Source organism: Sphaerimonospora mesophila (assembly GCF_001417795.1).
In the GTDB taxonomy this organism is placed as follows: Bacteria; Actinomycetota; Actinomycetes; order Streptosporangiales; family Streptosporangiaceae; genus Sphaerimonospora; species Sphaerimonospora mesophila.
This window is the reverse complement of sequence record NZ_BCBX01000031.1, coordinates 57,672-169,924: the sequence shown is the minus strand read 5'-3', so window position 1 is coordinate 169,924 and position 112,253 is coordinate 57,672. Positions and strand designations below refer to the sequence as shown.

Sequence of the window (112,253 nt, the reverse complement as noted above, 5' to 3'; positions counted from 1 at the left end):
TCAGCGACCAGATGCCGGGGGCGAGCGCGCACAGCAGCGAGGTCACGGCGTACGCCCCCACCCCGATCAGCAGCGGCACGCGGCGGCCCACCCGGTCGCTGAGCGGACCGGCCAGGAGCTGGCCGAGCGCCAGCCCGACCAGGCACATCGACATGGTGAGCTGGGCGAGCGCCTCGGTGGTGCCGAGGTCTCGCCCGAGCTGCGGCAGCGCCGGAAGATAGAGGTCCAGCGACAGCGGTCCGAACGCGGACAGGGCGCCGAGTGTGACCAGCAGGCGCAGCCGACGTGCCCCGCGCGGAGCCGGGTGGGTCACGGCCCCTCTGGGTCGACCACGTCCCGGTCGACCCAGAACGGCTCCAGCAGCGACCTGAGGCGCTCGGCGCCGACCCGCTCCAGCAGCGCCAGGGCGCCGGTGTTGTCGACCAGCTGCTCCATGCGGCTGGCGCCGAACAGCACGGTGCAGGTGGCGGGGTGGGTCAGCGTGAAGGCGACGCACAGCTGGGCCGGGGTGGCGTCGAGCTCGGCCGCGACCCCGGCGATCCCGGCGGCGGCCTCGACGATCTTCTCGCGCACTCCGCCGGGGTCGCGCCCGACCTCTCGCGCGGGCTTGATCTTCCCGGCGAGGATCCCGCCCTCCATGATGTCGGAGGCCTGCAGCGAGATCCCCTGGGCGAACACCTCGGCGAAGGGGGCGCCGTCGGGGATCGACCGCCGGCAGGGGCTGTACTTCAGCTGGGCCAGCTGCGGGCCCGGCGAGCCGGCGGCCAGCGCGTGCCGCCGGATCGTCGTGATCGCGGTGGCCGACCAGTTGTTGACGCCCCAGCAGCCGATGACGCCGTCGCGCTCCAGCTCGGCGAGGTCGCCGGCGAGGCGTTCCAGATCGAGGTCGTCGCGCCGGATGTCGCCGAGGACGGCGATGTCGGCCCGGTCGGTTCCGACGCGGAACAGCGCGCGCTCCAGCTGCTCGCGCAGCGATGTCTCCGGGTAGCCCTCCAGCCAGAGCTTCTCCGACAGCAGGTATTCGTCCCGGTCGATGCCGGCGGCCCGGACGATCGCCGAGAACAGCACGTCGGTGAAGACCGGGGGGTGTCCCGGCAGGCCGTAGACGCCGACGTCGAACAGGTTGACGCCCAGGTCGACGGCGTGGCGCACCATGGCCACGGCGTCGGCGAAGTCCATCCGGTCGTAGGTGTGCCAGGACCCCAGGGACAGCACGGAGGCCTGCGGGCCGTGCGTGCCGATGCGACGCCGGGGGATGATCTTGTTTTCCGCGGTCATCTGACTCCTCAATCCTTCCACGGGTGGATGACGGCCTTGATCTGTTCGAGCCGGGACATCGACTCGATCGCCTCGCTCGCCGCGCTCAGTCCGACGGGCTCGCCGAACAGCTCGTCCCAGTCGAAGCGCCCCCGGAAGGTACGGAGGAACTCCACCGCCCGGTGGTAGTCGCCGACATCGCCGTTCAGCGAGCCCAGGACGGTCAGCTCCTTGCCCATGATCGTGCCCAGGGCGATCGGGTCGGGGCGGGGGCCGGTGCTGCCGACGACGACGAACCGGCCGCCCCAGGCGGCCATGTCCACGGCCTCGGCCCCGACGCCGGGGGCGCCGGCGAAGTCGAGCACGATGTCGGCGCCCCGGCCGCCGGTGGCGTCCAGCACGGCGGCCACGCGGTCGGTCGCCTGCCCGTCCAGCCCGATCGTGACGTCGGCGCCGAACCGGCGGGCGGTCTCGAGCCGGGCGTCGGGGGCGCCGATCGTGATGACCGTGCCGGCGCCGCCCAGGCTCGCCACGGCCGTGGCCACGATCCCCAGGGCTCCGGCGCCCTGGATCGCGACGGTCGAGCCGGGGCGGATGCCGCCGGCCCGGTCGAAGGCGTGCAGGACGGTCTTGACGGCGCAGCCCGCGCCGGCCGCCCAGGTCTCCTTGACGTCGTCGGGCAGCACGACCTTCAGCGCGCCGGGGGTGACGTAGGCGTGCTCCGCGAGGCCCGCCGTGGCGTGCGGCCAGCGGTCGGAGCGCTGGAGGAATCCGTACCCGCGGTTGGCGCAGGCGACCGGGGAACGCAGCACGGTGCAGCCGTAGCAGTGCCCGCAGACCGACTCCGACCAGCCGATGCGGTCGCCCACCTCGACGGGGCGGCCGAGGGCGTCGACGGTGCCGGGGCCGACCGCCTCGACGGTGCCCATCATCTCGTGCCCGAGCACCATCGGCAGCATGCCCGGCAGGGACATGGCGCCGCTCCACAGGTGGACGTCGGTGGCGCACAGCGTGGCACAGCCGATCTTGACGAGCGCCGCGCCCGGCTCGCACTCGGCGGGCAGCGGAAGTTCCTCGATGGTCAGCGGTCGCCCGTGGACGCGTAGGACCGCCGCCCGGGTAGAGGTGGGCAGTGACATGTGTTCTTTCCTCCGATTCGCTACCCCATAGCAAAATCGTATCTGATTCCGTGTACGGTATACGTACCCTAATCTATGGCGAAGAGGTAGAGGTTGCGCAACAGAACCACGGACGACCCCTCCCCCGCGGACCTCGTCCTGACCGGAGGGCGGATCCACACCATGGACTCCGCCGGCGGCGTCGCCGAAGCCATCGCGGTCCGGGCCGGCCGGATCGCCCGGGTCGGCACGGCCGACGAGGTGGCGCCGCTGATCGGCCGGCGGACCCGGGTCGTCCGGCTGCGCGGCGGGTCGGTGCTCCCCGGCATCAACGACTCCCATCTGCACGGCGTCTGGCTCGGCACGATGTGGCCGCACCTGCTCATGGATCAGCTGGCCGGTGGCGACCACCACCGGCAGGACGGGCCGCCGCAGGCGCGCCTGGAGACGAGCGCCGACCGGCGCCGCGCGATCCTGCGCACCGCCGAGCTGCTGGCCTCGCTCGGGATCACCAGCTACACTGAGCCGGGCCTCGGCCCCGGCGAGGACGACGGGCCGAGCGGCTGCTTCGGCTCGGCCGCGCTCGGCGACTACGCCGACCTCGCCACGGAAGGCCTGCTCACCGCGCGCGTCACCGCGCTCATGCTGTTCGGCGAGCTCGACGGAGCGAGCTCGCTCAGCGGCCTGACCGAGGGGCTGCGCGCCTTCACCCCGCCCGCCGACGTACCCGGCCGGTTCCGGGTCGCGGGTGTGAAGATCTTCGCCGACGGCATCCCGCCGATGCGCACGGCCTGGACCGACGAGCCGTACGGCGACGGCACGCACGGCGGCCTCCTCGTCGAGGGGGGCGACGCCGGGGAGCGGGAGGCCGCGCTGATCGCGATGATCGACGCGGCGCACGCGGCGGGCCACCAGATCGGCGTGCACGCGACCGGCAGCCGGACCACACGGGTGGTGGCCGAGGCGTTCGCCGCCGTGCTGAACCGGCGCCCGGGGAACCCCGGCAGGCATTACGTGATCCATGGCGACCTTCTGCGTGCGGAGACTCTGGCGACGATGGCCGCCGCCGGGATCGGCCTGAACACCCAGGCCGAGATCGCGGTGACGACCGAGGACATGCTGACGGCCGCCCTCGGCCCCGGCGTGCTGCCCGAGGCCTGGCCGCTGCGCGACGCGCTGGCCGCCGGGGTCCCGCTCTGCCTGAGCTCCGACGCGCCCGTCCTCACCCCGGACTGGCGGGCCGGGGTCGCGGCGGCGGTGACCCGGCGTGGCCTGGACGGCCGCGTGCGCGGGGAGGCCCAGCGGCTGACGGTCGCCCAGGCCCTGCGGGCGTACACGATCACGCCGGCCTGGCAGGACGGCGCCGAGACCTGGAAGGGGTCTCTCGAGCCGGGCAAGGTCGCCGACCTGTGCGTGCTGGAGGCCGATCCGCTGGAGACGGAGCCGGCGGCGCTCCCCCAGGTCCCGGTGCGCCTCACCATGCTGAACGGCCGGATCGTCTACGAGGGCTAGACCGTCAGTCGGCGACGCGGCGCATGAACCGGTCGACGTAGGAGCGGTACTCGGGGATGAGGGCGCCGTCGGGGAACATCACACAGGTGATGTGCGCTCCGATGGTCATGCTGATGACCTCGCCCGCGAGCTCGTCGATCGCGGGGGCGTCGGCGGGCTCGCCCCTGCCGCGGGTCGCGGAGATCAGGTCGGCCAGCTGGCCGCGCCAGATCTTCAGGTGCTCGCGGTACAGCGTCGCGAGTTCCTCGTTGGCCACCGAGTGCTCCCACAGGGCCAGCAGCACGCGTGCCGATTCGATGCGGTACCCGTCGAGCGGCAGCGCCGCCTCGAGGTAGTGGCGCAGCTCCTCGGCCGGGCCGCCCGACGGATCGCACGCGCCGATCCGCTCGTTCATCGTCTGCAGGACGCTCTGGAACGTGGCCGCGATGATGCTGTCCTTGCTGGGGAAATAGCGCTTCAGCGCGCCGTTGGCGAACCCCGCGGCCGCGGCGATGCTCCGCATGGTCGCGGCCTCGAAACCGCCTCCGATGATGAGCCTCTTCGCGACCTCGACGATCTCTCTGCGCCGCTGGTCGTGATCAATGATCTTCGGCATGTCACACGCTATCCGACGCGAAGTCCGAGCCAGGTCCGCCTGCGCTCCGCCTGTCTGACGGGGTCGGCCACCGGGGAGGCGAGCAGCAGGCGCCGGGTGTAGGGGTGCTCGGGGTCACGAGTGATCCTTTCGTTGTCTCCGGACTCGACGATCTCCCCCTGGTACATGACGGAGATTCGGTGGCAGATGCGCCGCACCACCCCGAGGTCGTGCGACACGAACAGGTAGGAGACGCCGGTCTCACGCTGGATGTCGATGAACAGGTCGATCACCGCCGACTGCGTCGTCAGGTCCAGCGCGCTCACCGGCTCGTCGCAGACGATGAGGCGGGGGCGGCGCACGAGCGCGCGGGCGATGGCGATCCGCTGGCGCTGTCCCCCGGAGAACTCGCTGGGGTAGCGGGTGACGGCGTCCGACGGCAGGCGCACGTGCTCGAGCATCTCGGCCACGGCGGCGCGTGCCTCCTCCCGTGGCGCGCCCGAGGCCGTGAGCGGCTCGGCGAGGATCTGCCCGATCGTCATCGTGGGGTCGAGCGAGCCGTACGGGTCCTGGAAGACCACCTGGATGTCGGCCGCGAGGCGCCGCCGGGCGGCTCCCCTGGCGCGGGTGATGTCCTGACCGGCGAAGCCGATCGTGCCGGAGGTCACGGCGGCCAGCCCGAGGATGGCCTTCCCGAGCGTCGACTTGCCCGACCCGCTCTCGCCGACCAGCCCCACGCACTCTCCCGGCCCGATCGTCATCGAGACGCCCTTCAGCGCCCGGAAGGTCGTCTGCCCGCGGCGGTAGTCCACGACGAGGTCGTTCACCTCGAGCAGCGGGCCGCCGTCGCCGTCCTTCATCATGCCTCCACCGCCTGCCCGGCCTGGTCGTGCGCCGCGTCCAGGTCGATGCGGCTCTCCGTGTCGTCCAGTGATGCGCGGATGAGCTCCGCGGTGTACGGGTCGCCGGGATCGGCGAAGATCCGCCCGACGGGCCCGGTCTCGACGACCCTGCCGTCCTTCATCACCACGACCCGGTCGCAGATGTCGGCGACCACGCCGAAGTTGTGCGTGACGATCACGAGCGCCATGCCGTACTCCTCCTGCAGTTCGCGCAGCAGCTCGAGGACCTCGGCCTGCACGGTGACGTCCAGGGCCGTCGTCGGCTCGTCGGCGATCAGCAGGCTCGGCCGGCCGGCCACCGCTCCGGCGATGAGCACCCGCTGGGCCATGCCGCCGGAGAGCTGATGCGGGTAGGACGCCATGACCCGGTCGGGGTCGGTGATGCCGACCCGGAGCAGGATCTCCCGCGCCCGGCCGCGCGCCTCGGCCTTCGGCAGCCGGTGCACGACCCGCAGCGGTTCGACGAGCTGGTGCCCGATCGTGTAGCAGGGGTCGAGGTTGGTCATCGGCTCCTGGGGCACATAGCCGATCTCCGTGCCGAGCAGGGCGTGCCGCCGGCCACGGGGCAGGGCGCCGATCTCGCGCCCGCCGACCCAGATGCCGTCCGCGGTCGCGCGGCCGCCCACCGGGAGAAGGTCGAGCACGGACAGCACGGTCTGCGACTTGCCCGACCCCGACTCGCCGACGATGCCGAGCACCTCCCCGGGTGCGGCGTCCAGGCACACCCCGTGCACCACCCGCTTGTCGCCGTCCGGCCCGCCGAAGGCGACGCGGAGGTTCTCGATCCGCAGCGCACTGCCCTCGACGGGATGCGCCGGCTCGCCGGTGGGCGCCTCGTCCCCGGCCGCGGGCGCGGAGCCGCGTCCGGCTCTGGTCCCGGGCTCCGCCCGCACGCTCAGCAGGTCGGCCAGGACCGAGCCCATGAACGCCAGCGCCGCGATCGTGATGCCCAGCGCGGCCGACGGCCACAGCAGGATCAGCGGGTGGGTCTGCATGTTGCGGTACCCGTCGTTCATCATCGCGCCCCAGCTTGGGGTCGACGCCGAGCCGATGCCGAGGAACTGCAGACCGGCCTGCATGCCCATCGCGATGCCCCCGGTGAGGGCGGACTGGATGACGATCGGCGCCCGGACCGCACGCAGCATGTGCGCGCGCAGGATCTGGACGTTGGTGAGCCCCGCGACCCGGGCGGCGTCGATGTAGGGCTCCCTGCGTACGGCCAGGGCCCGGGAACGCGAGATGCGGTAGTAGCCCGGCGCCATGAACACCCCAATGGTGATCATGAGCACGGTGAAGTTCGAACCGGTGCCCGCCGCGACGATGAGCAGCACGATCATTCCGGGCACGGACTGCACTCCGTCGCTGATCGAGGAGCAGATCCGGTCGGTCCGGCCGCCGAAGTAGCCCGCGGCCACGCCGGTGGGCACCCCCAGCAGGATCCCGGTCAGGCAGGCGACCGCCGCGCCGTACAACGTGGTGCGCGCGCCGTACAGCAGCCTGCTGTAGATGTCGCGTCCCGCCGAGTCGCCGCCCATCAGGTGATCGGGGCCGGGCGGGGCCTTGGTCAGCGTGTAGTTGACGAAGTTGGGGTCGTGCGGCGCGAGCAGCGGGGCCAGCAGCGCCGCGGCGACCACGAGGAGGAACACCGCCAGCGCGACGACGCCCACCGGCCGGCGCAGGTAGCGCGACCAGAGGCCGCGCCTGGCCCGGACCGGCCGGCCCGATGCGGGGAACGTGTCCGTGGTCACTGTTCACGCACCTTCGGGTTGACCCACCCGAGCACGAGATCGAGCAGGAGGTTGACGATGACGACGAAGACGACCGTCACGGCGGTGAGCCCGAGCAGGATCGGAATGTCGCCGATCTGGGAGGCCGACTGGATGAGGCTGCCGATACCCGGCAGGTTGAAGATGATCTCGACGACGATCGCGCCGCCGAGCAGCCCGACGAACATCAGCGCGAGCACGGTGAGCGCGGCGGGCGAGGCGTTGCGCAGCACGTGCACGGTCACCCGCCACGGGGGCAGCCCGCGCGCCCGCAGCGTACGGACGAAGTCCTGGTTCTGCACCTCCAGGAAGCCGTTGCGCAGTTGCTCCGCGACCATCACGACCGCCCCGATCGCGAGCGACACCGACGGCAGCGTGATCGACCGCAGCCATCCCGTGACGGACTGATCGGGGGACACGTAGCCCACGGCCGGGAACCATCTCAGCTGGATGGCGAACCACATGACCAGGACGAGGCTCACCCAGAACCCCGGCAGCGCGAAGAAGACCACGGAGCCGAGCTTGAGCCCGCGGTCGAGCGTCCCGCCCGGGCGCAGCCCGGTGATGATCCCCACGGCGAGGCCGAGCACGGCCGCCAGCAGGGTGGCGGCCACGACGACCGACAGGGTGACCGGAACGCGCAGCGCGATCTGTTCGGAGACCGGCTGGAGGTTCCGCCACGAGGTGCCGAAATCACCGCGGATCGCGTGCGAGAACCAGTCCCAGAACTGGACGAGCAGCGGCCGTTCCAGCCCCAGCTGCTCCCGCAGCGCCGCCCGCTGGAACGGGGTGGCGCTGTTGCCGAGCAGGCCCGGTGTCGGGTCCCCGATGGCCCGGTGGGCCAGGAAGAACGAACCGCAGGTGACGACCAGGAGGAGGACGAGCCCGGAGAGGATTCGCCGGGCGATGAACTTGAGCATTTCGGACCCCTTCCGCGGTCGCGGCCGCCGCTGCCTCTCGGCCGGCGGCCGCGACCGTGACGCGAGCTAACCGCGCTGGATGAACCGCAGGGTCGGGAACATCATCCCGGTGATCGGGGTCACCGTGACTCCCTTGACGCTGAAGTACGTGTTGTACGCCTGGTACCAGACGTCGTGCCAGGCCAGGTCGACGGCCTTGGCGTTGAACTTGCGCATCAGCTCGATCTGCTCGTCGCCGGTCGCCTCCTCGATCTGGGTGAGGAGCGCCTTCATCTCGGGGAACTCGTCGGTCGAGGGGGTCGGGTTGAACCACTGCTCGGTGGCGAACTGGCCGCTGACCGTCGCCGCCGGGTTGGAGTCCATCGAGATGACGGCCAGGAACATCGGGTAGGTCGGGGCGTTCTTCTGGTAGTCCGGCATCGACACCTCGTCCCAGGTGACCTTGATGCCGAGCTGGCCGAGGGTCTGCTCGGCCGCGGGCTGCCAGGCCTGGAAGATCGGCGACATCGGCATCTTCACGGAGAACCCGTCGGGGTAGCCCGCCTCCGCCATGAGCCGCTTGGCCTTGGCCATGTCATGGGCGTACCGGTCGTTCAGCGCGGCATCGTAGACCTTGTCCCCCTCGGCGGGGAACACCTGGGTGGTCGCCACTCCGGCGCCCTCGGCCACCGACTTCAGGATCGCCGCGCCGTCGAAGGCGTGGCTGATGGCCTGCCGTACCCGCACGTCGCCCAGCGGCTTCAGCCGGTCCCCGGTGCGGTCCACGAACTGGACGCCGACCCAGGAGGCGACCTTCGAGGCGATGTTCCAGCCCTGCTCCTTGGCCTGGGCGTTGTTCGTGGGGTTGGCGAAGCTGACGTTCAGCTGCCCGGACAGCATCGCGTTGAAGCTCGCGGTCTGATCGGTGATCGGGAACAGGCGCACCGACTTGAACGGGTAGGTGGTCTCGTCCCAGTGCTGCGCCTTCTTGGTGAAGACGTACTCCGACCCGGGCGTCGACCGGTCCTTCTCATAGGTGTAGGGGCCCGAGCCGACCGGTCCCGCAGCGAGCGTGCCAGCGTCGATCGCCGCGGGCGAGGCCATCCAGCTGCGGCCGAGGCCCATGAAGTACAGCAGGGCGTCGTCCTTCTTCTTCAGGTGGATCTCGACGGTGTCGGAGTCCACCGCCTTGACGCCGTCGACGTTGAGGTACGCCTGGCCGGATCGGGCGCCGGCCCTGAGGTGTTCGAGGTTCTTCACCACGGCCTCGGCGTCCAAGGGCTTGCCGTCGTCGAAGGTGACCCCCGAACGCAGATCCATGGTGAGCGTCCTGAAGTCGTCGGAGTACGTCCACGACGTGGCGAGCGCGGGGATGGGCTGGGAGTCCTTGTCGAGGGCGATCAGGGGGTCGTAGACCGCGGAAAGGTAGGGGCCGTCGAATCCGATGTCGGCGTTCGCGGGGTCCCAGGATGTGACGTCGAGGAACGAACCGATCTTGAGTTCCTCGACCGCGCCGCCGTCAGCCGATGTGGCGCCGGGGTCGGCGCCGGTGCTCGTGCAGGAGGCCAACGCGAGCGCGATGGCCGCGGTCAGGGCCGCTTTCCAGGTCCTCTTCATGGATCCTTCCTCTCAGGGGCGGGGGCGCTCACGCCGGGTCGACGCGAAGCGGGAAAGGATTGACCTCGTCGTAGCGCTGGGGGGTCCATGGACGAGAGGGGTAGGCGGGGAGGAATCCGCCGCACGCCACCTCGCTGTGCCGGTTGAGTCTACGCATGTGGGCTAAAAACACAATGGCCTATACGAAATCTGATCTGAAAAGAAACGAAGGGGTGGACACGTAAGTCTCCATCTGTAGACTTACGCGCTGTCCTCCCCAGGACGACCGATTCCCATGCGAGGTGTTCGGCACCCTACCCCCAGGAGCAGCAGGTGACCCCCACTCCCGTTCCCTACGATCCGGCACTCGAGCCGGGCCGCGCCGCCATGCTCAGGCTCATCGAGCCGATCCCGCTGCGGGCCGACACGATCACGGCCAACCGCGAGCACTTCGCCTCGATCGTGCCTCCCATCGAGGAGGCGATCGGCGACCGTCCGGTGGCGTACGAGCACGTCACGGTGCCCGGCCCGGCCGGCGCGCCGGACGTGGAGCTGACCGTCCTGCGCCCACGCGACCACACCGGGGACGCGCCGGGGATCTACGGCATCCACGGCGGCGGGATGGTCGTCGGCACCCGCTTCTTCGGCGCGGCCGGGCTGGTGGAGGACGTGCTGCGGTTCGGCGCCGTCGCCGCGACCGTGGAGTATCGCCTGGCCCCGGAGCATCCGGCGCCCGCCGCCGCGGAGGACTGCTACGCGGGCCTGGTCTGGTTCGCCGAGCACGCCGCCGACCTGGGCGTCGACCCGGCCCGGATCATCGTCGGCGGCGCGAGCGCGGGCGGTGGTCTCAGTGCGGCCGTGGCGCTGATGGCCCGTGACCGCGGCGGTCCCGCGCTCGCCGGTCAGATCCTCGACTGCCCCATGATCGACGACCGCAACGAGACGGTCTCCAGCCGCCAGTACGGCGACCTCGGCCCATGGGACGGCGGCAACAACGACACCGCCTGGACCGCCCTGCTCGGCTCTCGGCGCGGCACCGGCGACGTCTCCCCCTACGCGGCGCCCGCGCGCGCGACGGACCTGTCCGGCCTGCCCCCCGCCTTCATCACGGTGGGCGCGGCCGAGGTGTTCCGTGACGAGGCGATCGACTACGCCACCCGGATCTGGGCCACCGGCGGTCGGGCCGAGCTGCACGTCTGGTCGGGCGCCTACCACGGCTTCACGGGATTCTCCCCCGAGGCCGAGGTCTCCCGGGCGGCGGTGGCGGCCCGGGACTCGTGGCTGCGGCGCGTCCTCTCCGTCGATCCCGAGTGATCAGCCATGCGATCTTCGCCTGAGACGGTCGTCACGGTGACCGGCGACATCGCGGCGGACTCCCTCGGGGTGGTGCTCCCCCACGAGCATCTCCTCGGCGATTTCGCCACCCCCTCCGACAGGGCGTTCGACGCGCCGCTCGGCATCGAACTGCTCGGCGAGGTCGGCATGGGCGCGCCCAACAGGGACGACCGGCTGCTCGCCGACGCGGAACTCGCCGCCGGCGAGGCCGCCGCATTCAAGGAAGCGGGCGGCGGCACCCTGGTCGACCTCACATCCATCGGTCACGGCCGCGATCCGGCCGGCCTGCGCCGGATCTCCGCGGCGACCGGGCTCAACATCGTCATGGGCTCCGGCCGGCATCACCCCGCCCGGACCGGAGGACCCGCCGGCCGCGACGCCGAGAGCCTCACCGAAGAGATCGTCCGAGACCTCACCGAGGGGGTGGACGGGGTGCGTGCGGGCATCATCGGCGAGATCGGGGCGCTCGACCCGGAAGAACCCGACGAGCGCGCCGTCCTGGTCGCGGCCGCACGGGCGTCGGCGATCACGGGCGCCGCCATCTCGATCCGCCGTTCCGGCGATCCGGCCGCCCAGCGGCGCGTGCTCGATCTGCTCGCCGGCGAGGGCGCGGACCTCACGCGGGTCGCCGTCGGGCACTGCGACGCGCTCTCCCCGCGCCCCGACGAGCTCGAGCCGCTCCTCGACCGCGGCGTGTTCGTACAGTTCGACGGGATCGGCCGGCTGCCCTCGGTGCTGAGCGTGTCGGACGACCAGGACGTCGCGGCGGCCGTCCTCGAACTCGCCCGCCGGGGTCATGCCGGGCGGATCCTCCTGTCGCAGGGCGTCTGCGCCAAGGTGCGGCTGCTCGCCTACGGCGGCGGCGGTTACGGATTCATCCTCCGGCAGTTCGTCCCTTACCTGAGGATGCTCGGGGCCGACGACGTGCTCATCGAGACCGTCACCGTGCGCAACCCGAGACGGCTCCTCGCCCGGGAGGCGCACTCGTGAGCCGCCATCCCTTCGAGATCCCGAACATCGCCGGCCGGGTGCTCACCGTCGCGGGCCCGGTGGACCCCTCCCGCCTCGGGCAGACGCTCATGCACGAGCACGTCTTCGTCGACCTGAGGCGGCCGCCGGGGTTCCACCGGCCGGGCGAGGACTCCCCCGAGGCCGCCGAGCCGCTCACCCTCGCCAACCTCGCGAGCGTACGCCACGGGCGGCCGAACGCGGACAACGACGTGCTGGGCGACTTCGACGAGATGCTCGCCGAGGTGCTGGCCTTCGCCCGCGCCGGAGGCGGCACGATGGTCGAGGTCTCCCCCATCGGCCTGGGCCGGGATCCCGAGGCGCTGCTGCGGATGTCCCGGGCCAGCGGGCTCAACGTCGTCATGGGCGGAGGCTGGTACACCCCGACCTTCCATCCGCCGGACATGGGCGAGCGGACCGTCGACGAGCTCGCCGACGTCATCGTGCGCGACATCGTGATCGGGGTCGGCGGCACGGGTGTCCGCTCGGGCATCATCGGCGAGGTCGGCGCGGAGTCCGCGCCGCTGACCGACGACGAGCTCAAGAGCGTGCGGGCGAGCGGACGCGCGAGCGGGATCACCGGCGCACCCGTCACCTTCCATGTCGGCGGCGTCGGCGAGGAGAAGCTCCGGGTGCTCGACATCCTGGAGGAGGAGGGCGTCGCCCCGTCGAACGTCGTCATGGGGCACGCCGCGGAGATCCTGACCGATCGGTCGCTCGCCGATCGTCTTCTCGCGCGCGGCGTCTTCGTGGAGTTCGACTTCCTGGCCTCGCCCGGCAGCCCGTGGGGCCATCTCGTCCTCACCAGCGATCACAAGATCGCCCGGGGCATCGCCGACCTGGTCGAGCGGGGTCACGCGGGCCAGATCGTGCTGGGCCACGACGTGTGCCAGAAGATCCAGCTCAAGCGGTACGGCGGCCAGGGGTACGACTACATCCCGCGCCACTTCCTGCCGGCCCTGCGCCGCCTCGGCGTGAGCGAGACGGCCATCCACATGATCATGGTCGAGAACCCGGCGCGTGCGCTCGCTTTCACCGACCCGATGAGGGAGAAGCCATGACGATCACTCCGACCCCCTTCGACCCGGCCATACGCGAGGTGCTCGACCGGATGCCGCCGACGGCGGGGCCCGCGCCCTCGCTCGAGACGATCCCGGCCATGCGCGAGGCCGGCCGGAGCATGTTCACGCGGCCGGTCGCCGACGTGATCGGCGGGCGGGAGATCGACGCCGACGAGCGCACGATCCCCGGGCCCGAGGGCGCCCCGGATCTCGAGATCACCGTGCTGCGCCCGCGGCGCGTGAGCGCTCCCGTCCCGGGGCTCTACAACATCCACGGCGGTGGCATGATCACCGGTCATCGCCATATGGACACCCCACGCCTCGCCGACCTCGTCGAGGAGCTCGGCGTCGTCGCCGTCAACGTCGAGTACCGCCTCGCCCCCGAGCACCCGGATCCGGCGCCGGTGGAGGACTGCTACGCCGGGCTGACCTGGATGTCGGAGCACGCCGCCGAGCTCGGCGTCGATCCCCGGCGCATCGTCGTCATGGGCGGCAGCGCGGGGGGCGGCCTGGCGGCGGGGGTGGTCCTGCTGGCGCGCGACCGCGGGGGACCGCGTCCGGCCGGGCAGCTGCTGCTGTGCCCGATGCTCGACGATCGCAACACGACCGTCTCCAGCCATCAGTACGACGGCATCGGCACCTGGCCGCGCGCGATGAACCTGCTGGGGTGGCGGGCGCTGCTCGGCGAGAAGGCGGGCGACCCCGCGGCCGACGTGTCGATCTACGCGGCGCCGGCGCGGGCAACCGACCTGTCGGGCCTGCCGCCCGCCTTCGTCGAGGCCGGCAGCGCCGAGCTGTTCCGCGACGAGAACGTGGCGTACGCCTCGCGCATCTGGGCCGCGGGAGGACAGGCGGAGCTGCACATCTGGAGCGGGGCCTGCCACGGCTTCGACATCTTCGCCCCGGACCACGAGGTGACCCGGGCCGCCCTCTCCGCTCGCCTGTCATGGCTCCGCCGCGTCCTCAACGGCTGACCGGCCCGGCCGGTCCGGTCGATCTAGTCGGTCCCCCAGGAGGCGTCGGGGCGCACCACGTCGCGGTCGATCCACAGGTCGGCGACGGCGTCGCGCAGCCCGTCGCCGTGCCGGGCCAGCAGGTCGAGCGCGCCCAGGTTGTCGTCGAGCTGGCTCAGCCTGCTGACCCCGAACAGCACGTTGCCGACGGCGCGGTGGGCCAGGCAGTAGGCGATGGCGAGCTGGGCGGGCGTGGCGCCCAGCCGCTCCGCGGTCTCCGCCACGGCCGGGTAGGCCGCCCGGATGCGGTCGCGGATCCCGCCCGGGTCGGCGCCGATCTTCCGCTCGGGGTGCAGCCTGCCCACGAGGATGCCGCCCTCGAAGACGTCGGAGGCCTGCAGACCGAGCCCCGCCCCGTCGAACAGGCGTCCGTACGGCTCGCCCTCGGGCACCGACCGGCGGGCCAGGCTGTACTTGAGCTGGGCGAACGACGGCGGCGTCAGTCTCTCGGCCAGGGCGAAGTCATGGGCCAGCCACACGTCCGCCGCCGACCAGTTGTTCACCCCCCAGGCGTCGAACCGGCCGGCGCGCACCAGCTCGGAGACGTCGGCCACGACGGACCTGATGTCGAGCTCGCCGAAGAAGTCGCCGACCACGACGAAGTCGGCCCGGTCGGTGCCGATCCGCTCCAGCGAGACCTCGATCTGCTCGGCGAAGGAGACCTTGGGGTAGTCCCACAGCCAGAGCTTGCCGCACAGCAGGTAGTCCTCCCGGCGCAGGCCGGCCTCCCGTACGGCCCTGCCGAAGATGACGTCGGTCACCGCGTTCTCGGCGTGCGGGCCGAAGTTGTAGTGGGCGACGTCGAAGAGGTTGACGCCGCGGCCGACCGCGACGCGGATCAGCTCGACCGCGTCGTCCATCTCCATGCGATCCCACGTGTTCCACGAGCCCAGACCGAAGACCGGTACCTGCGGCCCCGCCGCGCCGAGCCTGCGCCGGGGCACCTGACCCGCGTTCCCTGTGTTCACCGTGATCCTCCTTCTAGCCGCTCGAACGCAAATCGTATATCATCTCCAATACTGTTTTGTATCCAAGGAGTGCACATGTCTCACCCGGAGAGCTCCGGCCCCGAGCGCATCCTCGCCGTGGCCACCGGCTACATGGCCGCCAAACAACTGTTCGCGGCCAGTGAGAACGGCGTGTTCGCCGCGTTGGCGCAGGGTCCGGCGGCCATCACCGACCTCGCCGCCCGCACCGGGCTCCCCGAGCGCACCGCTCGCATCCTCGCCGACGCGATGGCCGGCCTCGGCCTGGTGACCAGGACCGACGGGGTGTACGCCAACTCCCCGGCGGCCGCGCGCTACCTCGCCGGAACCGGCGACGACGTCGACCTGCGCCCGTTTCTGGCCTTCCTCGACGGGATCAGCTACGGCCACTGGCTGAACTTCGGCGAGACCGCCCGTACCGCCAAGCCCGCCGACCTCGACCTCGGCGGCGACCGGATGGGCGTGTTCATGACCGGCGTCATGACCTACAACGGCCTGCACGCCAAGATGCTCGCCGAGAACTACGACTTCTCCCGGCATGAGCGGGCCCTCGACCTCGGCGGCCTGTCCGCCGCCTTCCTCACGGAGGCGCTGCGCGCCGCCCCCGGACTGCGCGGCACGTTCTTCTCCGGCGAGTTCATGGCCGACAGCGCCAGAAACGCGATCGCCGAGGCCGGCCTGGCCGACCGCGTCGAGGTGGCCGCGGGCGACCCGCTGACCGGCGAGGTCCCCACCGGATTCGACCTGGTCCTGCTCGAGCACGTCGTGCACCGCTACGACGCCGGGCAGAACCGGCGCATCATCGAGCGGGCCCGCGCCGCGGCCGCGCCCGGCGCCACGCTGCTCCTGCTCGACTTCTTCCTCGACTCCGACGCCGAGCAGCGGACCATCGACGCGCTGCACGCGGCCGAGTACCTGGTGATCGACGGCACGGTCGTCTACCCCGAGGACGAGGTGCGCGACTGGCTGCGCGACGCCGGCTGGGAGCCCGTCGAGACCCGCGCGCTGCCGGGCAGCCCGCGCGTCATCATCGCGGAGGCACGATGACCGCGGCGGCCGCCGAGACCGCGGCCGGCCGGGTCGTCCTGGTCACCGGCGGCGCGAGCGGGATCGGCCGGGCCGTCGCCCAGGCGTTCGCCGAGGCCGGCGACCGGGTCGCGATCGCGGACGTCGACGCGGCGGCGGCGGGCGAGGCAGCGGCCGAGTTGGGCGCGCTCGCCGTGACGGTCGACATCACCGACGCCGGGTCGGTCGCGGCAGGTCTGGCGCGGGTGGCCGCCGAGCTCGGGCCGGTCGAGGTCCTCGTCAACAACGCGGGAATCGTCGCGGGCGGCGGCCCGTTGGTGTCCCTGCCCGTCGAGGTCCTCGACCGCGTCATCGCGGTGAACGTACGCGGCACCTTCCTCGTCACGCAGGCGGCGGCCGCCCAGATGATCGAGACCGGGCGCGGCGGCTGCGTCGTCAACATCAGCTCGATCGGCGCCCGCCAGCCCACCCCCGGCCTCGGGCACTACGAGGCCACGAAGGCGGCCGTCGACGCGCTCACCCGCACCGGCGCGATCGAGCTCGCCGGGCACGGCATCCGGGTGAACGGCGTGGCGCCCGGCCCGGTGCACACCCCGATGACGGCCGGGCTCATGGACGACCCGCAGGCGCGCGGCGCGTGGGAGGCCCGCATCCCGCTGGGCCGGATCGCCGTCCCCGGCGACCTCACCCCGCTGGTCGTTTTCCTCGCCTCACCGCAGGCGCGGCACATCACCGGCGCCGTCGTCCAGGTCGACGGCGGCCAGCTCCTCACCTGATTTCGCAGCAGCGCACGGAACCGCCCCCTCCGGGTGAGGGGGCGGTTCAGGCGGACAGCGAGGAGGACGTACGCGACGCCGCCGAGGTGTGGGCGTCGTGCAGCGCGTCGGCGGTCGCGACCTTGTGCGCGCAGGCCACCCGCTCGATCTCGGCGGCGTCTGCGCCGGCCTCGATGAGGTCCAGCATGTGGTCGTGCTCCTGCACCGAGCGGCGGGCACGGCCGGGCACATAGCTGAACGACGAGCGCCGCATGTGGTCCAGCCGGGCCCACTCCGAGCTCAGCAGCGAGCTCAGGTGCTCGTCGGGGCAGTGCCGGTAGATGGAGAAGTGGAACTCCCGGTTGAGCGCGGTGAACGACGCGGGGTCGAACTGCTCGAGGGCCTCGGTCATCCGCCTGTTGATGTCACGGGATGCCGCGACGTGCTCCGGCGTCATGAGCGGGGCGGAGATCGCCGTGGCGTACCCCTCCAGGCGCGCCAGCACCTGCAGCGTGTGCTCCACCTGACGGGCGTCGAACACCGCGACCCGTGCCCCGATGTTGCGCACGACCTCGACGAGGCCGTCGGACTGCAGGCGGCGCAGCGCCTCGCGCAGCGGGATCGTGCTCACGCCGATCTCCCTGGCCAGCTGGTCCATCACCAGCCGATAACCCGGGCCGTAGGTGCCGTCGAGGATCCGTGAACGCAGCAGTTCGTAGCTGATCTCTGCTTTGGACGCCTTCTCCTTGGCGGAACTCACCGAAGTCCCCTCACTCTCGGCCTGCTAGAGCCTTGACGACGGCCGCCCGGAACTCGGCGCTCGCCAGAGCCTGGAAGTGGTCGCCGGGAACCATGACCGGATCCGCCGCGCCGGCGAGTCCGACGATACGCTCAATTCCGCGGGCCATCATGTCGTCTCGACCGACGACGAACACGGGCGGGGTCCGCCCGGTCCAGCGGCCCGGGTCGAACGGCGTGCTCCGCAGCCCCTCCACGCAGGTCGCCAGGCCGGGGGCCCGGTCGCCCTGTCCGCCGAGCATCGCGGCGATCATCGAGGTGACCGGATCGGCCGGCTCCGGGCCGCCGGCGATCGCCGCGCGCAGGGCGTCGATGTCCACCGCCGCGAACGGCTCGGTGGGGCTGAGCCCGCCGAGGACGGCGCGGCGTACCCGCCCGGGAGCGGCCTCGGGCAGTTCCCAGGCGACCCGCGCGCCGAGCGAGTAGCCCACCACGTCGAAGGCGCCGTCGTCGGCACCGGCGACGGCGCTGCCGGGGGCTCCGGCGAGCGCGGCGTCGAGCGCGGCGACCAGTGCGGCGGCGATCGCGTCCGCCCCTGCCTCCGCCGCGGTCGCGGGGGCCGGGCTCGCCCCGTGTGCCGGGAGATCGGCCACGACGACGGTCCGCCCGGCGTCGGTCAGCGCGGCCGCCATCCCGGTGTCGACCCAGTCCCGGCGCCCGTCGGAGCACAGGCCGTGGAGCAGGAGCACGGGCGGCATGCCCTCGTCGGGCCGGTCGGGAATGTGGATGTGGGCGGCCAGGGGGATCGCCATGATGGACACCTCGTCATAGCAGGTTTCGCATACGATTTATGATCCTACTGCACGGTACGCCCCTCGTGGGCGAGGACCGGCACGGGGAAGTCGACGACGACCTGACCGGTGCCGGTGCTGCCGAAGTAGGGGCACAACTGCTCGCCCCTGCCGGTGTAGCCGTCCCAGCCCAGCAGGCCGAAGAGCATCGCCGTGTCGGCCATCGCGCCCTCACCGGAGCAGCGCACGTTGTAGTCGGCGAGCATGCCGACGAACTCGCCGATCCTGCCCTCCTTCCACATCTCCAGCACGGCCAGGTCGACCGACCGGTTGATCTCACTGCTCACGTCGTCGAGCAGCGACTCGGCGATCTCGTTGGGCGGGAAGGCATGGGACAGGGAGCCACTGGCCAGGAAGGCGACCTTGCGGCCGCTGCGCCGTACGGCCCGCAGGAGGGCCTCGCCGATCCGGCGGTTCTCCTCGATCGTGGAGTACATGTTGCAGCCGATCGGCAGCACGCGGATCGAGGAGTCGCCGTTCATGAAGTACATCGGGACCAGCATGGCGTACTCCAGCCCCAGGTCCTTGTAGGTGTGCACACGGGCCTTCTGCCCACCTGCGACGATCTCCTCGCGGATCAGCTCGGCGAGCTCGGGGTCCCCCGGGTAGTCGTACTCCAGATCGTGGATGAAGTGCGGCAGCTCGTGGCTGGCGTAGGAGGCCCGGTGCCGTTCCTTGCCGTTCAGATGGAAGCCGATGGTGTTCAGCCAGTGGGTGTCGGCCACGAGGAAGGTCTCGGCGCCACGCTCGCGGGCACGCCTGCCGATCTCCGTCAACGCCTCCTCCGCCGGTCGGCGGATGCCGTAATGCCTGCCCGGCTGGATGGACAGCCAGATCGACGGCACGTGCGTGATCTTGGCGGCCATGACGAGCTCTCCCATGACGCCCCTCTCAAGGTCCACTGATCAAGACATTTGGTACATCTAGCACACAGGCGAGGAGACGCTACAAACTTCTCCGCGGGCGTCGCTCCCCGACATCGGCTCCAGTGTGGTCAAATCATGTACGAATCCAAATATCTTTGTCCACAGATCCTACCCCCTCCGGTCGACTACCGTGCATGAAGTCATATACGATCTGGAGCAGAGTTGCCTCCGCTTCGGCCCGCCCGAGCGGTCGGCGGCACAGGCCCAAGGAGTGTCGAAAAAGTGCTGTCCGTCGCGGGCGCGGGCCCAGATGGATGGCAGGACAAGCTTTTGAAACACGACCTGGCACGTGGTCCCCGGGACATCCCTCCCCCGGGGACCACCACCCCTCATCACTCACTCACTCACTCACTCACTCACTCACCGGAGAGCTTCTCGCCGAGCTCGGCAGGGCCGTACCTTCGCCGGCGGCTTCCACATCTACGCCGATGACGGCGACTGCTGTGCGAGTCGCCACGAATGCGGCCACCTTTATATAGGGACGGGAGGGGTTCCGCCGCGTACGGCGATCCACCGTTCGAGCCGGCCGACGGCGTCGGGGATGAGGTACACCCTGCGTTCCTTGTCGCCTTTGCCGCAGACCTTCAGCGACCGGTCGCCCGGCCGGTAGTCGGCGAGGTGAAGGCGGCGAGTTCGGAGCGGCGGCATCCGGTCGAGTACAGGGTCGCGGCGATCGGCCGTCGCGGGCGCCGGTGAGAAGCCCGGCATCGGTCCGTCGACGGCCTCGGCGTCGCACACGCCGAGGAGGGTTCCGAGGACCTCCGGGGGACGTCGTTCCCGGCCGGTTCACGGGTGCCGGCGACGGATTCGACGTCGGCGGCCCTGTGGTAGGTCTCGGAGTCCATCAGGCCCGGCCGCCACGCCTCTTTGAGGACGCGCCGGAGCGCGTTGAGATGCCTGTGTGCGGGGGACGAGCCCTGTTGTAGGAGCATCGCCGGATGTGCGTGGTGTGGGCGTAGGTGAGCCGGTACGAACTCAAGAAGGAGACCGGAAAGGACTGCGATGAGTTTCCGTTCGCGTCGACTTTGCAAGGGTCGACACGCGCCGATCCTCCGCACAACTTCTCGGTTTGGATGATGGATGCCACTGAGAATCAACGGCACGGAGACGTGCTGAGGGCCTGGTATCAAAACAATCGAATCTTGAACTACGATGAATACTGGATTGACATCCAGTAGCATCCTCGGAGGGATTCATCTGGATGCGCCAGGTCGGCGATCCAGATGGATCTCACTTCCTACATCAAAGCAGAGAGGAAAAGTTGTGGCAAAAATCATCAAAGAACTACTTGATTCGCGCGCTATATCGAAATATCTGGATGGTATCGCAGACGTTGACGCGGAGTGGGATCTGTATGAAATAGATACGGTCGAGTGGGTCGCCACAGGTGACAACGGGATCGCGATCAACGAGCGGGGCAGCGAAAGATGTCTCATCAAATACGAGCTCTGGGATGGGCCGCCGCCTCCCATCGACTCCTGGGACAGGTCGTGGTCCGGGAGCGTCCGGTTGACCTCCGGAAAGGTGTTCGCCATGAGTGGCTATTCCGGTGGGACCTCCTACGGTGAAGAATTCGACCTCGGCCGACCGGATAGCGTCTGGCAAGTCAGAGTCCATCGTAAGTCCCTCGCTCACGAAGAATTCACGCCGGAAATTGTCAGCTTCACCCTGCTTAAATTACAATTTTGGCCGGGGTCACTCCAGGCTGGACTCCACAATTCGACGTTGACCCTTCAGTTGTAGATTCTCACCCCCGCGGCAGTTTCAGGGGAATAGAATGGAGCTCGCCATGGCTTTCCGGTGATCTTCCGAACATGCTGACGCTGCCTTCGGATAGCGATGGTGCCACGTAATCGATACAGGCCAGGACTATTGAACCACTCCTCGTCTCTCCCCGGGCACGGCATGCGCAGGGAGGTCATTCCTGTTCCAAAGTCAGCCCGTAAGCACGCGCTGGCAGCCCGCCCCCGGGGAGACCCGGCGAGTTGCCCCCGGAACAGGACTCACTCCACCTGGCGGGTGGGGATGTAGGTCGAGCCGTCACGGCGCGGGGTGGGAAACCCGTTGACCGCCAGCACCGCCGACCACATGGCCGGCGCCTCGTGATCGGACGGGAAGAATCGCGGGTCGTAGGCGATCCTGCCGGTCAGGCTGATGTGGGTCGAGCACGGCTCCCCTCCCCTTCGCCGTGGCCTGCCGCCGGGATGGGCTGCCGCGTACGGTGACCACGGTCGGGATGCGAAGACCCCGGTCCCCGGCCACGGCCGAGAACGGGGGGAGCCGTATCGACCTATCAGTACCGGTGAGACCGCCGCCCATCGGTCCGCCGTGCCTGCGCGTTCGCCGGTTCCGGGCTGGAATGTCCCCCTCGTCCGCGTCTCCGGCGGTCTTCCCGGCCTGCGACGCTCGGCTTCGCCGACACCGCCTGGGCCTTTCTCACCACCTTCTCCGACGCCGTCGTCCCCTGCGAGGTCCCCGTCGAGCTTCCCGACCCCGCTCCCTGCTGGAGCGCACTACGCGGGACCGACGCGGACGCACAGATCGGCGCCGGCCCTCGTGCCGCCCTCATGAGCGCAGTGGACGATCTGTTCGCCGAGTACGACGTCCTCGCCACGCCGACCACCCCCAACCCGCCGCACGGACACCAAGGCCCCGGCGACGTCATGAGCGTGGCTCTGACCTGGGCCTTCAACATCACCGGCCATCCCGCCATCAGCATCCCCGCAGGCCGGACCGGGACCGGCGTACCCGTCGGCCTCCAACTGGTCGCCCGCCCGGGCCGCGAGGCCGACCTCCTGTCCATCGCCGCTGCCGCCGAACCGATCATCTCCTAACCCGAAGACGAGCCCCGAGGCCCCGAGGCCCCGAGGCCCCGAGATCAATCGGACCATCCGCGCCCGGCAGGAATCCGAGCGTCATGATCACGGCCCGGCCCAGGGTGCCGCGCGGGGGTCCGTCCAGCCAACGAAGACACCGGACAAGTCCCTACAGTCCCTCCTGCCGCTCAGGTAGCGAAGGCTTCGGGGCGGGGAGGGGTCAGGGTGTCGACTGCGGCTGACGATGTGTGCACGTCAGGCCCGCTTACCTCCTGGCGATCTCTCCTTGTCCCCTGTCCGCTGCGATAGCACCCGTCAGTCGCCCGGCGGGGCAGAAGGCTCCTCCATGGCCTTCTACAGGTCAGGGCTTCGCCCCCGCATGTTCCTTCCACGCCAGCCCGGCCCGCTCGAAGTCCCGCCCGCGCCAGCCACACCCCTATAGCGAGGGACGATCACCAGCTCGCGGGCGTGGCCGGTGTCGACGCCAATGCTTTGCTGTCCCTGCGTTCCCAGACCCTGATCTCGCGGAAACGCCTCACTCCGGGACGCAGTGCACGAGGGAGAAGACGCTGAGCAGCCTGTCCGTGGGGTTCTTGGCCCTGACCTCGTAGCTGCGGGGTTTGCCGTCGGCGTCGAACACCAGGGCCGCCTTGGACACGATGACGTCCGGCACGGCCGCCTCGTTGTGCAAATCAGTGATCTCGTAGCCGCCGCTCACCGCGATTTGCCCGCGCAGGCACTTGCCGATGTAGGACCCTTCGGTGTGCGGATGCAGCAACATGCTCAGATAGCCCTCGAATTGGCCGTCGAACGGGTTCGGCCCCTCGGGACCCGTGGGTCCGGCAGGGCCTGCGGGACCGGTGGGGCCCGTGGGACCCTGCTGGTTCCATGTGATGACCCGCTCCCCGGTCGCGCACCCCTCCGGACCCGGCTCGCCAGTGGGCGCCAGTTCCGCCTGCGTCATTGGGGAGGGCGACGGGTTGGCCGTGGGCCGCGCGGTGCTGGGAACGCGCAGCGTGCCGCTTGACGTGACGCACGCTGTGATCACATTGTCGGAGGCCATCACCCCGGCGACCGCCACCCCCGAGCCTCCCACGATCAGCCCCGCCACCGCTCCGGCCGCCAGCATGGTCTTCCTGCCGCTCATCGTGCCCCTTCCTGCCGTATGACGACCCCACGCCGTCGGGATGACGCCCACCGTTGGGCATGGCACTGGTAACTGGCTTGGAAGCCGCTTGATCTTCCGGGCGTCCGAGTGATCGCCCGAAAGATCTTGAGCCGGTTGGGAGTGCTTCGGGGGCGAGGAACAACGGGACAGCAATTAGCGCTACGGGCTGTTCGAGCAGGTCAGGGCGGTTCACGAAGAACCGTGTTGAGTCGGCTCTTCGGCCCGAACAAGGTGGATGGTCCGGCGCAAACACGATATTTAGCTTTGCCGCAGGTCGCGGCACCGCAGCCGGGCAGCGCGGCGAAGCGCCGCAGTTCCCCGCCGTCATGGCCGCAGCCGTACGTCCTGGAGTGCTGGAGCGGTCGTCTCTGTTTCCGTTCTTCTCTCACGGTCGGCGGTTCCACAGAGCGTGAACGCTGCTGACCCGATCCGTCTCGTGTGCGGTCATGGCGGGGTGGGAGGGCGGGGAGAGCCGGCGGGCCGGGGCCGTTTCGGTGTCGGGCAGCGGATGCGTGCCGGCCCCGCGGTGGACCCGCAACATATGCACGGGTTCGAAGTGTCTGCTGGTCCCGATCGCGTATTCGGCCCGGACGTGTTCGGCGACCTGGTCGCGTGTGAACGGCGCACTGTCGGGGTCGATGAAGATCGAGTAGAGGAACCGGCCATGGTGGACGCCGGGCGGGACGGTCGGCGTGGTCAGGCCGGGCAGGTCGGTCAGGGCCCGGGTGCAGGTGGCGGCGATTTCGGCACGGCGAGCGGTGAAGGCGGGCAGTTTGCGGAACTGCTGGATGCCGATGGCCGCGGTGATGTCTCACCGGAGTGACGGTGACTGGCCGAGCGGCTGGGGCTGTGGGCGTCGTCAGGCTGCTGGACCGTCATCGCGTCGAGCAGGGTGAACAGTTCGTCGATGCGGTGGGTCAACACGGCGCGAAGGTGGGTGGCCAGTCGTTCCCAGTCTTGGCGGGTCGGCGGCCGCCCCGGTGGCAACGCGTCCAGCACCTCACGGATCTCGCCGAGGCTGAGCCCGACCTTCTGCGCCGCGCGGATCATCGCGACCCGGCACGACACGTCGGCGAAGAAGCGCCGTTGGTTGCCGGCCCCCCGCTCGTGGGGCAGCAGTCCCTGGTCGGCGTACCAACGCACGGCCGATGGGGCGATCTGCATGCGCTCGGCGACTTGACCGACGGTCAGTCCGGTGACGTGCCAGTCGAAACTCACCCGTTGATCGTGTCGCGTTCGGCGCTTGCCTTCAAGTGCACTTGAACCCCTAGCGTCCGGGGAGTCCCGCGCTGCGGGCCACTGGAGAACAGGAACGGGAGTGGATCGACATGACGGGCGAGCAGACGGTGCTGGTGACCGGGGCGACCGGACGAGTGGGCGGGCAGGTCGTCGCCCAGTTGGCCGGTGCGGGAGATGTGCGGGTGCGTGCGCTGTCTCGCGATCCGGCCGCCGCGTCGGCAGCCCTCGGCCCGAGGGTCGAGGTCGTCGGCGGGGACCTCGCCATGCCCGACACGCTGACCGCCGCCTTGGACGGCGTGGACGCGGTGTTCCTCGTCTTCCCGTCCGTGGCGGCCGACAGGTCGGCGCGGAAGCTGGTGACGATGCTGACGGAGCGTGCCCGGCGAATCGTCTATCTCTCCACCCACGGCGTGCCGGACGAACCGGACCAGCGTGCCGAGCCGGACGGGGGCATCCTCGGTTCCCACGCCCATCTGGAGGGCCTGATCGCTGCCTCGGCCTCCGAGTACACGTTTCTGCGGTCGAGTGGGTTCGCCGCCAATACGCTGGCCTGGGCCGGGCAGATCCGCCGGTCGGACGTGCTGCGCTGGTTCCTCCCCGAGGCCAGGCGCGCGCTGGTGCACGAGGCCGACCTCGCCGCGGTGGGAGTGCGCGCCTTGACCGAGGACGGGCACCACCGCATGGCCTATCACCTGACCGGCCCCGAACAGCTCACGCAGATCGAGCAGCTCGCCGCTATCGGCGACGCGCTCGGTCGAACGTTGCGCTTCGAAGAGATCGACGCGGCCGAAGCCGGTGCAGAGTTGTTCCCCGGCCTGCCCAGCGAGGTGGTCGCCTCCATCATCGCCGGTCAGGCCGCGATGGTGGCACAGCCCGAGCCGGTCACCGACACCGTGGCACGGCTGACCGGCCGGCCCGCGTCGTCGTTCGCGCAGTGGGCCCGGGACCACGTCGGCGACTTCACGGAAACACGTGAGGTTCGTGGGGGTAGAGCGGCGAGGTGAACACCCGTACGCCGAAGGCGCACAGGCGTTCGATCCGGTCCCCCCTCCGCGAGAGGGTAGGCGATCGGCCAGGGCCGGCCGACCAGAGGTCAGCGGAGTCGAAGCAGGCCCACACCTTGGCCGGCGCGCGTTCCGGCATGAAATGGGTGTGCACGTCGATCAGCCCCGGCAGGCACGTCGATCAGCCCCGGCAGGCCCGGGCCCTGCCAGAACGCGTGACCTGCCGAATGCCGGTGCCATTGCGCCTCGACACCGTGCTCACGCCGTCAGGGGATGGCGGGGCAGGTCGATCTTCCGGACCTTGCCGGAGGCGTTGCGCGGGAGGTCCTCGACGAACAGGACCTCCCGCGGCACCTTGAAGTTCGCGAGCCGCCCGCGGCAGTGCTCGACCAGGTCCTCCGCCGTGATCCGGGCGCCTGGCCGCGCTATGACATAGGCCCGGCCGACCTCGCCCATCCGCTCGTCGGGCACGCCGATCACCGCGGCCTCGGCCACGCCGTCGTGGGCGGCGAGCACCTGCTCGATCTCGGCCGGATAGACGTTGAACCCGCCGACCACGAACATGTCCTTGGATCTGCCGGTGATGGCGAGGTTGCCCCGCTCGTCGAGCCGCCCGCGGTCCCCGGTCACCAGCCAGCCGTCCCTGATGGCCGCCGCCGTGGCCTCCTCGTCATCGAGGTAGCCCAGCATCACGTTGTGACCGCGGACGAGGACCTCGCCGTCCTCCCCCGCCGGCACCGGGTCGCCTTCGGCGTCGGCCACCATCACCTCCACGCCCTCGATCGCGCGACCCGAGGTCGTGGCCACGGTCAGATCGTCGTCCCCCACCGAGCAGGCGGTGACCGTACCGCACGACTCGGTCAGCCCGTAGGCCGTGACGACCTCGGGGAACAGCTCCGCCCGCATCCGCTGGATCAGCGCGACCGGGACCACGGAGGCACCGGTCACCGCGAGCCGCAGCGAGGACAGGTCGAACTCCGGTCGTCGCGGCGCGTCGAGCATCGAGATGTAGAGCGTCGGCGCCCCGGGCAGCACGGTGACCTTCTCGGCCTCGATCAGCCGCATCGTCTCCTCCGGGTCGAACACGGCCTGGAGCACCATCGTGGCCGCCCGGAGCAGGCAGGCGAACACTCCCGCCTTGTATCCGAAGGAGTGGAAGAGCGGGTTGACGATCAGGTAGCGGTCGCCCTGACGCACGCCGGTGCGAGCACACCACCCCCGGTACGTCCGGAGGTTCTGCCGATGGGTGCACATGGCGCCCTTGGATCTGCCGGTGGTGCCGGAGGTGAACAGGATGTCGGCCACGTCGTCGGGGCCTACCGCGGCCGCGCGGGCTGCGGCCTGCCCGTCGGTGACCGCGGCGCCTGCGGCGAGGAAGTCCGCCCAGCTCCGGCTCCCCTCCCGCGACGGCAGATCGTACGTCACCACGATGTCCGGGGCGGGCTCGCCGAGCATGGCCAGGTAGCCGTTGCCGAGGAAGCCGTCCGCCACGAACAGCGCACGCGCACCACTCCGCTCGAGCAGCCAGCGTGCCTCGTCGCCCTTGTACCTGGTGTTGATCGGAACCACGACCGCACCGGCGCTCAGCGCGCCCAGCGCGGTCACGACCCACCGCGCGCTGTTGGGCGCCCAGATGGCGACGCGCTCCCCCGGCTCGACGCCCAGTGCGATGAACGCCTTGGCCGCCTCGCCGACCTGGGCGCCCAACTCGGCGTACGTCAGCCGGACCCGGCCGTCCACCACGGCCTCGACGTCCGGGAAGTCCCGCACGGCACGCTCCACGACAGCGGGAATGGTCAGTGCGTCCATCTGCTTCGTCAGCCCCTCTCGTCTCGACGGCTGTGTTCCAGCATGAGGCTTTCTTAGCAATGATGGAATGTTTACCCCGTTGGGTGGTACCCCTTCCCCGATATCGACATCAGGATCCTCCGCATCCGGTCGATCTCGATGCGCTGGTCGGAGTCGACGTGCGAGGCGAACTGGCGGATCTCCGGTTCCTCACCGCCCTTCTCCGCGAGCAGCCGCTCCACCATGCGCAGCGCGCCGGTGTGGTGATAGATCATGTACGTGCAGAAGAGCCGGTCGAACTCCGCACCCCTGGCCTGCTCCAGCTCGGCGAGCTGCGCCTCGGTGAGCATCCCCGGCATGGAGCCGCCGCCGTGGTGACCGTGGCCGGCCCGGCCCACGCTCGGCACCTCCTTCAGACGCGCCCGCAGCCAGCCCTGCATCAGTCCGATCTCGTTCTTCTGCGAGATCTCGATCCGCTCGGCGAGAGTCGCGAGCTCCCTGCTCGTGCCGCGGCCCGCGACCAGGGCGGTCATCCGCAGCGCCTGGGCGTGGTGCTCGATCATCCCCTGCATGAAGCGCACATCGGCCTCGGTGTACCTTCCGCCGCCGGTATCGGGCAGCTCGTCGGCCGGCAGCACCCGGCCCGCCTGTCCCGGTGCCCCCGGCTGGACGACCGGTTCCGCCGAGGATGCCTCGCAGGCGGACAGGGCGGCGCAGGCGGCGAACACTGCGGCGGTCAGGCGTAACCGCCGGGCCGTACGGGTGCGGCGGGCCGATCTCGCCGGCGGCCCGGCCGCCGCGGTCTCCGGCATGGTCTCCCCCTGTCGGCTGCGCATCGGTCAGATCAGGTTGTCCTCGACCTTGAGCCCGAACTCGCCCTTGCCGTACATGGCGAGGGCGCGTTCGACGTCGTTGGCCACGTGGAGGCTGCCCGCGTGTGCGTCGCGCCAGGCCCGCTCGATGGGGTTGCCGCGGCCGAGCGAGTTGCCGCCCGCCGTCTTGAACAGGATGTCGATCGCCTCGAGCGCCCGTTCCGTGCCGCGGACCTGATCTCTGCGGGCGCGCAGCCGCAGCTCCATCGGGATCCGTTCGCCCCTGACCGCGCATTCGTACATCTCGCGCACGTTGCGGTCCGTCTGCAGGATCGCCGCGTCGATCTCCGAGGCGGCCCGGGCCACCGCCACCTGGGCGAACTGGTCCTCGGCGAACCGTCCGCCGCCGAGGCTGAGCCGCACCCTGTCGCGCATGGCGGCGATGTAGGCGACGTAGCAGCCGGCCACCGCGCCGATCACCGGGGCGGTGATCGCGCTGGTGAACAACGTGCCGAACGGCATGCGGTAGAGGGGCCCGGTGTTCACCTCCTGCCCCGGGCCGCGCAGCCGCGCCTGTTCGTGGTTGCGCATCGTGCGGTGCTCGGGGACGAACACCCGATCGACGATGATGTCGTTGCTGGCCGTGCCGCGCAGTCCGATGACGTCCCAGACGTCCTCGATCCGATAGTCGGTGCGGGGGACCAGGACGGTCATGAAGTCCATCGGCCCGTCCTGCATCAGCGCGCCGAGCAGGGCCCAGGAGGCGTGCTCGCAGCCGGAGGAGAACCGCCACCGGCCCGACAGCTCATATCCGCCCGCCACCCGGGTCAGCCGCCCCACCGGAGAGTACGACGAGGAGATGAGCGCGTCCGGATTCTCCCGCCAGACCTCGTCCTGCGCGGCCTCGGCGAAAAGGCCCAGATGCCAGGGGTGCACGCCGAGCACGGCGGCCACCCAGCCGGTGGATCCGCACGCGCCGGAGATCTCGCGGATCGCCTCGAAGAACGCCACCGGCTCGCTCTCGGCCCCGCCGTACCTCTTGGGCTGCAGCATCCGGAAGAGCCCGGCCGCGGTGAGCTCCTGGATCGTCTCCGCCGGAACCCGCCGGTTCTCGTCAGTCGACCCGGCCCGTTCGGCGATCCCGGGCAGCAGCCCGCGGACGGAATCCAGGACCTCGTTGCTCACCTCATTGCTCATGGCGGGGGTTCTCCGTGTCGCGCTCGTCCGGACAGATGCCGTCCATGATGGTGCGTCACGCCGACGCCCGCGTGTCCGGGTCATCCCACCGATACTTCGAGCGCCCCCGGCGCGTACCCGCCGGGGGGCCTACGCGCGCCTGTGGCTCAGCGGGTCTCGTGCCGCCGCTGGCAGGTGATGCAGTATCGGGTGAGCGGCCGGATCTTCAGCCGGTTGAACGGGATCTCGGTGCCGCAGTCGGCGCAGGTGCCGTACGATCCGTCGTCCATCCGCGCGAGGCTCTTGCTGATCTCCGAGATCGCCCGCTCGGTCGCCGCGATCTCCGCGAGCGCGTCCAGGCGTGCCACGGCCTCGCCCCCACCGCCGTCCACCGCGGACCTGAGATCGCGCAGCTGGGTGTTGCGCCGGGAGAGCTGCTCCTCCAGCTCCTCGCGGATGAGCCGCATCTGCACGTCGCTGATCCCGGTGAACTCGTCACTGGTGGTCATGGTCGAAATCCTTTCGGTGAGGGAAGGTCGCGAAGCTCGGTCGTCAAGGTGAGAGATGACCTGCGGCGCGGCAGGCCTGACCGCACCGGCGGGCATGGGAGCCTGGCCGGAACCGGGTGATGGATGTCAGTGCCGGACGAGAGCCGTCATGCGCTCATCCGTATGCGATCCCGGCAGGCCGCGCACTCCTGCTTGTGCGGGGCGAGCCTGAGCTGGGCGACCGGGATGAACGCCTCGCACCGCGTGCAGGTGCCGTACAGCCCGCGGTCCATCCGTTCGATGGCCGCCTCGATCTCGGCGATGTCGTCGAGTGCGGCGCCAGGGGCGCCGAGTCGTTCCTCCAGCAGCACGCGGAGTTCCGCGATTTGCACGATGTGCCGCTGATAATCCTCCATCAGGCGGCGAGCCGATCCGATCTCTGCCATGATGGCATCACTCCAAAATCAACGAACGCGGCGCGCACTGCCCCGGCTCGCTCCGGAGGGCAGGGGTGCAGGCGCGCGAAAATCCGGCCGGTACGCGTAAACGCCCGACCGGCTGAAGCGCCACGTGTGTCGGGTGTGAGAACGAGTGATCAGATGGCGGGAGGGCTGCGCGAGCCCGCGGTGCGATGCGCCGTCTGCTGCGGACTGCGTATCGCGCCCGGATCCGGCCAGGTCGGGACGCGCAGCGACGCCAGGCTGTCGGCCGCCCCCCAGGTAGCCGGGTTGCGGAGCCGCCAGAACGCCGGCGGGTGCTCGGACGCGAAGGCGGTGGCCGGCGTCGTCGACGGCTGCGCCATCCATCCCCCGGGTGCCCACACCTGGGCGGCCCCCGTCTGGAGCCGGGTCTGGTCGTCGCCGTACCAGGCGGGCGACGAAGCGACGAGCATCAGGGCGAGCGCGAGCAGGCCCACCGCCACCGAGAAGGCAGTGGACCCGGATCTGCTTCGCCACGAGGTCGCCATGATGCCGACCATAACCCAGCCTGCGAAAAAGAGCACCATCGTTATCCCATTCCCGATCCTGTTGGCGGATACCCGGAAGGGATTGCGGATACGGTGACGTGTTGAACGGGAGAGGAGGAACTATGCGGAGCAGACTCACCGCCGCATTGCTCCTTCTGCTGCCCGTTTTCTTCCTTGCGGCGGGGGCGGCCCCGGCGGAGGCGCAGACGGCGGCCCACCGGGCGGCGACGGCCTACACGGCGCTGCAGTGGGCCGACGACCACGCCACGATCTCGCAGTGGCGGCTGCCCAGGCCCGGGGTGGATCACCAGCAGCGGGTGCCCCGGCTCCAGTTGCGCTCCGGCACGCATGCCACACCGGGCGGCCTGGCCGTACTGCCGGCCGTAATGCCGCACCGCTCGGTCCTCGTCACGGACGAGGGCCTGCCGGCGGGCCCCGGCCTGCCGGTCCCCGCCAACGCATCGAGCGTCCCGGCCAGAGCTCCGCCCTCCACAGCGCAGTGACACGTTTCCCATAAACGACAAGCCTGTGGAGGCTCGAATGTCACGTGCGCCCTTGTGGCGTGCGCTGGCGGCGCTCGCCGTCATCGCGTCCTCGCTGCTGATAGCCCTGACCATGGCCCCCCGCCTTGGTCTGGACCTGCGCGGCGGCACCCAACTCGTCTTCGAGACGAAGGACTCTCCCACGGTCAAGGCGGACTCGGAGTCCACCGACCGTGCCCTCGACGTGCTCCGCCGCCGGGCGGACGCCCTCGGAGTCGTCGATCCCACCCTGGTCCGCTCCGGCGAGAAGCGGATCATCGTCGAGCTGCCCGGCGTGCTCGACCCGCGCGAGGCCGCCGATGTCATCGGCAAGACCGCGCAGCTCAACTTCCATTCGGTGCTCGGCGTCGCCGAGGCCGACGACAAAGACGCCGTCGCGGACGAGAGCGGTCAGAAGCTGAAGCTCGGCCCGGTGGCCATCAGCGGCGCCGGTGTCACGGACGCCGCAGCGCGCAGCGACCCTCAGGTCGGTCCCGGCTGGTTCGTCACCATCGACTTCAAGGAGGCGGGCCCCTGGCGGGAGCTGACCGGGCAGGCGGCCTGCGAGCCGGTCGGCGATCCCAAGCGCCGGGTCGCCATCGTGCTCGACAACGAGGTCATCTCCTCGCCGCAGGTGGACGAGTCGATCGCCTGCAAGGCCGGCATCTCCGGCGGCACCACCCAGATCACCGGGTCGTTCACCGCCGAGGAGGCGCAGAACCTGGCCGTTCTGGTCAAGGGTGGTTCGCTGCCGGTGCCGCTGGAGCTGGTCGAGCAGCGCACGGTCGGCCCGACGCTCGGCGCCGACGCCATCGAGGCCAGCGCCAAGGCGGGCATCGTCGGCGTGATCCTGACCGCGGTGTTCATCATCATCATCTACCGCGTGGTCGGTCTGATGGCCGCGCTCGCGCTCGCCTGCTACGGCCTGATCTCGTACGCCGGGCTGGTGGCGATGGGCGCCACGCTCACGTTGCCCGGCCTGGCCGGTTTCGTCCTGGCGATCGGCATGGCGGTCGACGCCAACGTGCTGGTCTTCGAACGGGCCAGGGAGGAGTACGGCGAAGCACCGCAGCGGGGACTCAAGGCGTCCCTGGACCGCGGGTTCAAGAACGCCTGGAGCGCGATCGCCGACTCCAACATCACCACCCTGCTCGCCGCCGGGCTGCTGTTCTGGCTGGCCTCCGGGCCGGTCAAGGGCTTCGGTGTGACGCTGGCCATCGGTGTGCTCGCCTCGCTGGTCTCGGCCATGCTGATCACCCGGGTGTTCACCCAGATGGTGATCGGCAGGATCAGCCCGAAGGTGTCGGGCCTCGGCTCGATCGGCCGGGTCAGGTCCTGGCTGACCAAGCGGAACCCGGACCTGATGCGTGGCAGGCGGCTGTGGATGGCCATCTCGGCCGGGCTGCTCGTGGTGGTGGCGGTCGGCCTGTTCAGCCGGGGACTGAACTTCGGCGTGGAGTTCACCGGCGGCCGGATCGTGGAGTTCGCCACGAGCAAGCCCGTCGACGCCGCGACGGCCAGACAGGTGGTGGCGGACGCCGGGTTCCCCTCGGCGGTCGTGCAGCAGTCGGACGACGCGATCTCCGTGCGTACCGGGCAGATCAGCGCCGACGAGGTGGTCAGCATCGAGCAGGCGCTCGACAAGGAGGTCGGCGACGTCACCAAGCGGCGCGACGAGCTCATCGGCCCCAGCCTCGGCGACGAGCTGCGCCGCAACGCGCTCATCGCGCTCGGCGTCGCGCTGGCCGCGCAGCTCCTCTACCTGGCGATCCGGTTCAGGTGGACGTTCGGCACGGCCGCCGTGATCGCGCTGTTCGTGGACACCGCCGTCGTCGTCGGCGCGTTCGCCTGGATGGGCAAGCCCATCGACGGCGTCTTCCTGGCCTCCATGCTCACGATCATCGGTTATTCGGTGAACGACAAGGTCGTGCTCTTCGATCGGGTCCGTGAGCTGTGGCCGCTGCAGCGCAAGGATCCGTTCGACCGCGTGGTGAACAGCGCGATCCTGCAGACCGTGCCGCGTACGGTGAACACGGGTCTCGGCGCGCTGTTCATCCTCGCCGCGCTGGCGGTGTTCGGCGGCGACTCGCTGCAGGACTTCGCGATCGCCCTGCTCATCGGCATCGTCGTGGGCACGCTGTCGTCGTCGTTCCTGGCCGGGCCGGCGGCGATCGTGCTGGAGAAGTTCAGCAAGCAGCCGCCGCCTCAGCAGACGACCAAGCGGCGCGCGCCCCGCGTCCGCGAGGGGTCGGGCGCGGTGCTGTAACGGCCGGATGACATCGGCTCAGCCGAAAAGTACGAGCCCCCGGTGCGTGGTCAAGCGCCGGGGGCTCGTCCATGTCCGGGGACCGCCACCGAATCGTCATGTCACGACCTCGTCTCGTTTGGCTGGGAATTCCATTTCGCGAGCCCCGCTCATCTCAGCCGCAATCGCAGTTCTGCGGTCGCGAACCGGAGCTCACCGGCGTGATCGGCCCCCTATAAGGGCCGGCGCGGATCAAGAAAGATGCCGTCCGCATGTGGTAATCGACGTTCCGTTACCCAAACTGAGAATCCAAGATATTGACACGCTTATTCTCAACGTGCTTACATTGGGCGTTCCCCGGGGGATGATCAACGATAGTCAGTGGGGGCATTATTGGCCGCGCACTCGATACTCATACCTTTCTCACCCCGACGCCCCGAGCAAGTTCTGCCCTATGCCGCATTGGTTTACTGGAGTAATGCGGAAAGATTATGGCAGGGACAGTCCCTTTTAGTTGAGCCGCATCAGGCGTTTTCCTATGCCGCCGGCGCCGGCTTTCGCATTCCCGTCGGGTCCGGGGTCACCCTCATGCCTTTCCGGCACCCGTACGAAGCGGCGCTGCAGGCGCGTTCGCTGGCGATGACGACGGGCCATCCGGTCATCGCCGGCTTCGGCCCGGGGGGACGGGCCCTGCAGGAGGCTCTGCTCGGCGCGCCGTACCGCAGCCAGCTGGGCGCCGTGCGCGAGTACGTCACGATCGTGCGGAGCCTGCTGTCGGGTGAGCCGACAGCGGTGACCGGGGAGTACTTCTCCTGCCACGGCCAGATGGCGCCGCACCCCCACGCCGACGTACGGATCGGCCTGGGCGTGCTGCGACCGGCGATGGCCGAGCTGGCCGGCGAGACGGCCGACGCCGCCATCACCTGGCTGACCCCCGCCCCCTATGTCAGGGACACGCTGATCCCGGCGTTGCGGGCGGGCGCCGAGCGGGCCGGGCGGAAAATGCCGAAAGTGACGGCGATCGTGCCGATGGCGGTCAGCAGAACCGACTGCGAACCCGCGGAGCTGGCATTGGCCGGCAATAGCGGACACCTCAGGCTGCCGCACTATATCGACATGTTGAGAAGGGCCGGAGTGGACGTCGCCGGAAGCGATCCGACGACGGCCGCCGAGGCGCTGGTGAAGATCGGAGCATTTCTCAGCGGTGATGCCGGGCAATTGGCGGAACGGCTGAGGGAGTATTCCGACGCCGGAGTCGACGAAATCGTGCTGAACCTGACCGGCGTCTATCAGAAATGCGGTCCGGAGGCGGCGTTGAGCGATATCAAGACGATCCTGGCCGAGGTGGCGTGATGAACGGTGGGAACATGGGTCCCGCGCAGAGGGCTCGGGCACGCCGGCATCTGATGTCCTGGGGCACCGGGCAGGGTCCGGCCGGCGGCGGCGGGACTCCGACGATCGTGCTGGACGATCCCGCGCATCTCGAACCCGTCCTCGCGTCCGGCCTCGCCACCGCCTCGACCATGATCTTCGTTCCCGAGGACGCCGGCCACGAGGACGACCCCGGCGTCGTCACCTATGACGGCTCGCTGCACGAGCCGGGCGGCGAGGCCTCCCTCGGCGACGACTTCTACCTGCAGATCCAGGACTACGCGACGAGCGAGTTCATGTCCCTGCTCGGTCCCACCCTGGTCAGGATCACCGAGGAAGCCGACTTCACCCGCTTCCTGGAGGACGCCGACCGAGCCAGGCTGCAGGGTGTGATCCCGGATTTCGCCACCGCGCCGCCGGTCAAGTTCGCCGACGTGCCCGGACTGGGCGGCGGAGGGGGAACCGACGGCCCGCGCCTGAGGTTGTACGTCGACGCCGACGGGGAGCTGTCCACCTCCCCCGCCGGTCGGCGGATCGGCGCCGTCGGCGACGACATGGCCGATCTCGAGGCGGAGTGGTCCCGCGTCAACGACGCGTCCGAGCATCCCTGCGCGGTCTGCCTGGGCGGGGTGGTCGACGAGGCGACGCGCGCCCGCGAGCTGGCGGACCGCCCCTGGATCGGCCGCTATCTCACGGTGCTCGACAGCCTGCGGGCGCTGGCCGCCAAAGACATCACCGATGTCCGGGTGTCGGGGTTCGGCGGCCGGCTGCTGGACGGTCTCGTCGACGTACGGCTGCCCGCCGACCTCGCCGGGGCGGACGTCCCCATCGTGATGTGGACGCACGACGCCGCCTATCTGCAGGTCCCCGCGTCCCTGCGGACCTTCCGGGTCAACCTGGCGACGGCCGGGCTCGCCGAGGCGCTGACCGTGTGCGGATCGGTCGAGGCCGCCGCCGAGCACGCCGACCGCGACGGCCTGGTCCGCGTGGCGGAGATGTTCGCCGACGCCGGTGTCCCCCTGTGCGCGGCGGAACCGGCCGGAGCCGGAAGATGAGCCGTTCTGGACCGAGCGGGGCGCGGACGGCGGCGGAGCGGGCGTTGCCCGGCCGGGCCGGCGCGTTCGTACGCGAGCTCGGCGACCGGGCGCGGCTGTGCGACCTGTACGGAGACCTCGGTGCGCCGATCTACCACGACGTCTCGGCGGGCGACACCTTCGAGATCCGCGAGCTGGTCCGGCTCGTCCGCAGGCGCCCGGGCCCCGTCCTTGATCTGGCGGCCGGCTCGGGCCGGCTCACCCTGCCGCTGCTCGCCCTGAGCCGGCCGGTGACCGCGCTGGACAACTCCCCCGGTCTGCTGGACCTGCTGAGAACACGGCTGTCCCGCGATTTCCCCCGCCTCCGGGACCTGTGCACCACGGTCGAAGCCGACATGCGCGACTTCTCGCTCGACCGGCGCTTCGGCGCGATCGTCCTGGGCACGACGTCCGTCTCTCTGCTCGACGACTCCGGCAGGAAAGGGCTCTACCGCTCGGTCGTCGAGCACCTCGCGCCCGGCGGATGCTTCCTCGTGTCGGCGGCCGACTCGGACGGCGAGGAGACGGCCGGCACCGACGTCGAAAGCACGATCGTCGGCGCCGGCGGCCGGACCTACCGGTGGTTCGAATACCGGCCCGCCGGAGGTGACGTCCGCGTCGTCACCATCGCCGCCGAGCCGGCCGCCGACGGAAGCGTGACCGTGTGCACGAGCAGCGTAGGCGTGATCAGCGCCGAGCGGCTCGAAGCCGAGCTGGCCTCGGCCGGACTCGTGGTGCGGGAACGGCACCGGCCGCCGAAGCCGAGCGTGCGCTACCGCCACACGCTGCTGGAGGCGGAAGCGGCATGAGCGACATCGGGCAGCCGCTGTGGCCGTACCTGCTGCCCTTCGGCATGCAGGGCCGCGACGACCTGTGCATCGTCTCGGCCCATGGGCACCGCGTCGAGATGGCGGACGGACGCACCCTGCTCTGCGGCACCAGCGGCCTGTGGAACGCGAACCTCGGCTACGGCAACCCCGCCATCGCCGCAGCCGCGGCCGAGGCGATGCGCACCGTGTCGTACGGACACGTCTTCCGTTATGAGAACGTCTACGCTCGGCGGGCCGCCGCCGCGCTCGTCGAGGAGTGCGGTGCCGATCACTTCGCGCGGGTGCTGTTCTCCACGGGCGGCGGCGCCGCCAACGACCTGGCCATGAAGCTGGTCCGGCACTATCAGGTGTCGCGCGGCCGGCCTCGCCGCAGGCTGGTGGTCGGGCTGCGCGGCGGCTTCCACGGCCTGACCTATGGCGGTTTCGCGATCACCGGCGAGGATCTCGGTCAGCGGCTCTACGGAGTGGACCAGCGGCTGATCCGGCATGTGACGCCGAACCGGCCCGGGGAGCTGCGGGAGCTGCTGTCCCGGCAGGGCGAACAGGTCGCGGCGGTCGTCGTGGAACCGGTGCTCGGGACCGGCACGCTGCCGCTCACCGAGGCCTACCTCGAGGAGCTGTTCCGGCTCCGGCAGGAGTACGGATTTCTGCTGGTGGCCGACGAGGTGGCCACGGGTTTCGGGCGAACCGGGACCTTCTTCGCCTCCCAGCGCTGGCCTCAGCGGCCCGACCTGCTGCTCACCTCGAAGGGCCTGACCAACGGCACCATGGCCGCCGCCGCCGTGGTGGTCTCGCACGATGTCGCGGCGGCCTTCACCGACGGCCACTCGGTGTTCTGTCACGCGGAGACGCAGGGCGGCACGGCGGTCTCGTGCGCGGCGATCCTCGCGACGATCTCCGAGATGCACCGGCTCGACGCGGTGTCGCTCGGCCGCGAACTCGCCGAGCGCCTCGACGCGGAGCTGGCCCGGCTGGCCGCCGAGGAGCCGCTCGTCGCCGAGGTGACGGGCCTGGGCTGTTTCCGCTCGCTGCACCTCCGCACGCCCGACGGCGCGGCGCTGCCACCGGCCGAGGTGCCCCGCCTGGTCGCCGCGATCCGCGAAGCCGGCGCGATCGTGCACCCCGGGCCACACGGCGTCCAGCTCATCCCCGCGCTCACCTACACCGAGGCGGACCTGGCCGAGCTGCTCGACTGCGTACGCCGGGGATTGGCCGCCTTCGCCTCGGCGGATTCGCCGGAGGCGGCCGGATGAGCGTGATCGACCGTTCTCCCCCGGTGCTCATCGGATGCGACGAGCTGGCGGCCCGCGTGACGGGCTGGTCCCGCGGCACGGTCATCCTGCTGCTGGACGCCGGGATCGCCGACGCCGCCATCGCCGTCCGGGTGCGCCGGGAGATCGAACGGGCCGGGCGGCGCGCGGAGACGCTCACGCTCTGCGGTCCTCCCGATCTCGCCGATGTCATCGAGCTGTCCGAGCGTCTGACGGGGACGGAGCTGGTCGTGGCCGTCGGCGGCGGCTCCCTGCTCGACCGCGCCAAGCTCGCCGTGCTGCTCGCGTGCGAGCCCACGGCCAGGGCCAGACTCACGGTGTCCGAGCGCAGCGGCTTGGTGGCTCTCCCCCAGGTCGACCGCGCCGGCCGGCTGATCGCCGTCCCCACCACGGTCGGGACGGGCGCGGAACTCAGCCGGGCCGCCTGCCTGACGTATCCGCGGGGCAAGCGATTGGTGCTCGGCGACGTGCTGCGCCCCGATGCGGCGCTGCTCGACCCCGAGGCGTTCGCCACGCTCCCGGGAGAGATGATCACCGAGGGGGTGCTGGAGGCGCTCTTCCGCACCGTCACCGTCTACGCCGGCGATCACACCGACTCCCTGGTCGAGGACGCGCTGGCCGAAAGCGTCGCGGAGAACCTGGTCGCGCTGGGCTACCGGGTGCGCGACAGCCGGGCCGCGGGCCTGCCCGTCGATGGCACGACGCTGACCGACATCGCGAAGCTCAGCGGTCTCAGCCAGCTCGACTGGCTGCACCAGGGCCGGGGCGCCTTCGTGGCCAAGGGATGGTTCATAGCGAACGAGCTCTCGATGGAGCTGAGGGTGCGCAAGATGCGCGCGGTGGCGGCACTGCTGCCGCACCTGTGGCGGGCCATCACCGACGGCGACGAGCGCTTCGGATCGGCTCGGCGGCTCTCCCGGATCTGGTCTCGGCTGCGTACGGCCGCCCCGGACCACCTGGCCGCTGATCCGGCCGAGGGAATCGCCACGCTGATCGACGTCTGGCGGGTGGACCGGCGGATCACCGCAGACCAGGACCGGCTGCGAGCGACCGCGTCGCGCATCGTCCGCGCCTGGGGCGGCGGACTGCCGATGCTGGGCGGGCTGAGACACGACGAGTTGCGGGGCCTGCTCTCGCGTGCGGTCCTGCCGGCTGTGGCCGGTGAGGCCGCGCGGTCGACATGAGGAGATCCGAGACCCGAAAGGAGGACGAAGTGCACGACAACCGTGCCGCCCCGGCCCTGGAGCTGGCCATGCAGGAACTGGAGCCCATGGACGCCCCCATGTGGGAGACGGCGATCGGCCGCGCCTCGATGGTGAGCCTGCTCTTCAGCGTCGGCGTCGGCATCACCATCACCTGACGGCCGCACAAGCCACCGCGTTCTCCCCGCCAGGGACGACGCGGTCGACCTGACCCGACCGAGAAAACGAAAGGAGGAGGAAATGCAGAACATCGCATCGGGCGCGAACCCGGCGCTGGAGCTGGCCATGCAGGAGCTCGAGCCCATGGACGCCCCCACGTGGAAGACGGCGATCGTCAGCGCCACGGCGGTGAGCGTCGGCGTCAGCATCGGCATCACCATCACCTGACGGCCGCACCGGCCGCCGAGGAACCGAGCCCAGAAAGGAGGAGGAAATGCAGAACATCGCATCGGGCGCGAACCCGGCGCTGGAGCTGGCCATGCAGGAGCTCGAGCCCATGGACGCCCCCACGTGGAAGACGGCGATCGTCAGCGCCACGGCGGTGAGCGTCGGCGTCAGCATCGGCATCACCATCACCTGATGCCGTGGGCGCCGTGCTCTCCCAGGTAGGCGGGAGAGCACGGCCTGTGTGTGATCTCTCAGTTTAACAGCGCCGCCCGCCGATCACGGGGTTTCGGTCCCGTGACCGGCGGGCGGCGGCGGACCCGATTGCCAGCACAACGCGGAATGAGGCGTTCGAAGAAATGGGCCGACGGGCCGAGTCCAGAACTCTCACCATCATCGCCGTCGTGTGCTTCGTGCTCGTCGGCGGCGCCGCGGCCATGTTCCTCGACGGCTCGCCGCGAACCGTCCTCGTCGCGCTCTCCATCGGTGCGGTGGTGGGACTCACGTATTCGCTCGTCTCGAATTCACGAGCCAACGGAAAGTAGACGGCAGATTGGTGATTAGTTTTCGGGGAGTCCGGAAGGAGTACGGCCCGGCCGTCGCCGTGGAGGACCTCTCCTTCGACGTCCGCGCCGGGCGGATCACCGGTCTCCTCGGCCGGAACGGGGCCGGCAAGACCACCTCGCTGCGCATGCTGCTCGGTCTGGTGCGGCCCACCGCGGGGACGGCGACCGTCTTCGGGCACCGCTACTGCGACCTTCCCGACGCCGCCCGCAGGGTCGGCGTCAGCATGGAGGGCGTCGGCGCCGTCGGCAACGTGAGCGGCCGTCGTGACCTGTGGATCTGGGCGAAGATGCTCGGCCTGCCACGCCGGCGGGTCGACGAGGTGCTCGAGCGGGTCGGGCTGGACGCCGAGGCGGCGGACCGGAAGGTCAAGGCGTACTCGACGGGAATGCGACAGCGGCACACACTCGCCTGCGCGCTGCTCGCCGACCCCGAACTGCTCGTGCTCGACGAACCGGTCAACGGCCTCGACCCGGACGGCATCCGCCGGCTCCGCCTCCTGCTGCGGTCCCTGGCCGACGAGGGCCGGACGATATTCCTGTCCAGCCATCTGCTGGCCGAGGTCGAGCAGACCGTGGACGATGTGGTGATCCTGCAGCGGTCGCTGCGGTACAGCGGGACCCTCGCCGAGCTCACCGACGACGGGCGGCACAGGCTGGAGGAGCGTTTCTTCACGCTGGTCGGGTCTCCCCGCGAGCTGTCGGGGGCGAGCGATGCGTGACCTGCTGGGCGCCGAGTGGCTCAAGGCGCGATCGCAGAGCCTGCTGCCGTTTCTCGTCGTGGGGGGCGTGGTGCTCGCGACGGTCGTCGTACTCGGGCTCGTCTCCCAGGGAGCGGCGGACGTCTCCGCCGGGCACGACACGGTGTCCAATGTGACCGATCAGGCGGTCCGCTACTGGATGACCATGCACCTGTTCTCCTCGCTGTTCGGCGCGGTGTTCGTGACCGGGGAGTACTCCTCCCACGCGATCAGCCGGTCGGTGCTGCTCGGCGGCGGCCGGGGCCGCCTGTTCACCGCGAAGGCGCTCGCCGGCACGGCGATGGGCGTGGTCCTCGGACTGATCACGGCCGCCGCCGCCGCGGCCTCGCCCTGGATCTTCCTGCCGGCGTACGGGCTGCGACCGGAATGGACCACGACGACGTGGCAGGTCCTGCCGGGCGTGTTCGCGGTCACCGTGCTCGCGGCCCCCTGGGGGGTGCTCGTCGGCTGGATCTGCCGCAACCAGACCGTCGCCGTCGGCCTGCTGGCCGTGCTGACGATGGCCTTCGAGCCGTACCTGTTCGACCTGGTCCCGGCGATCGGCAAGTTCATGCTCACGATCGCCTTCGCCTCGCTCTACCTCGACGGCGACCCGGAGTTGCTGTCCGTCCCGGCGGCGCTGGCGGTCGTCGCCGCCTGGTTCGCCGCGGCCTGGATCATCGCACGACGGCTTCTCACCACGAGGGACATCACGTGAAGACTTCGCCGGGACAGCCGCGTGAGGATTCCGCCGGGACGCTCACCGACCCGTTGCCCGAGCACCCGAGGCTCGCCCACGACGTGGAGGTCCATCCGCCGGAGCGGCCCGAAGCGCCGTGGGTGCTGCGGCAGGGCGAGCGGCGCTACATCCGCGTCGGCGCCGACATGGCGAAGCTGCTGCGGGCCCTGGACGGCACCCGTGACCACGCCGCGCTGGCCGAGACGCTCGGGCCGCCGTGGTCGGTCGCCGACGTCCGCGCGGTGGTCGGCCAGGTCCACCGGATGGGCCTGGTCGACGACGGCGCGGCCGATCCGCCGCGGCAGAGCGGCGTGCGGCGCCGGAGGCTCTCCTGGATCAAGATCATTCCGCCGCTGACCGTGCAGTTCACCGTCCTGCGGCCCGAGCGGTTCATGACCCTGATCCGGCCGCTCATCATGGCGCTGGCCAACCGCTTCTCGGCCGCGGTGGCGCTGGCCCTCGGCGTGGGCGGGCTGCCGGCCCTCGCCGCGCAGAGCGCCGACCTCGACCGGGCGCTGGGTCAGCCGCTCCCCCTCGGCGTGTACGCGGCCGTACTGCTGGCGAGCTTCGCCACCACGGCGCTGCACGAAATCGGCCACGGCGTGACCCTCACCTATCACGGTGGCCGCCCGAGCCGGATGGGCGTGATGCTCTTCTACCTGGCGCCGGCCTTCTTCTGCGAGGTCACCGACGGATGGCGGCTGCCGAACCGGGCCCAGCGGGTGCAGGTCGCCCTCGCCGGGGCCGCCGTTCAGGCCATGATGGCCGGTCTCGCGGCCATCGTCGCGTTGTTCGCCGGCACGCCGGACGTCCATCACGCCGTGCTGATGTTCGCCCTGTCCACGTACATCGGCGCCGCCTTCAACCTGCTGCCGCTGGTGAAGTTCGACGGCTACATCGCGCTGATGAGCCACCTGGACATCCCCTATCTCCGGGACAAGGCGATGGCCGACGCCCGCCGGTTCCTCGCCCGCGTGCTCTTCGGCGGCGGCCGCTACACCCGTGAGATCGACCGGCCCTGGTCGGTGCCGTACGGCCTGGCCTGCCTGGTGTTCCCGCTGTATCTGGTGGCCACCGCGATGTCGCTGTGGCTCGACACGCTGCACGGCCTCGGAATCTTCGGCATCGCGCTGCTGGTCGCGGCGTCGCTCTATCTCCTGTACCGGCTCGGCGCCGGTTTCCGCAAGCTCATGGCCGAGGCGCGCGCGGCCGGCGCCCACCCGGTGCGCCTGTGGGCCGCCACGACCTCGGTCCTGCTCGCGATCGCCGCCGTGCTGACGTTCGCCGAGGTGCCCTACACCGTTCCCGGCGCCTACGTGCGGAGCGACGACGGGCGAGTGGAGCTGGTCCTCCCGCTGAAGGCCGACCACGCCGCCATCGCGCCGGACGCCGAGGTCCGGCTGCTGCGCAGAGGTCTGCTGCTGCGGACCCCGACCGGGTCGGCCGTCGTCGCCGGCGCGCAGGCGGTGGAGACCACCGCCCCCGTTTCGGCGTTCCTCCCCCTCCGCCTCGAACACCCGTTGACGATGCCGGTCAAGAGTTATCCGCTGCGGGTGCGCCAGGCGCCGGAGACGGCGGTGGGGGCGGCGGAGATCGAGGCCGGTCGCGTCGCGCTGGGCACGCTGCTGTACCGCACGTTCTTCGTTCCGGCCCTGCAATGAGGATTGAGGCTGATCCGAGATGTTCGACCTGCGATATCTGGAATTCTGCCGGCCCGGACTCCTCTTCTACGAAAAGCCGTCGAACGACACGACCGACGGCGACTTCCCCGCGGCCCGCCGGGCCGTACCACCCGGCTGGACCCGCGACCTGAACAGCGAGTGGGCGACGTTCGCCCCGGACGGGGAGAACCTCCCGCGGCAGGGCTGGAAGATCCACGTCTCCGCGACGCTCGGCAACGCCGAATCCGTCCTCGCCACGGTGTGGGACCACTGTGTACGGCACCGCGTCATGTTCAAGTTCCTGCGCGGCCCCGACGTCCTCAGGCAGCGCAACGGCAAGTACGCCGACCGCGGGTCGAGCGGGAAGTTCGTCACCATCTATCCCCGGGACGACGCCGAGCTGGGCCGGATGCTCCACGAGCTCGACGAACTGCTCGGCGGCGCCGAAGGGCCCTATATCCTCAGCGACCTGAGGTGGCGCTCCGGCCCGCTGTACGTCCGCTACGGCGGATTCGTCGCCCGGATGGGCCGCGACGAGGCGGGCGAGCTCGTCCACTGCGTCGAGGACCCGGAGGGCAGGCTCGTACCCGACGTCCGCGGCCCCGCGTTCCGGCCGCCACCGTGGGTGGAGCTGCCGGAGATCCTCGGCGAGGCGCTGGCCGCACGCGATTCCGGGATCCTCCAGGACTTCCCGTTCCGGGTCTACCAGGCGCTGCACTTCTCCAACGGAGGCGGGGTCTACCGCGCGACCGACACCCGCACCGGCGATGAGGTCCTGCTCAAGGAGGCTCGGCCGCTGGCCGGTCTGGACAACCACGGGCGCGACGCGGTCGAACGGCTGCGGCGCGAGCACTGGGCCCTCGCACGGCTCTCCGGCCTGACCTGCGTGCCGCAGATGATCGATTTCCGGCGCGGGCACGAGCACTACTACCTGGCCAGGGCCTTCGTCGAGGGCACCCGCCTGGACCAGGTGGTGGCCGAGCGCAACCCGCTGCTGCGGGGCGACGCCCCCGACTCCGCCTTCGCCGCCTACGCCGAGTGGGCGCTGAAGATCCTCGACGCGGTCGAGCAGGGCGTACGGCGGATGCACGAGCAGGGCGTCGTCTTCGGCGACCTGCACCCCGGCAACATCCTCATCGGGCCGGACGACGGCGTCTTCTTCGTCGACTTCGAGTCGGCCAGCCCGCTGGAGAGCGCGGTCGAGCAGGCGATGGGGGCCCCCGGCTACTCCGCGCCGCTCGGCTACGCGGGCGCCGACGTCGACCGGTACGCCTTCGGCTGTCTCTGCCTGGGCGTGTTCGCGCCGCTGACCGTGCTCATGGCGTGGGACCTACGGAAGATCGAGCAGCTCGTCGACGAGGTCACCGCCGCCTTCCCGCTCCCGGCCGGTTTCGCCGACCGGGTGTGGCGCGCCCTGGGGCCCGCCCCGATCCCGGAGGGAGGAGGGAGCGGCGCGCACTGGCCGGAGATCCTCTGGCCCGACCCCGACCGGGCGAGCTGGCCGCAGTCGCGGGCCCGGATCGCGGGCGGCATCCTGGACGCGGCGGAGCCCGGCCGGGACGACCGGCTCTACCCCGGCGACATCCAGCAGTTCCTCACACCCGGCGGGGGGCTGAGCCTCGCCAACGGCGCGGCCGGGGTGATCTGGGCCCTCGACCAGGCGGGCGTGGCCGTACCGGGCGAGCACGTCGACTGGCTCCTGAGCGGCATCGAGCGGACCGGCCGGATCGGCCCCGGCTTCTACACCGGTCTCGCCGGGATCGCGTACGCCCTGGAACGGCTGGGCCACGCCGACCGGGCGGGCGAGGTCCTCCGGCGGGCCGCGGCCCTGCCCCGCGACGACCTGAACGGCAGCCTCCTGGACGGGCTCGCCGGGCTCGGGCTGACCCTGCTGCACTTCTCCCGGCGGACCGGCGATCACGGCCACGCCGACGAAGCGTGCAAGATCGCCGACATGTTGGCGGCCGGAAGTGGCGGAGCGCCGACCCGGCCCGGCCTCCTCCACGGGGGAGCCGGACAGGCCCTTCTCTTCCTCCGGCTCCACGAGCACGCCGGCGACGACGGCCTGCTGGACCTCGCCGAGCGGGCGCTGCGCCGCGACATGGACATCCTCGGCTGGACCGCGGATCAGGAGATCGACGGGCACGAGTGGCTGCGCGTGGTCCACGGCCTGTCCGGCGGCCCCGGCCTCGGCATGGTCGTGCACGACCTGCTGCGGCACCGGGACGATCCCGGCCTCCGGCGCGTCCTCGACGCGTGCCGGCGGGCGTGCCGGTCACGCCTCATTCTCGGGGCGGGCCTGTTCGGCGGCCGCGCCGGAACGGTGCTCGGCCTGCGCCACATGTCCGGCGACGGGTCCGCCCTGCACCGCCACCTGACCGGTTTCGGGCTGCACGCCCTGCCCCACCCCGAGGGCCGGCTCGCGTTCTTCGGCGAGCTGGGCCTGCGACTGTCCGCCGATCTCGCGACGGGTGCGGCGGGCGTGCTCCTCGCCGTGGACACCGTGCTGAACGACCGGCCCACGCCGCTTCCGTTCTTCGACGGCGGCGGTGACAGGTGATCGACCTGCTCAAGACCCTGGGACCGTCGGGCGGGATCGCCGACTGGTTCACGGTCCTGCGCCCGGAGCCTCCGGCCCATCCGCTGTGGCGAGTGATCGTACGGCTGCGCGGCACAGGCGACGAGTCCGCCCCTCCGCCGTCGGCCCGCGTCGTCGGCGCCTACGGTCACTCCCGCGGCGACGCGCTGACGAGGGGCGCCGGGGAGGCGGTGGAACGCTACGCGCTGCATCCGCCGGGTGCCGGCGCCGGAAGACGGGGCAGAGCCGCGGACCTCGGTGCCGCGGCGCTGCCCTTCTGCGACCCGGACATCGCGCTCGGCGATCCCCGCGCGAGGCGGCGGGAGCTTTCGTGGTATCCGGCGCGGCGGTTGCGCGACGACGCGGAGATCCTCGTCCCCGCCGCGCTGGTGGACTGGCCCGCCGCGCCGAGCGAAACGCCGTTCTTCGACCCCGGGCCCTCGGGCGCGGCCTCGGGGCGGGGTCATGACATGGCGCTGCGCAACGCCCTCCTGGAGATGGTCGAGCGGGACGCGGTCATGGTCGCCTGGGAGCTCGGGCTGCGACCGCCGCGTACGGCCCTGCCGTCCGTGCTCGCGGCCCTGGACGCCGACCGCGACCGGCGTGCACTCGAGCGGATGACGGAATCGGCGGCGCGGTCGGGAGCCACGGTGTTCCTCGCGACCGTGCCGACCGGGGTGGCCGGAGTCTCCTGCGCGGTCGCGGGGGTCGCCGACGAGGGCCCCGACCCCCTGGCGGCGGTCGGCTGCCGGGCCTCGGGGTCGCCGGGGCACAACGCGCTGACGGCCCTCCAGGAGGCCCTTCAGGTCCGATCGCTGTTGACGGCCGTCCGCGGCGGACGGGAGGGCGCCGCGGCGCCCGAGGCGATCGGCACGGAGGACGAACGATCGGCGTACCTGACGTCCAGGCGCGGGGCCGAGTCCGTGTGCGACTGGCTGCGGGCGTTCACGGCGGAGGAACCCGTCGCACCGACCGCGGCCGTCTCGACGAAGGACCTGGTGAGCGGCCTCATCGCGGACGGCGCCGACCCACTCGTGGTCGATCTCACCCATCGGCTCCCGGTGGTGCTGCGCGACATGGGCTGGGCGGCCGTCAAGGTCATTCCCGTCGGCTACCAGCACCTGCGGATGGACGAGCGGAAGACGTGGAGCTGGAACGCCCGCCGGTTGAAGACGGCCGAGTCGCGGACCGGTCTGGCCGCGCGGTTCGCGGCGGGCACCGGCGATCGTCCGCACCCCCTGCCCTGACCTCTCGGCCCGGCGGCGGGAATGCCCGGCCCGCCGGATGCCTTCCACTCAACGGGATCCGCCCTCCGGCGCGGCCCGCGGCGCTTTGTAGGTTCGTCACAGGAGAGCCGCCGCGACGCGGCGGGTGCGATGGCAACGCGAGGTGAACGCATGGCAGTCGAGTCCGCCGAGTCCGTGCCGACGTCCGGCCCCGATGACGAGCCCGTCGACACGGCTCCACCTACGCCGCTGGAGTTCCGGCGGGCGATGGGGATGTTCGCCAGCGGGGTGACCGTGGTGACCGGCGTGGACGACGGCGAGCCGGTGGGTTTCGCCTGCCAGTCGTTCGCGTCCGTCTCCCTCGAACCGCCGCTGGTGCTGTTCTGCGCCGACCACAACGGCCGCACCTGGCCGCGGATCAGGAAATCGGGCCGGTTCTGTGTGAACGTGCTGGCCGAAGACCAGGTCGACGTCTGCGACCGGTTCGGCTCCAGAAAGGGGAAGAAGTTCGACGGGCTCGTCTGGGACATGTCCCGATGGGGACTGCCCGCCCTGCGGGACGTGCTCCTGCGCGTCCACGCCGACGTGTACGACGTGCACGTGGCCGGAGACCACGACGTGGTCGTCGGCCGGGTCCTGGAGCTGGAGTCGGCCGGCGAGGGACGCCCGATGATCTTCTACCGTGGCCGCTTCGGCGTCGACGAGCCGCAGCCGCAGCTGGTGCCGAACCTGTGGGGCTGGGGCGATCACTGGGGGTAGTCCCCGAGCACCACCCCACCCTTTACAAAGTAGATCAGCAACTTCTCGGCATCCCTGCCGTGCCGGTAACTCCGGGCCCACGTAACAAGGCATGATTTGCCTGACATGAACCTCACGTAAGGCGAATCGAGGAGCTGGAGGCAGCCCGATGCCGGATGCCCGCCCGTTGCTGCCGGGTGACCCCGACGAGGTCGGCGGCCACCGACTCGAGGGACGGCTGGGCTCGGGCGGCCAGGGCGTCGTCTATCTGGGCAGGACGGCGGACGGCACCCCGGTGGCCGTCAAGATCCTGCACCAGGACTGGGCGGCCGAGGAGGACACCCGGCGACGCCTGGCCGGGGAGATCGCCGCGGCCCGGCGGGTGGCACCGTTCTGCATCGCGCAGGTGATCGACGCCGACCTGACCGGCCCTCGGCCGTACATCGTGAGCGAGTACGTGGACGGCCCCTCGCTCCAGGAGGCCGCGCCACGCTCGGGCGGGGCGCTGCACCGGCTCGCGGTGGGCACGGCGACCGCGCTGGCCGCGGTCCATCGGGCGGGAGTCGTCCATCGTGACTTCAAGCCCGCCAACGTGCTGCTCGGCTCCGACGGCCCGCGCGTCGTCGACTTCGGCATCGCCCGCCGTCTCGATGCGAGCACGACGAGCGGCGACATCGTCGGCACGGTCCCCTTCATGGCCCCCGAGCAGATCGCCGGCGAGCCCGTCGGCCCCGCGAGCGACGTGTTCTCCTGGGGCTGCGTCATGGTCTTCGCCGCCACCCGCAGGCCGCCCTTCGGCGAGGACACGGTGCCCGCCGTGCTGAACCGCGTCCTCCACCAGGAGCCCGACCTCGGCGACCTGGCGGAACCGCTACGCGGAATCGTCGCCGACGCGCTGCGCAAGAACCCGGCCGACCGCCCGACGATGTTCGACATCACCATGCGCCTGCTCGCCGGGGCCGGCCCGGCTCCCGGCGACGGCCCGACCCCCGGCGACGGCCCGACCCCCGGCGACGGCCCGGCTCCCGGTGACGGCACGCCGCCCTACGCAACGGCGCCGCCCTACACAACGGCACCGGGGGAGGCACGGCCCGCCGCTCCCACCGTTCCCTCGACCGGCGGCCCCGTCACCCGCCCCGTGCCGTACGGCTCCCGCCGCCGGAGGTTCCTGGCGGGTGCGGCCAGCGGCGTGCTCGCGCTGGCCGCGACGGCGGGCGTGCTGCTGGCCCGGAGCGTCGAAGCCGGGAACTCGCCCGCGCCCACGCCCTCCGAGTCCGGCTCGGGGCAGGCCACGGGCCAGGGCGTCATCGCCGCCGACACGTCCTCCCCCACCCCCGCCGTCTCCCCCTCCCCCACCGCCTCACTCTCCGCCACCGCGTCGCCCACCGTCCTCGCTCAGCAGACCGAGCCGACCGCCTTTCCCGCGAGGTTCGCCGGAACGTGGCGCGGCCCGGTGGACTACGATCCCGGCGCGGAGGACCGGCTGGTCGTGACCATCGAGAAGGGCGGCACGACCATCACAGAACGGTTCCTCGACTACCGCTGCACCGGCACCTCCGCGATCAAGAAGGTCAGCGGTACGGTCGTCCGGCTGAAACGCACCGGTATGCGCGGCAACTGCGTGCACAACGGGGAGATTCACCTGACCCTGAACCCGGACGGCACGCTGTCCTTCGAGTACGCGGGCCGCGGCGAGAACAGGTACACGAAGAACGTGAAGTTCTTCATGCACGCCACGCTCCACCGGGACCCGTGACCGATCGGGACGGGCCGGTTTCCCGATCGGCCGGGCGACCCGGACGCGAGTGTGCTGCACTGTTGAGAAACGATCGACGGAGGGTTGGCAGTCCATGACAGTGCGCAACGGGCAGCGGCGGACCATGGCGGCCCTGGTCGTGCTCTGCCTTCTCACGTCCGCCTGCGGCGCGGCGGAGAAGGCCCCCGATGCGGAGCGGCAGCCGGGCATGACGGCGACCGCCGTCCCTACCGACGGTCCGGCCCACGCTCCGTCCGCAGACCCTTCCGGCAGCCCGGCCGCCCCGGACACCGGCGACGCCACCGGGCCGAGCCCCTCCCCCACGGGCGACGGGTCCCTGGTGGCCGGACGCTACCAGCCGCTGTGGCCGTTCGCCGATCGGGCGCAGGCGGACGCCTGGGTGCGCTCCTACCGTGCCGGAGGCCACCAGCCATGGCATCTCGACGCGGACCAGACCGCGCTGAGCTTCACCCAGGGCTACCTGGGATTCAAGGACATCGACCAGGTGATCAGCCGCACGATCGAGGGCGAACACGCGCGCGTGGCGGTCGGATTCCGCGGTGAGGAGGGCGGACGCGCGCTGACCGCCGCCGTGCTCCACCTGGTGAGGTTCGGCGACGAAACCGACGCGCCGTGGGAGGTGGTGGGCACCGACGACACCACGCTCTCCCTCACCACCCCCGCGTACGGCGCCCGCGTGTCGTCGCCGGTGAAGGTCGGCGGACGCGTCACCGGTGTGGACGAGAGCATCCGCGTCCAGGCCCGCCGTCCGGGGAGCGACCGGGTGCTCGGCGAATCCCGACCGGTGCAGGCGGGCGGCACCGATCAGCCGTGGTCGGCCACCGTCGCCCTCCGCGAGGACGCCGGACCGGCCGACTCCGGCCAGACGATCACCCTGGTCGCCTGCACCGGCGGTCACATCGCCGAGGTCGAACGGTTCGCCGTCACCGGCGTCCGGGTCACCCCCGGCGGGTGATGACGGCCGCGGAGCGAACAGACCTCCGGACCGAACGAGTATGCGATGCTGGTCGGGGGAGGAAACGATGTTGACACGGCTAGAGGTCGACGGTTTCAAGAACCTCATCGATCTCCGCGTAGACTTCGGCGCTTTCACGTGTATCGCCGGAGAGAACGGCACCGGCAAGTCCAACGTGTTCGACGCAATCCAGTTCCTCAGCCTGCTGGCGGACAGGTCTCTGCTGGATGCCGCACAGGAGGTGAGAGGTATTCGCGGCGAGCGGCTCGGCGACCCGCGCGACCTCTTCTGGGACGGTTACGCATCGGAGAACCATCGAATCCGCTTCGCGGCCGAAATGATCGTTCCTCTCGAAACGGAAGACGACTTCGGCCGGACCGCCATCCCCACGATCTCGTTTCTCCGATACGAGCTCGCCCTGGGTTATTCTCCTCCCGCGGGAATCGAGAAGATCGGTCGGCTGACCCTGCTCGAGGAGAATCTCCGTCACATCAGCCTCCGGGAGGCTCCACAGCGGCTCAGATTCCCGCACAGCACCGCCAGGTTCCGCAACACGGTTCTCAAGGGCCGCCGGAGCGGCACGGCGTTCATCTCGACCTCGATCGAGAACGGTCAGCCGATAATCCGAATTCATCAGGACGGCGGAAGCAGAGGACAGCCGAAACCCGCCGCGGCGTCTCGGGCGCCGGCCACCGTTGTGAGCACGGTGACCAGCAACGACGATCCGACCATTCTCGCTGCCCGCAGAGAGATGCAGTCATGGCGTCGGCTTGCTCTGGAGCCCTCGGCGCTGCGAACGTCTGACCGTTACGTCGACCCGAGGTTCATGGACAGCAACGGGCGTCATCTTCCGGGTGCTCTCTATCGCATCGCCCATCGCGATCCCGAATCGGACCCCGAGGGCGTGTACGCCCGGGTGGCCAACCGGCTCGCCGATCTCGACGGGCTCAAGGTGCGCAGCCTCCGGGTGGATCAGGACGATGTCCGGGAACTGCTGTCCGTTCAGCTTCGTGAAGCGAGTGGTCTCACCCTGCCCGCCCGAAGTCTGTCCGAGGGCACGTTGCGGTTCCTCGCCCTGTGCGTACTTCTGGAAGATCCCTCCGTGACCGGTCTCATCTGCATGGAAGAACCGGAGAACGGTATTCATCCGGGCAATCTGGAGGCCATGGTGAGCCTCGTTGAGGATCTCGCGGTGGATCCGATGGAGGAACCGGGTGAGGACAATCCGTTCCGTCAGGTCATCATCAACACGCATTCTCCGGCGATCGTCCAGTTGGTCCGGCCCGATGATCTGCTGTTCGCCGACTCGGGGATGAAGCAGATGCCGGACGGTCGCATGGCACATGCCCTGCGGCTTCGTCCCCTGGCGGGTTCGTGGCGTGGGCGCCTGTGCGAAACCGTGCCCGTGACCAAGGCGGACATCCTTCCCTACCTGACGACGCCCCCAGGCGCCAATCTCCGTTTGGAGATCGCGTGACGATCCGAGTGCTCTTCTTGGGGGAGGGAACGAGCGACAGCGGGATCATCCCGCAGATCGAAGTCGTCGCCGCGAGGCTCGGCGTCGACATCGCCGTCACCGATCCCGACCTCGGCCGTCTTCCCAAACCTCCCGGTCGTGCCGTGAGTGACAAGCTCCGCGCGGTTCTCGACATCGATGGCGAGTACGAGCTCATCGCCGTTCACCGTGATGCCGATCGCGATGGCCGGCAGGCGCGCCTGGCAGAGATCGTCAGCGCAATCCGCGCGCACGCACCGGGAACGGCTCACGCGGCCATCGTGCCAGTGCGTATGACCGAAGCCTGGCTACTGATGGATGAGGTGGAACTGCGGACCGTCGCGGGGAACCCGAACGGCAGAATAGGGCTCAATCTCCCCTCTCCGAACAGGGTCGAGTCCGTCCCTGATCCCAAGAGTGTGCTGAAGGAGAAGCTTGCGCTCGCGTCCGGCCTGTCCGGACGGAAACTCGAGAAGTTCAATCAGCGCTTCTCACAGCACCGGCGACTGCTTCTCGAACGGATCGACCCGTTCGGCCCCATCGCCGATGTCCCCTCATGGCAGCACTTCGTGGCCGACATGGAAAGTGGGCTGCAATCCGCCTGCGGATCGGTGCACTGACCATCCCCATCGGTTCCGGCGGCTCACGGCGACCCCACCGTGGTGAGGAGGTGGGCGGCGGCATCGGCCATGGCGTCCCGGGCGGCGGCGAGGCGGGGGCGGGGGTCCGCGCCCGGGTGACGGGAGCCGTCGACCGCCGCGGTGAACGCGACGTTCAGCGCCGTACCGATATTGATCTTCTTCATGCCCGCGGCGACGGCCCGGCGCAGCTCGTCGTCGGGGACGCCGGAGGAGCCGTGCAGCACCAGCGGCACCGCGACCGCCTCGCGCAGCGCCGCGATCAGCCCGTGGTCGAGCCGCGCCTCCCGGCTGGTCATCGCATGGGAGCTGCCCACGGCGACCGCGAGGGCGTCGACCCCGGTCGCGGCCACGAACGCGGCGGCCTCACCCGGGTCGGTGCGCACGCCCGGCGCGTGCGCGCCTTCCTTGCCGCCCACCTCGCCGAGCTCGGCCTCCAGCCACAGCCCGCGTCCGTGCGCCCACTCCGCCGCCGCCCGGGTCCTGGCCACGTTGAGCTCGTACGGCGCACGCGACGCGTCGTACATGACCGAGCCGAATCCGGCGTCGGCCGCCTCGCGCAGCAGTCCGTCGTCGGTGACGTGGTCGAGGTGGAGCGCGACGGGCACCGACGCGTCGGCGGCGAGGGCCCCGGCGGCGACGGCGATCGGCCGCAGCCGGCCGAGGCGGAACCGCACCGCGTTCTCGCTGACCTGCAGGATCACCGGGATACCGGTCCGCTCTGCGGCCAGCACGATGGCCTCGGCGTGCTCCAGGGTGATGACGTTGAAGGCGCACACCCCGGCGGGGGCGGCGTCGATCATCGAGGCTGTCGTGACGAGCGGCATGAGATCTCCTGCGAGAACGCGCGGTAGGCGGCGAGGTCGACGTCCCCGGCGACGGGGACGAGCACGGCGGCGGCGGACAGGGCGACGGCGTCGGCGAGCGCGACCGGCCAGTCGACCGGGGTCTCGCCGCACAGTGCCCGGGCCAGCGCGGCGGCCGCCGCGTCCCCGGCGCCGGTGGGGTTGCCCGCCAGGGCCCGGGGCGGGCGCACCGACCAGGTGCCGCCGGAGGTGACGCCCAGCAGACCGTCGGCGCCTCGGGAGACCACCACGGCGCTCGTCCCGGATGCGGCGTCGAGCAGCGACCGCGCGGCCTCGGTCACCGGGCCGGGACCGGCCACGCGGGCCAGTTCGGCCGTGTTCGGTTTGACGACGTCGGGCCCGGCGGCCAGCCCGAGCCGCAGCGGCTCGCCGTCCGCGTCGAGCAGGACGCGGACGCCGCGGGCGCGGGCGTCGGCCGTGAGGAGGGCGTACGCGTCCGCGGGGACGCCGGGCGGCAGGCTGCCCGACAGCACGACCACCTCGGCCTCGGCGCACAGCGCGCGGAACAGTTCGCGGAACCCGTGCCATTCCTCGGCCGTGACGACCGGCCCGGGCTCGTTGAACATCGTGGCATCGCCGGACGCGACGATCGCGACGGTCCGGCGGGAGTCACCCGCGATCGGGGCGAACCGGGCCGGAATGCCCGCGGCTGCGAGCTCCGCGGTGATCTCGGCTCCGGCCGGGCCCCCGGCGAGGCCGGTGGCGAGGACCCGGTCATGGCCGAGCGCGGTGAGCACGCGAGCGACGTTCACGCCTTTTCCGCCGGCGCGCTCGTGGACGGCGTTCGCCCGGTGCGTGCCGCCCGGCACCAGCTCCGCCACCTCGTAGGTCACGTCGAGCGCCGCGTTGAGGGTGACCGTGAGGATCACGTCGAACCGAGGATCACGGACCGGGTGAGGTTGCGCGGGCGGTCCGGATCGAGGCCGCGCGAGCGGGCCAGCTCCACGGCCAGGCGCTGGGCCCGCACCAGGTCGGCGAGCGGGTCGAGGACGGCCACGGTGGTCGCGGCCCCGGTACGGACCACCTGGTCGAGCAGCCCGTCGGCGCCGCCGAAGAACCAGACCAGGCCGCCCTCGTCGGCGATGCTGATCGGACCGTGGCGATATTCCAAGGCGGGGTAGGACTCCGACCAGGCCAGCGCGGCCTCGCGCAGCTTGAGCGCGGCCTCGGCGGCGACGCCGTTGCTCCAGCCGCTGCCGAGGAAGGTGAACTGGCGGCGGGAGAGGGCCTGGTCGGGCAGGTCGGCGGCGAGCGCCCGCTCGGCCTGCTCGGGCAGGTCGGCGGGGGCCTCGCCGAGATGGGCGCGGAGCATCGCCAGGCAGCTCGTCGCGAAGCGGGTCTGCACCACCGAGCGCTCGTCGGCGAAGTCCAGTGTGATCAGGGTGCCGGCCAGGTCGGCGACGGGGGTGACGGGATCCGCCGTGATCGCGACCGTGGGTCTCCCGTCGTCGACGGCGCCCAGCGCGTCGAGGATCTCGCTGGTGGTTCCGGAGCGGGTGATCGCCACGATCCGGTCGTAGCGGCGGGCGGGCAGCTCGGAGGCGGCCCAGGCGTCGGTCTCGCCCTGCCCCGTGGCCTCGCGCAGCGCGGCGTACGCCTGGGCCATGTAGAGCGAGGTCCCGCAGCCGATCACGGCCACGCGCTCACCGGGCAGGGGCAGGCCATCGGGGGCGCCCGCCCCGAGATCCAGCGCCCTGCGCCAGCACTCGGGCTGGCTGGCGATCTCCTCCTGAACGTGTGTCAACGGACGCCTCCTTGATGTGCATTTCTGCTCATAAGATGCCACTAACAGTCAAATATGCGCAAGACGCGGGTTGGCTACGCTTTGGGGCGAACCGCTGAGAGGAACCCATGACGAGCCACGAACGGTGGAACGCGCTGCTCGCGATCCTCGCGAGGGACGGCAAGGTCGAGGTCGAGCCCGTCGCCGCGGAGCTGGGCGTGTCGGCCGCCACCATCAGGCGCGACCTCGACCACCTGAGCCGCCAGCAGATGCTCACCCGCACCCGCGGCGGTGCGGTGGTCAACGCGATCTCCTATGACCTGCCGCTGCAGTACAAGGCGGCGCGCAACGCCCCGGAGAAGCACCGGATCGCGGCGGCCGCCGCCGCGCTCGTCCCGCCGGGCTCGATCGTCGGGCTGAACGGCGGGACCACCACCACCGAGGTCGCCAGGACCCTGGCGAGCCGCGCCGACCCCGGCCCGCCCAGCGGAGAGCCCGGCCTCACCGTGGTGACGAACGCGCTCAACATCGCGAACGAGCTCGTCGTGCGGGGGCACGTCAAGCTGGTGGTCACCGGAGGGGTCGCGCTGCCCGCCTCCTACGAGCTGATCGGCCCGCTGGCCGACGGCGTGCTGCAGGGGATCACGCTCGACTACGCGATCCTCGGCGTGGACGCGCTCGACCCGGAGCGCGGGGCGTTCGCGCATCACGAGGGCGAGGCGGGCATCAACCGGCTGATGGCGGCCCAGGCCCGGCACGTCATCGTGGTGACCGACTCCACCAAGCTGGGCACGCGGGCGTTCGCCCGGATCTGCTCGTGTGACGCGATCGACACCCTGGTCACCGACCGCGGCGCCGCTCCGGACCTCGTCAAGGCGTTCACCCAGGCGGGCATGGACGTCATCGAGGCCTGACCGCCGCACCGCCGCGCTCGGCTCACCCGTGGGAGCCGAGCATCCGGTCGATCTCCGGCCGGTGCGGCATCGAGGTGCTCGCGCCACGGCGCCCCACCGACAGCGCGGCGGCGGCCGTGGCGAACCGCAGCGCCGACGCCGGCTCCCGCCCCTCCGCCCGGGCGACGGCCAGGGCCCCGGCGAAGGTGTCCCCGGCCGCCGTGGTGTCCACCACCGGCACCGGCAGCGCGGGCACCCGCAGCCGCAGCCCGTCGCGGGAGCCGTACAGGACGCCACGGACGCCCAGGGTGATCACCACCTCGGGCACCCGCTCCAGCAGGGCGGCCAGCGCGCTCTCCGGGTCGGCGGCTCCGGTGAGCGCGACGGCCTCGTGCTCGTTGGGAACGACCAGGTCGACCGCGTCGAGCAGGTCATCCGGCAGCTCCCGTGCGGGCGCCGGGGTGAGCACGACGGGGACCCGCGCGGCCCGGGCCGCCGCCGTCACCGCCTCAAGCGGCAGTTCGAGCTGCAGCAGCAGCGCGTCGGAGCGGGCGATGACCGCCAGGTCGGCCGGGTCGGGGCCGGTCACCGTGCCGTTCGCGCCGGGCACCACGATGATCGAGTTGCCGCCGGCGTCGTCCACCACGATGTGCGCGATGCCGGACGGCCCGGGGACGGTGCGCAGCCGTGCCACGTCGACCCCGGAATCGGTCAGCGCCCGCCGCAGCTCGGGGCCGAACGCGTCGTCTCCGACCGCGCCGAGGAACGCCACCCGGGCACCCGCCCGGGCCGCGGCTATCGCCTGGTTGGCCCCCTTCCCCCCGGGAACCGAGCGGAAGTCCCGCCCCGTCACGGTCTCGCCGCGCTTGGGCGCCGTCGGCACGTACGCCACCAGGTCCATGTTGGCGCTGCCGAACACCGAGATCATGCTTCCTCCTCCGCTCCCGTCAGCCCGTCAGCCCGTCAGCGCGACCGTGCGCCGGGCGAGCTCGTCCAGCCCGATCCCGTCGAACCCGGCCAGGCTGCTGGCCAGCCGGCTCCGCCGCGTCGTCCATTGGCGGGGGACGCCGCCGTTCAGCGCGCCCACGATCGACCCGACCGTGGCCCCGGCCGAGTCGGTGTCCCACCCCCCGGCCACGGCGGCCGCGATCGAGGTGGTGAAGTCGCCCCGGCCGTGCACCACGGCGGCCGCGATCAGCGCCGCGTTGTTGATCGTGTGCACCCAGTGGAGGGCGCCGTGGCCGCGGTCGCCGTGCCGTTCGTACAGCCGGTCCACGACCCGCTCGAAGTCCGGTTCTTCCCGGGCGTCGGCCACGGCCGTCCGTACGGCACGGGCCAGCCGCGACTCGGGCGGCACCACCGCGAGACCCGCCTCGATCACCTCGTCGACGCACGACGCGGTCATGGCCCTGGCGCACATCGCGGCGGCGAACATCGCCCCGTAGATCCCGTTCGCGGTGTGGCTGAGCCGGGCGTCCCTGTGGGCGAACTCCGCCGCCGCGGCCGGATCGCCCGGGTTGGCCCAGCCGTACACGTCGACCCTGATCAGGGCGCCGATCCACTCGCGGAACGGGTTGCGGTACGTCGCGGTCTCCGGCGGCTCGATCCCGGCGAGCAGGTTGCGGTAGGCCACCCGCTCGGCGGTGAACACCCGCCCGCCGGGCAGCTCGTCCAGCCAGAGCCGGGCGACGTCGTCGGTCGTGAAGCCGCGCCCGCACCGCTCCAGGAGGGACAGCGCGAGCAGCGGGAAGTTGAGGTCGTCGTCCTCGGGGATCCCGTCGATGTTCTCGGCGAGACTGGTCGCGGCGCTGCGCCGGTTCCACGGCCAGTGGGCGGCCACGTCGGCAGGCAGGCCGATCGCGGTGAACCAGCCGCGGATGGGCCAGTTGCCCGTGGCCTCGGCGATCTCCCTGATGCCCGCGCGCGGGATCTTCTCCACCGGCTTGCCGAGCACGCACCCGGCGGCCCGGCCCAGCCAGGCGCCGAGCACCCGGTCCGGGTCCGCGCCTCCCCTCCCGGGGCGGGAGGACGGCCACGACGGGCAGGCCGCCACGATCTCGTCGAGCGACGACGGCTCGGGCAGCGGCGACGGGATCGCGGCGAGCTCGTCGAGCACCTGCCCGGCGAGGCGGCGCAGCTCCGGCGGGGCGGGCTCGGGTGAGGCACCCGCCCGGGGCGGCGCGCCGGGCCCGCCGGCTCTGCGCCAGCGTTCGGCGATCGCCGTCACCTCCTTGCGATGCCGGTCGTAGCGGCCGTCCTCGGCGGCCTGCCGCAGCTCGTGGCCGACCAGGTCCTCCGGCTGCACCCAGGTGAGCCTGATCATCGGATCAGCTCCGCGAAGGCGGCCTCGTGCGCCCGGCGGCGCGTCAGGTCGGCCTCGTGGATCTTACGGGCCACCCCGGCGAGCGCGAGGCCGGGGGCCACCAGGTCCAGGCGGCTGGCGGCGGAGACGTCGGCCAGCCAGTCCGGCGGCACAGCGGACAGTCCGGCGAGCGCCCCGGCGAGCGCGCCGCCCATCGACGCGATCGAGTCGGCGTCCCTGCCGTAGTTCACCGCGCCGAGCACGGTCTCCCGATAGTCGCCCCCCGCGATCACCAGGAAGGCCAGCGCGAGCGGCAGCTCCTCGATGCTGTGCAGCCGGCTCGGCCGTCGCGCCCCCAGCCCCTGGTCGCGGTAGGTGTCGGCCACCGTGTCGTACGGGCGGACCGCCTCGCGCAGCCGTACGAACGAGCCGTCCCAGTGGCCGATCCCGCGCGCGGCCTCGCACACCGCCTCGATGGCGGCCCGCGTCCCGTCCCTGGCCAGGCGCAGGCAGGCCGCGACCACCGAGTCGGGTGTCGCGCCCGGCCGCATCGCCTCGGCCACGGCGGCGGCCAGCACCCCGGCCGCCTCCCGTCCGTAGCTCGACTGGTGCGCCCCCGCCAGGTCGACGGCCTCGGCGTACGCCCCGGCCGGATCGCCCGCGTTGACCACGCCGACCGGGGCCATGTACATCGCGGCCCCGCAGTTGACGATGTTGCCGACGCCCGCCTCACGCGGGTCGACGTGACCGTAGTGCAGCCGCAGCACCAGCCACTTCTCGGCGAGGAACACCCGGTGCAGCGGGAGCGCCTCGGCCTCCAGCTCGGGGATCCACCGCTTCTCGCCCATCATCTCGGGCACCAGGTGCTCGGCCGCGTCGTAGGCGGTGAGGTGATCGCCCGCCCGCTCGTACACCCGGATCAGCGCGTGCGTCATCAGGGTGTCGTCGGTGACGTGACCGTCGCCCTTGTGGTAGGGCGCGATCGGCCGGGCGTTGCGCCAGTCGGCGTGGTAGGGGGGCACGATCCCGTCGACGCGGCCGCCGTAGCGCGCCCGGATCTGCTCGGGGGTCCAGCCCTCGGTCGCGCCGCCGAGTGCGTCCCCGACCGCCGCGCCCGCGACGCAGCCCGCGGCCCTGTCCTCCAGCGGCGTCATGCCGCTCCTCACACGGATTCCCCCGGACGTCATGCCAGTCCCTTCGCGATGTCCAATAGGTCGACCCCGGCCAGCTCCGGCAGGCAGCAGCCGAGCAACGTGCGTGCCGCCGCGCTCCATCCCCGGGGCAGCGCGGCATGGCCGCTGAACGCGCCGGTCAGCGCCCCGGTGAGGGCCGGGGCCGAGTCGGCGGCCGGCGACAGGCACGCGGCGGCGGATACCGCGGCGGGCAGCGTCCCGCCGGACACCTCCGCGAGTGCCAGGGCCGCGGGCACGGTCTGCGCCGCTGCGACGCCGTAGCTGTAGACGTGGTCGAACAGCACCGCGTCCAGCGCCGGGACCGCGGCGAAGGGATCTCCCGCGCGGCGGGCGGCCGCCAGCGCGGCCCGTGCGGCGTGCCCGATCGCGGTGTCGTCCGGCAGCTCGGCCAGCGCGGCGGCGACGGCCGCCGTCATCGGGGCTCCCCCCACCAGCGCCGCCACCGCCGCGGCCATCGCCCGCGCCCCGAGCACGCCGTCACCGGCGTTGGTGACCTGCGCGTCCCGCGTCGGGTCGAGCCCGGCCGCGCCGAACGCGACGGCACGTACGGCTGCCGCGTCGTCGAAGAAGTGCGGGTTGTCGTGCCCGCTCGCGGGTGGAGGCCGGCCGCCGGCGAGGTTGTCGAGCGCGGTGCGCACCGAGATCCGGGCCCGCAGGTCGTCGCGGCCGGCGAGGCGGCCGAACGCCTCGGCCCGGTCCTCGTGGAGCGTCGAGGCCGTCCAGGCGAGCCATTCCGCGTCGTCGGACGGGCCGAGCGCCAGCGGCCGCACCGGCTGGTTGAGCGTGAACGGCACCGGCAGCGTGGTGACCCGGTGCTCCTCGGCGAACCCGTCGAGCTCCCGGTGCAGACGCCTGCTCCACGGCGCGAGGACACCGGAGCGGTGCCGTGCCGACGGCCAGCCCGCCGCGTCGCCGATCGCGAGCCCGATCATCGCGCCCGCGATCCGGTCGCCTCGACCATCTCGACGGTCCCGGCGATCAGGGCCGATCTCCCCCGATGACATCTCTCAGGTCCCTTCCACCGGTTCCAGTGCCCTTTCGACCAGTTCGTCGGCGACGTCGAGGACGTGCCTGCCCGCCACACCCGGCAGGCACGCCCCGGCGACCGGGCCGATCTCGGCGGCCCAGCGGTCGGGCACGCCGTCATCGCCGCGCCCCGCCCCCGCGAGGGCGCCGGCGATGGCCGCCGTCGTGTCGGCGTCCCTGCCGAGGTTCGCCGCCACGACCACGGACTCCTCGACGTCGCCGCCGCCCGTCAGGTACGCGGCGAAGGCCAGCGCCACCGCCTCCGGCGCGAGGTCGGTCCACGGGTAGTGCCGTGCCACCACGGCCTCGTGCAGCTCACGGGAGAGCGCCTCGTGCGGATCGCCGATGACGGCGGGCCTGCGGGGGTTCAGCGCCGCGACGTCCGCCCCGTGGGCCGCGACGACGGCGACGGCCGCACGGAGGTTCCTCGCGGTCCAGCTGTCCTCCGGCACGGCGGCGAGGGCGGCGGCCACGACCGTGCTCGGCTCGGCCCCGGTCATCGCGACGGCGACGGCCGCCGCGACCGCCCGGCCGCCCCAGATCCCCTCGCCGCTGTGGCTCACCGCGCCGTCCACCGCGACCAGCCGGGCCGCCTCCTCCGGCTCGCCGGCCGCGAAGATCCCGTACGGCGCCGCCCGCATGGCCAGCCCGTCCGACCAGCCGTGCGGATGCCACCGCCCCGTCATCGGCGGCGCCAGACCCCGGCGCAGCGCCTGGACGGTGCCCAGCTCGGAGAACCCGGCGCCGCGCATCGGTCCCTCGATCTTGGCGACGATCTCCTCCCGCCAGGCCCGGGCGACGTCGTCACCGGTGAGGGCGCGACCGTACCTGACGAGCAGCGAGGCCGCGAAGATCGCGTATTCGGTGTCGTCGGTGCCGCCCCGGCCGGGTTCGATCTCGGTCAGGCGGCCCCAGCGGCGGGCGATCTCCTCGGGCGGCAGGTTCTCCGCCGGCCGGCCCAGGGCGTCCCCGACCGCGAGGCCGAGCAGGCAGCCCCGCGCCCGCTCGGCGTACTCCTCGCTCATCGTCTCTCCCTTCCCCGGGAAACCCGTGGTCTCGTGTCCGTCCGCGGCCGCGGTGCGCGCACCCCGGCGTCAGCGGGCGTACCGCTCCAGCACCTTGTCGCCCTCCTCGACCAGCCTCCGGGCGGCGTCATCGAGGCTGATCTTGTCTGCGAAGTACTCCTGCAGGGTGGGGGTGGCCACCTTGCTCTTCCACTCGTCGAAGCCGTTCACCTTGAGGTAGGGCGCGACGACGAGGTTCCCGGCCGAGGCGGTCGCCACGTCCCAGCCGTTCTCCTCGGTGGTCATCGACGGGTCGCCGGCTGCGGCCCTGCTGGTCGGCAGCAGCCAGTCGCCCCTGGCCAGCTTGGCCTGGTTGGGGCCGTTGAGGAAGAAGGAGATGAACTTCACCGCCTCGTCGGGGTGCCTGCCGTCCGCCGGGACCGACAGGGTCTGCGAGGTCGCGCCCTGCTCGGAGGTGGTGCCCTTCAGCGGCGGAAGCGTGATCCACTCGAAGCCGTCGGGAGCCTGCTCGACGACCTGCTGGCGGAGGTAGACGCCGGCGGGCAGCAGGGCGTACTTGCCCGCGTAGAACCCGGGCAGCGGGTCGGCGGTGCCCATGCCGAGCGCGGAGGGGTCGGCCGTCTTGTCCCTGTAGAGCTGGTCGTGGATGCGCTGGAGCACCTCGCGCTCCTGCGGGCCGACCTTCACCGTGGTCTTGCCGCCCTCGTTCGAGAAGAACGTCCCGCCGAAGTTGAGCGCGAGGTTGAGCACCTTGTTCACCGGGGACTTCATCGGCCAGGCCACGCCGTACGTGCCGTCCTTGGTGAGCTTCTTGCTGATCTCGGCGAACTCGTCCCAGGTCCACGGGTCGGCGGGGGTGGGGATGCGCACCTTCGCCGCGTCGAGCAGCTTCTTGTTGGCGATGACGACCTGCGACTCCTGCAGGAACGGCACGCCGTAGACGCCGGTGCCGCCCCTGCCGTCGTCGAAGGTGACGGTGTCCCAGGCCGCCTGCGGGATGTCGTTCTTCAGCTCGGCGGGCAGCCTGCCCGACAGGTCGAGCAGATAGCCGCGCGAGGCGAACCCGGCCAGCGCCGGCGAGTCGTCGTGGATGACGTCCGGCGGGTCGCCGGCCTCGAACGACGTGACGAGCTGATCGTTGACGTTGTCCCAGCTGCCCTGGACGTATTCGACCTGGATGTCGGGGTTGGCGGTGTTCCACTCGTCCACGAGCTGCTTGTTGGCGGAGATCGACTCCTTCTGCCAGGCGAGGCTGAGGAACTTCAGCGTGACCGGCTCGCCGGGCGCGGCGCCGCCGTCTCCGCCTCCGCCGCCGCAACCGGCGATCAGCGCTGCGACGGCCGTCGCCGCCGCCGCGAGAGCGGTTCTCCTGCGCATATGACTCTCCAATCGGGGGCTATCCCTTGACGGCGCCGGCCATGAGCCCGGACTTCAGCCGCCGCTGGATCGCGGCGAAGAACACCAGACTCGGGATGGTCGCCAGCAGCGAGGCCGCGGCGAGCGGGCCGAGCCGTACGACCCCCTCGGCGCCGGTGAACTTGACCAGCGTGAGCGGCAGGGTCGCGATGTCCGGGTCCTTGAGTACGACCAGGGCGAACAGGAACTCGTTCCAGGACGAGATGAAGGCGAAGAGCAGCGTGGCCACCACGCCGGGCGCGAGCAGCGGCGCGACGATCTTGACGATCGAGGTCGCCTTCGCCGCGCCGTCGACCGCGGCCGCCTCCTCCAGCTCCCGCGGGACCGCCCGCACGTACCCCTGGAGCATCCAGAGCGCGAACGGCAGCGTGAACGTCACGTGCACGAAGGTCAGGCCCGGCAGGGTGTTCACCAGGTCGAAGCGCCGCAGCACCATGAACAGCGGGATGATGATCAGGATGACCGGGAAGACCTGGCTGACCAGCACCCAGCCGATCGCGATCCTGTTGACCGCGCCCCGGTGCCTGGCCAGCGCGTACGCCGCCGGCAGCGCGAGCACCACGGTGATCACCGCGCTGGCCGTCGCGACGACCAGGCTGCGCAGCGCGCTGCCGACCAGGTCCTGCTCGGCGAACGCGTCGGCGAAGTTGGCGAGCGTCGGGCGGCGCGGCAGCCACGCCGGGTCCAGCGAGGCCATCTCCTGCGGCGTCTTCAGCGCGGTCGACAGCAGCCAGATCAGCGGGAACGCCAGGAAGACCAGGTAGCCGAGCAGGGCGAGGTACGACAGGGCACGCCGCATGTCAGTTCGCCTCCCGCATCTGGCGCCACAGGTAGAGGCCGAGCACGGCCAGCACGACGATCACGATCGCCACACCGAGCGTGGACGCGTAGCCGAAGAAGCCGAATCGGAAGGCCTCCTCGTAGGCGAACAGCATCGGCAGGCGGGTCCGTCCGCCGGGGCCGCCCTGGGTGAGCACGTAGACCAGGCCGAACTGGTTGATGTTCCACACGAAGTCGAGCGAGGTGATCGCCACGATCACCGGGCGGAGCTGGGGCAGCGTGATGTTCCAGAAACGCCGCCAGGTGCCGGCCCCGTCGACCTGGCCGGCCTCGTACAGCTCTCGCGGCACGTTCTGCAGGCCCGCCAGCAGCACGACCGTGGTCTGCGGCATGCCGGTCCAGACCCCGACCACGATCACCGCGGGCAGTGCGATGGCGAAGTCGTTGAGCCAGTCGACGTTGTGGCCGAGCAGCCCGACGTCCCGGAGCACGGCGTTGAGGATGCCGGCGTTCGGGTGGTAGACCAGCCGCCACATGAGGCCGATGACGACCGGCGGCATGGCCCACGGCACCAGGGCGAGCACCCGGGCGAGGCCGCGCAGCCGCAGGTCCCGGTCGAGCAGCAGCGCCAGGCCGAGGGAGGCGAGGAACTGCAGCACGGTGACGGAGATCCCCCAGATCATGCCGATCCGGAACGAGGTCCAGAAGTCGCCGTCGGTGAGCAGGTCGCCGAAGTTCGCCAGGCCGACGAACGAGGTCTCGGCGTTCCGGCCGGACCTGGCGTCGGTGAACGCGAGGAAGATGCCGTAGAGCAGCGGTCCGACGCTGAACACCAGCACCGGGACCAGCGCGGGCAGCATGAGCAGGAACAGCTCCCGTCCGCCGCCGCGGCGCGGCGTACGGCGCGGGCGGCGCGGCGGGGCCGGGGCGTACGCGCCGGCGGCCGCGGTCACGGCCCGCCCTCGGTCGAGGCGCGGGTGACCAGGCGGGGCGGGACCATGACGACCCGCGGCGGCCGTTCGCGGTCCCGCAGCCGGTCGAGCAGCAACTCGGCCGCCGCCCGGCCGCGCTCGGCCGAGCCGAGACAGACGCTGGTGAGCGCCGGCCAGGCCACCGCCGCCAGGTCCGTGTCGTCCATGCCGACCACCGCCACGTCGGCGGGAATCCGCCGTCCGGCCCGGCGCAGCACGTCGTAGGCGCCGAGCGCGATCAGGTCGTTGGCGCACATCAGCGCGTCGACGTCCCCGGCCCGCCGGAGCAGGCGCGCCGCTGCCGCCGCCCCGTCGGTACGGTAGAAGTCGCCGATCTCGACCAGATCCTCGTCGTACGGCAGGCCGAGCGCGTGCAGGGCATCGCGGTAGGCGGCGAGGCGCGCGGCTCCCGGCACCGTGTCGAGCGGGCCGTCGACGAAGCCGATCCGGCGGCGGCCCAGCGCGTACAGATGGTCGAGCGCCAGCCGCACGCCGGTCCCCGAGTCGGCGCGGACGTTGTCGACGGGAGTGCCCTCCGGCACCGAACCGATGATCACGACCGGCGCCCGCGCGGCCGTGATCGCCTTCAGGTGATCGTCGGTGACCCGCAGCGGACTCATGATCATCCCGTCCGCGTAGCGCTCGCCGAGGCTGCGCAGCACGTCGATCTCCTCCGCGACGTCGGCGTCGGTCGAGTGCAGCACGAGCCGGTATCCGGCGGCCTTCAGCACCGGCTGGATCTGGCGGATCATCGCCACGTACACCGGGTTGCCGATGTCGGCCATCGCGAACGCCACCTGGAGCGTGCGGCGTGACTTCAGCGATCTGGCCACGGCGTTGGGCACGTATCCCAGCTCGTCGGCGGCCGCGAGCACCCGCCGCACGGTCTCCTCGCGCGTCGGCAGGCCGTTGAGCACCCGCGACACCGAGGCGATCGACACCCCGGCGCGCTCGGCGATCGTAGTGATCGTCGGCCCTTCGGCCACGGCCCACCTCCTGTCCGTCGATTCTGTAAACGTTTACGGACGGTTGGAGGGCCGGACTGCTGTAAACGTTTACGGGAGTGGCTCCCATGAAAGCGGCAGGGGACGCCGCACGTCAAGTCACGACCACATAACGGAGATGCCCGGCGGGCACGACCCCCCGGGGACGCCCGCCCGCGCCACGTTGCCACTGCCACTCGGTCGACGTACGCTCAAAATCGCGCGAAATAGGGTAATTTTGCGCAGTATCGCGCAGACCATCGCCGATTCGGCGCACTCCGGCTCCGGCCAAGCCCCCGGCTCCCGCCCGGCTGGTATAGACCGGTGATCCAGGACCGACACCCTCTCGTTGTAAATCCGATATTCGCCGGTATAGACCGGCCGGTTACCTCGTGTTTACCCTGGCTTTCGATAGTGCGGATCAGAGGTCTGGCCGTCATCTGTCACCGGGCCGGTACAGACCAGTCGATTTCGAGGTGGTTATCAGATGAGCAAGAGGATCGCCGGCGCGGCCACGATCGGCCTGGCGGCCGTACTGGCCCTGTCCGCCTGCGGGTCGGGGAGTGACGGCAACGGCGGCGGCGATGGCGGCGACAAGGCCGCGGGCGGCCCGGTCACCCTGAAGATGGTCGCGGCCGACTACGGCGACGGCCCGACGGCCGAGAACAGCGGGGACAAGTTCTGGAAGAGCGTCGTCGACGAGTTCCAGGCCGCCAACCCCGACATCAAGGTCGAGGTCCAGGTCATCAACTGGAACGACATCGACAAGCAGGTCGCCACGATGGTGCAGAACGGCCAGGTGCCGGACATCCTGCAGACGGGCGACTACTCCGGCTTCGTGCAGGACGGGCTGCTCCACAAGGTCGACGAGGTGCTCTCCCCGAACACCCAGTCCGACCTGCTGGAGAAGTTCGCCGAGTTCGGCAAGGTGGACGGCACGGCGTACGGCATCCCGTTCGTCTCCTCGGCCCGGGCGCTGTTCTACAACAAGGACCTGTTCGAGAAGGCCGGGATCGCCGAGCCGCCCAAGACCTGGGACGAGCTCAAGGCGGACGCGGAGAAGCTCAAGAAGGCGGGGGTCTCCCAGCCGTTCGGCCTGCCGCTCGGCCAGGAGGAGGCGCAGGCCGAGTCGTTCCTGTGGTTCATGGGCAACGGGGGCGGCTACAAGGACGACTCGGGCAAGTGGGCGATCGACTCGCCGCAGAACGTCGAGACGTTCACGTTCATCAAGGGACTGCACGACGCGGGCCTGACCACGCCGAACCCCGGCACCAAGGACCGTAAGACGGTCTGGGAGGACTTCGCCGCCGGCAAGGTCGGCATGGTCAACGGCGGCCCCATGTCCATCCCGATCTTCGAGAGCGGCGGCCTCACCAACTACGGGGTCACGGCCATCCCCGGTAAGAGCGGCCCGATGGACACCACCCTCGGCGTCGAAGACTGGATCATGGCCTTCAACAAGAACGGTCACCAGGAGCAGATCAGGAAGTTCTTTGACTTCTTCTACTCCTCCTCCGCCGTGCAGAAGATCAGCGACACCTACAAGCTCCTGCCGGTGACGAAGTCGGGCATCGAGAAGCTCTCCTCCGACGAGAAGCTCAAGCCGTTCCTCGACGCCCTGCCGAACGCCACGTTCTACCCGTTCACCGACCCCAAGTGGTCCGAGGTGAACACCGCGATCAAGCAGACGATCGGCAGCGCCGTCAGCGGTGACCCCGCCAAGGTGCTGGGCGAGATCCAGAAGATCGCCGAGGGCAGCTGACCCACCGGTACGGCTCGCGCCGGGGAACCCGATCCCGGACAAGGCGCGGGCCGTACCCCTTTCTTCCCGAAGCAGGAAGCAGGAATCAATGCAGCAGATGCCCGCCCTCAAACGGGTGGCCCGCAAGCTGGAACCCCTCGCCTGGATCGGTCCGGCGATGGTGCTGATCGCCGTCGTGGTCGTCTGGCCGGTCATCGAGATGATCCGGTCGTCGTTCCTGAAGATCAGCCGGTTCGGCGTCGTACAGGGCTCCAACGGCACCGGCAACTACGCCAAGCTGTTCGACGAGGCCGACTTCGGCGGGGTGATGATCCGCAGCGTGATCTGGGTGGTGGCCGTCGTCGCTCTCACGGTCCTGATCTCGCTCGGCCTCGCCCAGCTGTTCAACCAGCGCTTCCCCGGCCGCCGGGTCACGCGCTGGGCGCTGATCGCGCCGTGGGCCGCGTCGGTGGTCATGACGTCGATCATGTTCAAGTGGATGCTCGACCCCGAGGTCGGCCTGATCAACATGATCCGCCGGGACCTCGGGCTGATCGACGCGCTCGGCGGGGCCGACGCCGACCCGCTCGGCGCCGCGTCGACCGCGATGCCGTGGCTGATCGCGGTGGCCGTGTTCGTCTCGGTGCCGTTCACGACGTACGCGCTGCTCGCCGGGCTGGCGACGATCCCCGCCGAGGTGTACGAGGCGGCCAGGGTGGACGGTGCGAGCAGATGGCGCACCTACTGGTCGGTCACGCTGCCGCTGCTGCGGCCGGCGCTGACCGTGGCGGCCCTCATCAACGTGATGAACGTCTTCAACAACTTCCCGATCATCTGGGTGATGACGCACGGCCAGCCGGGCTATTCGACCGCCACGTCCACGATCTTCATGTTCATCCTCAAGGGCTCCGACATCGGTGAGTCCGCCGCGATGTCCGTGGTCAACTTCGGCATGGTGATCGTACTCGTGGCGATCTTCCTGAAGGTCACCAACTGGAAGACCGAGGTGCCCCGATGACCTCTCACAAGGCCCCTCGGCGTATGCCCAATCCGGCGCCGCTCAAGAAGGTGCTGATCGCGGCCGGCGCGTACGTGATCGCGATCATCTTCATCTTCCCCTACCTGCAGATGATCATCGCCGCGCTGCGGCCCAGGGAGGAGCAGCGCGAGGCCCTCTACCTGCCGAGCTCGTTCCACTGGAGCGCCTTCACCGAGTTCTGGTCCGGCGGCCTGGCCGGCAACCTGCTGGTCACCCTGGAGGTGGCGGCCGGCTCGACGATCCTGGTGCTGCTGGTCGCCCTGCCCGCCGCCTACTACTCGGCCCGGCACAACTTCCGCGGCCGCATGGTGTTCCTGTTCCTGGTGCTGATCACCCAGATGTTCCAGCCCACCGCGATGCTGGTCGGCATCTACCGGGAGTTCGCCCAGTTCGGGATGGTCGACTCGGTCTGGTCCCTGATCCTCGTCAACGGCGGTTTCAACCTGGCCTTCGCCGTGTGGATCCTGCACGCCTACTTCGCCTCGATCCCGCGCGAGCTGGAGGAGGCCGCCGCCATGGACGGCTCCGGCAGGTTCGGCGTCCTGTTCCGGGTCACCCTGCCGCTCGCGATGCCGGGTGTCGTCACGGCGCTGATCTTCACGTTCATCGCGGCGTGGAACGAGTTCGTGGTCGCCCTGACCCTGACCACCACGCCGGAGAACCAGCCGCTGACCGTGGCGCTCAACTCCTACATCGGCCAGTACCAGGTCGACTGGCAGAGCCTGTTCGCCGGCTCGGTGATCGCCACGATCCCGGTCATCATCCTCTTCGCGCTGATCGAGCGGAAGGTCGTCTCCGGACTCACCGCCGGATCCATCAAATAGCGGCGGTGCCCGTGCTCGTACGGCGCAGCGCCCTACCGGGCAGCGCGCCGGTGTGGCGGCCGTCCCCGATGACCGGGACGCCGCCCACGAGCACGTGGGAGATCCCCTCCGCCTGGCGGCGGGGATCGTCGAACGTGGCGGTGTCGCGCACCGACTCCGGGTCGAACAGCACCAGGTCGGCATGGTAGCCGACCCGGATCAGCCCCCGGTCCCGCAGGCCGAGCCGCCGGGCCGGCCGGCCGGTGAGGTGCGCGACGCACTCGGGGAGGCTGAGCACGCCCAGCTCCCTGACGTACCTGGCGAGATAGCGGGGGAAGGCGCCCCACGCCCGGGGATGCGGTCTGGCCCCCGCCAGCAGCCCGTCGCTGCCGCCGGTGTGCGCGGGATGCCGCATGATCGTCTGGACGTTCTCCTCGTCACCGACGAACTGCACGATCGTGATCCCGAGCTCGTCGTCGATCAGCAGGCGGCGGAAGTCCTCGAAGTCGGCCACGCCCGTGCCCACCCGGCCGGCCAGCGCCGCCGAGCGGGCGCCGGAGATCCGCAGCGTGTCCCACTCGACCGGCACCCCGTGGCAGCCGTCGGAGCCCTCGACCTCCATGACGTGCCGGATGCGTGCGCAGGCCGCGGGATCGCGCAGCCGCTCCAGCGTGGCGCCGGGCCCGCCCGCCGACGCCCAGCTCGGCAGCAGCGCGGCCAGCGTGGTCGAGCCGGGCAGGTACGGATAGCTGTCCAGCGTGATGTCGCAGCCGTCCGCGATGGCGTCGTCGAGCAGGCCGAGCAGCTCGCCCGCCCGTCCCCTGTTGACCTTGAAGTTCATCGTCGCGTGGGCCAGATGCAGCGGGCAGCCGGAGCGGCGCGACACCTCGATCATCTCCGCGTACGCCTCCAGCGCGCCCCTCCCGTACGACCGGTGGTGCGTCGCGTGGAACCCGCCGTAGGCGGCGACCACCCCGCACAGCTCGGCCAGCTCGCCGGTTTTCGCGTACATGCCGGGGGTGTAGGTGAGGCCGGTGGACATGCCGACGGCGCCGTCGGCCATGGCCTGCGCGATCACCCGCTTCTGCCCGGCCAGCTCGGCGTCCGTCGCCGGCCGGTCCTCCCAGCCCACGACCAGCGCCCGCACCGTGCCCTGGGGGACGAGATAGCAGGCGTTCACCGCGATGCCCTCGTCCAGCCGGTCGAGGTACTCCCCCACCGTCCGCCAGCTCCAGTCGAAGCCGCCGGGGTCGCCGTTCCACCCGGCGAGCTGGCGGCGCAGCCGCCCGAGCGTCGCCTCGTCCGCCGGGGCGTACGACAGCCCGTCCTGGCCGAGCACCTCACAGGTCACGCCCTGGCTCACCTTGGCCAGGTGGTCGGGCTCGGTCAGCAGCGCCAGGTCGGAGTGCGCGTGCATGTCGATGAAGCCCGGCGCGAGGACCAGCCCGGCCGCGTCGATCACCGCCCCGCCGCCCGTGGCGGCGCCGATCTCGCTGATGCGGCCGTCCCGTACGGCCACGTCGGCGACGTACGGCCCGGCCCCGGTCCCGTCGACGACGGTGGCGTTCTTGAAGATCATCCCAGGCTCATCGGATCAGGTGCGTATCATGCGGCACGGCATCCCGCACGACGTTACGAAGGAATGATGACATGTCGGAGAAGCAGGCGATTCTGACCGATGGTGCTCCCGCCCCGGCCTGGGTGTTCTCCCAGGGCGTGCGCAGGGGGCCGCTGCTGCAGGTGTCCGGCCAGGGACCGCAGGATCCGGCCACCGGGGAGTACGTGCACCCCGGCGACGTCAGGGCGCAGACCCGCAGGACGCTGGAGAACGTCAAGGCGATCCTCACCGCGGGCGGAGCGGGTGTCGAGGACGTCCTGATGTTCCGCGTCTACCTCACCAAACGGGAGGACTTCGCGCCCATGAACGAGGCGTACGGCGAGTTCGTCAGGGAGAACTGTCCCAGCGGCGTGCTGCCCTGCCGTACGACCGTGTTCGTGGGCCTGCCGCACGAGTCGATGCTCGTCGAGATCGACGCGCTCGCCGCCGTGGCCGGCTGACGCGTACGGCACCGCCCGCGCTGTTGACAAACCCTGGGCAAAGGTGATGACAGGTCTTTACTGTTAGGAAACTTTCCTTTATATTTGCTCCACCCCCCCAGCGGAAGGAGCAACACATGCGAAAGACGTTGACCTTCGTGTCGACGGCGACCCTCGCGATCGGAGCCGGCGTGTTCGTCGCCTCCCCGGCGATGGCGCACGGCTACGTGTCGTCACCGCTCAGCCGGCAGGCGCAGTGCGCCCAGGGCATCGTGCAGAACTGCGGCGCCATCGTCTGGGAGCCGCAGAGCGTCGAGGGCCCGAAGGGCCAGCTGAACTGCAACGCCGGCGACTCGCGGTGGGCCCCGCTCAACGACGACAGCAAGGCCTGGCGGCCCACGAGCGTGGGCAGCTCGGTGAGCTTCACCTGGACGTTCACCGCTCGCCACGCCACGAGCACGTGGGACTACTACATCGGCGGCAGCAAGATCGCGTCGTTCAGCGGCGGCGGCAAGCAGCCGGGCGCGACGGTCACGCACAACGTGAACCTCGGCGGCTACAGCGGCCGCCAGAAGGTCATCGCCGTCTGGAACGTCGCCGACACGCCCAACGCGTTCTACTCCTGCGTCGACCTGCAGATCGGCGGCGGCGGCACCCCCACGCCCACGCCGACCCCCACCCCGACCCCCACGCCGAGGCCCACCCCGACCCCGTCGCCGACCCAGACGGCGCCGGGCGGCAGCTGGGCCGCCGGCACCGCCTACACGCCGGGCGACCAGGTCACCTACGGCGGCGCCACCTACCGATGCCTGCAGGCGCACACCGCGCTCGCGGGCTGGGAGCCGCCGAACGTCCCGGCCCTGTGGCAGCGGGTCTGATCTGATGGACCGTCCTCGGCCATCCCGGCCGAGGACGACGACTCCGAGGACGACGACGGGGCGGGGCGCGCGGTCAGGCCGCCGCCTCGCCCTCCGTCCAGTCGTGCCGTTCCAGGCCGTCCTGCGCCCAGTCGAGCAGGGCGCGGGCGGTCTGGAAACGCCGGCCCGACTGCCTTTCCCCGAGGATGACGCCGATCAGCCGGTGGCCGTCGCGGTCGGCGGCGAAGGTCAGGCAGTAGCCCGCCGCCCGGGTGAACCCGGTCTTCAGGCCGATCACGCCCCGCCCGCCGGCCAGGCTGTTGGTGTTGGTCCAGGTGTAGGAGCGGTGATCGGCGGTCCTGGGGACGTGGTGGCGCCGGGTCGAGGTGATCTCCACCAGCCGCGGATCGCGCAGCGCGATCTCGGCGAGCCGCACCTGATCCCGTGCGGTGGACACGCCGCCCTGCCCGTGCGGCGTGGGCAGCCCGTCGGCGTTGAGATATCTCGTGTCCCGCAGCCCGAGCTCCCGGGCGGTGGCGTTCATCTTCGCCGTGAAGCCCTCGACGCCGGGGCCGTAGGTGCGGGCGAGCGCGTGGGCCGCGTCGGCGCCCGAGGGAAGCATCAGCGCGTACAGCAGATCTCCGACGGAAAGCCGGTCGCCGGGACGCAGGTACGCCACCGTGCCGTCGTTGGCCTCGGCATACCTGACATCCTTTCCGGTGATCTCGATCTCGTCGGCCGGATCCGCCTCGCGGAGCACGATGTAGGCGGTCATCACCTTGGTCAGGCTGGCCACCGGCATCCGCCGTCCGGCGTTGCCGTCGAGCAGGACGTCACCCGTCGTGGCGTCGACCAGATAGGCGGCACGCCCGTAGACGGCCGGTGGATCGTAGGCGGCCGGCGCGTTGTGGGCGACGGTCACGGTCCGGGTGTGTGCCGAGGGGTGCGCGACCACGGGCTGGGCGTGCGCGGGGGTCGCGACACCGGTGACTCCGGCGATTACCGCAAACACCCCGGCACATAGAGCAAGACCAACTTTTCCATCACGCATGACAGACAGATTGCCATGCGGTGAAAGCACTCTTAACGGAATGAACCGTCGCGAAGGGTAAAGAAATCTAAACGGTCCTTCCAACATGACGGAAGGAATTCCCCGGCGCCCCCATGGCCACTCCTCCTTCACCCGAGGCGCGATGGTCGGCCCGTCTCACGTCCATTCCGTACGGCACACCGGCCGGGGCGCCACCCGTGGCCGCCCGCCCACTCCCGCCGGTGCGCCCGCCGCGAAGGCGGACGTCGGCCGCGCCTTCGCATCCGCTGTCTCACGGCGGCGGGCGAGTGCGGGAGCGGGCCGCGGACGCACCGCGCGGTTCCTCAGATGCCATCACCCCCGGTGCCCTCGGCGGCAGCGGCCGCGCCCACTCCGGCGTCCGCGGCGCCCGCGGCACCCGCCTCCACTCCGACCCCGGCGTCCGCGGCGACATCCGCATCCGCGGCGGCACCTGCGCCGACAGCGGCACCGGCCGCGACGTCCGCGTCGGCGGCGACGCCGAGCCCCAGGCCGAGCGCGAGGTCCACGTCGAGACCGAGACCGAGGCCGAGACCGAGGTCGGCCGCGGCGCCGACGCCCGCCCCGACTCCGAGGCCGGCCGTCGCGTTCGCCGGTCCCGCGACCGCGGCATAGGCCGGCGCGGTGACGGCCAGTCCGGCGGCCGTCAGCAGGGCCAAGGACATCATCCGATAAGTGCGCATCGGCATTTCCCCCGTTTCGTCACTGTAGGTACTCCTTGGCTACTCTCCGTATCCGTACGGTGATGGGGTCAAACCCAACAGTCACAGAAGCCGTGAAATAGCGAAAACAGCCCCAGAGGGACGGGTAATTCGCACGGATGGTCCGATTTCTCATTCTTTTTCCGGCGGCCGTCCCACCGGACGCGGGGGGGTTCCTTGAATCTTCTTGACACACCCCACAACCCGACGCGACCGGGGTTTTCGCACGGCGACGGCACGGCATGTCGCGGCAGGCCTTGGTGTACGTTCGAAGTGCCCGCGGGACGATTTCCAGGCCGCCGGGCGGGGGCGTCACGGGGCGAGGTGGGTTGATTGAACGACGAGCTCGTGAACGGGGAACATCGGGTGGCCGGCGTCACCGCCGACCTCGACATGCTGTTCGGCGAGGTCGAGGCGCTGCGCGAGCTGGCCGGCGACCCGCAGGCGTCGGCGGACCAGGCGCGAGTCTACGACTTCAGCATCCGGTGGGGGACGTTGCTGGCGGGCCGGCTCCCGCGCCTGGAGCACTACTACCGGCACGGCGGTCTCACGCCGGAGGAGCGGGCACGCTATGACGCGCTGCGCGCCGCCCTGCGGGAGGCGCTGCCGGTGATGGAGCGGCTGGGCATCGCGCGTCCGACCATCCCGCTCGGCGGCACGGACGACCGGTGAGGCGGACGCGCGCTTTCACGGATCACGGGAACAGGAACTCGGGGCCGCGCAGCGTGATCCCGTTGTACGGGTCGGGGCACGCCGAATCGGCGCAGGTGAGCGCGACCATATAGGCGTCCAGCGGCTCGCTGCGGAACAGGAAGCCCAGATAGAGGGCGTCACCCACATGGAACCCCCCTGAGCCGCAGCCGGCGCAGGTCTTCCGGTCCCGGTGAATCCGCTCGCGGACCCGTTCTCGCTGCGCCTCGGTCAGCGTGATGAGCTCGGGACGGCGTACGACCTCGACGCCGCCCTCAATCAGATCTCCGCGTCCCATCAGATCTCCACGTCCTTGTCGAAGTAGGCGTTGTCCTCGCGCCATCCGCCCATCCCCATCCCGATCTTGGAGTAGTCGGCGACGAACTCGATCTGCTCGATCCACTTGGCCATCTTGAAGCCGACCTGGGTCTCCAGCCGCAGCCGCAGCGGGGCGCCGTGCTTGATCGGCAGCGGCTCGCCGTTCATCTCGTACGCGAGCAGGACCTGGGGGTAGTAGGCCAGTTCCAGGTCGATGACCTCGTAGAACTGCCCGCCCCCGACGCCCGGTGCGCTCGGTTCGTCCCGGCGGTTCTCCTGCATGGTCAGGAAGCAGATGTAGCGCGCCTCCGGCAGCGGCCTGACCAGCTCCACCAGGTCGCGCAGCGGCAGCCCGCCCCATTTGCCCACGCTCGACCAGCCCTGCACGCAGTTGTGCAGCACGCACTGGGTCTGCTTGCCGCGCAGCGCCCGGATGTCCGCCAGCGTGAGCGTGACCGGGTTCTCCACCAGCCCGCCGACCCGCAGCTCCCAGTTGGCGAAATCGTGCACCGCCATGATCTTGTACGCATCGCAGTCGGGCGGCTTGCCGTTCACCCGGTGCTGCGGGCTGATGGCGGAGACCGGGTAGTCCTGCCGGGACCGGCACGGACGCAGCAGCAGCCGCTTGACCACGCCGTTGAACGCGCCGAGCCTGCGCTGCACGGAACGCGGGCTCCGCAGGCTCCACACGGTGACGGCCACGTGCACCGCCACGATCGCCGCGATGATGGCCAGGGACAGCCAGAACGCGAGCGTCAGGTCCCGGGCCGATCCGAAGATCATGAGGGCGTTGAGACGCGGCCAGCCCCAGAACGTGATCATCATCAGATGCCCGGCCGTGAACACGACGAACGCGAGCAGACCGAGGTAGTGCAGACTGCGCGCGGCCTGCCGGCCACCCCACATCTGGACGAACCATGGGAAACGCGCCTCCAGTGCCGGCGCCTGCGCGAGCCCGGTCAGGATCTGGAACGGGGCGAGCACGAAGATCACCCCGGCGTACGTCAGTTTCTGCAGCGCGTCGAACGGCTGACCCGGCATCATCGGCGGCAGCTGGAACCTGTCGTAGGTGACCAAGTCGTGCCAGGCCGCCGGGAAGATGTCCCACGAGGTGGGCAGGTAGCGGCGCCACTGACCGGTGGCGAACAGCAGGATCACGTACGAGATGCCGAGCAGGAGCCAGCCGACCACGGTGAAGAAGTGCCAGTGCCGGCCTATCCCGATCTTCTTGTGGCCGGGCAGCGACACGATCGGCGAGTAGTCCTCCTCCTCGTCCAGTGTGTCGTACAGCTTGTCCTTCGGCATCGTCTTGCGGGTGAACCTCGCCCACTCGGTGCCCAGTCTGCTGTGATCGCGCCAGTAGAGCTTCGGGTGGGTGCCGAGGATCTCGATCCCGCTGCGGATGAGCAGGGTGACGAAGAGCACGTTCAGCCAGTGTTCGATCCGCAGCCATGCCGGAAAGTCGTTGTGCATCGCGGTGGTCCCCCGTCAGATCCATCTGATCGGCCGCACGCCGTCAGTCATGCCAGCACCGTGTCCGCGGATACGCGACGTTCATTCCCGTGACGACCGAGAAGTGCAGGGCCAGGAACAGCAGGCCCATCGCCAGGGTCAGGTTGCCGAGGGGATAGTGCCAGCGGCCGACCATCTGCGGCAGGCCGGGCAGCCCCACGGCGCGGCTGGCGAAGTACATGGTGATCGACGCCAGCGACACCGCGCTGCCCAGGGCCCACCCCGACCGGGTCAGCGACGGAACGGTCCCCACCGACATCGCGAACGCGGCCAGCAGCGATCCGATGATCATCAGCAGGAACCAGACGACGACGTAGGCCGGGACGTCGAAGTGCCGGATCAGCAGGAACATCTGGGCCACCGCGGTGGCCCCGAGCAGCGCCATTCCCCCGGCGGTCGTCGTCTTCGGCGCGTTGAACGCGAAGTATCGGTAGAACGAGACGAGCTTGCCCAGCCCCGTCCAGTGGAGCGGCCCCCTCCGGCGGATCGGTTCAGTGGTCACCGCGCACGCTCCTACGGCCGCCGCGCCGCACGCCGCGCGCGAACAGGCGTCCGGGTCCGCGCAGCAGCATGCGCTCCAGCCGGTGGCGGGCCCGCAGCATCCTCGACGACCGCAGCCGCGCCAGACGTTTCTGCAGCCTCCCCCCGAGCTCGACGAGCCGTTCCTCGTCCATCTGCCGCTCGACCTCGGGGAACATCTCCAGTTCCTCGTCCAGATGGGCGTGGGCCTCCAGCACGTCGTGCATCACCCGCAGCTCCTCCTCGAACCGGGCGCCGCCGGGGTCGGCGCGCAGCAGCGCGGCGAGCTGGTCGGTCATCTGGCGGTGCTCCGACCACGCGGCGTCCAGCTCGGTGTGGATGTCGCCGATCTCCGGATAGAAGATGTCCTCCTCGATCCGCTCGTGCATCTGCACCTCGCCGTACAGCTCTGCGGTCAGCGCCCGACGCTGCTCGACGTCGTCGCGCGAGGTATGCGAGAGCCGTTCCATGATCCCGCGCAGGACGCCATGATGCTCGTAGAGCACCCGCGTCGCCGTCTTCGGCGGGGTGGTCACCCGCTGATCACGCTTCTTGCGCTCGGTGAGTACCTGTGTGCCCTTTTTCATCGCTGCATCTCCCGTTGCCGCGGCACTCTCTCCTTGTGGCCGGGCTCCTGCCGGTCGGGGGAGATCTCCCGCTGCTCGGCCGTCCGCCACCCGTGCACCACGGCGCTTCCGGGCGGTGCCGTCGTCACCGGCGGCACGCGGCGCACCTCGATGCGCCCGTCGCGGACGCGGGTCTGGAAGCACGGCGCCGCTGCGACGGCGGGGCCGTTCCTGCTCTCCCCCGTCTCCAGATCGAACGCCGATCCGTGCCAGGGGCACACGATCGTGCCGTCCCGCAGCCAGCCCTGGGACAGCGGACCGCCCAGGTGCGGGCAGGTGTCGCCGAGGGCGTGGATCCGGCCGTTCGACCGGACCAGCACGATGCCGACGTCACCGGCCTGCACACGCCGCGGCGTGCCCTCCCGCAGCTCGTCCACGCCGAGCACCGGGGTGAACTCGCGCGGCTGCAGGAGCCTGTCCGCCTCCTGCTCCGACTGGTCGACGCCGATGCGGTGCCGGAAGGTGAGGCCGCCGCCGAGATAGCCGCTGAGCGCCATCACCGGATAGCCGAGCAGGGTGGCCAGGCGCCCCCGCCCGTGCCGTCCCCGGCTGCGTTCCCACCAGGACCAGCCGAACATGCCGAGTGCGACGGCGTTGAGCGCGCCGTGGACGAGCCCGAGCCGCCGTGCGTAGTCATGGGTGTACTGCCAGTCGGTGAGACCGGTCACCGCCGCGCCCAGTGCGCCCACGACCCCGAGCCCCACCGCCCTGCGGGCGGCACGCTGATAGCCCGCACGTTCCCGCCGGCCCTTCCCGGCCCCCATGGCGTCCAGGACCAGCGCCGTCGTCCATGACCCGATCGGCACGTCGGTGAGCGCGGGATGCAGCGGATGCCCGAACCACACGCCGTGCAGTAATCCGCGGACCGGCCCCTGAGAGATGCCGAGCACGTTCTGGACGAGCGCGTAGCCGTGCTCGAGCGTGTGGCCCGGTCTGTCGAGCCATTCCTGGCCCTCGATCTTCCGCATCAGCCGTTCGAGCGCGTGCTGAGCCATTCCTGACTCCCATCTCGTGCATCGGGTCGCCCTCCCGCGGATGCACCGGGAAGATCCGAGGAGGTGTCACCGGCCGGACCGGCCGCCGGTGAAGTGCGCCATGACCGTGCGCCGCCGTGCCGTACGCCCCTGCGCGGCGCTTATTGCTGGTGCCCGAACAGATCGCCCATAAACCCCAAATGGGACGAAAGGGGACAGCGGGGCCGTGACCGATGCGGGCCGGTCAGGCCCGTTTCATCGTGCGAACGGCCAGGGCGACGACCACGGCGCACAGGGCGATCGCGAGCAGTACGGCGACGCCGTACGTGTCCGGCCATCCGCCGCTCCAGCCCAGGAACGGCAGGTAGACGGCGGCGAACGTCAACGGCACCGCGACGAGGGCGCGCACACCCCGCAGCGGGCGGCTCGACACCGTGACGATCAGCACGGCCGCACCGCCGAGCAGCACCAGCGAGGCGCCGATGCCCATGGAGACCGCGTCCCCGATGTCTTTCCTGCTCATCACGATGAGCAGCGCGCCGAGCCACAGCGTCACGCCGGAGAACGCGAACCAGGCCGGTGAGCGGCGAGCCGCCCCGGCGAGCCAGAGGACGACGAGCAGCACGATGAGCGCCGCCAGAGCGGCCACCCCGGTCTCCCCGCTGATCGCCTCGCCGAAGCCGGCGAGCGGCACCGCCGCCTGCTCGGACAGGCCCCGCCCGTCCCCGGCGAAGCCGAGCCGGTGCCACCCCCCGGCGGCGTCGCGCAGCACCACCCCGTCCGTTCCGTTGGCGACCGCCACAAGGTGGCCGCCCGGCACGGGCAGGATCGTCACGGCCACCGAAGCGGCAGGATCGGACGGCCGGCCCTGCGGGTCCGGGTTCTCATAGTGCCGGTCCAGCAGCCGCTGCCGTCCCGGGGAGATCTCCCACGCGGTCGACCAGGAGGCTCCGCCGTCGGCCGACTCCTCGACCTTCAGCCGCCCCGGGACGACGCGATAGCAGCGCCGCGGCTCGTCGGGCACGCAGGCGGCGGTCCGCGGCCGCCCCGACGGCGCGCCCTGCCACGTGCGCCACGACCGACCCTGGTCGCTCGTCGCGAGGGCGGCGCCCCCTTCCCCGCTGACGCCGGAGAACACCACGATCGCCGAGTCGTGCACCTCCACGTGTCCGGCCGACGACGCGGGGAGCATGGGGGAGGTGGCGGTCACCGCGAACACCGCGGCGGGCAGGACGACCATGGTCCGGGCCCGCCGGGCCGCCCGCTCCGCCGCGGGGCCGCCGGCGACACGACGCCGGACCAGCCAGGCCACGGCCAGGAACGGCAGCGCGACCAGGTCGGTCGGGTCGGCGATCACCTGGGCGGGTGGCGTGAACAGGCCCCACACGGCGGTGGCCGTCTCGGCTCCGGCCGCCGTCGTCTTCACCAGTGTGAAGAGCGCCCCGGTCAGCAGGATCGCCGCCACCGCGGTCCACTCCCCCGAAGGCTTCTCGCGTGGGTCGGAAGGCCGGCGTACGGCACGGGCCGCCGCTTCCGCAATGCGGATCGCCGACGCGAACGGCAACGCCAGCAGCGCAGGCGCGACCAGCATCCCGGCGAAATCGCTGAGCTTTCCGGTGACCGCTCCCGGCCACAGCCGCTTGAACAGGTGATCGTTGACGATGAGCAGGCCGATGGCCGCCATCGTCACCGGGTGGCCGAGCCAGGCGGCCGCCCGCGCCGTCGCCTCGCCGTGCCGAACCGTCCGAGGGCTCGGAGTGGTCACGCTCGCCTCGCCTGATCTCGTCGCTCCCCCGCCGGTTCGACGATCACGCCGGTCGGGCTCTCGGTCCCGCACTTGTAGATCGTCGAACCCCGCGACAGGCGTTACGAGTTCAGGCCACGCTCCACCAGGGGACGCAGCACGCCGACGGCCGCCCGGCCGGGCGAAGGGCGCGCCGTCGATGTCGGCCGCGCTCGGTCACGCCTTCGATTCGGCGCGTCGCTCGTAGCGTGAGCGTGCGAGACGATGGGCCGTACGCAGCAGTTCACGGGTCGCCGATTCCGTACGTGGGCCCGGGTTCACCACCGCCAGCCAGCCGAGGCCTCCGTAGACGGGGTGCGCGATCACGGTGTCGGAGGCGCCGGGGTCGACCTCGGCGGGGGCCGGTTCGCGTGGCGCGTGACCGGTCCACCGGAGGAACGCCTCCCGCCCGGCGGAGATGTTCACGCGGAAGGCGTCCGTACGGTCCAGACGCGATGCCTCGTCACCGGGATAGTCCTTGGTCACGATCGTCGCGAACGGCTGCGTCGCCGTGGGCATGACCCCGTCGGGCGCGTAGTAGAAGAACGTGTCGCCCCAGCTGATCTCCGGCGAGCCGTCGCCGGGTGCCGGTCTGAAGGTCAGGACGCCGTCGAGGCCGTCCACGAAGCCGATGATCTCCTCTATGGTCATGTGCTCCAGCGTCACATTGAAGTGCTTGTGGAGACTTCGCCGCGGAAACCGAGGGGCTTCAGGATGTCAGGTCTCAAATCGAGGGGTTTGCGCACCGTCGACGTCGCGCGGCGGGCGGGGTGCTCCGTTCAACAGGTGCGCGATCTGGAGCGCGACGGTGTGCTTCCACCGGCGGCACGCACGGCCAGGGGCTACCGGATCTACGGGGAGATACATCTGCAGTCGGCGCTGGCCTACCGAGCACTCGCGGCGGGCGCGGGTCCGGTCGAGGCCAAGAAGATCGTGCGGGCCGCGCACCTGTTCCCCGCCTCGCAGGTGGTGCTCGCCCTCCTGGACGCGGCGCACGCCCGGCTCGACGCGGAGCGCACGGAACTGAGGCAGGCCGGGGAGGCCGCCCAGGCGATCTCCGGCGAGCCGATCGGAGCCGTACGCGCGTCGGACTCGATGAGCGTCTCCGAACTCGCGACCGCCCTCGGCGTCCGCCCCTCGACGTTGCGGCACTGGGACGCCGAAGGCCTCGTGGTCCCCGACCGCGACCGGGGAACGCGCCGATACACGCCGGCCCAGGTCCGGGATGCCCGCATCGCGCCCCTTCGCGCCCTCCTCCCGGAGCTGCGGCGCGCCCGCCGGTCTGACGACGTCGCCGCCGCGCTGGCCGCCAGAGACGCCGACATCGCGGCACGCTCCAGAGCACTGCTCGACGGAGCCGCCGCGCTCAGCGTCATCCTCTCCCTGCGAGACCAAGTCTCCAGAATCTAACCTATGTTCTCAGTTCACATCATGCTCTAATGCTCGGCGTCTACACGACTCGCTCCTTTCCGGCGGCGTCACCGTCACCCTGCGCTGATCTACATGACAGAAGGCGGGCGGAATGGGGCTCACCCACCTCGATTCGGCTCATATGAAACGCCGGACCGCTGTGACGTTTCCGCTACCGCACGCCTGATTAATGTATCCATCTCATCACAAGGCGTAGCCGTACGATGACGTAGGCCGTACCCGCTCGATCACGGGCGAGACCCGTGCAGCCGAAATCGAGAGGACCCCGTCCAGCAGCACGACCACGAAATCGGAGCCGAGATGACCCGTCCCAGTAATGAAGTGTTCCCACTCCGCCGTCTCGCCATCGACAGGCTCGTCGACGACGCCGCCGGCGCGCGACTTCCCGATGACGACGAGATCGACGAGCACCTGGCGGAGCTGCTCGACCAGGTGAGCCTGGCCATTCCCGGCATCACCTTCGAGAAGGACGCCAACGGAGAGGCCGGACGGGTGCATTTCTCCAGCCAGGGCCCCAAGATCACCTACGATCCGACGGCGACGCTGGGCAGCGGGCACGCCGACCCCCGCACCTTCCGTAGCGCCGCTCTGCTGCACGAGGTCATGCATGTGATCTGCGATCAGCACTACGAGAAGCCGCCGATCGACGGCCTGTACGGCCGTAACTTCCACATCGACCGAGCCGCTGCGGACGACGACGCGATCGGCGAGTCGATCCGGCAGCAGCAGGACATCGCCGACGCCAACTACGGAAGGGCGGTGGCCAAGCTGGAGGCGGACCGGAGCAAGGTCCTCTCGGAGAACATCCGGAAATATCTGGGAGAGCGATTCGGCTACGGCAAGGCGCAACCCGACGTCCATTACGACAGCGTTCTGTTCGAGCTGCTCGTCTACCTCACCATGCACGGCGCCCAGGAGACACCCACGTTCCGCTATCTGCGGTCCCTGTCGGTCGAGGCGACCGCTCGTCGAAACGCCAGGCCCGCACGCATGATCACGCACGTCCACGCGTAGTCCCCCGCCGCCCGGCCGGCCGATGGGCCACGGGCGGAGAACGTTCAAGACACCGGCCGGGGGATGCGCAGGATGAATCTCGCCCCTCCGGCCGGGCCGTCCTCGATCGTGAGGGTGCCACCGTGGACCTCGGCGATCTGCCTGGCGATCGGCAGGCCCAGACCGGTGCCGCCGACGTCCTTGGCACGGGCCGCGTCCAGGCGGGCGAAGCGCTGGAAGACGACCTCCCGCATGTCGGGCGGAACGCCCTCTCCGTCGTCGGCGACCTCGAGCACGGCGGCGCCCGGCCGGGGCTCGACCGTGACCGCCACGGTGGATCTGGCGTGGCGTTCCGCGTTGTCCAGGAGATTGATCAGCAACCGGGTCAGCCCGATCCGGTCGCCGTCGATCGTCGTACCGGGGGTGAGCCGCCGAAGCAGCTCGACATCGCGCGGCCGCCGGTCCAGCTCCTCCCGCACCAGCTCGGCCAGGTCGACGGGTTCGCGCCGCCCGCAGGCTCCCGCGTCCAGCCGGGAGATCTGCAGTAGATCGGAGACCAGGTCCTGCAGCCGCTCCACGCTGGCCAGCACCGCCCTTCCCATGCGCGGCCAGTCCGTGTCCGCTGGATGCGCGAGCGCCTCCTCGATCTCCACGTGCATGGCCGTCAACGGGCTGCGCAGGTCGTGCGAGGCGTCCGAGGCGAACCTGAGCTGCTGGTCGACCGCCGTCTGCGCCCGTTCCAGCGTCTCGTTGATCGTCTGGGAGAGGTCTTTGAGCTCGTCCTCGTACTTCGGCACCGGCACCCGCCTGTCCAGATCGCTCTCGGTGATCTCGGCGAGCTCTCCTCTGATGGTCTTCACCGGTCGGAGCGTCCTGCTCACGGTGTAGTAGGTGCCGAACGCGGTCGCCGTGACGGCCAGGAGCGAACCCGCGACGAGCCCGCCGAGCAGGGCCGTGCTGCCGTACGGCGGGGGCCGGGGAGCGGCCATGTACAGCCGCCAGGTCCCCTCGGGGAGGCGGACCGGACGGTCGAACAGCAGCGCGCACCGGCCGGGGAAGGCGGGCAGATCGCAGACCTCGTGCATGGTGTAATCGGCCGGCTCGGGGTCGAGACTCACCATCGGCGGCATGCCCGCCGCGTTGCGGGTCGCCGCCACCAGCTCCCGTGCGGGGCTGAAGAGCTGGACCGCCGAGTCGGGCGCCTCCGGCAGAGCGGGCGGAGGAGCCTGGCGGGAGACCCCGTCCACGATGCGGCCCACCTGGGCGGCCATGTCCTCCTGCTGGGAGCGTATCGCCTCCGCGCGGACACCCCCGATGACGAGGAGCGTGATGACGGTGCAGACCAGGGTCATGATCGTGCACGCCAGCACGGTCAGGCGAGTGCGGATGGAGCAGCGGTGCCATGTACGCAACGTGGTCCTCCCGAGCACACCGGTCCGACGCAGCAGAGGCGCCCGGCGGCAGAGTCGGCGAGCTTCCGTACACCAATGTGCAACAAGGGAGTAATGCAAAAATCACGTGATGTGACGTAAAGGTGGTTAAGTTCTTCCGTGCGTATGGTCGTCAGTCTTCCAGCCGTACGGCCGTACGGCCGGTCGTCCGGGCGTACGGAAGGGCGTACGGAAGGGCCGCCTCGCCGCCTCGCCGCCCCGTCCGACGACGAGGGGCGGGCGGCCCCCCGGATGGCCGCCCGCCCCTGTCAGATCACAGAGCCTCTGTCAGAGCCGCTGATAGAGGCGCTGTCAGAGTCGCTGCCAGAGGGCGGGAACGATCGGCGGCTCCCAACCGGGCAGCGATGTGTGCGACTGGAGGCACCGGTAGCGCACGCCGTCATAGGTGACGATGTCGCCCGCGTTGTACGCGGTCCAGGTCGACCAGGTGGTCTCCCCGCCGCCACCGCCGACGGTCAGCGAGAACGCCGCCGAATGGGCGGCCGAGGCGCCGGCCGCGTTGAGGTTGATCGTGTAGGTCCCCGTCGGGGTGGTCGAGGACGTGGCGATCGTCACCGTGGACGTCTGCCCCGAGTTGATCGTGGCCGGGCTGAACGTCACGGTCACCCCGGCGGGCGCGTTCGAGGCGGACAGCGTCACGGACTGTGCGCTACCGCTGGTCACCTGGGTGCTGAGCGTCGCGCCGGCCGTCTGGCCGGCCTCCACGGAAACCGACGACGGGTTCACCGAGACGGAGAAGTCGTTGTCCGGCTGCTCGCCGCTGACCGTGAGAGAGTACGTCGCCTCGCGGTCCACGTTGGCGCCGTCGGCGACGACCTTGACCTGGTAGGTGCCGCTCGGGGTGCCCGACGATGTGGACAGCGTCAGCGTGGACGACTGGCCCGCGGTGATCGTGGCCGGGTTGAACGACGCGGTCACACCGCTGGGCAGCGAGCTCGCGCTCAGGTTGATCGACTGGGCGCTGCCACCGGTGACCACGGTGTTGACGGTCGTGGTGGCCGACTGACCGGCCTGGACGTTACCCGAGGTCGGGCTCACCGACAGCGAGTAGTCGTTGCCGGGCTGGACCGTACAGGTCGGCTCACCGGATTGGGCGTTGACGCTGACCGCGTCCCAGGCCGCCTTGACCGCGTTGAACTCAGTGCAGCTGCCCGGGAAGAGCGACACTGCCGCGCGCAGGGTGGCCACGCGGGCCTTGGCGTGGGTCCAGGGGGCGGTCTTGGTGTTGAGACCGGCCATGAAGATCTGGCCGGCCTTCTGGATGCCGATGCCCGTCACGGTCGAGCCGTTGCAGGTCGGGCTGGCGGGCGAGGCGTTGCTGCCCTCGGCCAGCAGGTAGAACCAGTGGTTCTGCGGGCCGGCCGCCGCGTGCACCTCGGTCCTGGGGATCGCCGAGCTGTAGCAGTTGGGGTGGCCCAGTGCGCCGGGGTTGTACATGTTGCGGATCGGGCCGCTGCCGGCGAGGTTGATCGCCTCGCCGACCAGGTAGTCCGGCGGGTCGACGGGGTTGTTGGCGTAGTGCTCGGTCAGCGCGCCGAAGATGTCGCCGGTGGACTCGTTCAGGCCGCCTTCCTCGTTGCCGCTGCCGTTTCCGGAGCCGGAGTACTGGAAGATGGCGTGGCCGAGTTCGTGGCCGACGACGTCCATCGAGGTCAGCTGCTTGGTGCGGGCCTGGTTGTAGCCGAAGGCGGTGTAGGAGCCGTACCAGTAGGCGTTGACCGCGTTGAGGCCGACTCGCATGGGGAAGGAACGGCCCGTGCCGCTGTGGCCGTTGCGGCCCAGCCAGTCGCGCAGCATGTTCCATTCCTTCTGCGCGGCGTACATCGCGTCGACGCAGGCGGTCTCCAGGTCGGTGCCCGAGCCGTTGCCCCAGGTGTCGGTGCTCTTGGTGTAGGCGGCGCCGTTCTGCCCGCCGCACTGCAGGCCGGGCCGGTTGGGGTCGACCAGGGTGTAGGAGCTGCCGGAGCGGCCGGTGTCGATGGTCACCTGGCCGTTGAGGTGGCCGTTACCGGTGCCGGCGCGGACCTCGTCCCAGGAGTCGATCACCTTGCCGGTGCGGGCGTCGACGTAGACGTGCAGCACGCTGGGGGCGTTCTGCTTGCCGGTGCCCTTGACCACGGTCTCCCACGCCAGGCGGGGCGTCTTGGTCGTGGCGTGCACCAGCAGTTCGGGGGTGCTCGTTTCCTCGGCGGTGGCCAGCTCGGCGCGGGCCGTGCGCGCCGCCGCCTCGGCGGTGACCTTGGCCTTGATACCGACGTTCACCGTGGCCTGCTGGCCGGTGACGACGGTGTCGACGACCTGGCCGGTCTTGTCGGTGGACACGATCACGTCGCCGCCGTAGACCGGCAGGCCCTGGTAGGTGCGCTGGTAGGTCAGGTACTGCAGGCCACGCGTGCCGGAGATGCTCCGTACCAGCTGGAACTCGTCATCGGCCGACGCACGCAACGCCGGCGCGTCCGCGGCGAGGATCTTGTCGGCGTTCACCATGGCGTTCTTGCGCTGCTGCGCGTCCGGCGGCGCGAACGCCGGCGGTGTGGGTTCCTGGGCTGCCCGGGCGGCGGCCGCGTCCGGCGCCGCCGAGGCGGCGGGCACCGCCGTCAGCGAGGCGGTGGCCAGGGCGACCGCCGCCAGCACCGTGACGGCACCCGACCTCTTCGTGGGATTCACTCTCGGTGACTCCTCTGCATGGGGGGTGAAAAAGCCCGAAAAAACGGGCCGCTCCCCAAGCTGGCACCAAGAGCGCCTGCGGAATACCCTCCAAATTTCTATAACTCAGAAATATGGAACATTATCTAAAAAAGCCCCACAGGTGGCGATATCCGGCGATTTATATCGAGGTTCGGTATGGGATGACCGCTATGGCAGAGCCACAATGGTCATGACCGTTCAAACCTACGTGACGTCGACGCCGTCGAGGACGCCCAGCGCGTCGGGCACGAGAACGGCCGCCGAATAGTAGAGGGTGACGAGATAGGAGGCGATCGCCCTGTCGTCGACTCCGGTGAGCCGGACGGTCACTCCCGGCTGATACTCGTCCGGCAGCCCGGTGCGGTGCAGGCCGATGACCCCCTGGTCGTCCTCTCCCAGTCGCATGACGAGAATCGAGCTGAGGCCACGACCGGTGATCGGAATCTTGTCGCATGGCAGGATCGGCACGCCGCGCCAGGCGATGACCGTGGCCGTCCCCGCCCGCGCCGAGTCCGGATAGACGCCTCGCCTGTTGCATTCCCTGGCGAACGCGGCGACCGCCCGCGGATGGGCCAGGAAGCAGTGGGACTTCCTGCGCCGGCAGAGCAGTTCGTCGAGGTCGTCCGGGGTGGGCGGCCCCGCGCCGGTCCGGGTGCGGATGCGCTGACGGGAGTCGGCGTTGTGCAGCAGGCCGAACTCGCGGTTGTTGACCAGCTCGTGCTCCTGCCGCTCGCGCAGCGCCTCGATCGTCAGCCGCAGCTGCTGCTCGGTCTGGTTCATCGGCTCGTTGTACAGATCCGCCACCCGCGTGTGCACCCGCAGCACCGTCTGCGCCACACTCAGCTCGTACTCCCGCGGCGCGGGATCGTAGTCCACGAACGTCTTCGGCAGCGTCACCTCCCCCGTGTGCCCGGCCGCCAGCTCGATCGCCGCCTCGCCGTACCGGTTGACCCGATCGACCCGGTCTGCCTGATCGGTCTGCTCCGTCTGATCGGTCTGCTCGGTCCGGGGCGTCCGGCCGTCGCCGGGCCGCCGGTACGTCCGTCGCCGGTTCAGCCGGTAGGCGCCTCCGGCCGCCTCCACCCACGGGAGCACCCGGAGCAGGTGCCGGGAGGTGATCTCCTGGTTCTGCGGCGCCGACTTGGCCGTCGTGGCCAGCCTCCGCGCCGCGGTGGTGCCGAGGCTCGTCCGCTGGGCGTCTCCGGCTCCGAGTGCCGTCATCGCTCACACCACCGCCCTTCTCATCGCACCCGCGATCGAATGGACCGGGTGGGCCCGCCCCCATGAGCCGCCCGGCAGGCCGGGTCCGCCCAGGCCCCCGAGCGTCCACCCCGATCCCGGCGGATACGTCAGCTCCGACTCGTCGTAGCGCCGGGTCCGGTCGTGCCACAGATGGACGGCGGCCATCCAGGTCCGCATGCCCGTCACGTAGCCCTCCAGCGCCTCCCGGTCCGCCCTGCCGAGATCGTGGTCGTCGAACAGCACCGGCAGCTCGACGGCGGCCAGGTGCTCGAACTGCCGCAGCCGCGACTCCATCAGGTCGACGACGATCTCCGCGGCGCGGTGCACGTCGCAGTCGAAGAAGCTCCGCACGACGAGGACGCAGTTGTGCAGCTCCCCCTCGAACTGGATCTCCTTCTGGTACGACACGATGTCGTTCACCAGGAACGCCACGTCGGCCGCTGCGTTCTCCAGGCCGAGGAACGTGCGGCTCCGATAGACCTCCTCGGGCAGCCGCAGGCCGTGGGAGAGCCGCGTGAGCGCCCGGGTGAGGTCGCTCCCGAAGGTCCTGCGCCGCATCTCCATGTAGTCGACCGGATCGGGGATGCGGTTCTGCATGTGGTTGGCCAGCTCCCACAGCCAGCTTTCCGTCATGCTCTCCACCGCCGCCCGGAACGACCGCCTGTCGTCGATCGGCATGGTCGGCGCCGTACGGGCCCACAGGTCGCCGAGGGCGCGCTCCACCGGGTTGACCGGATCCGGCGGCGCTTCGGTCCCCGGCTCCAGCGGCATGAACGCCCCCAGCCGCTCGTGGCACACCCTCGCCCCGGCCAGGTCGCCGGGCCTGCCGCCGACCGGGCCGAAGACGGCGGGAAAGTAGTCGTCTCCGTACGTGCCCCAGGTGAGCCACTGCGCCGACAGCGTCAGCTCCACCGCGGAGACCTCCGGGTCGATCGCGGCAGAGCAGAGCGCGAAGTCGAACCCCGCGTTCTTGTCCGCCGTCCACAGACCGGGCCCGGGCACCTGTGGCACCGGGTCGTAGAACCCCATCAGCTCCGCCCATTCCAGGCTCTCCCGGCGCGCCCGGTCCAGGTGCGGGCTGAGCCGCATCTCGGACGGGAAGATCCGGGGATGCGGAAGCGGTTCCACCGGCTCGTACGGCACGTGGGTGAAGCTCCTGACCCCGCCAGGCCCGAGCAGACCGGCGGCGAGCCGCACCTGGGCGGAGGAGGTGCCGAGCCCGGTCGGGCCGCCGAGCACCCAGCCGGAGCCGGCCTCGGCGGAGTCGTTCATGTAGCGGCTGGAGCGCATGTGCCACTCGTGGCCGCCCGACTGCCAGTCCTGCAGTCCTTTGACGTACGCGAGCACGGCCAGGCGCTCTCCCGGGTCGAGGCCGTGCTCCTCGAAGAGCGGCGGCAGCTCGGTGACGACCGTGTTCTCGAACTGGTGCAGTCGCGAGGTGAGCAGGTCGTTGACCGCGTCGGCCGCCTCCTGGGTCGGCAGGCCGAGGAATCTCTCCAGCACCAGCACGCCGTTGCTGAGCTCGCCCTCCTCCTCGACCTCGCGCTGGTAGGAGAACAGATCGTTGCGCAGGTGGACCGCGTCGGAGAAGGCGTCCCTGAGCACCAGCAGCGGCCGTGCCCCGGCGACGCGTGCCGGGACCTCGGCCCCGACCGCGTGCTCCACGAGGTTCGCCGACCAGGGTGCGCCGCCGACCCGCCGCCGCATCTCGATGTACTCCATGGGATTGGCGACGCGCCCCGCGTCGATGTTCGCCAGTTCCCACAGGGACTCGTTCAGCAGGTTGGCGGTGCTCTCGGCGAACCTGACCCGCCAGTCCGCCGACATGCCCGGCACGGTGCGGGCCCACAGGTCGGCGAGGCCCCGCTCGACCGGATTGGCCGGTTCCGGCGGCACGGCCGTACCGTCGTCCCGCACGGGCATGAAGGACGGGAGCCGGCCCAGGTACTCCTTGGCGCCCGCCATGTCTCGGCTGCGTTTGAAAATCTCCAGGAAGTGGTCGTCGAAGAAGAACACCCAGACGTACCAGTCGGTGATGAGGTCAAGCTCGGGCGCGGTGGCGTCGGGGTGGGTGTAGGCGCACATCAGGCCGTAGTCCATGGCGTCGAGAAGCCGCTCGTCCCAGACGCCCAGGCCGGGGTCGAGCATGCCCATGTCCCGCGCCCAGGCCTTCGTGTGGGTGCGCGCGCCCTCCAGGTGGGGGTTGATCCTGGCCGGATGCGGCACGTAGAAGTCGGGTAGTTCGAAGGGTCGCATATTCCGTCTCTCGGCTCGTCCTCGCGTCCCGGTCTCCCTAGCCGATCTCGACGCTCTCCAGCAGGCCGAGGGCGTCCGGCACCAGCACGGCGGCCGAGTAGTAGATCGTCACCAGGTACGAGATGATCGCCTTGTCGTCGATCCCCATGAACCGGACGGACACCCCCGGCTGGTACTCGTCCGGCAGCCCGGTGCGGTGCAGGCCGATGACGCCCTGGTTCGCCTCGCCGGTCCGCATCGCCATGATCGAGCTCAGCCCGCGGTCGCTCACCGGGATCTTGTTGCAGGGCAGGATCGGAACGCCGCGCCAGGCCGGCACCCGGTTGCCGTGGTAGTCGATGGTCTGCGGGTACAGGCCCCGGCTGTTGCACTCACGGGCGAAGGCGGCGATCGCCTTCGGGTGCGCCAGGATGTGGCTCGGCTCCTTCCACACCTTGGCGAGCAGCGCGTCCATGTCGTCGGGCGTGGGCGGTCCCGAGCGGGTGTGGATGCGCTGGCCGGGGTCGGCGTTGTGCAGCAGGCCGAACTCGCGGTTGTTGACCAGCTCGTGCTCCTGCCGCTCGCGCAGCGCCTCGATCGTCAGCCGCAGCTGCTGCTCGGTCTGGTTCATCGGCTCGTTGTACAGGTCCGCCACCCGCGTGTGCACCCGCAGCACCGTCTGCGCCACGCTCAGCTCGTACTCCCGGGGGGCCGGCTCGTAGTCCACGAACGTCCCCGGAAGCGTCACCTCCCCCTCATGCCCGGCCGCCAGCTCGATCGCCGCCTCGCCGTGGGCGTTGACCGCCCGGTCCCCGCCCCGCTGCCGGTCCTCCAGGTACGCCCGCAGCTCGTCCGACTGCGCGAGGACGTCCTGGAAGTCCCCGTGGGAGAGGACCAGCACCGTGCAGGCGGTGGCGGCCCGCACCGTGAAGTCCCAGTCGGGTGTCTCCTCGGTCAGCATCCGGCCGCCGATGTGATCGCCGCCGGCCAGGACCTCGGTCACGACGTCCTGGCCGTACGGACCGGGCTCGATCTTGTCGACCTTGCCGTGCGCGATCAGGATCAGCCGGTCCGCCGGCATGCCCGCCGTGGCCAGCACGTCGCCCGGCTCGAACTCCCGCTGGGTGAACCTCGCGGCGAGGGCCTCCAGCGTGTCCATGTCGTCGAACTCCCGCAGCGCGGGCAACTCGCACAGCTCGGCGGGGATGACGCCGATGTCGGCTCCGGTGGAGACGAACGTGATCCGCCCGTCCCCGAGCGCGTAGCTGAGCCGCCGGTTGACCCGGTAGGTGCCGCCCAGCACCTGGATCCAGGGGAGCACGCGCAGCAGGTGCCGCGAGGTGATCTCCTGCATCTGCGGCACCGACTTGGTCGTCGTCGCCAGGTTCCGCGCGGCGGCGGTGCCGAGGCTCAGCTGCGGCTGCCCGTTCGAGGTTGTCGTCTCCGTCATGACCTGAACCACCTGTCCTCTGCGTTGACGTGCCGTACGAATACACGAGGGGGTACACGGGGGGAATGCGTGGGAATCCGGGTGGACACCCGGGGATCCGGTATGTGGGGAACGGTCACCGGACGCGGTTGACGAGGCTGCCGGCCAGGCCGGCCAGCCCCTCCTTGACGTACGGATCGACCGGTGCGTCGGCGAGCACGCGCAGCGCCTCACCGACCCGCTCGTCGATCATCGTCTCGACGCGGGCCAGTGCTCCGGTGCCGACCACGATCTGCCGTAGCTCGGCGGCGCGTTCCCCGGTCAGCTCCGGGTTGCCGTGCCAGGTCGCCAGATGGCGCGCCTCACCCTCGGAGGCGTGCCTGCGTGCGTAGGCGATGAGGATCGTGTGCTTGCCCTCTCTGAGGTCGTCGAGCACCGGTTTGCCGGTCTCGGCCGGGTCGCCGAACATGCCGAGCACGTCGTCGCGGAGCTGGAAGGCCTCACCCAGCGGCAGGCCGAACCTGGAGTAGAGGTCGAGCAGCGACGGCTGCGCCCCGGCCAGTGCGCCGCCGATCTGCAGGGGACGTTCCACGGTGTATTTCGCCGTCTTGTACCGGACCACGGTGAGCGCCTCCTCCACCGTGGCCGGCCCGCGGGTCTGGGCGAGGATGTCCAGGTACTGACCGGCGATCACCTCGGTGCGCAGCCGGTCGAACAGGGCGCGGGCGGCCCGCAGCCTGAAGGTCTCGGCCCCGCTGCCGGACAGCAGTTCGTCGGACCAGGCGAGCGTGAGCGTGCCCAGCAGAATGGCCGCCGCCAGTCCGAACGAGCGGGCCGCCGGCTCGCCGACCGGTTCGCGGGGCCGTGCGTCGGGATGCGTGTGCGGGCTCGGGTGCCGGTGCAGGCCGGTGAGGCTGCGGTGCATGGTGGGCCGGCCCCGGCGCAGCTCGCTGCCGTCCATGATGTCGTCGTGTATGAGCAGGCCCGAGTGGCACAGCTCGAGTGCGGCCCCCACGGAGATGATCTGATCGTCGTCGCCGTCGCCACCCGCGCCCCGCCAGCCCCAGTAACACAGCAGGGGGCGGACCCGCTTGCCGCCGCCGAGAATGAAGTCCCGCAGGAAGCCGTAGGCCGCCGACACGTCGGGGTCGGCGATCGGAGCCGCGTGCTCGTCGAGGAACCGGGCGAGCCGTCGGTCGATCAGGACCCTTATCCGCTCCGCCACCTCGGCCGGCGTCTCCTCCCCCGGCTCACCCGCCGTCGTCGCCGCGTCCGCCGCTCCCCCGGCCGGCGCCGTGGTCGATGCCCCGGTTAACGTCCCCGTCGATGCCTTGGTCGTTGCCCCGGTTGATGCCCCGGTTGATGCCGTGGTTCGTGCCGCCTCCCCTGCCCCTTCCTCGGCCACCTGCCCGATCGACGCCTGACCGGTTTCCACCGTCATCGTCAGTCCTTCCTCAAGGAAGCCCGATGCCAACGGAAAGCTATCATCCAGTCACGGGCTGTAAAAGAGCCGATCGGAAGGAACTCGGGAACGGTCCACATCGCGAGATCGCCCGATCGTGGATCGGCGGACGAAAGCGCACGTCAGCGGGGCCGGGCGAGGCAACGGAGGCGCGGATCGCCGCCCTGAGCGGCGCCATCGCCTATTATTTTTAGACAAGCTTCTAATCAGGGGGTTCGGTCATGACCGCCGCCACCGGCCGATGCTGCGCGCCGATCACGCGTGAGCCACTGTCACCGGACGACGCGGCCGAGCTGGCCGTGCTGCTCAAGGCCGCCGCCGATCCGGTACGGCTGCGCCTGCTGTCGATGATCGGCTCACACCCCGGCGGCGAGGCATGCGTGTGCGACCTGACCGACGCCTTCGACCTGACCGCGCCCACCATCTCCCATCACCTGAAGGTGCTGCGCACCGCCGGGCTGATCGAGAGCGAGCGGCGCGGCACATGGGTCTACTACCGGATCGTGCCCACCGCCATCACCCGCCTGGGCGCGCTGTTCACGCCGCTCACCCCTGCCACCGCCGCGAGCTGAGGCGGCGGCAGGGCGCCGAGCCCTCCGGAGCAGGTGTCCGCTCGGCGCCCGTCACCCACGGTCAGAGACCGGGTGTGAACTCCCCGAAGCGGCCGCGGTGGTAGAGCAGCGGGCGGGCCGCCGGGCGCACGTCCACGTCGGTGACCAGGCCGACGACGAGAACGTGATCGCCTATGCCGGCCGTGCCGTACGGCACGCAGAGCAGGTGCGCCGCCACGTCCGCGAGCAGCGGCGTGCCGAGCGGTCCGGGCCGCCAGCGGGTCGGCTCGGCGAAGCGGTCGACCCCCTTGCGCGCGAACCTCGCCGCGAGCTCGACCTGGTCACCGGTCAGGACGTGGACCGCGAACTGGTCGGCCCGCCGCAGCCCGGCCCAGGTGCCGGAGGCCCGGCCGGCGAAGAAGCAGACCAGCGGCGGTTCAAGGCTGACCGAGGAGAACGAGGTGGCGGTCAGCCCGAAGGGCACGCCGGCCACCTGGGCGGTGACGATCACCACGCCCGCCGCGTGTTCGGCGAGGGCGCCGCGGAAGCCCGCCGGGTCGACGGCGCGGTCGAGGACGCCCCGGTCCAGGACCGCGCCGTCCGGAATCCACCGATCCCGGTGGTACCGATCCGTGACGACACGATCCGGTACGCCCCGGGATGAAAGGGCGCGATCAGGAAGGATCTCGGTCATGCCGGCACCGCCCGTCCCAGCGCGGCGGTCACCTGGGGGGCGACCAGGGCGGCCCAGCGGGTGAGCACGCCCGTCGGCGGCTCGTCCGGCAGCCCGCTCGGCAGCTCGCTCTCCGGCAGCGCCAGCCCGGGGGTGGGTACGGCGGCGCCGAGTTCGACGAGCACGGGCCGCAGATGCACCTCGACCGCGAGGGCGTGCCGCGGATCCCCCATCACCATCAGCGGCAGCGCCACGGTGCCGGCCAGCGCGTTCGGGGGGAGCCGGTCCAGGAACGCCTTGAGCAGCCCGGGATAGCTCGCCTTGTACGTCGGGCAGGCGACGACCAGCACCGACGCGCCCGCCGCCAATTCCAGGGCCGCCTCCACGACGGCGGAGGGGACGGGCGAGAGCAGGTGCGGACCGAACGCCGCCAGGTCGATGATCTCTCCGGAGGTGTCGAGACCGGTGAGGCCGGCGACCTGCCGTGCCGTCTCGATCGCGGCCGCCCGCGTTCTGGAGCCCGCCCGGGGATTGCCGACCAGCGTCACGAATCCGCCCATCACGCCGCCCCCGCCAGGGGGAGCGACCCGCCGTCCCGCTCCCCCTGCGACGGTGAGCCGGAAGCGGCGTAGCGGGAGGCCGGGCGGGCCAGGCCGTAGTTGTCGCGCAGCGTGCGGCCCTCGTAGTCGATGCGGAACAGTCCCCTGATCTGCAGTTCCGGTACGACATGGTCCACGAAGTCCGCCAGGCCACTGGGCAGCAGCGGCGGCATGACGTTGAAGCCGTCGGCCGCGCCGCCCTCGAACCACTCCTGCAACTGGTCGGCGATCTGCTCGGGCGTGCCGGCCACCACGCGGTGGCCGCGGCCGCCGGCCAGCCGCGTGAGCAGCCGCCGTACGGTCAGGTGCTCCCGGCGGGCGAGCTCGATGACGAGCCTGCGGCGGCTCTGCGCCCCCTCGGTCTCCACCGGGATGTCGGGCAGCGGGTCGTCGAGTTGGTCCTCGGTGAGCCGGATCCCGGTCAGCTGGGAGAGCTGGGCGAGGCCGTAGGCGGGGACGATCAGGTCCTCCAACTCCTTTTCCAGCCGCAGCGCCTCGCGTTCGGTGGATCCGATGATCGGTGAGATGCCGGGCAGGACGAGCAGCTCCTCGGGAGACCTGCCGTACCGCGCGAGACGCCCCTTGATGTCGGCGTAGAACCGCCGGGCCTCCTCCAGGGTCTGCTGCGCGGTGAACACCGCCTCGGCGTGGCGAACGGCGAACTCCGTGCCGTCCTCGGAGGAGCCGGCCTGCACGAGCAGCGGGTGGCCCTGCGGGGGGCGTGAGGTGTTCAGCGGGCCGTGCACCGCGAAGTGGGCGCCCGCGTGCTCGATCGGGTGGATCTTGGCGGTGTCGGCGTAGACGCCGGCCCGGCGGTCGCCGATCACGGCGTCGTCCTCCCAGCTGTCCCAGAGCTTGGTGACCACCTCCAGGAACTCGCCGGCCCGCCGGTAGCGGTCGCGGTGCGCCGGGCGCTCGACGCCGAAGTTGTGCGCCTCGGCCTCGCCGGCGGAGGTGACGATGTTCCAGCCGGCCCGGCCGCCGCTGATGTGGTCCAGCGAGGCGAACTTCCTGGCCACGTGGAACGGCTCGTTGTACGTCGTGGAGACCGTGGCGATCAGGCCGATGCGCTCGGTGACCGCCGCCAGCGCGGCGAGCAGGGTGAGCGGTTCGAGCCCGCCGAGGGCGTTGTGCCGCACCTCCCCCTTCAGGGCGAGCCCGTCGGCCAGGAAGACCGAGTCGAGCCGGCCGCGCTCGGCGATCCGGGCGAGCTCCTGGTAGTGCCGGACGTCGGTCAGCCGGGACGGTTCCGTGAGCGGATGACGCCAGGCCGCCTCGTGGTGGCCGACGCCCATCAGGAAGGCGTTCAGGTGCAGTTTGCGTACGGACGGCATCAGGAGACCCTCCAGGTGGAGAAGCGGCGCTGGAGCGCCAGCAGCAGCAGGTTGAACAGCAGGCCGAGCAGCGAGATCGTGATGATCCCGGCGTACATGTCGGGGATGCGGAAGCCGGCCTGCGCGTCGTTGATCAGGTAGCCGAGACCGGCCCTGGCGCCGACCATCTCGGCGAACAGCAGGACCAGGATCGAGTGCGCCCCGGCCAGCCGCACACCCGTGAAGATCGTGGGCACGGCCGCGGGGAGGACGACCTTGCGGAACAGCCGGATCGGGCCCAGCCCGAGCGACCTGGCCGACTTGATCAGCAGCGGCTCGACGGTGCGCACCCCGCTGATCGTGTTGAGCAGGATCGGCCAGGAGCAGGCGTAGAACACGAAGACGACCTTCGAGGTCTCCCCCAGCCCGAAGATGAGGATGAAGACCGGCAGCAGGGCCACGGCCGAGGTGTTGCGGAACAGCTCGAGGACCGGGGTGAGGAAGTCGTTCAGCGGCCGGTACCACCCGATGAGCAGGCCGAGCGGTACGGCCAGCACGATGGCCAGGCCGAATCCGGCCAGCGACCGGAGCAGCGACGCCTGGAAGTGCTCGGTCAGCCGGCCGCTGACCAGCAGGTCCCACCAGGCGGCCAGATCGGTCGAGATCGGCGGCACGAACACCCGGTCGACGACGCCGAGCCGGGGCAGCGCCTCCCAGAGCCCCAGCAGCAGGACGATCGCCGCCGAGTTGCGCAGCGCCTTTCCCGCCGCCTTCTGAAGAGATCTGCCCGCCGACTTCCGGAAGGACGTTCCCGTCGTGGTCCCGGCCGTTCTTTCCGATGTGATCACGGCGAGGGTGCCGGTGCCCGTACGGCCCGCCGTACGCTGTCCGGCGCCGATCCGGAGATCAGCCATCGTGGGTCACCACCCTGAGCCTGCCCGAGCCGGTCGGGCCAGCGGTCTCGGGACGCAGCAGCGTCCACAGGTGATGGCGGTACTCGCCGAACGTCGGATCGGCCCGCAGGTCGCCCTCACGCGAGTCGAACGGGGTCTCGACGGTCGTCAGGATGCGGCCGGGCCGCGAGCTCATCACCGCGACCCGTTGGCCCAGGTAGAGCGCCTCGTCGATGCCGTGCGTGATGAAGACGACCGTTTTTCCGGTCTTCTCCCAGATGGTCAGCAGCTCTTCCTGGAGCGACTCCCGGGTCTGGGCGTCGAGCGCGGCGAACGGCTCGTCCATCAGCAGCACGTCGGGGTCGAAGGCGAGGCTGCGCGCGATCGCGACACGCTGGCGCATGCCGCCCGACAGCTCGTGCGGGTGGCGATGCTCGAATCCGCTCAGCCCGACCAGGTCGAGGTAGTGCCGGGCCAGCTCGGCGCGCTCCCGGCGTGGTACGGCCTTCGCCTCCAGGCCGAACTCGATGTTGCTCAGCGCCGTACGCCACGGGAACAGCGCGTACTGCTGGAAGACGATCCCCCGGTCGAGGCCGGGCCCGGTGACCGGCGTGCCGTCGATGACGATCTCCCCGGAGCTCGGCGAGGTGAGACCGGCGATCATCTCCAGGAGGGTGGACTTGCCGCAGCCGCTCGGGCCGACCAGGGTGAGGAACTCGCCCTCCCGCACGTCGAGGGTCACCCCGTCCATGGCGACGAACGGCGGCCCGCCGTCCGGCGAGTCGAACACCCGGCTCACCTCCCGGATGCCGATCTTCGTGCGCGTGGCGGCCCGGCTGTCGAGGGTGATGGTCACGATCCGCTCCCGTCGGCGTAGGGGTTGAACTCGTTGGTGTAGAGGTCGGCGGGCTTCACCTGGCCGGGCCGGAGGTCGCCCTCGCGCAGCAGCCAGTCGATCCAGGTCTGGAACTCGCCCGCCGCGATGACCCCGCCGCGGCCGGCGACGCCGGAGCTCTTCCAGTAGGTGACGGCCTCGCCGTCCTCGCCCCGGCCGCGCCCCGCGATGATCCGTTCGTAGCGCGCGACGACCTCCTCCCGGGTGTGGGTCTGGGTCCAGGCGACGGCCTTGGCGAAGCCGGTGACGAACTTCCTGACCGTGCCGGGGTTGCGGGCGATGAAGTCGTCGCGCATGACGACGGACCCGGCGGTGAACGGGCCGAACAGGTCGATGTCGGCGAACAGCGGCCGCAGGCCCCCGCGTTCCAGCGCCTTGTCCTTGAGGATGCCGCCCAGCGTGCCGACGTCGAGCCGCCCCTGGCGGAGCGCCTGCTCGGTGTTGACCGGCGGCACGACGACGAGCTGGACCTGGTCGATCTCCTCCGTGGTCAGCCCGCCCCGCTTGAGATACTCCTTGATCACCGCCTCGTGGTGTGCCCCGAGGGTGTTGACGCCGATCTTCTTGCCGATGAGGTCGCGGGCGGTCCTGATCGGGCTGTCGGCTGTGACGTAGTAGCCGGAGAAGCTCCTGGCGTCGGAACCGTAGTAGCCGACCAGCGCCTTGATCGGCGCTCCGGCCGCCCTGAGCTTCACGATCGCGCCGTTGAACGCGCCGCCGACGTCGGTCTGGCCGGTGGCGACCGACTGGATGTCCTGCGGGCCCGAGGTGGTGTTGCCGATCCACCTGAGCCTGACTCCGTCGAGATAACCGAGGTCTTCGGCCAGCTCGGCGAAGGTGACCGCGCCGACGCTGCCCTGGTAACGCAGCTCGGTCGTCTCGGCTCCGCCCGGCCCGGCCTCGGCCGTGCCGCACGCGGCCGAGGCGGCCAGTGCGGTCAGCGCCAGCAGGGGCGGCAGAGCATGTCTGATTTTGATCACGGAAATGAGTCCTCACTGGGAAAGGCGGACATGCCGTGTCCCGTGGCGTACGGCATGGCTCTGCGGAGCCCGGACGGCTCGCGCGGGCATGGCCGTACGGCACGAGGGACGGTGACAGGCGTGACCGGCCCGGCCGTAACGCCGCGGGGCACGGAGAGGCGGTCACGGGTGCGTGATCAACAGCAACACTGCGCGCTGACGACGTGGCCGAAGTCCACGTGCCAGCGCCGGGTCAGGTAGAGGCACTGGCTCATGGTCATCAAGTTACGGCCAGGGGAGGGCAAAGTCAATATTACCTACTTGGAAAGTAGGGTTTACCTTGACCGCATTCTCGCCGAGCCGACTCCGACACCACGCCCCGCCATTGCATGATTATGTACTCGCCTGTATATACTTTTACTCGTGTCCAAGGTGCTCACCTCCCTACCTGTCGGTGAACGTGTCGGCATCGCCTTCTCAGGCGGCCTCGACACCTCGGTCGCGGTCGCGTGGATGCGCGAGAAGGGTGCAGTCCCCTGCACCTACACCGCCGACGTCGGCCAATACGACGAACCCGACATCGCCTCCGTGCCCGGACGGGCCACCGCCTACGGCGCGGAGATCGCCCGTCTGGTCGACTGCCGGGCCGCCCTCGTGGAGGAGGGTCTCGCGGCCCTTGCCTGCGGGGCGTTCCATATCCGCTCCGGCGGCCGCGTCTACTTCAACACCACCCCCCTCGGGCGGGCCGTCACCGGCACCCTGCTGGTGCGCGCGATGCTCGAAGACGACGTGCAGGTCTGGGGGGACGGCTCCACCTTCAAGGGCAACGACATCGAGCGGTTCTACCGTTACGGTCTGCTCGCCAACCCTGCCCTGCGGATCTACAAGCCGTGGCTGGACGCGGAGTTCGTCGGCGAGCTCGGCGGTCGCGCGGAGATGTCCGAGTGGCTGCTCACCCGCGGTCTGCCATATCGGGACAGCGCGGAGAAGGCCTACTCCACCGACGCGAACATCTGGGGCGCGACCCACGAGGCCAAGGCGCTCGAACACCTGGACGCGGGCGTCGAGACCGTCGAGCCGATCATGGGTGTGCGGTTCTGGGACCCCTCCGTCGAGGTGGCAGCCGAGGACGTGACGATCGGCTTCGAGCGGGGACGCCCGGTGACGATCAACGGCAAGGAGTTCGCCTCCGCCGTCGACCTGGTGCTGGAGGCCAACGCCATCGGCGGCCGGCACGGCATGGGCATGTCCGACCAGATCGAGAACCGGGTCATCGAGGCCAAGAGCCGGGGCGTCTACGAGGCGCCGGGAATGGCACTGCTGTTCACGGCGTACGAGCGGCTGGTCAACGCGATCCACAACGAGGACACCCTCGCCATCTACCACAGCGAGGGACGCCGCCTGGGCCGGCTGCTGTACGAAGGCCGCTGGCTGGACCCGCAGGCGCTGATGCTGCGCGAGTCCCTGCAGCGCTGGGTCGGAATGGCGGTCACCGGCAAGGTGACCCTGCGGCTGCGGCGCGGCGAGGACTACTCGATCCTGGACACCTCCGGACCGGCGTTCAGCTACCACCCCGACAAGCTCTCGATGGAGCGGACCGAGGACTCCGCCTTCGGTCCGGTCGACCGCATCGGCCAGCTGACCATGCGCAACCTCGACATCGCCGACTCTCGCGCCAAGCTGGAGCAGTACGCGAGGCTCGGGATGGTCGGCAGCCAGCACCAGAGCCTGATCAGCGTCGCGGAGGCGGCCTCGACCAAGTTGATCGGCGCGATGCCCGAGGGCGGGGCCGAGACGATCGCCTCCCGCGGCGAGGTCCCGGGCGACGACGAGCTGCTCGACCACGCCGCGATGGAGTCCGGCACCGACTAAAGCGCGTTCGTTTGAAGCGCATTCCGGGTGAAGCGTTCCGTTCGTTCAGGGCAGGGACGCGGAGGCGTCACGGCTTCGGACCGTCCAGCACCTGGGCGACGATCTCGGCCGCGATCGCCTCCGCGTCCCTGCCCTGATTCGCCTCGATGACCTCCCGGATCCGCGCGGTCATGCGCAGATCGGCCTGCGAGGCGTCCCCGATGTGCCGCCCGGCCACCGCGACGGCGGCCGCGAGTTCGTAGGCCTCAGCAGGGCCGAGGCCCTGCGGGTCGACCTCCACGAGGACGCGGGCGCCGTTCTTCGGCGAGACCCGGACCCGCCACCGACCCGATGAGGACGAGACCGACAGGCTCTCCTTCCGCAGGGACGGCGGAAACAGCACGACGGCCATCCTGCCCGCCGCCGCGAGGACCCGCTCGGCGAGTCGTCGCGTGTCCTTCTTCGCGACGACGATCCTCCCGGTGTGGTTGATGATGCTCACGCAGTCACCGGTGTCGGCGACGGCGATGCGCTCACCGTCGGCTTGGTCGTAGATGGCGCTCATGCGGCGGGGGTCTCCTCGGATCTCGAAGGAAGCATGCCGCGCTCGGCACCGCTTGGCCAATCACCCACCGGCAGGATACGATCATGAGAACTGCCTGAACGGCGACCGCCTCAACATGCTCGGAGACCAGCACCGCGTGGGTCCCCGGCTCGACGGCCTGGCCGGGACGGTCATCCCCGACACCGGCACGCTCGGTCTGGACGCGATGTTCCCCGCCGTGATCCTGGCGCTGGTCCTGCCCGCGCTCCGCGACCGGAGGACCCGGCGGGCCGCCGCGACCGGGGCCGTTCTCGCGCTGCTCGCCACCCCGTTCCTGCCCGCCGGGCTTCCCGTACTGCTGGCCCTGGCCGGGCCGGTGCTCTTCGTCGCCAGGCCCGAGGAGGCGTCCCCGTGAACGTGCCGCTGGTCGGCTCGATGCTCGCGCTCGCCGTCGGAACGTACGCCTGCCGGCTCGCCGGCCCGGCGCTGCGCTCGCGGATCGATTTTCCGCCCCGGGTGGAGAAGCTGCTGGAGATGGGAGCCGTGGTTCTGCTCGCCGCGCTGGCGCTGACCATGGCACTGACCGAGGAGCAGGGCCTCGCGGGCGTCGCCCGGCCGGCCGGGGTGCTGGCCGGGGGTGTCCTCGCCTGGCGCCGGGCGCCGTTCCTGCCGGTCGTCCTCACGGCCGCGGGTGTCACCGCCCTGCTGCGCCTCCTCGGCGTCCCGTGACCGCGGATCAGGACGCTCGTCGCATCTCTCGCCGAGGAAGGGCCGGGTCCGGGTCACCCTGGCAAGGGTGTCGCTCCTGGTGCCTGCCACGGCGGGCACGGTCGCGCGGCCGTCCCGCCGCACGCGGCACGCCGGTCTCGTCTCATAATCGAAATTTGCCGAGCCGGAGGCCCAGCGACTTCGATGAACCCCGTGTCCCGTACGTTCTCCACGACCGCAGGCCGACGTCGGCCGGTCATCCGAAACATCGCGATCGCCCTGGCGGTCATCGTTCTCGGCCCGTTGGCGCTGTCCGGCTGCACCGGATCGGCCGAGCCGTTATCGCTGCCACCCGCCGGGGTGTACGACCACGAGGCGGTGGACGAGGACTCTCGGGCCGTGCCCGTTCCGGCCGGCGGCACCGCCGAAGCCGTCACCCGGCCGTTGACGGAGGCCGGCTGGTTCTGTGCGCAGGTCCGGGCCAATGCGGACGGCCGTGCCCTGTGGTGCAGGATCGGTCACCGCGACGAGGCGGACACGGTCCATCCCCAGGTGGCGTACTTCCTGCTCGATCGTGACGATCGGCTCGCCTGGGCGTGGTTCCCGCGTGCCGAGTATTTTTCCGGGGACCGGCGGATAGGTGATCAGGTCGCCGATGCCGCGGGACCGGCGCTGGCCGCGGTCTGGTCCGACGCCAGTGATCGCGTACGGCGGGAGATCGAGGATTTCCATCGTGACCTTCGTGGCCCGTTGGAGCAGGGAACCGGCGAGATCCCCCGCATCGCCTGGCGGGACCGGCATGCGGACTACCACTATTCCGCGCTCGACGGACTGTTCGTCACCGCCCGGGATGTCTCCGTACGCCGCTGGCCGTTCGGCGCCGAGCACTACGCGACCACGATGAGCTCCGCCGTCGACGACCTTCTGGCCGGTGGCTACGACTGCTTCTATCCGCCTCAGACATCCTGCAACCGGGTCCAGTCCAACGGCTACTTCCGGGTCGCCCTCCGCGGTGATCAGATCGTCTCGGCCTGGTTCGGCATCGGCAGCCTGATCGAGTCGGGACGGCAACGGCATCCGCTGAGCGAGGAGTTCCCGCACGGGCTCACCTTTCTGACCGAGGCGGTCCGCCGTCCGGTGACCGAGCGCATCGAACAGTCGCGGCGGTCCGGCACCGGCTTCGCCGGCATCGTGGCCGGCACGGTGGTGATCATCGACGCGCGTCGAGGCGCTGTCGGCAAGGGCGAGCTCGTGGCGTACTTCGACATCCAGATCGGCGCACCGCTGGCGGCGACGCTACCGGTTTGATCCTGCCGCTCGTCGGGCCCCTCGCATGCCGCGGGAACCCGCAAAGGCCACTCGTCGGCAGCCGGAATCCCGTTGATCACATCGTCGGCCGTGTCTAGCGTGGCCCGCATGGCGAAACTTCCCGAGCTCTACGTGGCCGTCGACGTGGAAGCGGACGGGCCCATCCCAGGGCCGTACAGCATGATCTCCCTCGGCATGGCCGTCGTCGGCCGCCCCGACCTCACCTTCTACACCGAGCTGCGGCCGATCTCCGACGAGTTCGTACCGGAGGCCCTGGCCGTCTCCGGGCTCGACCGTGAACGCCTGCTCCGGGAGGCTCCCACGGCCGAGCAGGCCATGACCTCCGCCGCGCGCTGGATCAACGACCTGCGCCGGATCGGCCGTCCCGTCTTCCTGGCCGGTCCCGCCGTCTTCGACGGGATGTTCGTGCACTGGTACTTCATGCGCTTCCTCGGCAAGAGCCCCTTCAACGCCTCGGGAGCGGGCCTCGACCTGCGCAGTTACTGGATGGGGATGACCGGCTGCGAGTGGGCCGGCTCACGCAAGGCCATGATCATAAAGCAGCTGGGGATCACCGACCTCACGCACACCCACCACGCCGGTGAGGACGCCGCCGAACTGGCCCAGGTCTTCGAAGCCATCCTGAAAAGCCGGCAGAGCCGGGAGACCGACTCAAGCTCCTGACGGAGGGAGAGATCCGCAACCGGCCCGACCTACACTCCTCCCGTGTCAGAGCACCCCCTCCTCGTGCTGGTCCCCATCGGCCTGATCCTCAGCCTGACAGGGGCCGGAATGATGATCTACGCATGGAACTTCCGCAGGCGGGCGCAGCGCGCCGAGGGCCAGGTCGTACGTCTGCGGCAGGGCAGGCGCGCACGCAGCGGCGGCGCCCTTTACTACCCGATCATCCGCTTCACCACGGCCTACGGTCGGCAGGTCGAGGCCGAAGCCCCCTTCGGCACCAACCCGCCACCCGCGCTGCGCGGCCAGCAGGTGCCGCTGCTGTACGACCCGGCCAGGCCCACCCGGGTCCGCATCGACAACACGGTGGGACGGGGAATGCTCCACGGCCTGATCTGCCTCGTGTCGGGCATCACGGCGGTCGCCATCGGAGTCGCGATCGCCTTCACGCAGGTGCTGTGATCACCGTTGGCCGCAGAGGCCGCTCAGGCGTCCGGGCCGGAAGTAACGCGGCGTAACCATGGCTGGTCTAACCTTCCGGGTAGAAGAGGAAAAGCGTGCAGCCCGTGGTCGTCTGCGGGACATGCGAAGAACCTGCGGGGGCGTGGATGAAGGAGCCGGCCGGGTAGTCCCGGTCACCGTCGTTGAAGACGCCGGAGACCACGAAGACCTCCTCGGGACCCGGTTCGTGGACATCGACCCCCTGCCAACAGGTGTTCGCGTCCATCTCCAGCACGCAGGCCTTCGCCCCGTTGTCCCCGGTCCACAGCAGTCGCACACGGATGCCGGGGAAGAGTTCACGGACCGGGGCGTCCTGGACGGCGGACCACACATAGGCGGGCATGTCCTGTTCTGTCGTCATGTGACCAGCCTGGCGATCAGCCGCTGCTCAGCCGAGTGTCGGGAAAGACATCGTGCGGTACTTTCCTGCCATGCATCACGTAGTGGCACTCATCCGCCCACCGCAATCGACCTTCGAACTCGCCTGCACGGCACAGGTGTTCGGGATCAAGCGGTCAGGACTTCCGACACGGTACGCCTTCGGCGTATGCACGGAACGCCCAGGCAGGGTCGCGACACACGCCGGCTACGACATGCTCGTGACCGACGGACTGGACGCACTCGACCGGGCGGACACCGTGGTCGTCCCGGGCTGGCTGCCCACCGGGGAGCCGCCCTCACCCGCGGTCATCGAGGCGCTGCGCCGCGCGCACTCCTGCGGAGCACGGGTGGTCAGCATCTGCTCCGGCGTGTTCGCGCTGGCGCACGCCGGTCTGCTGGACGGACGACGGGCGACCACCCATTGGGGGCTGGCGGACGAGCTCGCCGCGCGTTTCCCGCATATCCGCGTCGACCCGGATGTGCTGTATGTGGACCATGGTGACGTGGCCACCAGCGCCGGCGCCGGGGCCGGATTCGATCTGTGCATGCACCTGGTCCGCACCGACCAGGGCGCCCGGTACGCCGCGCACATCGCACGCACCATGGTCATGCCGCCCCATCGCGAGGGCGGGCAGTTGCAGTACTCGGCGCCGCCACACCCCGGGCAGATCGGCGGCACGCTCGCGCCGTTGCTGGAGTGGATCAGCGGGAGACTCGGCGAACCGCTGACCATCGAGAGCATGGCCGCGCACGCGGGCCTCTCAACGCGTACCCTCGCCCGCCGGTTCGCCGATCAGCTCGGCACCAGCCCGGGGCGGTGGCTGCTCGCCCAGCGGATCACCACGGCCCGGGACCTGCTGGAGTCCTCCGACCTCCCATTGGAGGCCATCGCCCGCCGCGCCGGCCTGTCCTCGGCCACCAACCTGCGCAGGCGCTTTCTCAACGCCCTGGGCACAACGCCGGGCGCCTACCGGCGGGCGTTCCGGACCGAGCACGATGACAACCGCTGATGCAACGACGCAGCCGCCCCCAAGCTGTCATTCGTCGACCTGGCCGGCGCGGCGAGCATCGGTCGCCGCCGCGACTCCATCGCCAGACGATTACGTCCGGGGGGCAGGTTCCGCATTCCGAGCGTGATGATCGTCGACCGGCTTCCTCTGACCTGAGCCAGGAAATACGTCAGGACGTACGTCGAGCTCGTCGAGAGGTGAACGGGCCGACTCTCCACCGAGTTCCCCTATCCCTGGGAGGCAGCGCAGGTCAGGGCTGAAGGACATACCTTCCGCGCACACCACCCTTTGCGACCGAGCGGTGGGCGGAGGCGACCTGGTCGAGCGGCACGATCGCGTGCACCCGCGCCGGTAGGCGGCCACTGGCCGTGTCCGCGAGGATCCACGCGAGCCGGGCGCCGTCGGGCCGCGCCACCAGCACCCGGACCGTGATGCCGCGCACTTCCGCCGGCTCCGCCCCCGGCTGCACGCCGACGAACAGGCCGCCGTCGCGAACGAGAGCAATGCCCTGTTCCTGGAGTGCGGCGGCGTCGGCTACCGCGTCCCAGCCGGGCGCTGCTTCTGTGGTGAAATCGGCGCCGAGGCCGCGCACGAACTCCTCGTCCTGGGTCCGGGCCAGTCCGGTGACCTGCCAGCCGCGTTCCCTGGCGAGCGCGACGACGTTGCCGCCGAGCGCGCCCGCGGCGCCGGTCACCAGCAGGCTCCGGCCTCTGCCGTCGCCGAGCAGGTCGACCAGTTGGGCGGCGGCCAGGCCGTTGAGCGGTACGACAGCCGCCGTGGTCAGGTCGAGACCGTCGGGCACGGGTGCGATGGCGTCCGCCGATACGACGAGTTGTTCGGCGTAGGTGCCGAAGTCGCGGTCGAACCCGTCGATCAGCCCCGCGACCCGGCGCCCGACCGGCACTTCGACGCCGGGGCCGACCGCGGTGACGGTGCCGGCGAAGTCCCAGCCCAGCCCGGTGTGGTGGGGCTGGTTGACCAGCCCGCGCCGGTGGAACAGCCCGGAAGCGACCGCCAGATCGACGGGATTGACCGCGGCCCCGGCGATCTCGACCCGGACCTGGCCCGGCCCCGGCTCGACGATGGGCACGTCAATGATCTCGATGGAGTCAGGACCGCCCGGGGTACGGACGACCGCGGTACGGAAGGTGCGGGACATGTTGCCTCCTGTGGAGAAACCAGTACTGCTGCATCACAATGGACCGGTAACTCTCCAACGGGAAGTACGCACTTCAAAGTGCGTATGCCACCGAGTGGTAAGGAGGAGCCATCGATGCCGACTGTGACGGCGGCCCAGCAAAGGGCGCAGGCGAAGCTGGAGTACGACGCATTCCTGGCGAGTTGTCCCAGCCGCCAGCTCCTCGATCGAATCTCCGACAAGTGGGTGTCCCTGATCCTGGCCGCGCTCGGCGGCGACGGCCCGCGCCCCGGCAAAGATCGTGCCGACCGGCCACGGTCAATGCGCTACTCCGAACTGTCCCGCCGGCTGGCCGGGGTCAGCCAGAAGATGCTCACCCAAACGCTGCGCACGCTCGAACGCGACGGCCTGCTCACCCGCACGGTGACCCCGACCGTGCCCGTCACAGTCACCTACGAGCTGACCGACCTCGGAGGCTCGCTCCACGACCTCATGCGCGGCGTCAAGGTATGGGCGGAGACACACATGGACGAGGTTCTCGCCAACCGGGAGAAGTACGACGCCCGCACGACTTAGCCACGGCATCGTTCGTCACCGGCCCCGGCAGGAAAGACCCGGACCAGCATCATCATGAAGCCGGGAACCGCAAGTCTCATCCACACCGGGATCCGGGCGCCACCGGCTCGTAGCCTGGGGGTATGGGCGCCGAGGCGGTGACGCTGTTCCTCTGCGGCGACGTCATGCTCGGCCGCGGGGTGGACCAGATCCTGCCGCACCCGGGAGACCCGGCGCTGCGTGAGTCGTACGTCCTGGACGCCAGGACGTACGTCGCACTCGCCGAGGAGGTGAACGGACCGGTCCCCCGCCGGGCCGACTTCTCCTATCCCTGGGGCGACGCGCTCGGAATCCTCGACGAGGTCGCGCCCGAGGTCCGGGTGGTGAACCTGGAGACGAGCGTCACCCGAAGTGATCACTTCGCCCCGGGAAAGGCGGTCAACTACCGGATGAACCCGGCCAACCTGCCCGCCCTCTCCGTGGCCAGGCCCGACGCGTGCGCGCTGGCCAACAACCACGTGCTGGACTTCGGCCGCGAGGGGCTCGCCGAGACCCTCGACTCACTGACGGCAGCCGGCATCGCGGGGGCCGGGGCGGGCCGCGATCTGGACGAGGCGCGCAGGCCGGTGATCGTGCCGCTGGCGGAAGGCGGCCGGGCGCTGGTGTTCTCGTTCGGCATGGAGTCGAGCGGGATCCCGACGACCTGGGCGGCGTCCGATCACGGTCCCGGCGTCCACCTCGTGCCGGGATCGTCGGAGCATACGGCCGGCGAGATCACCGATCGGGTACGGAAGGTCAGGCGGCCGGGAGACATCGTGGTCGCCTCCATCCACTGGGGTTCCAACTGGGGATATCGGATCTCCAGGGCGGATGTCCGCTTCGCGCACGCGCTGATCGACGGCGGTGTCGACATCGTGCACGGGCACTCCTCACACCACCCGCGGCCGGTCGAGCTCTATCAGGGGAAACTGGTGCTGTACGGCTGCGGCGACCTCATCGACGACTACGAGGGAATCAGCGGATATGAGGCGTTCCGCGACGACCTCCGGCTGCTGTACTTCGCCTCGCTCGACCCGATCTCGGGACGGCTGACCGGCCTGCGTATGACGCCTATGCAGTCCCGCCGAATGCGGCTGTGCCCCGCGCCCCCTCACGACGCCGAATGGCTACGCCAAACCCTGGACGAGTTCAGCCGCGATTTCGGCGCTCAGGTTCACCGCGACCCCGACGGCGCGCTGACCCTGCACGCGGCCTGATCACGACCCTCTCTGGAGCTCTCGCATGGCCCCGCCAACTGGGATGTCCACGGCGAGCGCCTTACAAGCTGGAGAAGCTTCTTGCATCCTCCCGATACACGTATCAGGAGTATGGCACACTTCTGCCATGTCTACCTCTCGGTCCAGTGCAGCTTCCGTCAAGCCAAGCAGCCTTCCCGTCGGCGAACTCCTCGAAAAGCGATCGCCTTTTCGAGTTCCGAGATATCAACGCCCTTACGCATGGGACACAGAAAGAGTAGACGAGTTTATTGATGATATTCAAACGCTACTCGACAAGGGCCAAAGCGACCACTTCTTCGGGTCAATGGTCGCCATCCAGACGAACGATCACACTCAAGCCAGCACCCAGCTACACGAAGTGGTCGACGGACAACAGCGCCTCACAACATTCTGTCTCCTCATAGCACAAATTGTGAGGCACGCACGTCAACTTGAAGAAGAAGCACGGGCAGTCCGAGACGAAAAACTCAAAATTCGCCTTGACATCTTTGCCGAGGAGACCGAAAATAGATATCTCTTTTACGAGTGCTACAACACCAAGGAAGGAACTAAGAGCTACGAGCCTCGACTTGAGCTTTCCAAGGAAGATGATGCAAAGTTTCGAGCACTTCTAAGTGGTCATACCTTCACAAGCAGCCGAGCTAGCCACAAGCTGCTACAGCAGGCCTACGAGACAATCGGAAAGAAGCTGATCGGTAGCCTTATCGGAAATCTCGATAGCACACGCAGTAAGTTCCAAGAACTACAGCGGCTCAGGGACTCAATCCTCGAGGACACCTTTATAATTCATATCGTTAGCGAAGACCACCAAAGCGGCTATCGCCTTTTTAGCGTACTAAACGACCGAGGAAAACGCTTGGCGGTCGCAGATTTGCTGCGCAGTCACACCCTGGAGCAACTGGATAGATTTCGGGTTCTCCAAGAACAGTCGGCGCGCCGCTGGGACGACATTTTAACCGAAGGCAGCCATTTGGCAGATGAGTTCCTTAAAGTCTATCTACCCTCCATGACCGGAAGTCGGCTGAGTCCCGAGCGACTTTTTGATGGGCTTAAGAAAACGCTCTTCAAAGGCTCTCCTGCATCTGAACATGAAGCCCTAGAAGTCGCAAACAAAATTAAGGACTTGACGGACGAATTCCAGAATTTTATTTCAATCAAGGAAGGTATCTGGCCGTATCCAGATACAGCCCGTCATCCTGCTGTAACTGACTGGCAGAGAGCTCGCCTTAAGCGTCTGATTACGGTATTGAAACACGATCTATCGATTCCACTCCTCCTGGCTGCATGCCGCTGTGTGGACGAGAAAAGATTTGCCGAACTCGTTCACATGCTCGAAAAATTCGCGTTTCGGTACAAGAATATATGCGACGGACATGCCAGCGCCGCCAGTAAGCACTATTACGCAACAGCAAAAAATCTCCGGGTCTTTGCCCGCACTGGAATGCAACCAACATGGGATAAGTTGACAACCGAGCTACGTAAGTTAGTAGACGAGCGAGCCCCAGCGCATAAGTTCAAGGCTCAGCTTGTAGAAAAACTTCGCTATGACCATCCCACTCAAAGGGGGAATATTCGGGAACTCCTGACGACACTGGACGATTACTGGTCTTGGCTACAACAAGGCGGGAAGGGTTCTCCGAAGCACTCTACAGGCCTCGTCGTTGACATCGATCAGGCCACGATAGAACACATATATCCGCAGAACTCTGCAAGCAAGAATAAGAATGAGGACCTGGAGAAAATCAAGCACCGACTCGGGAACCTTTCATATTGGGATCCCCGAGACAATGTTACCGCCGCAAACAGGCCATTCACGGAGAAGCGAGCCTTGTTCGCCAACAGTCAGAGTGCCCTAACGCGATCCCTCTCCGTGTTACCAGACTGGAACATAGGGCAATACAATATCCGCCTGCAGAATATTCTCGAAGATGCGTGCAAAATATTCACCATATAGCATCCAGCCAAAAGCGACGCTAGTATCGTTCCTTTTTCACTAAGTCAGCCGGGCACTTAAATCAGCGGGTCGGAACCGCAAGCGTTATCAAGTCACCGACGCTATTCAGGCCTTGGCGACCTGCGAGATAGCCGATTCCTCGATGCAGGTGAATGGTGAGCGCTTGGGAGAGAGCCTCCTCTGTGGGAGGCTCTCCGTCTATGAAGCATCGTTGCTTTAGCAGTGCGAGGTAGGTATCTCCGTAGAAGCCGGCGAACGTACGCCACGACATCTCGACGTTCGAGTCAGTGACTATCTCTCTGACCAGTGGTGGGGTGGGGTCAGCTAGTGAGATCGCGAGTGCCCAGCGGCAGAGGACGTTCCAATTCTTGATTCCAGTGACCCGCTTGAGCTTGATGAGCTGGTCTCGAGCGGGTTGGGATAGGCGGATATTGTCAAGCGACATACCTGGAGTTCCCCCATCCGTAGCCACGCTCGATCGTGGTCGTGAAGGTCTTGTCGTCGTGGACCAAGGTGTAGGTCTGCGCGATCGCTGGGATGAGTCTCTCGAGGAGATCATCGTTAATCTCTTCGTCGGTGGAGAGCAGTAGGACCTGCTCACTCGCGTACGGGAAATAGCGGTCGATCAGGTTCTTTCGATGACGGCTGTCAAGGCGGCCGAGCGGTGTGTCGATCACGCTGGGCAGACGGTTACCGGCGACGCGAGCCAGACCCCAGAGCAAAGAGACCGCGAGCAGTTGTCGTTCTCCAGCGCTGAGACGGGCTGGATCCAACTCTTCCCCGTCCGCACCCACCAGCTTGAGCGTGAACTTGTCGACGTCGATGCTGAGGTCCTGAACAAGCCTCTCCTTGCGCATCAGGCGGGTGAAACTGTCAAGGACAGCTACCTCAAGCCG

At 70.3% G+C, this 112,253-nt stretch carries 114 protein-coding genes (2 of these 114 cut by a window edge); 52 read left to right on the top strand and 62 right to left on the bottom strand.

The features are described 5' to 3' along the window. The 3 genes in view from AP234_RS05120 to AP234_RS05110 are tightly spaced (at most 8 nt apart) and all read right to left on the bottom strand, a layout consistent with a single transcriptional unit that may run on beyond the window. A protein-coding gene (locus AP234_RS05120; RefSeq protein WP_063842788.1) for a multidrug effflux MFS transporter crosses the window boundary here: on the bottom strand, positions 1-313 show its start. The gene continues 935 nt to the left of window position 1, outside the view; 313 of the gene's 1,248 nt are visible here — the first part of the coding sequence; its start codon is at positions 311-313; the stop codon falls past the left edge of the window. Then, the gene (locus tag AP234_RS05115) at positions 310-1,278 is read right to left on the bottom strand and encodes an aldo/keto reductase (protein ID WP_055478386.1); all 969 of its coding nucleotides are present in this window, start codon (positions 1,276-1,278) and stop codon (positions 310-312) included. Before AP234_RS05115 ends, AP234_RS05120 begins: the two co-directional genes overlap by 4 nt. Before the next feature lie 8 nt (positions 1,279-1,286). Then, positions 1,287-2,396, bottom strand: coding sequence for a zinc-binding dehydrogenase (locus tag AP234_RS05110; RefSeq protein ID WP_055478385.1), 1,110 nt, complete (start codon positions 2,394-2,396; stop codon positions 1,287-1,289). Positions 2,397-2,489: 93 nt separating this feature from the next. On the opposite strand from AP234_RS05110, the gene AP234_RS05105 reads away from it, so the two are divergent. Next, positions 2,490-3,887 (top strand): amidohydrolase family protein, encoded by a 1,398-nt coding sequence (locus AP234_RS05105; protein WP_063842787.1) that lies wholly within the window; start codon positions 2,490-2,492, stop codon positions 3,885-3,887. 4 nt (positions 3,888-3,891) lie between these two features. On the opposite strand, the gene AP234_RS37615 is transcribed toward AP234_RS05105, so the two are convergent. From AP234_RS37615 to AP234_RS39120, 6 genes are all read right to left on the bottom strand, one after another. Continuing rightward, positions 3,892-4,482 carry a TetR/AcrR family transcriptional regulator gene (locus AP234_RS37615; RefSeq protein ID WP_055478384.1) on the bottom strand — a complete coding sequence of 197 codons (591 nt, stop codon included), beginning with the start codon at positions 4,480-4,482 and terminating at the stop codon, positions 3,892-3,894. Positions 4,483-4,490: 8 nt separating this feature from the next. After that, positions 4,491-5,324 (bottom strand): ATP-binding cassette domain-containing protein, encoded by an 834-nt coding sequence (locus AP234_RS05095; RefSeq protein ID WP_055478383.1) that lies wholly within the window; start codon positions 5,322-5,324, stop codon positions 4,491-4,493. Further along, positions 5,321-7,111: an ATP-binding cassette domain-containing protein gene (locus tag AP234_RS05090; protein ID WP_055478382.1), complete on the bottom strand. Its 1,791-nt coding sequence runs from the start codon at positions 7,109-7,111 to the stop codon at positions 5,321-5,323. The genes AP234_RS05095 and AP234_RS05090 overlap by 4 nt, the downstream gene beginning before the upstream one ends. Then, a complete protein-coding gene (locus AP234_RS05085) occupies positions 7,108-8,049 on the bottom strand; it encodes an ABC transporter permease (RefSeq protein ID WP_055478381.1) in 942 nt (313 codons plus the stop codon). The genes AP234_RS05090 and AP234_RS05085 overlap by 4 nt, the downstream gene beginning before the upstream one ends. Before the next feature lie 66 nt (positions 8,050-8,115). Next, positions 8,116-9,645, bottom strand: a complete 1,530-nt coding sequence (locus tag AP234_RS05080; protein WP_055478380.1) for an ABC transporter substrate-binding protein — start codon at positions 9,643-9,645, stop codon at positions 8,116-8,118. Positions 9,646-9,673: 28 nt separating this feature from the next. Then, positions 9,674-9,802, bottom strand: coding sequence for a hypothetical protein (locus tag AP234_RS39120; RefSeq protein WP_268778012.1), 129 nt, complete (start codon positions 9,800-9,802; stop codon positions 9,674-9,676). A 155-nt stretch (positions 9,803-9,957) separates the two neighbouring features. Between AP234_RS39120 and AP234_RS05075 the strand changes: the two genes are divergently transcribed. Genes AP234_RS05075 through AP234_RS05060 form a run of 4 tightly spaced genes read left to right on the top strand, consistent with a single transcriptional unit; the run spans position 9,958 to position 14,002 of the window. Then, entirely contained in the window at positions 9,958-10,938 is a 981-nt protein-coding gene (locus AP234_RS05075; protein WP_055478379.1) for an alpha/beta hydrolase fold domain-containing protein, read from the top strand. A gap of 6 nt (positions 10,939-10,944) precedes the next feature. Then, positions 10,945-11,949: a phosphotriesterase family protein gene (locus AP234_RS05070; RefSeq protein ID WP_055478378.1), complete on the top strand. Its 1,005-nt coding sequence runs from the start codon at positions 10,945-10,947 to the stop codon at positions 11,947-11,949. Then, positions 11,946-13,028: a phosphotriesterase family protein gene (locus AP234_RS05065; protein ID WP_055478377.1), complete on the top strand. Its 1,083-nt coding sequence runs from the start codon at positions 11,946-11,948 to the stop codon at positions 13,026-13,028. The genes AP234_RS05070 and AP234_RS05065 overlap by 4 nt, the downstream gene beginning before the upstream one ends. After that, positions 13,025-14,002: an alpha/beta hydrolase gene (locus AP234_RS05060; protein ID WP_055478376.1), complete on the top strand. Its 978-nt coding sequence runs from the start codon at positions 13,025-13,027 to the stop codon at positions 14,000-14,002. The genes AP234_RS05065 and AP234_RS05060 overlap by 4 nt, the downstream gene beginning before the upstream one ends. A gap of 23 nt (positions 14,003-14,025) precedes the next feature. Here the strand turns inward: AP234_RS05060 and AP234_RS05055 are convergent, their stop codons facing one another. After that, complete coding sequence (locus AP234_RS05055; RefSeq protein WP_200926232.1) at positions 14,026-15,009, bottom strand: aldo/keto reductase; 984 nt, start codon at positions 15,007-15,009, stop codon at positions 14,026-14,028. Between the two features lie 75 nt (positions 15,010-15,084). Here AP234_RS05055 and AP234_RS05050 point away from each other — a divergent pair, with 75 nt between their 5' ends. Both AP234_RS05050 and AP234_RS05045 read left to right on the top strand, forming a co-directional pair. After that, complete coding sequence (locus tag AP234_RS05050; protein ID WP_055478374.1) at positions 15,085-16,074, top strand: methyltransferase; 990 nt, start codon at positions 15,085-15,087, stop codon at positions 16,072-16,074. Further along, complete coding sequence (locus AP234_RS05045) at positions 16,071-16,829, top strand: SDR family NAD(P)-dependent oxidoreductase (protein ID WP_055478373.1); 759 nt, start codon at positions 16,071-16,073, stop codon at positions 16,827-16,829. The genes AP234_RS05050 and AP234_RS05045 overlap by 4 nt, the downstream gene beginning before the upstream one ends. A 46-nt stretch (positions 16,830-16,875) precedes the next feature. On the opposite strand, the gene AP234_RS05040 is transcribed toward AP234_RS05045, so the two are convergent. The 4 genes from AP234_RS05040 to AP234_RS05025 all read right to left on the bottom strand — a co-directional run bounded on the left by AP234_RS05040 (position 16,876) and on the right by AP234_RS05025 (position 20,061). Beyond that, positions 16,876-17,568 (bottom strand): GntR family transcriptional regulator, encoded by a 693-nt coding sequence (locus AP234_RS05040; RefSeq protein ID WP_200926231.1) that lies wholly within the window; start codon positions 17,566-17,568, stop codon positions 16,876-16,878. A 10-nt stretch (positions 17,569-17,578) separates the two neighbouring features. Further along, positions 17,579-18,358 (bottom strand): alpha/beta fold hydrolase, encoded by a 780-nt coding sequence (locus AP234_RS05035; protein ID WP_083501869.1) that lies wholly within the window; start codon positions 18,356-18,358, stop codon positions 17,579-17,581. A 44-nt stretch (positions 18,359-18,402) separates the two neighbouring features. Beyond that, positions 18,403-19,278 carry a 3,4-dihydroxyphenylacetate 2,3-dioxygenase gene (gene hpaD / locus AP234_RS05030; RefSeq protein WP_055478372.1) on the bottom strand — a complete coding sequence of 292 codons (876 nt, stop codon included), beginning with the start codon at positions 19,276-19,278 and terminating at the stop codon, positions 18,403-18,405. Positions 19,279-19,794: 516 nt separating this feature from the next. Beyond that, on the bottom strand, positions 19,795-20,061 hold the full coding sequence (locus AP234_RS05025) for a hypothetical protein (RefSeq protein ID WP_055478371.1): 267 nt from the start codon (positions 20,059-20,061) through the stop codon (positions 19,795-19,797). Positions 20,062-20,282: 221 nt separating this feature from the next. Between AP234_RS05025 and AP234_RS39390 the strand changes: the two genes are divergently transcribed. The 3 genes from AP234_RS39390 to AP234_RS38385 all read left to right on the top strand — a co-directional run bounded on the left by AP234_RS39390 (position 20,283) and on the right by AP234_RS38385 (position 22,157). Further along, positions 20,283-20,501, top strand: coding sequence for a NucA/NucB deoxyribonuclease domain-containing protein (locus AP234_RS39390; RefSeq protein WP_083501800.1), 219 nt, complete (start codon positions 20,283-20,285; stop codon positions 20,499-20,501). An 85-nt stretch (positions 20,502-20,586) separates the two neighbouring features. Beyond that, complete coding sequence (locus tag AP234_RS35925; protein ID WP_152990257.1) at positions 20,587-21,066, top strand: hypothetical protein; 480 nt, start codon at positions 20,587-20,589, stop codon at positions 21,064-21,066. Positions 21,067-21,890: 824 nt separating this feature from the next. Continuing rightward, complete coding sequence (locus AP234_RS38385; RefSeq protein WP_152990256.1) at positions 21,891-22,157, top strand: amidase family protein; 267 nt, start codon at positions 21,891-21,893, stop codon at positions 22,155-22,157. A 517-nt stretch (positions 22,158-22,674) separates the two neighbouring features. On the opposite strand, the gene AP234_RS37780 is transcribed toward AP234_RS38385, so the two are convergent. The 3 genes from AP234_RS37780 to AP234_RS05010 all read right to left on the bottom strand — a co-directional run bounded on the left by AP234_RS37780 (position 22,675) and on the right by AP234_RS05010 (position 24,525). Beyond that, on the bottom strand, positions 22,675-23,286 hold the full coding sequence (locus AP234_RS37780; protein ID WP_055478369.1) for a hypothetical protein: 612 nt from the start codon (positions 23,284-23,286) through the stop codon (positions 22,675-22,677). A 406-nt stretch (positions 23,287-23,692) separates the two neighbouring features. Continuing rightward, positions 23,693-24,079: a DegT/DnrJ/EryC1/StrS family aminotransferase gene (locus AP234_RS39385; RefSeq protein ID WP_431998249.1), complete on the bottom strand. Its 387-nt coding sequence runs from the start codon at positions 24,077-24,079 to the stop codon at positions 23,693-23,695. After that, complete coding sequence (locus AP234_RS05010; protein ID WP_055478368.1) at positions 24,022-24,525, bottom strand: MerR family DNA-binding protein; 504 nt, start codon at positions 24,523-24,525, stop codon at positions 24,022-24,024. Before AP234_RS05010 ends, AP234_RS39385 begins: the two co-directional genes overlap by 58 nt. A gap of 110 nt (positions 24,526-24,635) precedes the next feature. Here AP234_RS05010 and AP234_RS05005 point away from each other — a divergent pair, with 110 nt between their 5' ends. After that, the gene (locus AP234_RS05005; RefSeq protein ID WP_055478367.1) at positions 24,636-25,550 is read left to right on the top strand and encodes an NAD(P)H-binding protein; all 915 of its coding nucleotides are present in this window, start codon (positions 24,636-24,638) and stop codon (positions 25,548-25,550) included. A 258-nt stretch (positions 25,551-25,808) separates the two neighbouring features. Here the strand turns inward: AP234_RS05005 and AP234_RS05000 are convergent, their stop codons facing one another. The 6 genes from AP234_RS05000 to AP234_RS04975 all read right to left on the bottom strand — a co-directional run bounded on the left by AP234_RS05000 (position 25,809) and on the right by AP234_RS04975 (position 30,781). Continuing rightward, positions 25,809-27,359 (bottom strand): FadD3 family acyl-CoA ligase, encoded by a 1,551-nt coding sequence (locus AP234_RS05000; RefSeq protein ID WP_055478366.1) that lies wholly within the window; start codon positions 27,357-27,359, stop codon positions 25,809-25,811. 71 nt (positions 27,360-27,430) lie between these two features. Beyond that, positions 27,431-28,174 (bottom strand): DUF305 domain-containing protein, encoded by a 744-nt coding sequence (locus tag AP234_RS04995; protein WP_062414363.1) that lies wholly within the window; start codon positions 28,172-28,174, stop codon positions 27,431-27,433. Between the two features lie 3 nt (positions 28,175-28,177). Beyond that, complete coding sequence (gene hsaA / locus AP234_RS04990; RefSeq protein ID WP_235557967.1) at positions 28,178-29,347, bottom strand: 3-hydroxy-9,10-secoandrosta-1,3,5(10)-triene-9,17-dione monooxygenase oxygenase subunit; 1,170 nt, start codon at positions 29,345-29,347, stop codon at positions 28,178-28,180. Between the two features lie 146 nt (positions 29,348-29,493). Further along, positions 29,494-29,835 (bottom strand): TraR/DksA family transcriptional regulator, encoded by a 342-nt coding sequence (locus tag AP234_RS04985; protein ID WP_055478364.1) that lies wholly within the window; start codon positions 29,833-29,835, stop codon positions 29,494-29,496. A 146-nt stretch (positions 29,836-29,981) separates the two neighbouring features. Next, complete coding sequence (locus AP234_RS04980) at positions 29,982-30,260, bottom strand: hypothetical protein (protein ID WP_055478363.1); 279 nt, start codon at positions 30,258-30,260, stop codon at positions 29,982-29,984. Between the two features lie 149 nt (positions 30,261-30,409). Continuing rightward, positions 30,410-30,781: a hypothetical protein gene (locus tag AP234_RS04975; protein ID WP_152990255.1), complete on the bottom strand. Its 372-nt coding sequence runs from the start codon at positions 30,779-30,781 to the stop codon at positions 30,410-30,412. A 122-nt stretch (positions 30,782-30,903) separates the two neighbouring features. Between AP234_RS04975 and AP234_RS04970 the strand changes: the two genes are divergently transcribed. From AP234_RS04970 to AP234_RS04880, 21 genes are all read left to right on the top strand, one after another. Further along, positions 30,904-31,284, top strand: a complete 381-nt coding sequence (locus tag AP234_RS04970; protein ID WP_055478361.1) for a hypothetical protein — start codon at positions 30,904-30,906, stop codon at positions 31,282-31,284. A gap of 37 nt (positions 31,285-31,321) precedes the next feature. Further along, positions 31,322-33,568, top strand: a complete 2,247-nt coding sequence (gene secD / locus AP234_RS04965; protein ID WP_055478360.1) for a protein translocase subunit SecD — start codon at positions 31,322-31,324, stop codon at positions 33,566-33,568. A 441-nt stretch (positions 33,569-34,009) separates the two neighbouring features. After that, positions 34,010-34,900: an LLM class flavin-dependent oxidoreductase gene (locus AP234_RS04960; RefSeq protein WP_235557966.1), complete on the top strand. Its 891-nt coding sequence runs from the start codon at positions 34,010-34,012 to the stop codon at positions 34,898-34,900. 14 nt (positions 34,901-34,914) lie between these two features. Beyond that, positions 34,915-35,973, top strand: coding sequence for a daptide biosynthesis RiPP recognition protein (mpaB, locus tag AP234_RS04955; protein WP_055478808.1), 1,059 nt, complete (start codon positions 34,915-34,917; stop codon positions 35,971-35,973). Next, positions 35,970-36,800: a daptide-type RiPP biosynthesis methyltransferase gene (mpaM, locus tag AP234_RS04950; RefSeq protein ID WP_055478807.1), complete on the top strand. Its 831-nt coding sequence runs from the start codon at positions 35,970-35,972 to the stop codon at positions 36,798-36,800. The genes mpaB and mpaM overlap by 4 nt, the downstream gene beginning before the upstream one ends. Next, positions 36,797-38,074, top strand: coding sequence for a daptide-type RiPP biosynthesis aminotransferase (gene mpaD / locus AP234_RS04945; protein ID WP_055478359.1), 1,278 nt, complete (start codon positions 36,797-36,799; stop codon positions 38,072-38,074). Before mpaM ends, mpaD begins: the two co-directional genes overlap by 4 nt. Beyond that, the gene (gene mpaC / locus AP234_RS04940) at positions 38,071-39,276 is read left to right on the top strand and encodes a daptide-type RiPP biosynthesis dehydogenase (RefSeq protein ID WP_055478358.1); all 1,206 of its coding nucleotides are present in this window, start codon (positions 38,071-38,073) and stop codon (positions 39,274-39,276) included. Before mpaD ends, mpaC begins: the two co-directional genes overlap by 4 nt. Positions 39,277-39,305: 29 nt before the next feature. Beyond that, positions 39,306-39,452 (top strand): daptide-type RiPP, encoded by a 147-nt coding sequence (locus AP234_RS37060; RefSeq protein WP_160330379.1) that lies wholly within the window; start codon positions 39,306-39,308, stop codon positions 39,450-39,452. 82 nt (positions 39,453-39,534) lie between these two features. Continuing rightward, on the top strand, positions 39,535-39,681 hold the full coding sequence (locus tag AP234_RS37055) for a daptide-type RiPP (RefSeq protein WP_160330378.1): 147 nt from the start codon (positions 39,535-39,537) through the stop codon (positions 39,679-39,681). Positions 39,682-39,727: 46 nt separating this feature from the next. Next, entirely contained in the window at positions 39,728-39,874 is a 147-nt protein-coding gene (locus tag AP234_RS37050; protein WP_160330378.1) for a daptide-type RiPP, read from the top strand. 163 nt (positions 39,875-40,037) lie between these two features. Then, positions 40,038-40,223 carry a hypothetical protein gene (locus AP234_RS04930; RefSeq protein WP_055478356.1) on the top strand — a complete coding sequence of 62 codons (186 nt, stop codon included), beginning with the start codon at positions 40,038-40,040 and terminating at the stop codon, positions 40,221-40,223. Between the two features lie 11 nt (positions 40,224-40,234). Continuing rightward, positions 40,235-40,963: an ATP-binding cassette domain-containing protein gene (locus AP234_RS04925; RefSeq protein WP_200926230.1), complete on the top strand. Its 729-nt coding sequence runs from the start codon at positions 40,235-40,237 to the stop codon at positions 40,961-40,963. Next, on the top strand, positions 40,956-41,699 hold the full coding sequence (locus tag AP234_RS04920) for an ABC transporter permease (RefSeq protein ID WP_055478354.1): 744 nt from the start codon (positions 40,956-40,958) through the stop codon (positions 41,697-41,699). Before AP234_RS04925 ends, AP234_RS04920 begins: the two co-directional genes overlap by 8 nt. After that, entirely contained in the window at positions 41,696-43,381 is a 1,686-nt protein-coding gene (gene mpaP / locus AP234_RS37045) for a daptide biosynthesis intramembrane metalloprotease (protein ID WP_160330377.1), read from the top strand. The genes AP234_RS04920 and mpaP overlap by 4 nt, the downstream gene beginning before the upstream one ends. 19 nt (positions 43,382-43,400) lie before the next feature. After that, positions 43,401-45,941 (top strand): class III lanthionine synthetase LanKC, encoded by a 2,541-nt coding sequence (lanKC, locus tag AP234_RS04910; protein ID WP_055478353.1) that lies wholly within the window; start codon positions 43,401-43,403, stop codon positions 45,939-45,941. After that, positions 45,938-47,206 (top strand): YcaO-like family protein, encoded by a 1,269-nt coding sequence (locus AP234_RS04905; RefSeq protein ID WP_055478352.1) that lies wholly within the window; start codon positions 45,938-45,940, stop codon positions 47,204-47,206. The genes lanKC and AP234_RS04905 overlap by 4 nt, the downstream gene beginning before the upstream one ends. A 150-nt stretch (positions 47,207-47,356) precedes the next feature. After that, entirely contained in the window at positions 47,357-47,944 is a 588-nt protein-coding gene (locus AP234_RS04900) for a flavin reductase family protein (protein ID WP_152990253.1), read from the top strand. Positions 47,945-48,092: 148 nt separating this feature from the next. Next, complete coding sequence (locus tag AP234_RS39115) at positions 48,093-49,679, top strand: serine/threonine protein kinase (RefSeq protein ID WP_055478351.1); 1,587 nt, start codon at positions 48,093-48,095, stop codon at positions 49,677-49,679. 94 nt (positions 49,680-49,773) lie between these two features. Next, positions 49,774-50,655, top strand: a complete 882-nt coding sequence (locus tag AP234_RS04890) for a hypothetical protein (RefSeq protein WP_055478350.1) — start codon at positions 49,774-49,776, stop codon at positions 50,653-50,655. A 40-nt stretch (positions 50,656-50,695) separates the two neighbouring features. Beyond that, a complete protein-coding gene (locus AP234_RS04885) occupies positions 50,696-52,132 on the top strand; it encodes an AAA family ATPase (RefSeq protein WP_235557965.1) in 1,437 nt (478 codons plus the stop codon). Beyond that, a complete protein-coding gene (locus tag AP234_RS04880) occupies positions 52,129-52,770 on the top strand; it encodes a hypothetical protein (RefSeq protein WP_055478348.1) in 642 nt (213 codons plus the stop codon). The genes AP234_RS04885 and AP234_RS04880 overlap by 4 nt, the downstream gene beginning before the upstream one ends. A gap of 23 nt (positions 52,771-52,793) precedes the next feature. On the opposite strand, the gene AP234_RS04875 is transcribed toward AP234_RS04880, so the two are convergent. The 3 genes from AP234_RS04875 to AP234_RS35905 are packed head-to-tail and all read right to left on the bottom strand — an operon-like array spanning position 52,794 to position 55,398. Continuing rightward, entirely contained in the window at positions 52,794-53,615 is an 822-nt protein-coding gene (locus AP234_RS04875; protein WP_055478347.1) for a class II fructose-bisphosphate aldolase, read from the bottom strand. Then, positions 53,588-54,523, bottom strand: coding sequence for a 1-phosphofructokinase family hexose kinase (locus tag AP234_RS04870; RefSeq protein WP_055478346.1), 936 nt, complete (start codon positions 54,521-54,523; stop codon positions 53,588-53,590). The genes AP234_RS04875 and AP234_RS04870 overlap by 28 nt, the downstream gene beginning before the upstream one ends. Next, a complete protein-coding gene (locus tag AP234_RS35905; RefSeq protein WP_055478345.1) occupies positions 54,520-55,398 on the bottom strand; it encodes an SIS domain-containing protein in 879 nt (292 codons plus the stop codon). The genes AP234_RS04870 and AP234_RS35905 overlap by 4 nt, the downstream gene beginning before the upstream one ends. A gap of 107 nt (positions 55,399-55,505) precedes the next feature. Here AP234_RS35905 and AP234_RS04860 point away from each other — a divergent pair, with 107 nt between their 5' ends. Continuing rightward, positions 55,506-56,291 carry a DeoR/GlpR family DNA-binding transcription regulator gene (locus AP234_RS04860; RefSeq protein ID WP_055478344.1) on the top strand — a complete coding sequence of 262 codons (786 nt, stop codon included), beginning with the start codon at positions 55,506-55,508 and terminating at the stop codon, positions 56,289-56,291. A 22-nt stretch (positions 56,292-56,313) separates the two neighbouring features. Here AP234_RS04860 and AP234_RS04855 read toward each other — a convergent pair whose 3' ends face one another. The 9 genes from AP234_RS04855 to AP234_RS04815 form a co-directional block, all read right to left on the bottom strand. Beyond that, on the bottom strand, positions 56,314-57,198 hold the full coding sequence (locus AP234_RS04855) for a ribokinase (protein ID WP_055478343.1): 885 nt from the start codon (positions 57,196-57,198) through the stop codon (positions 56,314-56,316). 27 nt (positions 57,199-57,225) lie between these two features. Beyond that, positions 57,226-58,593, bottom strand: coding sequence for an ADP-ribosylglycohydrolase family protein (locus AP234_RS04850; protein ID WP_055478342.1), 1,368 nt, complete (start codon positions 58,591-58,593; stop codon positions 57,226-57,228). Next, positions 58,590-59,726 carry an ADP-ribosylglycohydrolase family protein gene (locus AP234_RS04845; RefSeq protein WP_055478341.1) on the bottom strand — a complete coding sequence of 379 codons (1,137 nt, stop codon included), beginning with the start codon at positions 59,724-59,726 and terminating at the stop codon, positions 58,590-58,592. Before AP234_RS04845 ends, AP234_RS04850 begins: the two co-directional genes overlap by 4 nt. A gap of 29 nt (positions 59,727-59,755) precedes the next feature. Then, positions 59,756-60,697, bottom strand: coding sequence for an ADP-ribosylglycohydrolase family protein (locus AP234_RS04840; protein ID WP_055478340.1), 942 nt, complete (start codon positions 60,695-60,697; stop codon positions 59,756-59,758). A 75-nt stretch (positions 60,698-60,772) separates the two neighbouring features. Further along, complete coding sequence (locus AP234_RS04835; RefSeq protein WP_055478339.1) at positions 60,773-61,816, bottom strand: ADP-ribosylglycohydrolase family protein; 1,044 nt, start codon at positions 61,814-61,816, stop codon at positions 60,773-60,775. Between the two features lie 69 nt (positions 61,817-61,885). After that, positions 61,886-63,193, bottom strand: a complete 1,308-nt coding sequence (locus AP234_RS04830) for an ABC transporter substrate-binding protein (RefSeq protein WP_055478338.1) — start codon at positions 63,191-63,193, stop codon at positions 61,886-61,888. A 19-nt stretch (positions 63,194-63,212) separates the two neighbouring features. Next, positions 63,213-64,031, bottom strand: a complete 819-nt coding sequence (locus AP234_RS04825) for a carbohydrate ABC transporter permease (protein WP_055478337.1) — start codon at positions 64,029-64,031, stop codon at positions 63,213-63,215. A gap of 1 nt (position 64,032) precedes the next feature. Beyond that, on the bottom strand, positions 64,033-64,965 hold the full coding sequence (locus tag AP234_RS04820) for a carbohydrate ABC transporter permease (RefSeq protein WP_055478336.1): 933 nt from the start codon (positions 64,963-64,965) through the stop codon (positions 64,033-64,035). Then, positions 64,962-65,969: a LacI family DNA-binding transcriptional regulator gene (locus AP234_RS04815; protein ID WP_055478335.1), complete on the bottom strand. Its 1,008-nt coding sequence runs from the start codon at positions 65,967-65,969 to the stop codon at positions 64,962-64,964. Before AP234_RS04815 ends, AP234_RS04820 begins: the two co-directional genes overlap by 4 nt. Before the next feature lie 484 nt (positions 65,970-66,453). On the opposite strand from AP234_RS04815, the gene AP234_RS04810 reads away from it, so the two are divergent. The 3 genes from AP234_RS04810 (at position 66,454) to AP234_RS04800 (ending at position 69,570) form a co-directional block, all read left to right on the top strand. Further along, complete coding sequence (locus tag AP234_RS04810) at positions 66,454-67,728, top strand: extracellular solute-binding protein (protein ID WP_055478334.1); 1,275 nt, start codon at positions 66,454-66,456, stop codon at positions 67,726-67,728. Positions 67,729-67,816: 88 nt separating this feature from the next. Further along, positions 67,817-68,725 carry a carbohydrate ABC transporter permease gene (locus tag AP234_RS04805; protein WP_055478333.1) on the top strand — a complete coding sequence of 303 codons (909 nt, stop codon included), beginning with the start codon at positions 67,817-67,819 and terminating at the stop codon, positions 68,723-68,725. Continuing rightward, on the top strand, positions 68,722-69,570 hold the full coding sequence (locus AP234_RS04800) for a carbohydrate ABC transporter permease (protein WP_055478332.1): 849 nt from the start codon (positions 68,722-68,724) through the stop codon (positions 69,568-69,570). The genes AP234_RS04805 and AP234_RS04800 overlap by 4 nt, the downstream gene beginning before the upstream one ends. Here the strand turns inward: AP234_RS04800 and AP234_RS04795 are convergent. Beyond that, positions 69,563-71,128 carry an N-acyl-D-amino-acid deacylase family protein gene (locus AP234_RS04795; protein ID WP_055478331.1) on the bottom strand — a complete coding sequence of 522 codons (1,566 nt, stop codon included), beginning with the start codon at positions 71,126-71,128 and terminating at the stop codon, positions 69,563-69,565. The two genes, AP234_RS04800 and AP234_RS04795, sit on opposite strands and share 8 nt — an antisense overlap. Positions 71,129-71,199: 71 nt before the next feature. Here AP234_RS04795 and AP234_RS04790 point away from each other — a divergent pair, with 71 nt between their 5' ends. Together AP234_RS04790 and AP234_RS04785 are read left to right on the top strand one after the other, a co-directional pair. Continuing rightward, a complete protein-coding gene (locus AP234_RS04790) occupies positions 71,200-71,607 on the top strand; it encodes a RidA family protein (RefSeq protein ID WP_055478330.1) in 408 nt (135 codons plus the stop codon). A gap of 116 nt (positions 71,608-71,723) precedes the next feature. Beyond that, the gene (locus AP234_RS04785; protein WP_055478329.1) at positions 71,724-72,464 is read left to right on the top strand and encodes a lytic polysaccharide monooxygenase; all 741 of its coding nucleotides are present in this window, start codon (positions 71,724-71,726) and stop codon (positions 72,462-72,464) included. 73 nt (positions 72,465-72,537) lie between these two features. On the opposite strand, the gene AP234_RS04780 is transcribed toward AP234_RS04785, so the two are convergent. Together AP234_RS04780 and AP234_RS04775 are read right to left on the bottom strand one after the other, a co-directional pair. Beyond that, on the bottom strand, positions 72,538-73,455 hold the full coding sequence (locus AP234_RS04780; protein WP_431998104.1) for a D-alanyl-D-alanine carboxypeptidase family protein: 918 nt from the start codon (positions 73,453-73,455) through the stop codon (positions 72,538-72,540). Between the two features lie 362 nt (positions 73,456-73,817). Then, on the bottom strand, positions 73,818-74,195 hold the full coding sequence (locus tag AP234_RS04775; RefSeq protein WP_152990252.1) for a hypothetical protein: 378 nt from the start codon (positions 74,193-74,195) through the stop codon (positions 73,818-73,820). A 351-nt stretch (positions 74,196-74,546) separates the two neighbouring features. Here AP234_RS04775 and AP234_RS04770 point away from each other — a divergent pair, with 351 nt between their 5' ends. Next, positions 74,547-74,885: a hypothetical protein gene (locus AP234_RS04770; protein WP_083501794.1), complete on the top strand. Its 339-nt coding sequence runs from the start codon at positions 74,547-74,549 to the stop codon at positions 74,883-74,885. Positions 74,886-74,907: 22 nt separating this feature from the next. Here the strand turns inward: AP234_RS04770 and AP234_RS04765 are convergent, their stop codons facing one another. From AP234_RS04765 to AP234_RS04735, 7 genes are all read right to left on the bottom strand, one after another. Further along, positions 74,908-75,201: a hypothetical protein gene (locus AP234_RS04765; RefSeq protein ID WP_055478326.1), complete on the bottom strand. Its 294-nt coding sequence runs from the start codon at positions 75,199-75,201 to the stop codon at positions 74,908-74,910. Then, the gene (locus AP234_RS04760; RefSeq protein WP_055478325.1) at positions 75,201-76,694 is read right to left on the bottom strand and encodes a molybdopterin-dependent oxidoreductase; all 1,494 of its coding nucleotides are present in this window, start codon (positions 76,692-76,694) and stop codon (positions 75,201-75,203) included. Before AP234_RS04760 ends, AP234_RS04765 begins: the two co-directional genes overlap by 1 nt. Positions 76,695-76,737: 43 nt before the next feature. Beyond that, positions 76,738-77,235 carry a hypothetical protein gene (locus AP234_RS04755; protein ID WP_055478324.1) on the bottom strand — a complete coding sequence of 166 codons (498 nt, stop codon included), beginning with the start codon at positions 77,233-77,235 and terminating at the stop codon, positions 76,738-76,740. After that, on the bottom strand, positions 77,225-77,839 hold the full coding sequence (locus tag AP234_RS04750; RefSeq protein ID WP_055478323.1) for a hemerythrin domain-containing protein: 615 nt from the start codon (positions 77,837-77,839) through the stop codon (positions 77,225-77,227). The genes AP234_RS04755 and AP234_RS04750 overlap by 11 nt, the downstream gene beginning before the upstream one ends. After that, complete coding sequence (locus AP234_RS04745; RefSeq protein ID WP_063842786.1) at positions 77,836-78,873, bottom strand: Rieske 2Fe-2S domain-containing protein; 1,038 nt, start codon at positions 78,871-78,873, stop codon at positions 77,836-77,838. The genes AP234_RS04750 and AP234_RS04745 overlap by 4 nt, the downstream gene beginning before the upstream one ends. A 223-nt stretch (positions 78,874-79,096) precedes the next feature. Continuing rightward, on the bottom strand, positions 79,097-80,617 hold the full coding sequence (locus AP234_RS04740) for a hypothetical protein (RefSeq protein WP_055478322.1): 1,521 nt from the start codon (positions 80,615-80,617) through the stop codon (positions 79,097-79,099). A 195-nt stretch (positions 80,618-80,812) separates the two neighbouring features. After that, positions 80,813-81,286 (bottom strand): DUF6194 family protein, encoded by a 474-nt coding sequence (locus tag AP234_RS04735; protein WP_055478321.1) that lies wholly within the window; start codon positions 81,284-81,286, stop codon positions 80,813-80,815. Between the two features lie 87 nt (positions 81,287-81,373). Between AP234_RS04735 and AP234_RS04730 the strand changes: the two genes are divergently transcribed. Continuing rightward, a complete protein-coding gene (locus tag AP234_RS04730) occupies positions 81,374-82,045 on the top strand; it encodes a MerR family transcriptional regulator (protein ID WP_235557964.1) in 672 nt (223 codons plus the stop codon). Between the two features lie 321 nt (positions 82,046-82,366). Next, on the top strand, positions 82,367-83,080 hold the full coding sequence (locus AP234_RS04725) for a hypothetical protein (protein ID WP_152990251.1): 714 nt from the start codon (positions 82,367-82,369) through the stop codon (positions 83,078-83,080). Between the two features lie 44 nt (positions 83,081-83,124). Here the strand turns inward: AP234_RS04725 and AP234_RS04720 are convergent, their stop codons facing one another. The 6 genes from AP234_RS04720 to AP234_RS04695 form a co-directional block, all read right to left on the bottom strand. Beyond that, positions 83,125-84,471: a sensor histidine kinase gene (locus tag AP234_RS04720; protein ID WP_055478318.1), complete on the bottom strand. Its 1,347-nt coding sequence runs from the start codon at positions 84,469-84,471 to the stop codon at positions 83,125-83,127. A 330-nt stretch (positions 84,472-84,801) separates the two neighbouring features. Then, entirely contained in the window at positions 84,802-87,177 is a 2,376-nt protein-coding gene (locus AP234_RS04715; RefSeq protein WP_055478317.1) for a M4 family metallopeptidase, read from the bottom strand. Between the two features lie 225 nt (positions 87,178-87,402). Then, on the bottom strand, positions 87,403-88,419 hold the full coding sequence (locus AP234_RS04710) for a family 2B encapsulin nanocompartment shell protein (RefSeq protein ID WP_055478316.1): 1,017 nt from the start codon (positions 88,417-88,419) through the stop codon (positions 87,403-87,405). 3 nt (positions 88,420-88,422) lie between these two features. After that, positions 88,423-90,696 carry a terpene synthase family protein gene (locus tag AP234_RS04705; RefSeq protein WP_055478315.1) on the bottom strand — a complete coding sequence of 758 codons (2,274 nt, stop codon included), beginning with the start codon at positions 90,694-90,696 and terminating at the stop codon, positions 88,423-88,425. Between the two features lie 37 nt (positions 90,697-90,733). Then, positions 90,734-92,125, bottom strand: coding sequence for a family 2B encapsulin nanocompartment shell protein (locus AP234_RS04700; protein WP_055478314.1), 1,392 nt, complete (start codon positions 92,123-92,125; stop codon positions 90,734-90,736). A 115-nt stretch (positions 92,126-92,240) separates the two neighbouring features. After that, a complete protein-coding gene (locus tag AP234_RS04695) occupies positions 92,241-93,545 on the bottom strand; it encodes a polyprenyl synthetase family protein (protein WP_083501793.1) in 1,305 nt (434 codons plus the stop codon). A 242-nt stretch (positions 93,546-93,787) separates the two neighbouring features. On the opposite strand from AP234_RS04695, the gene AP234_RS04690 reads away from it, so the two are divergent. Continuing rightward, entirely contained in the window at positions 93,788-94,138 is a 351-nt protein-coding gene (locus AP234_RS04690; RefSeq protein ID WP_055478312.1) for a metalloregulator ArsR/SmtB family transcription factor, read from the top strand. Between the two features lie 61 nt (positions 94,139-94,199). On the opposite strand, the gene AP234_RS04685 is transcribed toward AP234_RS04690, so the two are convergent. The 6 genes from AP234_RS04685 to AP234_RS04660 are packed head-to-tail and all read right to left on the bottom strand — an operon-like array spanning position 94,200 to position 99,470. Next, entirely contained in the window at positions 94,200-94,811 is a 612-nt protein-coding gene (locus AP234_RS04685; RefSeq protein ID WP_083501792.1) for a flavin reductase family protein, read from the bottom strand. After that, a complete protein-coding gene (locus tag AP234_RS04680; protein WP_055478311.1) occupies positions 94,808-95,350 on the bottom strand; it encodes an NADPH-dependent FMN reductase in 543 nt (180 codons plus the stop codon). Before AP234_RS04680 ends, AP234_RS04685 begins: the two co-directional genes overlap by 4 nt. Then, complete coding sequence (locus AP234_RS04675) at positions 95,350-96,723, bottom strand: LLM class flavin-dependent oxidoreductase (RefSeq protein ID WP_055478310.1); 1,374 nt, start codon at positions 96,721-96,723, stop codon at positions 95,350-95,352. The genes AP234_RS04680 and AP234_RS04675 overlap by 1 nt, the downstream gene beginning before the upstream one ends. Beyond that, positions 96,723-97,616 carry an ABC transporter permease gene (locus AP234_RS04670; RefSeq protein WP_083501791.1) on the bottom strand — a complete coding sequence of 298 codons (894 nt, stop codon included), beginning with the start codon at positions 97,614-97,616 and terminating at the stop codon, positions 96,723-96,725. Before AP234_RS04670 ends, AP234_RS04675 begins: the two co-directional genes overlap by 1 nt. Continuing rightward, positions 97,609-98,409 carry an ABC transporter ATP-binding protein gene (locus AP234_RS04665; protein WP_055478801.1) on the bottom strand — a complete coding sequence of 267 codons (801 nt, stop codon included), beginning with the start codon at positions 98,407-98,409 and terminating at the stop codon, positions 97,609-97,611. The genes AP234_RS04670 and AP234_RS04665 overlap by 8 nt, the downstream gene beginning before the upstream one ends. 38 nt (positions 98,410-98,447) lie before the next feature. Continuing rightward, the gene (locus AP234_RS04660) at positions 98,448-99,470 is read right to left on the bottom strand and encodes an ABC transporter substrate-binding protein (protein ID WP_055478309.1); all 1,023 of its coding nucleotides are present in this window, start codon (positions 99,468-99,470) and stop codon (positions 98,448-98,450) included. 402 nt (positions 99,471-99,872) lie between these two features. Here AP234_RS04660 and argG point away from each other — a divergent pair, with 402 nt between their 5' ends. Continuing rightward, a complete protein-coding gene (argG, locus tag AP234_RS04655; RefSeq protein WP_055478308.1) occupies positions 99,873-101,321 on the top strand; it encodes an argininosuccinate synthase in 1,449 nt (482 codons plus the stop codon). A 67-nt stretch (positions 101,322-101,388) separates the two neighbouring features. Here the strand turns inward: argG and AP234_RS04650 are convergent, their stop codons facing one another. After that, a complete protein-coding gene (locus tag AP234_RS04650; RefSeq protein WP_055478307.1) occupies positions 101,389-101,865 on the bottom strand; it encodes a hypothetical protein in 477 nt (158 codons plus the stop codon). A gap of 115 nt (positions 101,866-101,980) precedes the next feature. On the opposite strand from AP234_RS04650, the gene AP234_RS04645 reads away from it, so the two are divergent. From AP234_RS04645 to AP234_RS04625, 5 genes are all read left to right on the top strand, one after another. Further along, positions 101,981-102,259: a hypothetical protein gene (locus AP234_RS04645; protein ID WP_200926229.1), complete on the top strand. Its 279-nt coding sequence runs from the start codon at positions 101,981-101,983 to the stop codon at positions 102,257-102,259. Next, the gene (locus AP234_RS04640; protein WP_235557963.1) at positions 102,256-102,573 is read left to right on the top strand and encodes an AzlD domain-containing protein; all 318 of its coding nucleotides are present in this window, start codon (positions 102,256-102,258) and stop codon (positions 102,571-102,573) included. The genes AP234_RS04645 and AP234_RS04640 overlap by 4 nt, the downstream gene beginning before the upstream one ends. 183 nt (positions 102,574-102,756) lie before the next feature. Further along, positions 102,757-103,860 carry a hypothetical protein gene (locus tag AP234_RS04635; protein ID WP_235557962.1) on the top strand — a complete coding sequence of 368 codons (1,104 nt, stop codon included), beginning with the start codon at positions 102,757-102,759 and terminating at the stop codon, positions 103,858-103,860. 108 nt (positions 103,861-103,968) lie between these two features. After that, a complete protein-coding gene (locus AP234_RS04630; RefSeq protein WP_063842800.1) occupies positions 103,969-104,544 on the top strand; it encodes a 3'-5' exonuclease in 576 nt (191 codons plus the stop codon). A 42-nt stretch (positions 104,545-104,586) separates the two neighbouring features. Further along, positions 104,587-105,003 (top strand): DUF3592 domain-containing protein, encoded by a 417-nt coding sequence (locus AP234_RS04625; protein WP_055478305.1) that lies wholly within the window; start codon positions 104,587-104,589, stop codon positions 105,001-105,003. 67 nt (positions 105,004-105,070) lie between these two features. Here AP234_RS04625 and AP234_RS04620 read toward each other — a convergent pair whose 3' ends face one another. Then, positions 105,071-105,403 (bottom strand): cupin domain-containing protein, encoded by a 333-nt coding sequence (locus AP234_RS04620; protein WP_055478304.1) that lies wholly within the window; start codon positions 105,401-105,403, stop codon positions 105,071-105,073. 70 nt (positions 105,404-105,473) lie between these two features. Here AP234_RS04620 and AP234_RS04615 point away from each other — a divergent pair, with 70 nt between their 5' ends. Next, positions 105,474-106,433, top strand: coding sequence for a helix-turn-helix domain-containing protein (locus AP234_RS04615; protein WP_055478303.1), 960 nt, complete (start codon positions 105,474-105,476; stop codon positions 106,431-106,433). 250 nt (positions 106,434-106,683) lie between these two features. Here the strand turns inward: AP234_RS04615 and AP234_RS04610 are convergent, their stop codons facing one another. Continuing rightward, positions 106,684-107,592 carry an NADP-dependent oxidoreductase gene (locus tag AP234_RS04610; protein WP_055478302.1) on the bottom strand — a complete coding sequence of 303 codons (909 nt, stop codon included), beginning with the start codon at positions 107,590-107,592 and terminating at the stop codon, positions 106,684-106,686. Positions 107,593-107,706: 114 nt separating this feature from the next. Here AP234_RS04610 and AP234_RS04605 point away from each other — a divergent pair, with 114 nt between their 5' ends. The 3 genes from AP234_RS04605 (at position 107,707) to AP234_RS34615 (ending at position 111,357) form a co-directional block, all read left to right on the top strand. Beyond that, positions 107,707-108,147 (top strand): winged helix-turn-helix transcriptional regulator, encoded by a 441-nt coding sequence (locus tag AP234_RS04605; protein ID WP_055478301.1) that lies wholly within the window; start codon positions 107,707-107,709, stop codon positions 108,145-108,147. A gap of 122 nt (positions 108,148-108,269) precedes the next feature. Beyond that, positions 108,270-109,382 carry a CapA family protein gene (locus AP234_RS04600; RefSeq protein WP_055478300.1) on the top strand — a complete coding sequence of 371 codons (1,113 nt, stop codon included), beginning with the start codon at positions 108,270-108,272 and terminating at the stop codon, positions 109,380-109,382. A 127-nt stretch (positions 109,383-109,509) separates the two neighbouring features. Further along, entirely contained in the window at positions 109,510-111,357 is a 1,848-nt protein-coding gene (locus tag AP234_RS34615; RefSeq protein WP_160330376.1) for a GmrSD restriction endonuclease domain-containing protein, read from the top strand. Positions 111,358-111,418: 61 nt separating this feature from the next. Here the strand turns inward: AP234_RS34615 and dndE are convergent, their stop codons facing one another. Together dndE and dndD are read right to left on the bottom strand one after the other, a co-directional pair. Further along, on the bottom strand, positions 111,419-111,802 hold the full coding sequence (dndE, locus tag AP234_RS34610) for a DNA sulfur modification protein DndE (RefSeq protein ID WP_083501789.1): 384 nt from the start codon (positions 111,800-111,802) through the stop codon (positions 111,419-111,421). Then, positions 111,792-112,253: the end of a DNA sulfur modification protein DndD gene (gene dndD, locus AP234_RS04595; protein ID WP_055478299.1), read on the bottom strand. It continues 1,527 nt past the right edge of the window; the window shows 462 of its 1,989 coding nt (coding positions 1,528-1,989); its start codon lies off the right edge, out of view — the gene reads right to left on this strand; its stop codon occupies positions 111,792-111,794. Before dndD ends, dndE begins: the two co-directional genes overlap by 11 nt.

Bases quoted from the DNA above. Each gene is read 5' to 3' on its own strand.
- AP234_RS05115 (WP_055478386.1), bottom strand. From the start codon at position 1,278: ATGACCGCGGAAAACAAGATCATCCCCCGGCGTCGCATCGGCACGCAC.
- AP234_RS05110 (WP_055478385.1), bottom strand. From the start codon at position 2,396: ATGTCACTGCCCACCTCTACCCGGGCGGCGGTCCTACGCGTCCACGGG.
- AP234_RS37615 (WP_055478384.1), bottom strand. From the start codon at position 4,482: ATGCCGAAGATCATTGATCACGACCAGCGGCGCAGAGAGATCGTCGAG.
- AP234_RS05095 (WP_055478383.1), bottom strand. From the start codon at position 5,324: ATGATGAAGGACGGCGACGGCGGCCCGCTGCTCGAGGTGAACGACCTC.
- AP234_RS05085 (WP_055478381.1), bottom strand. From the start codon at position 8,049: ATGCTCAAGTTCATCGCCCGGCGAATCCTCTCCGGGCTCGTCCTCCTC.
- AP234_RS05080 (WP_055478380.1), bottom strand. From the start codon at position 9,645: ATGAAGAGGACCTGGAAAGCGGCCCTGACCGCGGCCATCGCGCTCGCG.
- AP234_RS39120 (WP_268778012.1), bottom strand. From the start codon at position 9,802: ATGCGTAGACTCAACCGGCACAGCGAGGTGGCGTGCGGCGGATTCCTC.
- AP234_RS05070 (WP_055478378.1), top strand. From the start codon at position 10,945: ATGCGATCTTCGCCTGAGACGGTCGTCACGGTGACCGGCGACATCGCG.
- AP234_RS05060 (WP_055478376.1), top strand. From the start codon at position 13,025: ATGACGATCACTCCGACCCCCTTCGACCCGGCCATACGCGAGGTGCTC.
- AP234_RS05050 (WP_055478374.1), top strand. From the start codon at position 15,085: ATGTCTCACCCGGAGAGCTCCGGCCCCGAGCGCATCCTCGCCGTGGCC.
- AP234_RS05045 (WP_055478373.1), top strand. From the start codon at position 16,071: ATGACCGCGGCGGCCGCCGAGACCGCGGCCGGCCGGGTCGTCCTGGTC.
- AP234_RS05035 (WP_083501869.1), bottom strand. From the start codon at position 18,358: ATGGCGATCCCCCTGGCCGCCCACATCCACATTCCCGACCGGCCCGAC.
- hpaD (WP_055478372.1), bottom strand. From the start codon at position 19,278: ATGGGAGAGCTCGTCATGGCCGCCAAGATCACGCACGTGCCGTCGATC.
- AP234_RS38385 (WP_152990256.1), top strand. From the start codon at position 21,891: ATGAGCGCAGTGGACGATCTGTTCGCCGAGTACGACGTCCTCGCCACG.
- AP234_RS37780 (WP_055478369.1), bottom strand. From the start codon at position 23,286: ATGAGCGGCAGGAAGACCATGCTGGCGGCCGGAGCGGTGGCGGGGCTG.
- AP234_RS05005 (WP_055478367.1), top strand. From the start codon at position 24,636: ATGACGGGCGAGCAGACGGTGCTGGTGACCGGGGCGACCGGACGAGTG.
- AP234_RS05000 (WP_055478366.1), bottom strand. From the start codon at position 27,359: ATGGACGCACTGACCATTCCCGCTGTCGTGGAGCGTGCCGTGCGGGAC.
- AP234_RS04995 (WP_062414363.1), bottom strand. From the start codon at position 28,174: ATGCGCAGCCGACAGGGGGAGACCATGCCGGAGACCGCGGCGGCCGGG.
- hsaA (WP_235557967.1), bottom strand. From the start codon at position 29,347: ATGAGCAATGAGGTGAGCAACGAGGTCCTGGATTCCGTCCGCGGGCTG.
- AP234_RS04985 (WP_055478364.1), bottom strand. From the start codon at position 29,835: ATGACCACCAGTGACGAGTTCACCGGGATCAGCGACGTGCAGATGCGG.
- AP234_RS04980 (WP_055478363.1), bottom strand. From the start codon at position 30,260: ATGGCAGAGATCGGATCGGCTCGCCGCCTGATGGAGGATTATCAGCGG.
- AP234_RS04975 (WP_152990255.1), bottom strand. From the start codon at position 30,781: ATGGCGACCTCGTGGCGAAGCAGATCCGGGTCCACTGCCTTCTCGGTG.
- AP234_RS04970 (WP_055478361.1), top strand. From the start codon at position 30,904: ATGCGGAGCAGACTCACCGCCGCATTGCTCCTTCTGCTGCCCGTTTTC.
- secD (WP_055478360.1), top strand. From the start codon at position 31,322: ATGTCACGTGCGCCCTTGTGGCGTGCGCTGGCGGCGCTCGCCGTCATC.
- mpaB (WP_055478808.1), top strand. From the start codon at position 34,915: ATGGGTCCCGCGCAGAGGGCTCGGGCACGCCGGCATCTGATGTCCTGG.
- mpaM (WP_055478807.1), top strand. From the start codon at position 35,970: ATGAGCCGTTCTGGACCGAGCGGGGCGCGGACGGCGGCGGAGCGGGCG.
- mpaD (WP_055478359.1), top strand. From the start codon at position 36,797: ATGAGCGACATCGGGCAGCCGCTGTGGCCGTACCTGCTGCCCTTCGGC.
- mpaC (WP_055478358.1), top strand. From the start codon at position 38,071: ATGAGCGTGATCGACCGTTCTCCCCCGGTGCTCATCGGATGCGACGAG.
- AP234_RS37055 (WP_160330378.1), top strand. From the start codon at position 39,535: ATGCAGAACATCGCATCGGGCGCGAACCCGGCGCTGGAGCTGGCCATG.
- AP234_RS37050 (WP_160330378.1), top strand. From the start codon at position 39,728: ATGCAGAACATCGCATCGGGCGCGAACCCGGCGCTGGAGCTGGCCATG.
- AP234_RS04930 (WP_055478356.1), top strand. From the start codon at position 40,038: ATGGGCCGACGGGCCGAGTCCAGAACTCTCACCATCATCGCCGTCGTG.
- AP234_RS04920 (WP_055478354.1), top strand. From the start codon at position 40,956: ATGCGTGACCTGCTGGGCGCCGAGTGGCTCAAGGCGCGATCGCAGAGC.
- lanKC (WP_055478353.1), top strand. From the start codon at position 43,401: ATGTTCGACCTGCGATATCTGGAATTCTGCCGGCCCGGACTCCTCTTC.
- AP234_RS04900 (WP_152990253.1), top strand. From the start codon at position 47,357: ATGGCAGTCGAGTCCGCCGAGTCCGTGCCGACGTCCGGCCCCGATGAC.
- AP234_RS39115 (WP_055478351.1), top strand. From the start codon at position 48,093: ATGCCGGATGCCCGCCCGTTGCTGCCGGGTGACCCCGACGAGGTCGGC.
- AP234_RS04890 (WP_055478350.1), top strand. From the start codon at position 49,774: ATGACAGTGCGCAACGGGCAGCGGCGGACCATGGCGGCCCTGGTCGTG.
- AP234_RS04885 (WP_235557965.1), top strand. From the start codon at position 50,696: ATGCGATGCTGGTCGGGGGAGGAAACGATGTTGACACGGCTAGAGGTC.
- AP234_RS04875 (WP_055478347.1), bottom strand. From the start codon at position 53,615: ATGCCGCTCGTCACGACAGCCTCGATGATCGACGCCGCCCCCGCCGGG.
- AP234_RS04860 (WP_055478344.1), top strand. From the start codon at position 55,506: ATGACGAGCCACGAACGGTGGAACGCGCTGCTCGCGATCCTCGCGAGG.
- AP234_RS04855 (WP_055478343.1), bottom strand. From the start codon at position 57,198: ATGATCTCGGTGTTCGGCAGCGCCAACATGGACCTGGTGGCGTACGTG.
- AP234_RS04850 (WP_055478342.1), bottom strand. From the start codon at position 58,593: ATGATCAGGCTCACCTGGGTGCAGCCGGAGGACCTGGTCGGCCACGAG.
- AP234_RS04845 (WP_055478341.1), bottom strand. From the start codon at position 59,726: ATGACGCCGCTGGAGGACAGGGCCGCGGGCTGCGTCGCGGGCGCGGCG.
- AP234_RS04840 (WP_055478340.1), bottom strand. From the start codon at position 60,697: ATGATCGGGCTCGCGATCGGCGACGCGGCGGGCTGGCCGTCGGCACGG.
- AP234_RS04835 (WP_055478339.1), bottom strand. From the start codon at position 61,816: ATGAGCGAGGAGTACGCCGAGCGGGCGCGGGGCTGCCTGCTCGGCCTC.
- AP234_RS04830 (WP_055478338.1), bottom strand. From the start codon at position 63,193: ATGCGCAGGAGAACCGCTCTCGCGGCGGCGGCGACGGCCGTCGCAGCG.
- AP234_RS04825 (WP_055478337.1), bottom strand. From the start codon at position 64,031: ATGCGGCGTGCCCTGTCGTACCTCGCCCTGCTCGGCTACCTGGTCTTC.
- AP234_RS04810 (WP_055478334.1), top strand. From the start codon at position 66,454: ATGAGCAAGAGGATCGCCGGCGCGGCCACGATCGGCCTGGCGGCCGTA.
- AP234_RS04805 (WP_055478333.1), top strand. From the start codon at position 67,817: ATGCAGCAGATGCCCGCCCTCAAACGGGTGGCCCGCAAGCTGGAACCC.
- AP234_RS04800 (WP_055478332.1), top strand. From the start codon at position 68,722: ATGACCTCTCACAAGGCCCCTCGGCGTATGCCCAATCCGGCGCCGCTC.
- AP234_RS04795 (WP_055478331.1), bottom strand. From the start codon at position 71,128: ATGATCTTCAAGAACGCCACCGTCGTCGACGGGACCGGGGCCGGGCCG.
- AP234_RS04790 (WP_055478330.1), top strand. From the start codon at position 71,200: ATGTCGGAGAAGCAGGCGATTCTGACCGATGGTGCTCCCGCCCCGGCC.
- AP234_RS04785 (WP_055478329.1), top strand. From the start codon at position 71,724: ATGCGAAAGACGTTGACCTTCGTGTCGACGGCGACCCTCGCGATCGGA.
- AP234_RS04775 (WP_152990252.1), bottom strand. From the start codon at position 74,195: ATGCGCACTTATCGGATGATGTCCTTGGCCCTGCTGACGGCCGCCGGA.
- AP234_RS04765 (WP_055478326.1), bottom strand. From the start codon at position 75,201: ATGGGACGCGGAGATCTGATTGAGGGCGGCGTCGAGGTCGTACGCCGT.
- AP234_RS04760 (WP_055478325.1), bottom strand. From the start codon at position 76,694: ATGCACAACGACTTTCCGGCATGGCTGCGGATCGAACACTGGCTGAAC.
- AP234_RS04750 (WP_055478323.1), bottom strand. From the start codon at position 77,839: ATGAAAAAGGGCACACAGGTACTCACCGAGCGCAAGAAGCGTGATCAG.
- AP234_RS04745 (WP_063842786.1), bottom strand. From the start codon at position 78,873: ATGGCTCAGCACGCGCTCGAACGGCTGATGCGGAAGATCGAGGGCCAG.
- AP234_RS04735 (WP_055478321.1), bottom strand. From the start codon at position 81,286: ATGACCATAGAGGAGATCATCGGCTTCGTGGACGGCCTCGACGGCGTC.
- AP234_RS04725 (WP_152990251.1), top strand. From the start codon at position 82,367: ATGACCCGTCCCAGTAATGAAGTGTTCCCACTCCGCCGTCTCGCCATC.
- AP234_RS04710 (WP_055478316.1), bottom strand. From the start codon at position 88,419: ATGACGGCACTCGGAGCCGGAGACGCCCAGCGGACGAGCCTCGGCACC.
- AP234_RS04705 (WP_055478315.1), bottom strand. From the start codon at position 90,696: ATGCGACCCTTCGAACTACCCGACTTCTACGTGCCGCATCCGGCCAGG.
- AP234_RS04700 (WP_055478314.1), bottom strand. From the start codon at position 92,125: ATGACGGAGACGACAACCTCGAACGGGCAGCCGCAGCTGAGCCTCGGC.
- AP234_RS04695 (WP_083501793.1), bottom strand. From the start codon at position 93,545: ATGACGGTGGAAACCGGTCAGGCGTCGATCGGGCAGGTGGCCGAGGAA.
- AP234_RS04690 (WP_055478312.1), top strand. From the start codon at position 93,788: ATGACCGCCGCCACCGGCCGATGCTGCGCGCCGATCACGCGTGAGCCA.
- AP234_RS04685 (WP_083501792.1), bottom strand. From the start codon at position 94,811: ATGACCGAGATCCTTCCTGATCGCGCCCTTTCATCCCGGGGCGTACCG.
- AP234_RS04680 (WP_055478311.1), bottom strand. From the start codon at position 95,350: ATGGGCGGATTCGTGACGCTGGTCGGCAATCCCCGGGCGGGCTCCAGA.
- AP234_RS04675 (WP_055478310.1), bottom strand. From the start codon at position 96,723: ATGCCGTCCGTACGCAAACTGCACCTGAACGCCTTCCTGATGGGCGTC.
- AP234_RS04670 (WP_083501791.1), bottom strand. From the start codon at position 97,616: ATGGCTGATCTCCGGATCGGCGCCGGACAGCGTACGGCGGGCCGTACG.
- AP234_RS04650 (WP_055478307.1), bottom strand. From the start codon at position 101,865: ATGAGCGCCATCTACGACCAAGCCGACGGTGAGCGCATCGCCGTCGCC.
- AP234_RS04645 (WP_200926229.1), top strand. From the start codon at position 101,981: ATGCTCGGAGACCAGCACCGCGTGGGTCCCCGGCTCGACGGCCTGGCC.
- AP234_RS04635 (WP_235557962.1), top strand. From the start codon at position 102,757: ATGAACCCCGTGTCCCGTACGTTCTCCACGACCGCAGGCCGACGTCGG.
- AP234_RS04630 (WP_063842800.1), top strand. From the start codon at position 103,969: ATGGCGAAACTTCCCGAGCTCTACGTGGCCGTCGACGTGGAAGCGGAC.
- AP234_RS04620 (WP_055478304.1), bottom strand. From the start codon at position 105,403: ATGACGACAGAACAGGACATGCCCGCCTATGTGTGGTCCGCCGTCCAG.
- AP234_RS04615 (WP_055478303.1), top strand. From the start codon at position 105,474: ATGCATCACGTAGTGGCACTCATCCGCCCACCGCAATCGACCTTCGAA.
- AP234_RS04610 (WP_055478302.1), bottom strand. From the start codon at position 107,592: ATGTCCCGCACCTTCCGTACCGCGGTCGTCCGTACCCCGGGCGGTCCT.
- AP234_RS04605 (WP_055478301.1), top strand. From the start codon at position 107,707: ATGCCGACTGTGACGGCGGCCCAGCAAAGGGCGCAGGCGAAGCTGGAG.
- AP234_RS04600 (WP_055478300.1), top strand. From the start codon at position 108,270: ATGGGCGCCGAGGCGGTGACGCTGTTCCTCTGCGGCGACGTCATGCTC.
- AP234_RS34615 (WP_160330376.1), top strand. From the start codon at position 109,510: ATGTCTACCTCTCGGTCCAGTGCAGCTTCCGTCAAGCCAAGCAGCCTT.
- dndE (WP_083501789.1), bottom strand. From the start codon at position 111,802: ATGTCGCTTGACAATATCCGCCTATCCCAACCCGCTCGAGACCAGCTC.